The 115,343-nt window shown below is 48.1% G+C and carries 109 protein-coding genes and 2 riboswitches (2 of these 111 running past the window's edge); of the genes, 24 read left to right on the top strand and 85 right to left on the bottom strand.

Annotation, left to right across the window (positions count from 1 at the left end):
- The 5 genes from HI950_RS09455 to HI950_RS09475 all read right to left on the bottom strand — a co-directional run.
- Positions 1-266, bottom strand: partial view of a LysR family transcriptional regulator gene (locus HI950_RS09455; RefSeq protein WP_169083870.1) — the 5' end (the start) only. It extends 637 nt beyond the left edge of the window; 266 of the gene's 903 nt are visible here — the first part of the coding sequence; its start codon is at positions 264-266; its stop codon lies beyond the left edge, outside the window.
- 97 nt (positions 267-363) lie between these two features.
- Complete coding sequence (gene rsgA / locus HI950_RS09460) at positions 364-1,473, bottom strand: ribosome small subunit-dependent GTPase A (RefSeq protein ID WP_169083869.1); 1,110 nt, start codon at positions 1,471-1,473, stop codon at positions 364-366.
- A 368-nt stretch (positions 1,474-1,841) separates the two neighbouring features.
- Positions 1,842-2,309, bottom strand: coding sequence for a GNAT family N-acetyltransferase (locus HI950_RS09465; protein WP_169083868.1), 468 nt, complete (start codon positions 2,307-2,309; stop codon positions 1,842-1,844).
- 39 nt (positions 2,310-2,348) lie between these two features.
- Positions 2,349-3,326, bottom strand: coding sequence for a DUF4871 domain-containing protein (locus tag HI950_RS09470; protein ID WP_169083867.1), 978 nt, complete (start codon positions 3,324-3,326; stop codon positions 2,349-2,351).
- Positions 3,323-3,856, bottom strand: a complete 534-nt coding sequence (locus HI950_RS09475) for an RNA polymerase sigma factor (protein ID WP_317618325.1) — start codon at positions 3,854-3,856, stop codon at positions 3,323-3,325. The genes HI950_RS09470 and HI950_RS09475 overlap by 4 nt, the downstream gene beginning before the upstream one ends.
- A gap of 255 nt (positions 3,857-4,111) precedes the next feature.
- Between HI950_RS09475 and HI950_RS09480 the strand changes: the two genes are divergently transcribed.
- The gene (locus HI950_RS09480; protein WP_169083866.1) at positions 4,112-4,825 is read left to right on the top strand and encodes a 2OG-Fe(II) oxygenase; all 714 of its coding nucleotides are present in this window, start codon (positions 4,112-4,114) and stop codon (positions 4,823-4,825) included.
- 106 nt (positions 4,826-4,931) lie between these two features.
- On the opposite strand, the gene HI950_RS09485 is transcribed toward HI950_RS09480, so the two are convergent.
- The 3 genes from HI950_RS09485 to HI950_RS09495 all read right to left on the bottom strand — a co-directional run bounded on the left by HI950_RS09485 (position 4,932) and on the right by HI950_RS09495 (position 6,790).
- Positions 4,932-5,501 carry a 50S ribosomal protein L25 gene (locus tag HI950_RS09485; RefSeq protein ID WP_169083865.1) on the bottom strand — a complete coding sequence of 190 codons (570 nt, stop codon included), beginning with the start codon at positions 5,499-5,501 and terminating at the stop codon, positions 4,932-4,934.
- Positions 5,502-5,586: 85 nt separating this feature from the next.
- Complete coding sequence (locus HI950_RS09490) at positions 5,587-6,525, bottom strand: DUF1861 family protein (protein ID WP_169083864.1); 939 nt, start codon at positions 6,523-6,525, stop codon at positions 5,587-5,589.
- Positions 6,497-6,790 (bottom strand): helix-turn-helix domain-containing protein, encoded by a 294-nt coding sequence (locus HI950_RS09495; protein WP_169083863.1) that lies wholly within the window; start codon positions 6,788-6,790, stop codon positions 6,497-6,499. The genes HI950_RS09490 and HI950_RS09495 overlap by 29 nt, the downstream gene beginning before the upstream one ends.
- 199 nt (positions 6,791-6,989) lie before the next feature.
- Here HI950_RS09495 and HI950_RS09500 point away from each other — a divergent pair, with 199 nt between their 5' ends.
- Genes HI950_RS09500 through HI950_RS09510 form a run of 3 tightly spaced genes read left to right on the top strand, consistent with a single transcriptional unit; the run spans position 6,990 to position 10,352 of the window.
- On the top strand, positions 6,990-8,174 hold the full coding sequence (locus tag HI950_RS09500) for a glycosyltransferase family 4 protein (protein ID WP_169083862.1): 1,185 nt from the start codon (positions 6,990-6,992) through the stop codon (positions 8,172-8,174).
- The gene (locus tag HI950_RS09505; RefSeq protein ID WP_169083861.1) at positions 8,174-9,280 is read left to right on the top strand and encodes a glycosyltransferase; all 1,107 of its coding nucleotides are present in this window, start codon (positions 8,174-8,176) and stop codon (positions 9,278-9,280) included. The genes HI950_RS09500 and HI950_RS09505 overlap by 1 nt, the downstream gene beginning before the upstream one ends.
- Positions 9,273-10,352: a mannose-1-phosphate guanylyltransferase gene (locus HI950_RS09510; RefSeq protein ID WP_169083860.1), complete on the top strand. Its 1,080-nt coding sequence runs from the start codon at positions 9,273-9,275 to the stop codon at positions 10,350-10,352. The genes HI950_RS09505 and HI950_RS09510 overlap by 8 nt, the downstream gene beginning before the upstream one ends.
- A gap of 37 nt (positions 10,353-10,389) precedes the next feature.
- On the opposite strand, the gene HI950_RS09515 is transcribed toward HI950_RS09510, so the two are convergent.
- The 15 genes from HI950_RS09515 to HI950_RS09585 form a co-directional block, all read right to left on the bottom strand.
- A complete protein-coding gene (locus HI950_RS09515; RefSeq protein WP_169083859.1) occupies positions 10,390-11,100 on the bottom strand; it encodes a DNA alkylation repair protein in 711 nt (236 codons plus the stop codon).
- 19 nt (positions 11,101-11,119) lie between these two features.
- Complete coding sequence (locus HI950_RS09520) at positions 11,120-11,734, bottom strand: DNA-3-methyladenine glycosylase family protein (RefSeq protein WP_169083858.1); 615 nt, start codon at positions 11,732-11,734, stop codon at positions 11,120-11,122.
- A 106-nt stretch (positions 11,735-11,840) separates the two neighbouring features.
- Positions 11,841-12,824: a LacI family DNA-binding transcriptional regulator gene (locus tag HI950_RS09525; RefSeq protein ID WP_169083857.1), complete on the bottom strand. Its 984-nt coding sequence runs from the start codon at positions 12,822-12,824 to the stop codon at positions 11,841-11,843.
- Between the two features lie 130 nt (positions 12,825-12,954).
- Positions 12,955-13,911 carry a D-ribose ABC transporter substrate-binding protein gene (locus HI950_RS09530; protein WP_169083856.1) on the bottom strand — a complete coding sequence of 319 codons (957 nt, stop codon included), beginning with the start codon at positions 13,909-13,911 and terminating at the stop codon, positions 12,955-12,957.
- A 36-nt stretch (positions 13,912-13,947) separates the two neighbouring features.
- Positions 13,948-14,895 carry an ABC transporter permease subunit gene (locus HI950_RS09535; RefSeq protein WP_169083855.1) on the bottom strand — a complete coding sequence of 316 codons (948 nt, stop codon included), beginning with the start codon at positions 14,893-14,895 and terminating at the stop codon, positions 13,948-13,950.
- Positions 14,885-16,387 (bottom strand): sugar ABC transporter ATP-binding protein, encoded by a 1,503-nt coding sequence (locus tag HI950_RS09540; RefSeq protein ID WP_169083854.1) that lies wholly within the window; start codon positions 16,385-16,387, stop codon positions 14,885-14,887. Before HI950_RS09540 ends, HI950_RS09535 begins: the two co-directional genes overlap by 11 nt.
- Before the next feature lie 31 nt (positions 16,388-16,418).
- Positions 16,419-16,817, bottom strand: a complete 399-nt coding sequence (rbsD, locus tag HI950_RS09545; RefSeq protein WP_169083853.1) for a D-ribose pyranase — start codon at positions 16,815-16,817, stop codon at positions 16,419-16,421.
- Between the two features lie 25 nt (positions 16,818-16,842).
- The gene (rbsK, locus tag HI950_RS09550; protein WP_169083852.1) at positions 16,843-17,757 is read right to left on the bottom strand and encodes a ribokinase; all 915 of its coding nucleotides are present in this window, start codon (positions 17,755-17,757) and stop codon (positions 16,843-16,845) included.
- 174 nt (positions 17,758-17,931) lie between these two features.
- The gene (locus HI950_RS09555; RefSeq protein WP_169084024.1) at positions 17,932-18,621 is read right to left on the bottom strand and encodes a polysaccharide deacetylase family protein; all 690 of its coding nucleotides are present in this window, start codon (positions 18,619-18,621) and stop codon (positions 17,932-17,934) included.
- 132 nt (positions 18,622-18,753) lie between these two features.
- Positions 18,754-19,305, bottom strand: coding sequence for a YhcN/YlaJ family sporulation lipoprotein (locus HI950_RS09560; RefSeq protein ID WP_169083851.1), 552 nt, complete (start codon positions 19,303-19,305; stop codon positions 18,754-18,756).
- 181 nt (positions 19,306-19,486) lie between these two features.
- Complete coding sequence (locus HI950_RS09565) at positions 19,487-20,377, bottom strand: transglutaminase family protein (protein ID WP_169083850.1); 891 nt, start codon at positions 20,375-20,377, stop codon at positions 19,487-19,489.
- Complete coding sequence (locus HI950_RS09570; protein ID WP_169083849.1) at positions 20,374-21,369, bottom strand: alpha-E domain-containing protein; 996 nt, start codon at positions 21,367-21,369, stop codon at positions 20,374-20,376. The genes HI950_RS09565 and HI950_RS09570 overlap by 4 nt, the downstream gene beginning before the upstream one ends.
- An 18-nt stretch (positions 21,370-21,387) precedes the next feature.
- The gene (locus HI950_RS09575) at positions 21,388-22,845 is read right to left on the bottom strand and encodes a circularly permuted type 2 ATP-grasp protein (RefSeq protein WP_169083848.1); all 1,458 of its coding nucleotides are present in this window, start codon (positions 22,843-22,845) and stop codon (positions 21,388-21,390) included.
- A 228-nt stretch (positions 22,846-23,073) separates the two neighbouring features.
- Positions 23,074-24,078, bottom strand: a complete 1,005-nt coding sequence (locus HI950_RS09580; protein ID WP_169083847.1) for a globin-coupled sensor protein — start codon at positions 24,076-24,078, stop codon at positions 23,074-23,076.
- Positions 24,079-24,241: 163 nt separating this feature from the next.
- A complete protein-coding gene (locus tag HI950_RS09585; protein WP_169083846.1) occupies positions 24,242-26,137 on the bottom strand; it encodes a PrkA family serine protein kinase in 1,896 nt (631 codons plus the stop codon).
- Positions 26,138-26,378: 241 nt separating this feature from the next.
- Between HI950_RS09585 and HI950_RS09590 the strand changes: the two genes are divergently transcribed.
- Positions 26,379-27,104, top strand: coding sequence for a DUF2161 family putative PD-(D/E)XK-type phosphodiesterase (locus tag HI950_RS09590; RefSeq protein ID WP_169083845.1), 726 nt, complete (start codon positions 26,379-26,381; stop codon positions 27,102-27,104).
- On the opposite strand, the gene HI950_RS09595 is transcribed toward HI950_RS09590, so the two are convergent.
- The 3 genes from HI950_RS09595 to trmL all read right to left on the bottom strand — a co-directional run bounded on the left by HI950_RS09595 (position 27,088) and on the right by trmL (position 29,610).
- On the bottom strand, positions 27,088-28,284 hold the full coding sequence (locus HI950_RS09595; RefSeq protein ID WP_169083844.1) for an aminotransferase-like domain-containing protein: 1,197 nt from the start codon (positions 28,282-28,284) through the stop codon (positions 27,088-27,090). The genes HI950_RS09590 and HI950_RS09595 overlap by 17 nt on opposite strands.
- A 435-nt stretch (positions 28,285-28,719) precedes the next feature.
- On the bottom strand, positions 28,720-28,968 hold the full coding sequence (locus HI950_RS09600; protein ID WP_053371969.1) for an AbrB/MazE/SpoVT family DNA-binding domain-containing protein: 249 nt from the start codon (positions 28,966-28,968) through the stop codon (positions 28,720-28,722).
- Between the two features lie 177 nt (positions 28,969-29,145).
- Positions 29,146-29,610 carry a tRNA (uridine(34)/cytosine(34)/5-carboxymethylaminomethyluridine(34)-2'-O)-methyltransferase TrmL gene (gene trmL, locus HI950_RS09605; protein WP_169083843.1) on the bottom strand — a complete coding sequence of 155 codons (465 nt, stop codon included), beginning with the start codon at positions 29,608-29,610 and terminating at the stop codon, positions 29,146-29,148.
- A gap of 148 nt (positions 29,611-29,758) precedes the next feature.
- Between trmL and HI950_RS09610 the strand changes: the two genes are divergently transcribed.
- On the top strand, positions 29,759-30,481 hold the full coding sequence (locus tag HI950_RS09610; RefSeq protein ID WP_169083842.1) for a response regulator transcription factor: 723 nt from the start codon (positions 29,759-29,761) through the stop codon (positions 30,479-30,481).
- 125 nt (positions 30,482-30,606) lie between these two features.
- On the opposite strand, the gene serC is transcribed toward HI950_RS09610, so the two are convergent.
- The 11 genes from serC to liaF all read right to left on the bottom strand — a co-directional run bounded on the left by serC (position 30,607) and on the right by liaF (position 43,425).
- Positions 30,607-31,692, bottom strand: coding sequence for a 3-phosphoserine/phosphohydroxythreonine transaminase (gene serC, locus HI950_RS09615; RefSeq protein ID WP_169083841.1), 1,086 nt, complete (start codon positions 31,690-31,692; stop codon positions 30,607-30,609).
- A 215-nt stretch (positions 31,693-31,907) separates the two neighbouring features.
- Entirely contained in the window at positions 31,908-33,332 is a 1,425-nt protein-coding gene (glnA, locus tag HI950_RS09620) for a type I glutamate--ammonia ligase (RefSeq protein WP_053371973.1), read from the bottom strand.
- 320 nt (positions 33,333-33,652) lie between these two features.
- A complete protein-coding gene (aroF, locus tag HI950_RS09625; protein WP_169083840.1) occupies positions 33,653-34,714 on the bottom strand; it encodes a 3-deoxy-7-phosphoheptulonate synthase in 1,062 nt (353 codons plus the stop codon).
- Positions 34,715-35,012: 298 nt separating this feature from the next.
- Complete coding sequence (locus HI950_RS09630; protein WP_169083839.1) at positions 35,013-35,999, bottom strand: 4-hydroxy-3-methylbut-2-enyl diphosphate reductase; 987 nt, start codon at positions 35,997-35,999, stop codon at positions 35,013-35,015.
- A gap of 46 nt (positions 36,000-36,045) precedes the next feature.
- Complete coding sequence (locus HI950_RS09635; RefSeq protein WP_169083838.1) at positions 36,046-37,557, bottom strand: sensor histidine kinase; 1,512 nt, start codon at positions 37,555-37,557, stop codon at positions 36,046-36,048.
- A gap of 4 nt (positions 37,558-37,561) precedes the next feature.
- A complete protein-coding gene (locus HI950_RS09640) occupies positions 37,562-38,254 on the bottom strand; it encodes a response regulator transcription factor (protein ID WP_169083837.1) in 693 nt (230 codons plus the stop codon).
- A gap of 83 nt (positions 38,255-38,337) precedes the next feature.
- Positions 38,338-40,020 (bottom strand): S1C family serine protease, encoded by a 1,683-nt coding sequence (locus tag HI950_RS09645; protein WP_169083836.1) that lies wholly within the window; start codon positions 40,018-40,020, stop codon positions 38,338-38,340.
- A 190-nt stretch (positions 40,021-40,210) separates the two neighbouring features.
- Entirely contained in the window at positions 40,211-40,624 is a 414-nt protein-coding gene (locus HI950_RS09650; RefSeq protein WP_169083835.1) for a YugN family protein, read from the bottom strand.
- A 69-nt stretch (positions 40,625-40,693) separates the two neighbouring features.
- Positions 40,694-41,359 carry a response regulator gene (locus tag HI950_RS09655; RefSeq protein WP_169083834.1) on the bottom strand — a complete coding sequence of 222 codons (666 nt, stop codon included), beginning with the start codon at positions 41,357-41,359 and terminating at the stop codon, positions 40,694-40,696.
- Between the two features lie 2 nt (positions 41,360-41,361).
- The gene (locus HI950_RS09660) at positions 41,362-42,390 is read right to left on the bottom strand and encodes a sensor histidine kinase (RefSeq protein WP_169083833.1); all 1,029 of its coding nucleotides are present in this window, start codon (positions 42,388-42,390) and stop codon (positions 41,362-41,364) included.
- Between the two features lie 6 nt (positions 42,391-42,396).
- A complete protein-coding gene (gene liaF / locus HI950_RS09665; protein ID WP_223285198.1) occupies positions 42,397-43,425 on the bottom strand; it encodes a cell wall-active antibiotics response protein LiaF in 1,029 nt (342 codons plus the stop codon).
- 263 nt (positions 43,426-43,688) lie between these two features.
- Here liaF and HI950_RS09670 point away from each other — a divergent pair, with 263 nt between their 5' ends.
- The gene (locus HI950_RS09670) at positions 43,689-44,984 is read left to right on the top strand and encodes an ammonium transporter (protein ID WP_169083831.1); all 1,296 of its coding nucleotides are present in this window, start codon (positions 43,689-43,691) and stop codon (positions 44,982-44,984) included.
- Between the two features lie 72 nt (positions 44,985-45,056).
- Here HI950_RS09670 and HI950_RS09675 read toward each other — a convergent pair whose 3' ends face one another.
- The 9 genes from HI950_RS09675 to metA all read right to left on the bottom strand — a co-directional run bounded on the left by HI950_RS09675 (position 45,057) and on the right by metA (position 54,615).
- Positions 45,057-45,440: a hypothetical protein gene (locus tag HI950_RS09675; protein WP_169083830.1), complete on the bottom strand. Its 384-nt coding sequence runs from the start codon at positions 45,438-45,440 to the stop codon at positions 45,057-45,059.
- A gap of 246 nt (positions 45,441-45,686) precedes the next feature.
- The gene (locus HI950_RS36375) at positions 45,687-45,815 is read right to left on the bottom strand and encodes a hypothetical protein (protein ID WP_262985690.1); all 129 of its coding nucleotides are present in this window, start codon (positions 45,813-45,815) and stop codon (positions 45,687-45,689) included.
- Between the two features lie 61 nt (positions 45,816-45,876).
- On the bottom strand, positions 45,877-46,437 hold the full coding sequence (locus HI950_RS09680; protein WP_169083829.1) for a 3D domain-containing protein: 561 nt from the start codon (positions 46,435-46,437) through the stop codon (positions 45,877-45,879).
- Between the two features lie 61 nt (positions 46,438-46,498).
- Complete coding sequence (thrS, locus tag HI950_RS09685) at positions 46,499-48,436, bottom strand: threonine--tRNA ligase (RefSeq protein WP_169083828.1); 1,938 nt, start codon at positions 48,434-48,436, stop codon at positions 46,499-46,501.
- Positions 48,437-48,884: 448 nt separating this feature from the next.
- Complete coding sequence (locus tag HI950_RS09690; protein ID WP_169083827.1) at positions 48,885-49,817, bottom strand: putative sporulation protein YtxC; 933 nt, start codon at positions 49,815-49,817, stop codon at positions 48,885-48,887.
- A 212-nt stretch (positions 49,818-50,029) separates the two neighbouring features.
- Positions 50,030-51,166: a cyclic dehypoxanthinyl futalosine synthase gene (gene mqnC / locus HI950_RS09695; protein WP_169083826.1), complete on the bottom strand. Its 1,137-nt coding sequence runs from the start codon at positions 51,164-51,166 to the stop codon at positions 50,030-50,032.
- Positions 51,167-51,330: 164 nt separating this feature from the next.
- A complete protein-coding gene (locus tag HI950_RS09700) occupies positions 51,331-52,503 on the bottom strand; it encodes a trans-sulfuration enzyme family protein (protein WP_169083825.1) in 1,173 nt (390 codons plus the stop codon).
- A gap of 3 nt (positions 52,504-52,506) precedes the next feature.
- Positions 52,507-53,670: a PLP-dependent transferase gene (locus tag HI950_RS09705; RefSeq protein WP_169083824.1), complete on the bottom strand. Its 1,164-nt coding sequence runs from the start codon at positions 53,668-53,670 to the stop codon at positions 52,507-52,509.
- Between the two features lie 27 nt (positions 53,671-53,697).
- Positions 53,698-54,615 (bottom strand): homoserine O-acetyltransferase MetA, encoded by a 918-nt coding sequence (gene metA, locus HI950_RS09710; RefSeq protein WP_169083823.1) that lies wholly within the window; start codon positions 54,613-54,615, stop codon positions 53,698-53,700.
- 99 nt (positions 54,616-54,714) lie between these two features.
- Positions 54,715-54,821: riboswitch (SAM riboswitch) on the bottom strand.
- A 310-nt stretch (positions 54,822-55,131) separates the two neighbouring features.
- Here metA and corA point away from each other — a divergent pair.
- The 5 genes from corA (at position 55,132) to HI950_RS09735 (ending at position 59,419) form a co-directional block, all read left to right on the top strand.
- On the top strand, positions 55,132-56,067 hold the full coding sequence (gene corA, locus HI950_RS09715; RefSeq protein ID WP_169083822.1) for a magnesium/cobalt transporter CorA: 936 nt from the start codon (positions 55,132-55,134) through the stop codon (positions 56,065-56,067).
- Between the two features lie 150 nt (positions 56,068-56,217).
- Positions 56,218-57,120 (top strand): LysR family transcriptional regulator, encoded by a 903-nt coding sequence (locus HI950_RS09720; protein ID WP_169083821.1) that lies wholly within the window; start codon positions 56,218-56,220, stop codon positions 57,118-57,120.
- A 36-nt stretch (positions 57,121-57,156) separates the two neighbouring features.
- Positions 57,157-57,966, top strand: a complete 810-nt coding sequence (locus tag HI950_RS09725) for a histidinol-phosphatase (protein WP_169083820.1) — start codon at positions 57,157-57,159, stop codon at positions 57,964-57,966.
- Between the two features lie 154 nt (positions 57,967-58,120).
- On the top strand, positions 58,121-58,966 hold the full coding sequence (locus tag HI950_RS09730) for a DMT family transporter (protein WP_169083819.1): 846 nt from the start codon (positions 58,121-58,123) through the stop codon (positions 58,964-58,966).
- A 144-nt stretch (positions 58,967-59,110) separates the two neighbouring features.
- A complete protein-coding gene (locus HI950_RS09735) occupies positions 59,111-59,419 on the top strand; it encodes a winged helix-turn-helix transcriptional regulator (protein WP_053371996.1) in 309 nt (102 codons plus the stop codon).
- 218 nt (positions 59,420-59,637) lie between these two features.
- On the opposite strand, the gene sdhB is transcribed toward HI950_RS09735, so the two are convergent.
- From sdhB to HI950_RS09750, 3 genes are read right to left on the bottom strand one after another with little or no spacing between them, the layout of a single operon-like run.
- Positions 59,638-60,402: a succinate dehydrogenase iron-sulfur subunit gene (sdhB, locus tag HI950_RS09740; protein ID WP_169083818.1), complete on the bottom strand. Its 765-nt coding sequence runs from the start codon at positions 60,400-60,402 to the stop codon at positions 59,638-59,640.
- A 2-nt stretch (positions 60,403-60,404) separates the two neighbouring features.
- Positions 60,405-62,162 (bottom strand): succinate dehydrogenase flavoprotein subunit, encoded by a 1,758-nt coding sequence (gene sdhA / locus HI950_RS09745; RefSeq protein ID WP_169083817.1) that lies wholly within the window; start codon positions 62,160-62,162, stop codon positions 60,405-60,407.
- A gap of 24 nt (positions 62,163-62,186) precedes the next feature.
- Entirely contained in the window at positions 62,187-62,858 is a 672-nt protein-coding gene (locus HI950_RS09750) for a succinate dehydrogenase cytochrome b558 subunit (protein WP_169083816.1), read from the bottom strand.
- Positions 62,859-63,164: 306 nt separating this feature from the next.
- Here HI950_RS09750 and HI950_RS09755 point away from each other — a divergent pair, with 306 nt between their 5' ends.
- A complete protein-coding gene (locus HI950_RS09755) occupies positions 63,165-64,073 on the top strand; it encodes a LysR family transcriptional regulator (protein ID WP_169083815.1) in 909 nt (302 codons plus the stop codon).
- A 31-nt stretch (positions 64,074-64,104) separates the two neighbouring features.
- Here HI950_RS09755 and HI950_RS09760 read toward each other — a convergent pair whose 3' ends face one another.
- From HI950_RS09760 to HI950_RS09770, 3 genes are read right to left on the bottom strand one after another with little or no spacing between them, the layout of a single operon-like run.
- Entirely contained in the window at positions 64,105-65,340 is a 1,236-nt protein-coding gene (locus HI950_RS09760) for a cation:proton antiporter (RefSeq protein WP_169083814.1), read from the bottom strand.
- Between the two features lie 23 nt (positions 65,341-65,363).
- Positions 65,364-66,026 carry a potassium channel family protein gene (locus tag HI950_RS09765; protein WP_169084023.1) on the bottom strand — a complete coding sequence of 221 codons (663 nt, stop codon included), beginning with the start codon at positions 66,024-66,026 and terminating at the stop codon, positions 65,364-65,366.
- Positions 66,027-66,044: 18 nt separating this feature from the next.
- Positions 66,045-67,385: a TrkH family potassium uptake protein gene (locus tag HI950_RS09770; RefSeq protein WP_169083813.1), complete on the bottom strand. Its 1,341-nt coding sequence runs from the start codon at positions 67,383-67,385 to the stop codon at positions 66,045-66,047.
- 90 nt (positions 67,386-67,475) lie between these two features.
- A riboswitch (cyclic di-AMP (ydaO/yuaA leader) is annotated at positions 67,476-67,680 on the bottom strand.
- A gap of 245 nt (positions 67,681-67,925) precedes the next feature.
- Here HI950_RS09770 and HI950_RS09775 point away from each other — a divergent pair.
- Positions 67,926-69,554, top strand: coding sequence for a CPBP family intramembrane glutamic endopeptidase (locus tag HI950_RS09775; protein ID WP_169083812.1), 1,629 nt, complete (start codon positions 67,926-67,928; stop codon positions 69,552-69,554).
- Here the strand turns inward: HI950_RS09775 and uvrC are convergent.
- Positions 69,523-71,415: an excinuclease ABC subunit UvrC gene (uvrC, locus tag HI950_RS09780; RefSeq protein WP_169083811.1), complete on the bottom strand. Its 1,893-nt coding sequence runs from the start codon at positions 71,413-71,415 to the stop codon at positions 69,523-69,525. The genes HI950_RS09775 and uvrC overlap by 32 nt on opposite strands.
- 207 nt (positions 71,416-71,622) lie before the next feature.
- Between uvrC and HI950_RS09785 the strand changes: the two genes are divergently transcribed.
- Positions 71,623-71,769, top strand: coding sequence for a YqzM family protein (locus HI950_RS09785; RefSeq protein WP_144376731.1), 147 nt, complete (start codon positions 71,623-71,625; stop codon positions 71,767-71,769).
- Positions 71,770-71,856: 87 nt separating this feature from the next.
- On the opposite strand, the gene HI950_RS09790 is transcribed toward HI950_RS09785, so the two are convergent.
- The 8 genes from HI950_RS09790 to HI950_RS09825 all read right to left on the bottom strand — a co-directional run bounded on the left by HI950_RS09790 (position 71,857) and on the right by HI950_RS09825 (position 80,470).
- Complete coding sequence (locus HI950_RS09790) at positions 71,857-73,806, bottom strand: dihydroorotate dehydrogenase (RefSeq protein ID WP_169083810.1); 1,950 nt, start codon at positions 73,804-73,806, stop codon at positions 71,857-71,859.
- Positions 73,807-73,994: 188 nt separating this feature from the next.
- Positions 73,995-74,237, bottom strand: coding sequence for a YezD family protein (locus HI950_RS09795; protein WP_169083809.1), 243 nt, complete (start codon positions 74,235-74,237; stop codon positions 73,995-73,997).
- Positions 74,238-74,262: 25 nt separating this feature from the next.
- Positions 74,263-75,147 (bottom strand): sulfate ABC transporter permease subunit CysW, encoded by an 885-nt coding sequence (cysW, locus tag HI950_RS09800; RefSeq protein ID WP_169083808.1) that lies wholly within the window; start codon positions 75,145-75,147, stop codon positions 74,263-74,265.
- Between the two features lie 17 nt (positions 75,148-75,164).
- Positions 75,165-75,998, bottom strand: coding sequence for a sulfate ABC transporter permease subunit CysT (cysT, locus tag HI950_RS09805; RefSeq protein ID WP_169083807.1), 834 nt, complete (start codon positions 75,996-75,998; stop codon positions 75,165-75,167).
- A gap of 34 nt (positions 75,999-76,032) precedes the next feature.
- Positions 76,033-77,148 carry a sulfate ABC transporter substrate-binding protein gene (locus HI950_RS09810; protein ID WP_169084022.1) on the bottom strand — a complete coding sequence of 372 codons (1,116 nt, stop codon included), beginning with the start codon at positions 77,146-77,148 and terminating at the stop codon, positions 76,033-76,035.
- A gap of 415 nt (positions 77,149-77,563) precedes the next feature.
- Entirely contained in the window at positions 77,564-78,520 is a 957-nt protein-coding gene (dnaI, locus tag HI950_RS09815) for a primosomal protein DnaI (protein ID WP_169084021.1), read from the bottom strand.
- An 18-nt stretch (positions 78,521-78,538) separates the two neighbouring features.
- Positions 78,539-80,074, bottom strand: a complete 1,536-nt coding sequence (locus HI950_RS09820; RefSeq protein ID WP_169083806.1) for a replication initiation and membrane attachment family protein — start codon at positions 80,072-80,074, stop codon at positions 78,539-78,541.
- A gap of 105 nt (positions 80,075-80,179) precedes the next feature.
- Positions 80,180-80,470 carry a YuiB family protein gene (locus HI950_RS09825; RefSeq protein ID WP_169083805.1) on the bottom strand — a complete coding sequence of 97 codons (291 nt, stop codon included), beginning with the start codon at positions 80,468-80,470 and terminating at the stop codon, positions 80,180-80,182.
- A gap of 163 nt (positions 80,471-80,633) precedes the next feature.
- Between HI950_RS09825 and hemQ the strand changes: the two genes are divergently transcribed.
- Positions 80,634-81,380 (top strand): hydrogen peroxide-dependent heme synthase, encoded by a 747-nt coding sequence (gene hemQ / locus HI950_RS09830; protein WP_169083804.1) that lies wholly within the window; start codon positions 80,634-80,636, stop codon positions 81,378-81,380.
- Positions 81,381-81,437: 57 nt separating this feature from the next.
- Here hemQ and HI950_RS09835 read toward each other — a convergent pair whose 3' ends face one another.
- The 3 genes from HI950_RS09835 to HI950_RS09845 all read right to left on the bottom strand — a co-directional run bounded on the left by HI950_RS09835 (position 81,438) and on the right by HI950_RS09845 (position 84,452).
- The gene (locus HI950_RS09835) at positions 81,438-82,424 is read right to left on the bottom strand and encodes an aminoglycoside phosphotransferase family protein (protein WP_169083803.1); all 987 of its coding nucleotides are present in this window, start codon (positions 82,422-82,424) and stop codon (positions 81,438-81,440) included.
- Positions 82,425-82,989: 565 nt separating this feature from the next.
- Entirely contained in the window at positions 82,990-83,259 is a 270-nt protein-coding gene (locus HI950_RS09840; RefSeq protein WP_169083802.1) for a hypothetical protein, read from the bottom strand.
- Positions 83,259-84,452: an NAD(P)/FAD-dependent oxidoreductase gene (locus HI950_RS09845; RefSeq protein WP_169083801.1), complete on the bottom strand. Its 1,194-nt coding sequence runs from the start codon at positions 84,450-84,452 to the stop codon at positions 83,259-83,261. Before HI950_RS09845 ends, HI950_RS09840 begins: the two co-directional genes overlap by 1 nt.
- Positions 84,453-84,789: 337 nt before the next feature.
- Between HI950_RS09845 and HI950_RS09850 the strand changes: the two genes are divergently transcribed.
- Positions 84,790-85,791: an NAD(P)/FAD-dependent oxidoreductase gene (locus HI950_RS09850; protein ID WP_169083800.1), complete on the top strand. Its 1,002-nt coding sequence runs from the start codon at positions 84,790-84,792 to the stop codon at positions 85,789-85,791.
- Between the two features lie 387 nt (positions 85,792-86,178).
- Here the strand turns inward: HI950_RS09850 and sda are convergent, their stop codons facing one another.
- The 7 genes from sda to HI950_RS09885 form a co-directional block, all read right to left on the bottom strand.
- Positions 86,179-86,322: a sporulation histidine kinase inhibitor Sda gene (gene sda, locus HI950_RS09855; protein WP_169083799.1), complete on the bottom strand. Its 144-nt coding sequence runs from the start codon at positions 86,320-86,322 to the stop codon at positions 86,179-86,181.
- A gap of 325 nt (positions 86,323-86,647) precedes the next feature.
- Positions 86,648-87,487 carry a metallophosphoesterase family protein gene (locus HI950_RS09860; protein WP_169083798.1) on the bottom strand — a complete coding sequence of 280 codons (840 nt, stop codon included), beginning with the start codon at positions 87,485-87,487 and terminating at the stop codon, positions 86,648-86,650.
- Between the two features lie 28 nt (positions 87,488-87,515).
- Positions 87,516-87,857, bottom strand: a complete 342-nt coding sequence (locus tag HI950_RS09865; protein ID WP_169083797.1) for a DMT family transporter — start codon at positions 87,855-87,857, stop codon at positions 87,516-87,518.
- On the bottom strand, positions 87,847-88,641 hold the full coding sequence (locus HI950_RS09870; RefSeq protein ID WP_169083796.1) for an HAD family hydrolase: 795 nt from the start codon (positions 88,639-88,641) through the stop codon (positions 87,847-87,849). Before HI950_RS09870 ends, HI950_RS09865 begins: the two co-directional genes overlap by 11 nt.
- Positions 88,642-88,655: 14 nt before the next feature.
- Positions 88,656-90,002, bottom strand: coding sequence for an ABC transporter substrate-binding protein (locus tag HI950_RS09875; protein ID WP_169084020.1), 1,347 nt, complete (start codon positions 90,000-90,002; stop codon positions 88,656-88,658).
- 57 nt (positions 90,003-90,059) lie between these two features.
- Positions 90,060-90,902, bottom strand: coding sequence for a carbohydrate ABC transporter permease (locus HI950_RS09880; RefSeq protein WP_169083795.1), 843 nt, complete (start codon positions 90,900-90,902; stop codon positions 90,060-90,062).
- A 32-nt stretch (positions 90,903-90,934) separates the two neighbouring features.
- On the bottom strand, positions 90,935-91,804 hold the full coding sequence (locus HI950_RS09885; protein WP_223285199.1) for a carbohydrate ABC transporter permease: 870 nt from the start codon (positions 91,802-91,804) through the stop codon (positions 90,935-90,937).
- Between the two features lie 253 nt (positions 91,805-92,057).
- On the opposite strand from HI950_RS09885, the gene HI950_RS09890 reads away from it, so the two are divergent.
- Complete coding sequence (locus tag HI950_RS09890; RefSeq protein WP_169083793.1) at positions 92,058-92,624, top strand: GbsR/MarR family transcriptional regulator; 567 nt, start codon at positions 92,058-92,060, stop codon at positions 92,622-92,624.
- A gap of 68 nt (positions 92,625-92,692) precedes the next feature.
- Here the strand turns inward: HI950_RS09890 and HI950_RS09895 are convergent, their stop codons facing one another.
- From HI950_RS09895 to HI950_RS09905, 3 genes are all read right to left on the bottom strand, one after another.
- Positions 92,693-93,364, bottom strand: a complete 672-nt coding sequence (locus HI950_RS09895) for a YheC/YheD family protein (RefSeq protein ID WP_169083792.1) — start codon at positions 93,362-93,364, stop codon at positions 92,693-92,695.
- A gap of 156 nt (positions 93,365-93,520) precedes the next feature.
- Positions 93,521-93,985 carry a DUF2269 family protein gene (locus HI950_RS09900; protein WP_169083791.1) on the bottom strand — a complete coding sequence of 155 codons (465 nt, stop codon included), beginning with the start codon at positions 93,983-93,985 and terminating at the stop codon, positions 93,521-93,523.
- Between the two features lie 199 nt (positions 93,986-94,184).
- Positions 94,185-96,353, bottom strand: a complete 2,169-nt coding sequence (locus HI950_RS09905; RefSeq protein ID WP_169083790.1) for a DNA topoisomerase III — start codon at positions 96,351-96,353, stop codon at positions 94,185-94,187.
- Between the two features lie 258 nt (positions 96,354-96,611).
- Here HI950_RS09905 and HI950_RS09910 point away from each other — a divergent pair, with 258 nt between their 5' ends.
- Positions 96,612-97,754, top strand: coding sequence for a metallophosphoesterase (locus HI950_RS09910; protein ID WP_169083789.1), 1,143 nt, complete (start codon positions 96,612-96,614; stop codon positions 97,752-97,754).
- Positions 97,755-97,874: 120 nt separating this feature from the next.
- On the opposite strand, the gene HI950_RS09915 is transcribed toward HI950_RS09910, so the two are convergent.
- From HI950_RS09915 to HI950_RS09940, 6 genes are all read right to left on the bottom strand, one after another.
- On the bottom strand, positions 97,875-98,033 hold the full coding sequence (locus HI950_RS09915; protein ID WP_169083788.1) for a hypothetical protein: 159 nt from the start codon (positions 98,031-98,033) through the stop codon (positions 97,875-97,877).
- 2 nt (positions 98,034-98,035) lie between these two features.
- Positions 98,036-98,722: a YhfM domain-containing protein gene (locus tag HI950_RS09920; protein WP_169083787.1), complete on the bottom strand. Its 687-nt coding sequence runs from the start codon at positions 98,720-98,722 to the stop codon at positions 98,036-98,038.
- 35 nt (positions 98,723-98,757) lie between these two features.
- Positions 98,758-99,798 carry a FecCD family ABC transporter permease gene (locus HI950_RS09925; RefSeq protein ID WP_169083786.1) on the bottom strand — a complete coding sequence of 347 codons (1,041 nt, stop codon included), beginning with the start codon at positions 99,796-99,798 and terminating at the stop codon, positions 98,758-98,760.
- Entirely contained in the window at positions 99,795-100,808 is a 1,014-nt protein-coding gene (locus tag HI950_RS09930) for a FecCD family ABC transporter permease (protein WP_169083785.1), read from the bottom strand. The genes HI950_RS09925 and HI950_RS09930 overlap by 4 nt, the downstream gene beginning before the upstream one ends.
- A 110-nt stretch (positions 100,809-100,918) precedes the next feature.
- Complete coding sequence (locus HI950_RS09935) at positions 100,919-102,202, bottom strand: stalk domain-containing protein (RefSeq protein ID WP_169083784.1); 1,284 nt, start codon at positions 102,200-102,202, stop codon at positions 100,919-100,921.
- Positions 102,203-102,227: 25 nt separating this feature from the next.
- Positions 102,228-102,770 carry a hypothetical protein gene (locus HI950_RS09940; RefSeq protein ID WP_169083783.1) on the bottom strand — a complete coding sequence of 181 codons (543 nt, stop codon included), beginning with the start codon at positions 102,768-102,770 and terminating at the stop codon, positions 102,228-102,230.
- Between the two features lie 202 nt (positions 102,771-102,972).
- On the opposite strand from HI950_RS09940, the gene HI950_RS09945 reads away from it, so the two are divergent.
- A complete protein-coding gene (locus tag HI950_RS09945) occupies positions 102,973-104,583 on the top strand; it encodes a helix-turn-helix domain-containing protein (protein ID WP_169083782.1) in 1,611 nt (536 codons plus the stop codon).
- A gap of 37 nt (positions 104,584-104,620) precedes the next feature.
- Here the strand turns inward: HI950_RS09945 and HI950_RS09950 are convergent, their stop codons facing one another.
- On the bottom strand, positions 104,621-106,558 hold the full coding sequence (locus HI950_RS09950; protein ID WP_169083781.1) for an FtsX-like permease family protein: 1,938 nt from the start codon (positions 106,556-106,558) through the stop codon (positions 104,621-104,623).
- On the bottom strand, positions 106,545-107,312 hold the full coding sequence (locus HI950_RS09955; RefSeq protein WP_169083780.1) for an ABC transporter ATP-binding protein: 768 nt from the start codon (positions 107,310-107,312) through the stop codon (positions 106,545-106,547). The genes HI950_RS09950 and HI950_RS09955 overlap by 14 nt, the downstream gene beginning before the upstream one ends.
- Positions 107,313-107,508: 196 nt before the next feature.
- Here HI950_RS09955 and HI950_RS09960 point away from each other — a divergent pair, with 196 nt between their 5' ends.
- The 3 genes from HI950_RS09960 to HI950_RS09970 all read left to right on the top strand — a co-directional run bounded on the left by HI950_RS09960 (position 107,509) and on the right by HI950_RS09970 (position 110,108).
- A complete protein-coding gene (locus tag HI950_RS09960) occupies positions 107,509-108,180 on the top strand; it encodes a response regulator transcription factor (protein ID WP_169083779.1) in 672 nt (223 codons plus the stop codon).
- Entirely contained in the window at positions 108,177-109,211 is a 1,035-nt protein-coding gene (locus tag HI950_RS09965; RefSeq protein WP_169083778.1) for a sensor histidine kinase, read from the top strand. Before HI950_RS09960 ends, HI950_RS09965 begins: the two co-directional genes overlap by 4 nt.
- A gap of 150 nt (positions 109,212-109,361) precedes the next feature.
- Positions 109,362-110,108 (top strand): MBL fold metallo-hydrolase, encoded by a 747-nt coding sequence (locus tag HI950_RS09970; protein ID WP_169083777.1) that lies wholly within the window; start codon positions 109,362-109,364, stop codon positions 110,106-110,108.
- Between the two features lie 364 nt (positions 110,109-110,472).
- On the opposite strand, the gene uvrA is transcribed toward HI950_RS09970, so the two are convergent.
- Entirely contained in the window at positions 110,473-112,992 is a 2,520-nt protein-coding gene (gene uvrA / locus HI950_RS09975; RefSeq protein WP_169083776.1) for an excinuclease ABC subunit UvrA, read from the bottom strand.
- A 210-nt stretch (positions 112,993-113,202) separates the two neighbouring features.
- Between uvrA and HI950_RS09980 the strand changes: the two genes are divergently transcribed.
- Positions 113,203-113,907: a MerR family transcriptional regulator gene (locus tag HI950_RS09980; RefSeq protein ID WP_169083775.1), complete on the top strand. Its 705-nt coding sequence runs from the start codon at positions 113,203-113,205 to the stop codon at positions 113,905-113,907.
- A 13-nt stretch (positions 113,908-113,920) separates the two neighbouring features.
- Here HI950_RS09980 and HI950_RS09985 read toward each other — a convergent pair whose 3' ends face one another.
- On the bottom strand, positions 113,921-114,256 hold the full coding sequence (locus tag HI950_RS09985) for a low molecular weight protein tyrosine phosphatase family protein (RefSeq protein ID WP_169084019.1): 336 nt from the start codon (positions 114,254-114,256) through the stop codon (positions 113,921-113,923).
- A 220-nt stretch (positions 114,257-114,476) separates the two neighbouring features.
- Positions 114,477-115,343: the 3' portion of a hypothetical protein gene (locus HI950_RS09990; RefSeq protein ID WP_169083774.1), read on the bottom strand. 222 nt of this gene lie beyond the right edge of the window; 867 of the gene's 1,089 nt are visible here — the last part of the coding sequence; its start codon lies beyond the right edge, outside the window; its stop codon occupies positions 114,477-114,479.

The following is a 115,343-nucleotide window of genomic DNA, read 5'->3' on the forward strand; positions in this document are numbered from 1 at the left end:
GGGGAGGGCTTCGCATTAAGGTACCGGCTTTCCAGCAGCTCCGCCTGCTCGACTACTTGCCTGGCATAGCTTAAAAATTCAACACCCTCCTTAGAAAGTGAAATGCCTTTATTTGATCGTTCGAAAATCGCAACCTGCATCTCTTCTTCCAGATCCTTAATCGCATTTGAAAGACTTGGCTGTGAAATAAACAACCGCTTGGCTGCTTCATTAATGGAGCCGCGGTTGGCGACCTCGATCACATATTTTAATTGCTGCAGCGTCAATGGAAATACTCCCCTCTAACAAAAGTGTAAGACTCATCTTCAGGCAGATGGCAGAAATGTGTTTCTTTCATTATACATGTAAAAAAAGCATACTCGCTTATTCCTCCCAATTTGCAACAGAAGTTTTGACCGATCGCTTTGACTTGGACGTCTTCGATGAAGCAGCCTTCTTACTGCGCTGCCTTATAGCGTTCGTTTCTTTGCGGGCAATTCGGGCCAGCTCCCGCTCCGTCTTCTTGTAATTGCCGTAACGTCCCGAATCCAGCTCGCCGCTTTGCAGCGCAGCTTGGATCGCGCATCCAGCCTCCGCCTCATGTTTGCAATCCCTGTAACGGCATTGCGTGGCAAGCTCTTCGATTTCCGAGAATGCATGCTGCCAGCCTTCCTGTGCTTCCCACAGCTGCAGCTCGCGCATGCCAGGCGTATCCATCATTAGCGCGCCGCCGGGAAGCAGGAACAGCTCGCGATGCGTCGTCGTATGGCGCCCTCTCGCATCGCTTTCCCGGATTCCGGATGTATGTTGAAGCTCATCCTCTGCCAGCCAGTTCAGCAGCGTCGACTTGCCTACGCCGGAGGAACCCGTTACTGCGATTGTCTTACCTGGGCTCAAGTATTCGCGAAGCGCCTCTCCCCCCTGGTTCTCCAATGCGCTGACGATATGAATCGGGACGCCCGGCGCCGCCTCTTCCGCTTCCCTCAAGTACCTGTCTGGGTCATCGCATAGATCGGATTTGGTCAGCAGAACGATGGGAGTCGCCCCGCTCTCCCAAGCGGCAACCAAATACCGTTCGATTTTGCGCACGTTGAAGTCACCATTCAATGCGAAGGTAATGAATAGAAAGTCCACGTTAGCACCGATAATTTGCTCCTCTTGAACAGATCCGGCTACCTTGCGTACCATAGCAGAACGGCGCGGCAGCACAGCCTGTATGATCGCACGCGCAGGCTCTTCGTTCAGCATATCGGCGATCACCCAATCGCCGACAGCTGGATAATCCCCTTTCCCCGATGCTTGAAACTCGAAGCGTCCGGATACAACCGCCGATCTTTCACCAGTGTCCGTCATGACCTTGTAAGAATGCGAATATTGCGCGATTACTCTGGCAGGAGCGGCGGCTTCAAATCCGACAGCGCTTATCTTCCTGCTCTCGCTCCAATATTCGTTCCAACCATAAGCTTGCAAAACGTTTGTGTTATATTGAGTCATTTCATTTCTCCTCGTTATCATAATTTGGGCATAAAAAAACCGCAGGGATTCCCCGCGGCATGAATTAAAAAACCGCAAGAAGCCAGCATCGGCTCTTGCGGTTACTAGGTATAACGAAACACGGCTTCTCACATCTTACAGTGCAAGTGGGAAGCTTGAGTTTACCGTCATTTGATTACCGTTCCGTAGAGGCTGATGCATATAGGAGTTATGGGATGAATCGATTGAATATAGCTCATATTTATCAGCCTCCTTCATAGATATTTAACCTTATTATAGAGTTAATGAAATAAATGTCAATAGGCGACACCTTGGAATCCTAACGGCAGAAAAATTTCAACGCTTCTCACCACCTAATGGCGAGCATTCTACATTCCTTCGACGGTTCTGGAATTCCCCTCTACTCTCACAGACATATAAACGTCTATAAGGTCCTCACTATCCACTTTAAAACCAAACCGTTCATAAACACGTTTAGCGGCGCTTCCTTGCAGGACATTTAATGTTACACGTTTTCCTTTTACATCATTTTGTTCAAGCAGATTTTTTAATACTTGACTGCCGACACCTTTGCCTTGGTAATCGGGATGGATATAAAAATGTTCCAATAAATATCCCTCTAACGTCGGTTTAAAGGCTACGCAGCCAACAAAAGAAGAACCTTCCTCAATGATCCAAGTATAAACGGAGTCAAATGAATGACGGAAGCGTTGACGTACCTTCTCTTCATCAAACCTCCCTAACCTGGTTAAATCATTGCGCAGTACAATTGCCCGTAAATTAGCAATGGTCTCAGCATCGGTAATTTGGGATTGTCGAAGAGTAATCTGTTTCATATTGCGTAACAACTCCTTATTCATTTTAAGACAACCACATTATAAGCCTTTATCGACCTGAACCACCACATTCCCGAACCACTGTTTGTTAATCATGACGATTAGCTTCCATTTGCCTACAAAAGGCAACGTTATCCCGGATGGCAGCGTGGAATCTGCCCCATTATGTTTCCCAGGGCGAACCTTGCTCTCAAATACCGTCAATAGCTCATCGGTCGACTCCCGAACCGCATAGATTTGCAAATCCCCTGTGAGCTCCTCATTCGTTCCCCAAAAATGCCACATGTACTTATTCCCTTTGCCCGCAATAAAACCTGGATCAATAAAGCCCAGCTTCCCCTTAGTGCCCGTCATCGTAAACGATCCCGATTCAAAGGAAGGACTCAGCTCCCAGCCGCCGTCTGGCACCATCCATTCCTTGCTTCCGTTTGACAGCCCGTCAATAAACATTTCAAAGTGCCATTTTCCGCCCAAGGGAATAGCCATATCGGAAACGATACGTGTTTTGGTTACTGCATTTACGGAGGAAAGCAGTCTTTTGTCTATCTCCTGTGCATTCGTATCATTAATGATCATTTCGGGAAGCTCCTCTATGATCATCCCCGTCTCTTGATGGGTTGCGATGATTTCTACTTTATGACCAAGCATTTCCGAAAGTTGTTTATGAATCAACCACATCGCACCAGCAGGTTTCCCAGCAATCATACCGTCCCCTGGGAGCATCTCCCACTTTGCAATGCCAATCGTTCCTACATTTCTGCTGTTCTCTCCATCATAAATAGTTCGATTAAACCCTTCTGCCGAAATAAATACGATAGCAGCAGAAATGACTGCAATAATAGGCACAAACCATCCGAGCTTAAAGGATCGTTTGCTAAAACCCTCTTTCTTTCGCTTGAGCATACTAATTTCCTTCAGCACGTTTTCGCTTTTCTCGGCAGTCCATTTTTGGCCTTCAAGTGGCGGTTTTAACAAAGCATCATACCAGCTTGGCTTCGAATCATGATCCGTTTTCATAGCTTCCCACCCTCCTCCTTCAGCATAAGCTCCATTCGAGCGCGGGCTCTGTGCAAGCGGGATTTGACCGTCCCTTCCGATATACCCAGCAGCCCAGCCATCTCCGAATATGAAAGCTGGTAGTGGGCATCGAGAATCAGCACTTCCCTCTGCTTGGCAGGCAGTCTCAACACCGATTGCCAGATCGCATGCACGCCCATTTGATCCAAAACCTCCTGCTCTGCCGACTTTTGATTAGTCGAATGTGCAACGGAGCCCATTAACATAACACGCTTAATAAAGGAAGATTTGAGCCAATTGATCGACTTATTCCTCGTAATCGTTAGCAGCCAGGTTTTGGGTGAGCTTCTGCCCTCAAAACGATGAAGCAAACGGTAGGCGTTTAAGAAAACATCCTGTGTAATGTCATCCGCTGCGTCCTTGCTCTTGACTAGTATGAAAGCATAATGCCATACATCATCCCCATAGGCTGCCATCAAATCACCAAAAATCGAATCAACGTTATCACTCGTTATCTTGATACTCTTCAAGTACTCCAAGCCGACCACCTCATTTCATTAGACAACTGCGATAACGAAATGTTCCATTTTCACACAACTAATTTTCATTATATCAAAAGAAAAAAACAGCCAGTCCCAGCTATGAGGAATGACTGCTTTCTAAGCTTATTCACATCGTCCTTGATTTCTCGATCTTGCGCTTACATTCGTGAAGCCGTACAGCCGACTGGAATAGAGGGTATACTGTTCGTAAATCAACCATCTAACATGGAGGAGGTTATCAACATGCCCGATCATCTGCTCGGACGAATCGATCAGCTGAATTGGCCTGAGATTCAGCAGCAATTAGACGAGAATGGATTCTCGAAGCTTCCCCCTTTGCTAAACCAAGCGGAATGCCAGAATATTATCGATACCATTGAGCTTCCAGACTATTTTCGAAATACGATCAACATGGCTAGATATCGCTTCGGAATAGGAGAATACAAATATTACGACGCTCCTCTCCCGCCTTTGCTGCAGACGCTGCGCGAGGGTTTGTATCCAGAGCTTGCAAAGACAGCGAATCGGTGGCTTGAACAATTGGGGCATGCCTCTGCTTTCCCGGCTATGCTGGCCGAATTTTTGGAGCAATGCCACAGCGAGGAACAGACCCGCTCCACCCCGCTCATTTTAAAATATGAAGCAGGAGGCTACAACTGCCTGCATCAGGATTTGTATGGAAAAATCTTTTTCCCCTTCCAAGTCGTATTCGCGCTTAATCAGAAGGAGGCGGATTATACAGGCGGAGAGTTTCTGCTCGTAGAGCAGCGGCCGCGTGCGCAAAGCCGGGGTCATGTCATTGCGCTAGAACAGGGCGAAGGGCTAATCTTTCCAACCCAACATCGTCCGGTGCTTGGAACACGCGGCTATTACAAAACAACATTAAAGCATGGCGTCAGCACGATAACATCGGGGACCAGATACAGTCTGGGCATTATTTTTCATGACGCCAAGTAGCCATAAAAATATCCCCTTCCAGCTGCAGTGAATAGATTCATAATAATGAATCTTACACACCGCTCCCGGAAGGGGATACTGCTTACCTCTATTTAAATGTGATTAACTAGGCTGTTTCTTCGATTTCCGCATGCACCGTTTTGATTTGAATCATGACTGTGTTCGGATCAGTCAAGACTTCGATCCCATCCATGAAAATCAAATCTGAAACGAGAAGCTGGTCGCCGGCATCAAGGCCGCTAATATCCACTTCCATTGAAGTGGGGAGAACGTCAGGCATACAGCGGACTTCTACTTCATACATGTCCACCTGCAATGTACCGCCGGATTTCAAGCCAATTGCTTCGCCAGCGAAATGGATCGTGACTTTGCTATCCATCATTTTTGTCATGTTCACATGATGAAAGTCAATATGCAGCAATTTGCCTGACATGACTTCCCTTTGAATGTTTTGAACTACAACTGGTATTATTTTCTCATCGGAGGTCTTGCCCTGCAAAATAGCCCGTGGATTTTTTTTCAAAATATCCAGCATTTCTTTCTCATTCACTTCTAGCGACATAGTATCTTTACCAATTCCATACAATACAGCTGGGATACGTCCCTGTTTTCTTCCTTGATTCATGTGAGACTTTGTTTCACCAGTGCGCTTGCTTAATTGAATAAATTTACTCATTTGTTTGTTCCCGCTCTCTTTTGACCATAAATTCTTGTCACCATAAGTATAACATGACCATAGAATCTAGTCAATTCAGCCCTGTTCACCATTCATACTCGATAAACGGATCAGGAATCTCGATCTGGTAAGCCTCAGCATCGCTTACGCCTACAGACAGTATCGCTCTGCCATTGCTGCACCTGATAATCCCGCCGCTAAAAATAACATCTTCAAGGTCCGGCCGTTTGCCGGGGCCTCTTGGAAAATCTCCTCTTACCGCGATAATTTTAATCGGTGTTTTCTCGCAGGTTTCAGGGTTGATCGAGAAGACCATCGAATAATAATGCTTGTTGCCTAGCTCATCAAAGCAAGCGATATGCCCCAGAACGCCTACATGACCATTTTTGAGCAAATGCGCTTCGTTTGCGCCTCCCCATTCTTCGGGAACAAATTGGTCTTGCAGCACCTCGGCATCAATAAAGGTTTGCTCATTGAGCTCATCAAGCGAATCAATGATCGTAAATCCGATTTGCCCTCTTCCGCCTCTTACTCCTTGCGGCCTTGTAAATATGCCTACTCTGCCATCCGCAAGCTCGATCAGACGAATATCCTTCATCGTACCGGGGCCAGATGAGAAGTGGCATAACGAATCGATTTGAAACCCTCGATAAAATTGCGTGACCCACGATACAATCTTTAGCGGATTATCTGCCAAAGTGATTACTTCAACTCCGCCAATGATTAATTCACCTTTTATAATCGACACGCAAGGGTCCTGCAAATTATACGTATGGGTATGTACACGAGGACTCCAAACCTGATTTTGGCATGTAAAAAAGAAGACTTGAGAGAACTCGCTGTCCCGTTCCTCAACTCTTCCTAAGATTACTTCCTCCCCGTCATATGGAAACGGGGCCGTTATATTATACACATCTCGGTTGCCAACCCCAGAGAATACGAGCTTCTCTACTTTCGTCAGGCGAGGGCTTGCATAAAATGCATCCAGGAGCTGTTTACACGTTTTCGTCATTTCCGTTGTCATTGCCGTCCTCCTGATGATCATTCGATTCATCTAGCGCTCTTTTGCGATCTTCATCTTCTTCGATTCTTATGAGCTGTCCCGGCTGGACATTAAAGTAGAGACAAAGCTTTAGCAACAAATCCCTTGGATACTGAACCATTTCATCCTTGTACATTCTGCGTATCGAATCAAAATGGTAATTCACATCTTTCGCAAGCTTGCGAATCGATAATTTTGGATCGTGATTTTCCATAACCTCTTTTAAATGACTGCGTATGACTGGCACTCTTACACCTCCAACATAAATATATATGGAGATTGTTGGAGAGTCAATAAATTGACAAGAAAAAATGGTCATGTTATAGTTGGAACAGGAAATATTTTTCAATTTTCTGAAAATAATACAAAACCTTCCGATGGAAATAAAGATCTCTTTATTTCTTTTTTTTATTTCAAAAAATTTCAATTCAATATGGAGGCACTATATGATGAAAAATTCGAGCAGCAAACGGAACATCGTTTTTCTTGGAACGAGTTTGCCGAGAGAATGCGGCATTGCCACATTCACACAAGATTTATTAGACCAATTCGAACATATTCAAGGCTTCAATCATCCTGGCATTATTGCTATCAACAACAATGTAACCTACCAATACGATGAGCAAGTGATAAAGGAAATAAACCAGCACAAGCAATCTGATTATACAGATGCGGCCAACTATCTTAACTTCTCGGACGTTGACCTCCTCGTTATCCAGCATGAATTCGGCATTTATGGCGGAGAAAGCGGGGAGTATTTAATTCCTTTTGTCGAGAAGCTCAGCATTCCGTATATCGTCATCTTTCATACCGTGTTATCAAACCCTTCTGCCAAGCAGCGCCATATTATGAACCGTGTTGCAGAGCTCAGCGTTAAAGTGGTTACGATGGCGCAGTCTACCGTCATCGATTTGACCACGATCTATGGCATTGATGCCTCTAAAGTCGCCTTCATTCATCATGGCGTGCCTTATGTCAAAACGGAATCGCGGGCAAAGCTGAAAGAACAATATGGCTTCGCGGATCGAAAAATATTGTCTACCTTTGGCTTCCTAAGCCCAGGCAAAGGAATTGAATATAGCATTGAAGCGATGCGAGGCGTTGTGAAGCAGCATCCCGATTCGCTCTATATCATTTTTGGAAAAACACATCCGGTAGTCAAACAAGAGACTGGCGAAGTTTATAGACAAAGGCTGATGGAGCTTGTAACTGAATTTGATTTAAATCATAACGTCCTCTTCGTCGACAAGCTGTTAACGCAGGAGGAAGTGATCGAATCGCTCGTGATGTCAGACATCTATATGACTCCTTACTTAGGTAAAGACCAGGCGGTAAGCGGTACTTTGGCTTACGGGGTCGGTTATGGAAGAGTCATCGTCTCGACTCCGTATCGATATGCCACGGAAATGCTGGCTGAGGGCAGAGGACTGCTCGCAAACTTCCGCGATGCCGCTTCCTTGGAAGACTGCATTCTTCAATTGCTAGATAATCCTATGCTAGTGAAAGAGATGGAGAACCATACAATGGAGCTCGGAAAGACGATGCTATGGAAGGAAATCGCCAAAACCTATGCCGCTCTCTTTCAAGAAAAAATAACGATCTCAAAATTAAATAACAGGAGTGTGATTTGATGGAGGTACAAACGATACTACAGTTCAAGACTGAATATATGCGCAGAATAACGGATGATACGGGGATTTTCCAACATACTAAGTTTGGAGTTCCCGACCGCTCTAAGGGCTACACGACAGACGATAACGCAAGAGCATTAATTGCAGCCGTTTTACTGTATAACGGCAAAAGAGACATCGCTGCGCTGGATCTTATCCATACCTATATTTCCTTTATTCATCACGCACAAAATGCCGACGGCAACTTTAGAAATTTCATGGATTATAACCGTTCATTTGTTGAGGATAGCGGATCCGAGGATTGTCAGGGGCGGACGCTATGGGCACTTGGATTTACGTTAGCCCACTCTACCTACCTGCCTGATAATCTGTTAAACACTTGCCGTTATTTAATCAATCAGGCATTGCCGCATATCGATGCGCTCCGTTCTCCCCGCGCCATTGCCTATGCCATAGTCGGTCTGAGCTACCTGATTGAAACCTCAAATGCTTTAACTTACTCCTTTCCATATTCCAAACCCCCAACCACCGAGGAAGATGCCGCTTTTCTGCCCAGAGCATCCATATTAGAACTTATCGAAAATATGGCAGCAAAGCTGCATGATCAATATAGTCGCAATAAAGGAAACGGTTGGAACTGGTTCGAGGACAGCCTTACCTATGGAAATTCGATGCTCCCATGGGCGCTTTTAAAAGCGTACCGTATTTCGAGAAACGACAGCTTGAAGGAAACAGCCAAGGAAAGCTTGGATTTTCTAGCAGCTAACACATTTTCCAAGGAAGGCTATTACAAACCGATTGGCAGCCATGGGTGGCTGCTGCGTGGTAGAGAAGCGGCTCCTTATGATGAACAGCCGATCGAAGCGTGTGAAATGCTTCTTGCGTGCAAGGAAGCGTCGAGCGTACTTCATGATTCTACTTATTTAAAGCATGCCGCTTTATGCTACGAATGGTATTTAGGGAACAATTCATTAAAGACCTCTCTCATCGATCCTCAAACGGGCGCTTGTTATGACGGCATCCATCGTACGGGGTTAAACTTGAACCAAGGCTCGGAGAGCATCATTTCCTTCTCTATCGCCCATTTGGTGATGCATCATGAATAAATTCGCTACTATACTGGCGGGCGGGGGCGGAACCCGCTTCTGGCCATTGTCCAGACAAGAGATTCCGAAGCAGCTCCTCAATATTAGCGGAAATGATATTATGCTAAACGATACGATCGAACGATTCAAAGGCATTATCCCGCAGGAAAATACCATCATCGTGACGAACCGCTCTCAAGCCGTATTGCTAGAGAGCATTATGCATAGCAGTGTGCTCAGCCGTAACATCTTGATCGAGCCTGTTGCGCGAAATACGGCTGCAAGCATACTTTTTGCAGCGCTATCTATTGAAAAAAGCTATGGAGATTCTTTAATGGTCGTCTTGCCTTCCGATTCATATATAACGGATGAAGATCAATTCCGGATTACGCTAGATGAGGCTTGTACAGCCGCGATGGAGACGGACAAAATCGTAACCATCGGCATTAAGCCAACCTTCCCTTCAACCGGCTACGGCTATATCGCGTTTGACAAGGAGCCTATTTCTTCGAATCCTGTAGCGATCTATGAAGTAGCCGAATTCGTAGAGAAGCCGAACTTCCAGAAAGCGCAAAGCTATCTGTCATCTGGCAATTATTTATGGAACAGCGGGATGTTCATTTGGAAAACCTCCGTTATCATCGATAATTTCAAGCGATACCTGCCTCGGCTGTATAAGACGATGCTTCCTATCAGCGATTATCTGGGAACGGAGCAGGAAGAGGAAATGATAAATAAAATTTATCCGACCCTTCAAAACATTTCGATTGATTACGGCATCCTTGAGCGCTCCGATGATGTCATTGTTCTCTCTGGGCAATTCGGCTGGAATGATATCGGCAGCTGGGATGCGCTCGGCGCTATCTTCCCTCCTGATGAATCAGGCAATATTATAAAAGCGAATCATATGGGAATCGATACACGGAATTCGATCATATACGGAAACGGCAGACTAATAACGACAATAGGCGTAGACGGCTTTATTATTGCAGACACACCAGATGCTTTATTGATTTGTCCGAAGGACAAGGCGCAGTCCGTCAAAGAAATCGTCGAGCTGCTGAAGGAAAACGGCATGACAGAATTTATTTAGAGATGAAGATAAAACAAAGCAGCCTGTCATTTGTTTTTTAAGACAAATGCACAGGCTGCTTTTCTTTCCGTTTCATGCTGCGAATCATTTTTTTGGTATCCTGGTCCACACGGTAGGACTCCGTAATTTTTTGCAGCGCTTTGTTGTAGGTGAATACATCAAGCGAATTGTTCTCCAAATAGCTCATGGTTCGCTCAGGCAGCTTCACATAACAGATCGAGATTGCCCATGCTACAGCCATTTTGACATAGTAATCCTCACGCTTCACGCTGTCCAATAAGGACAACACGCGACTGATATATTCATCTTCTATGTAAAAATCAAGAAGCATCACGACGCCAAATCGTATGTCATATGTTTCATCGGACGCTAGATACGGCTGTAAAAAATCCCATACCTGCTTCTTATTTGTTTTCGTAAATTTTAACCCGATGCAAAAGCTATCGCATACCGACCAATTATCGATTTTGGGGACAAAATCAGCGACGTAACGAAGTATTTCTTCCACGTCCGTTTGCAAATAGCCGATGACCATGCCTTGCAGCATGACCTCTTCAAAGTATTCGCTCTCCGCATGCAGCAGATAGGTGCGCCAATCCCCTTTAGCCAGCTCTTTGGCTAGCTTGCGCAGCACGGGCAGCCGTACGCCCAACACATTATTGATCGTGGGGATAAGCGCCGCAGAAAATTTTTGATACGCCGGTTCGGACAATGCCATTAACTGCTCCTTGATCGTTTTCTCCGTCATTTTCGCCCCTATGCTCCTTTTACTCAAATGAAATTTCCCACAAGTAGATAGACGCGACAGAACCAAGAGGCGAGTAACGGCTGCGGTATTGATCAAACTCCTCTTTGCTAATGGAATCCAACTGATACAGCTTCATCATTCCGCGGCGAATGGCAATGTCGCCCCAGCTGACCACATCACGGCGCTCCATCGCATTAATCAGCATCATTTCCGCCGTCCATTTGCCTATTCCGTTTAAAGCGGACAGCCTCTTAATGACCTCTGCATCGGATAACGCATACAGCTCATCGAGCTTCAACGCATCTTCCATAATCATATCGGCAATATGCTTGATACAAACCGCTTTTTTCATCGTAATCCCGCAGCCCTGAATAGCATCAGCGGACTGCTTAGCGATATTAACCGGCGTAATTTCGCCAACTTGAATCTGCATTCTTTCCCAAATCGTATGAACCGCCTTCACCGAGATCAGCTGCCCTACTATAGCATAGACGAGCGCCGTGAACAGATCAGGAATGATGACACGCTCAACCTTGCCCATTCTCGTCATAGCAGCCCCAAGCGTCTCATCCACGCTTTTGAGATAGTCGATTTCGGCTTGCCCATATTCAAAATATTTCGTTTTCACTGTCATCGATTAATCACCTATTAAGTAATATACTTCACTTGCCTTCATTTGTAAGGCAAATACGAATATAATCGCAACATTTCGAAATAGAGAGCAGCAATGCTGATCCAAACTATGTCGTCGCTTTTTGCAGCAGCTCTACCTCAAGCTCATAATTTTTGCGCTCAATAGGCTCATTGTTGATTAGACGGATCAAATAATCCATAGCGGTTTTGCCGGTCGAATAGATTTGTTGAGATATCGTCGTAATTTCAGGGTATACCATATCCATCCGAATGCCGTCGAAGCCGATTAGCCTCACTTGCTCCGGCACTTTAACGCCAAGCTCAATTAACGCCTTTAATGCGCCGGCGGCCATCAGATCATTGCCTGCAAATACGCCGTCCACATCAGGATGCTGCTTATAAATATCCTTCATCGCCTGATAGCCGCCTGCAACGTTGAAGTTGCCATAACCGATTAGACTAGGCATAAACCAAGGCAAATGTCTGCACGCCTCCTCATAGGCAAGCGTCCTCTCCCGCGACGCGTGCACATGCGTAGGGCCGGAGATATGAGCGATCTTGCCGCAGCCAGCAGACTTAAGGTGCTCTACCGCCATTTCACCGCCGTGACGGTTTGCGGCCGTAACCGAAAGGATGGGATAATCGGAAAAAGATTTATCGATAGCCACGATCGGGATCGAGCGGTCCTGCAACGCAATAATTTGCTCAGGAAGAACGGTATAGGATGAAATAATGATACCGTCGATTTGCTTGTTGATTAACGTTTCTATATACTTCTTCTCTTTGTCCGGATTGTTGTCCGTATTGCACAGCACAAGCGTGTAGCCGTGAGCCGCTGCTGCATCCTCCGCCGCGCGGGCGATTTCAGGGAAAAAGGGATTTAAAATATCGGGTACCATTAATGCGACGGCAGTCGTTTTCTTGCCTGCCAAGCTTCTAGCAATATTATTAGGCTTATAATTCAGCTTCTGTATCGCTGCCATTACAGCGATTTCAGCTTCCTTGCTGACATATCCGCTTTGATTGAGCAGGCGGGATATTGTAGCGACAGAGACGCCAGCCAGCTTGCTAACATCTTTAATTGTAGTCATAAATAACAAAATCCTTTCGTGAATCAGCCTGGCCTTGGTATAAAGTATACGGAATTATCGATTTAAAAAACAAGTGTGTTTACGCTCGCAAGAACGTAAACACACTTGTTTGGCTTGAAGCTGCTTGTTTTTATTTAGCGGAATCTTTTGTAATGAGATCAAGCTCAACGGGAATCGATGCTTCAACCTCTTCCCCTTTGGCAATCTTGATCGCAGTTTGTACAGCCAGCATGCCCATCATATCCGGCTTTTGCGCTACAGTTGCACTTAATTTCCCTGCGAATACTTCCTTCACGGCATCATCAGTCGCATCGAAGCCTACGACTAGAATACCCGTTGCACCTGCTGCTTCAATAGCTTTCAGAGCGCCAAGCGCCATTTCATCATTATGAGCAAAGACCGCTTTGATATCTTTGTTGCCTTGCAAAATGTTTTCCATAACAGTCAAGCCTTTAGCCCGATCGAAATCGGCAGGCTGCTTAGCCGCGATTTTAATGCCGCTTGATTTGGCGATTTCTTCATTAAAGCCCGCTCCACGCTCGCGTGCTGCGGAAGAGCCCGGAATGCCTTCAAGCTCCACAACATTGCCTGTTCCGCCAAGCTGCTCTGCAATAAACTGCGCAGCAAGCGCGCCGCCCGCTTTGTTGTCGGAAGCGATATGCGTCATTACTTTGCCGCCGTCAGCTGTCCGATCGACTGTAATAACCGGAATGCCTGCTGCATTAGCGGATTCCACAGCAGGAATGATCGCTGCCGAATCAGTAGGATTAATAATGATAACGTCTACCTTTTGTTGAATCAAATCCTCGATTGAGGAAGCTTGCTTAGCGGCATCATCCTGCGCGTCAACTGTAATGAGTTCCGCTTCTCCTGCCGTAGCGGCTGTTTGGGCGCCTTCTTTTAATGTAACGAAAAATGGATTGCTTTGCGTCGATACGGCAAGTCCGATCTTAATGCCTTCTGTTTTCGTATTGGCTTCGCCTTGCTCAGCTTCTTTGTTTCCTGAACCCGGAGCCGTTGTTGAACAGCCTGCAAGCAGCAGCGCCGTAATGATTCCAATGCTTGCTAGTTTCGTCGTCTTTTTCATGTTGCAACCACCTTTTCTTTGTTTAATTTATATGATTTAGCTATTGGCTTTTTTGCGATCAAGCAATACCGCCAACAGAATAACCATCCCTTTAACGACCTGCTGATAAAACGAGGATACGCCCAGCAGGTTTAAGCCATTGTTCAAAACGCCGATAATGAGGGCCCCAACTAGCGTACCTACGATCCAGCCTTTGCCGCCGGATAAGCTTGTACCGCCCAGCACGACAGCCGCTATGGCGTCGAGCTCATAACCCGTGCCGGCATTTGCCTGCGCCGAGTTAAGCCGAGACGTAAGAATAATTCCCGCAAGCGCCGACAGCATGCCAGTCAACGTGTACACATAAACCTTAAAGCGTCCGGTTTTAATACCGGAGAGCAGCGAAGCCTCTTCGTTTCCTCCGATTGCGTAAATGTTTCTGCCAAACGTCGTTTTGCGCAAAATAAAAAACAATACGAAGAAAATAATGATCGTTATAATAACCGGAACAGGCACTCCAAAAAAGTAGCCCCCGCCAACTAATGTGAATAAATCGCTTTCGAATCCAGTTATGGGCCTGCCATCCGTATAGACGAGCGCAAAGCCTCGGTAAATGGTCATCGTCGCCAGCGTTGCGATAAACGGTGCGATTTTTGCTTTCGTAACGAGAATCCCGTTAATCGCGCCCATGGCTCCGCCGGCAAACAAACCAATAATAATGGCGGTCAATGGGTCCATACCGCCGTTCAGAAGCCCTGCGGTTAACGCTCCTGATAACGCAAGCGTCGCGCCTACTGATAAATCGATGCCTCCGGTCAATATAACGAAGGTCATACCGAATGCGATCAAAGCATTAATGGAAACTTGACGGAACACGTTCAGTATATTGTTCACGGTCAAGAAATTTGGACTTGCGATAATTAAAATGACGATAATGATTAGAAGTCCGATGAGCGGACCCAGCTTTTGCAAGGTTGATGAAAGTTGTTTATTGTTAATGGCCATTGCTGCTTCCCCCTGTCGCCGCATGCATAATTGCTTCCTGATTCATTTGCTCTTTGTCCAAAATAGAGGAGATGCGTCCTTCATGAACGACAATAACGCGATCGCTTACCCCCAGAACCTCGGGCAAATCCGATGAGACCATAATAATGGTGACGCCTTGCTCGCTAAGCTCGTTCATCATGCTGTAAATTTCCTTTTTAGCCCCGACGTCTACCCCTCTTGTCGGCTCATCCATAATGAACACTTTTGGCAGCTCGCCTAACCATTTGCCGATAGCAACCTTTTGCTGATTGCCGCCGCTTAACGATTTAACAGTTTGCTCGGGATCACGCGTTCTAATATTAAACCGCTTAATCATTTTGTCTGACAGCTCGTTGTCCTTCTTAGCGGAAATTACGCCTGAGCTCGCAATATGCTTATAATTGGTCAAGGATAGATTTTCCCGGACAGACATGCCGAGCACCAATCCCTGATGCTTACGGTCCTCCGTTACGAATACGATCCCCGCTTCGATCGCTCTCGCTGGGCTATTAATTGCAACCTCGCGGCCATCGATGAAGATTTTGCCATGCTTTTTCTTATCGGCTCCAAACAGCATGCGTACAATTTCCGTTCGCCCTGCTCCCATCAGCCCCGCTATGCCAACGATTTCTCCTGCCCTCGCGGAGAAGCTGATCCCGCTCAGCTTCCTGCCGTCGCTCAAATTTTCGACGCGAAGCCGCTCCTCGCCGATTTTGGTGCTGCGCTCCGGATACCTCTCGCCAATCTCCCGGCCAACCATCAACCGAACGATATGCTCGACCGTCGTCTCGGCTATCTTCTCCGTCCCGAGAAACGCACCGTCGCGCAAAACCGAAATGCGGTCGCACATTTGGAAAATTTCCTCCATCCGGTGTGAAATGTAGACAATGCCTACACCCTCGCGTCGCAGCTGCTCCATCATTTTAAACAACGCTTCGATTTCGCGATCCGTCAACGCCGCCGTCGGCTCATCCATAATAAGAACCTCGGCTTTTTTAGAAAGCGCCTTCGCAATCTCGATCATTTGCTGCTGTCCGATTGACAACGATTCCGCCGCCGCATCCGGATCAAGCTCAACGCCAAGCCGCTGCAAATACTCACGCGTTCTGCGCTTCATTTCCTTATCGCGAACGATGCCGGTTTTGCCGTACGTCAGCTGCCTTCCGAGAAACATGTTTTCGGAAACGGACAGCTTCGGAATGATGTTCAGCTCCTGATGAATGATCGCAACGCCCATTTCCTCAGCCTGATTCGGGTCCGTGAACATCACTTCCTGCCCTTTGACCTTTACCGAGCCGGAATCGGCTTTGTATACACCTGTCAAAATTTTCATCAACGTCGATTTGCCTGCGCCATTCTCGCCCATCAGTGCGTGAATTTCACCGGGCTTCAGCTGAAATGCGGCGTTCTTCAATACTTGTACGGTAGAAAACGATTTATGAATGCCTGTCATTTCTATTAAGTATTCCATGTATGCCACCCCTTTTGCTGAACAGCAGCCTTTATTTGAAAAACACGCCCGATTGCAAAATGATGTTCGCGTACGGCGTTGCCTCGCCCGTACGAATAACCGCTTTCGCTTGCAAGGTTAGTTCTTTAAACGCTTCATGCGTTACATGCTTGATCGGAACGCCGTTCAGCAGCGTTCTTGTCCGGCCATGGACCGGAATATTGTGCTCCGTCATTTCAGCGGCAATAACGGCTGACTCAACCACCATATCGGCCAGCACCGCTTCCAATGTATCTAGAAAGGAAGGTAGCCCTGGCTTTACAGCCAGATCGATCCGCTTTACCGAGTCTGGAATAGGCAGCCCGCAATCGCCAATTACGATGTAGTCGGTATGGCCCATTCGTGCAATAACTGCTGCAATATCACTATTTAATATGCCGTTTTTTCTCATCTGCAAGTCCTCTCGAAGTTAAATATTAAACCTTCGTTTCCATAAACCGCTCAACATCAGCCCTTAAAGGCATTCCGCTTTGAGCGCCAAGCTTGGTAACCGACAGCGCACTTGCAGCGACCGCAAATTTTACCGCCTCGTCTAACGCCGAGCCCTCGCTCAGCTTAACGGCTAATGCACCGTTAAAGGTATCGCCCGCGCCGGTCGTATCGACCGCCTCTACCTTTTTGCCAGGCTCATGCTTAATCTCGCCATCCAGATTTTTATAAAAGGCGCCCTTGCTGCCGTTAGTCATCACGATGCGCTGTGGATACTGCTCGATCAGCTGCTCGAACGTTTGATCCTGCTTGTCGCCGAGTCCTAACAAAATAGCTAGCTCATATTCATTTGGCGTCATGATATAAACTTGATCCAGCAGCTCCCGAGGCAGCTTGACCGCCGGAGCAGGATTTAAAATAACCGGAATGTCCAGTTCATTCGCCAGCTTAATGGCCGCTTGTACGGTAGCGAATGGAATTTCCTGCTGGAGCAGAACCATATCTGAATTCGCAATCATTTCCTTTAAGGACAAAATATCTTCCGGAAGCAAGCAATGGTTGGCCCCTGGAATTACAATGATGCGGTTATCGTTGTCGCATACGGTAATCGTCGCGATGCCGGTCGATTGATAAGGAACCGTTTTCACATATGACGTAACGACGCCTTCCTTATCCAATGCCGCGAGCAGCTGCTTTGCAAAATGGTCCTCGCCTACGCAGCCAATCATCGTCACCTGAGCGCCAAGGCGTGCGCATGCTACCGCTTGATTCGCTCCTTTTCCTCCTGTAAAGCTAGAGAAAACGCTGCCAAAAATCGTCTCGCCTTGATTTGGCATGATATCTGTTTCGGTAACCATATCTATATTCATGCTTCCTATAACCGTAATTTTTGGCTTTTTCATTTTTACACCTCTTTATCCTGTTCGGTTGTCATTCTCATGTGTGTAATCGGTTACACATTGTTTTTTTCATTTTAAGGCTCGGTTTTGAGATTGTCAATAGCCAAAATAAAAGCACCTAAAGAACCATAAAAAATCCGCTCCTAGGAAATTAGAAGCGGTTCTGCCGGCTCGATTCTATTTATTTATCGGAATGCTCGTCATGCCTCTCATGAGCTCCGTTACGGTAACGAATTCAAAGCCCCTATGATCAAGCTCACGCAATATCGTCTCCAACGCTCTAACGGTTTGCGTCGAACCGGGGATATAATCATGCAAAAGAACAATATCTCCATTCCGAGCATTGTCTAACACTTTATTGACGATCCGATTCACGCCAGGGCTCTTCCAATCATTCGTATCCTGATGCCAAGACCACATAATGGTCGTATAGCCAAGCGTTTTGGCAATTTGAATCGAATGCTCATTGTAGTAGCCGCCTGGCGGACGGAATAATAAAGGTTTTTTGCCCGTTAACGTTTCCAATGCCTTCTCGGTTTTGACAATTTCGTCCCGAATCGTCTCATCGCTTATTGAGCGCATGAAATAAACATGATTAAACGTATGATTAGCTACCTCATGCCCTTCGGCGATTTCACGTTTAATCGTTTCCGGGTAACGCTCCACCTTGTTGCCAAGCACAAAAAAAGTTGCTTTAGCGTCGTACTTTTTAAGCAAATCAAGAATTTTATCGGTCGTATCCGGATATGGGCCATCGTCGAAGGTTAAGGCGATTTTCTTGTCTTCCGTCGGAACCTCCCATACGATTTCTCCCCTTTTTTCATAAAAATAACGGTCCTTTTTCTCGGGGACTGTGAAGCCAAGCATAAAAACGGTTACGAACAGCAATAACAGGCTGCGCTTGCGGTTTAACAACGGTATTCCTCCTAGCGGCAAATCAATATGTAACGCAGAAAATATAATTCCGGCAGCACCTATGAGGCACTGCCGGCTGGCCGATTAGCGGAGCGGCGCCGTTACCGCATTGCTGATATCTCGGATCATGGTAGAAACGTCGTTTGCCAACGTTTTTATAGGATGCCCATTTGTTAAATTAACGTTCATTGACTTTATTTTTTGATGCATGTTCTGATCGGAGGTGACATGAATGTTGTATGCTGGGTATTGCCCTTTTAGTGCGGCATAAACCTGTTTTTCAATGATCGCTTTCTTGCCGGTGTTATCGACATCGATACCTACGATTGCGTCCTTATTATTCACGATAACTGTAGCCTCTTCTACTCCGTTAACCATCTCAGCACGATTCTCCAATTGGCCAGCCCCTTTTAACGGATCTGGATCTGTGCTGAGCATTCGATTATCCATTGCATTTATTTTGCGATCGGTCGTTTTCATGCCATTAGGAACAATTCGATCTCCCACGCGATTCAAATCATTTTTGACTCTCATCGTGTCTTCCTTTACGGTTCCGTTTTGACCGCATGCTGCTATCGAGAATCCCAATGCAAGCACCATAATGGATGTAAATATGGGTTTGAACTGTTTTTTCACGCATGACACCTCCTGTTTGATGATTATAAGGTGTACTATACGCGTGCAATCATACATGGAAAAATCAATTTGTGAATGCGGCGGCATCCTTTCGCTTTATTATTCGGCGCAAACAAAAAAACAATGAACCGCATGCTGCACAGGCGGATCATTGTTTTTTATATCGCTGCTTATTCATCTATTAATCCTCAACATTTCTTACATCGACTGAAACATGCAGCACCTGCTCGCCTGTCCCTCTGTAAACGCCTTTAACCGGAACGATATCCTTGTAGTCGCGGCCATGGCCCAGCTTTACATATCGCTCGCCAACAGGATCCACGTTCGTCGGGTCAAAGCTGCACCAGCCAAGACCGGGAACGAAGGCTTCAACCCAAGCATGCGAGGCCTGCTCGAAATCCGCGCTGCCTCCCTGCAAATCTCCAACAAAGTGATAGCCGCTCACATATCTGGCTGGAATGCCGAATGCTCTGCAGCTTGCAATCATCAAGTGCGCAAAATCCTGACAAACGCCGCGTTTACTTAAGAACATATCCGAGGTTCTCGTTTTAACGTCAGTCGCTTCAGGATCATAAATGAACTCCGTGCGTATCTTGGTCGACAATGCGCTCAGCCAGTCCAGCACGCTAGCTTGACCACTCTCATTTGAATCCGGAATTTCGGCAGCAAAATGCTCTACTTCGCTCGTTATGGCTGTATATTCCGATGCCAGCAAAAACTCCGTAAAACGATTTGCTGCGTCCTCTGTCCTCAGCCAGCTCCACGCCTGCTCCGGCGGACGCCTGCTTAAGTATTGCGCACGCTCCTCAGAGGATGGTGCCTGCTTCGTTACGACAGTCATGGAGGTGCGTATCGTAAGCCGCTTATGTGGTCCGTTTACCGAGAAAGCATGCACCCGATTGCCAAAGTAATCCTCATAGGTGAATAATGATGCGTTTGGTTCAATGGAGATCGCTTGCTGGTAGCAGGATTGTCGCTCATTCGTGCTCGGAGTCAGCCGAATTTCATTGACACTGTCCGTAACGGCCTCCGCGTACTCGTACCTCGTGACATGTGAAATACTCAGCTTCATGCGCTTGCCTCCCCCATGCGAAAAAAGGTTTTAGCGAACGCCATCCCAAGCTGCTGGCATGCGTCCAGCAAATGAGCAACGATCGTCCCGTTCCGATCTATGACCATATCCTCCCGCTCCAAGCATGCCAAATCCGCCTTTACTTTTCCCACTTGGCGAATGACGCGCTCATGGGCTGTCCGCAGCTGCTTATCCTGCAGCTCGATATGCCGCATATGGTCATCAAGGGTATGAAGCGCAAAATGAAGGGAACGCGGGAAAACGCTATTAAGCACAACAAATTCAACGATTGATTCGACAGAGATTCCGTCCGCATAGTATCGGCGGAATGCTTGATAGCCGCTAACAGAGCGCAGTACAGCCTGCAAATAGGGATAAGCGCTCGCGCTGTTCCAGCCCTCGCCTGTTGCCGCATTGCCTACCGCTTTTATGATGCGCAGCGTATTTTCCGAGCGCTCCAGGTACCTGCCGCATTCAATGAAATGCCATTCATTCTCCCTCGGCATGACGGATTGGCTGACGCCTTGAAACAGCGCCGTCCATTCCTTAATGCGACCGAAAAACAGATGCGGTGACTCGCGCAGCAAATCATCCGGCTGCTTCTCCCGCAGCCACAAATAGAACGCGTTTGTCACATCCCACATTTCGCTCGGCACCTTCTCGCGCAGCGTTCGCAGGTTGCCGCGAGCGTGGCTGACGCAGGAGACCAACGAATTTGAATTATCGCGATCAAGCGTCGTGTAGAAAAGCACATCGCGTTCATTGTAGCTGCCATACTGCTGGTCATACGCTTCACGGCTGCCTAGCGCATCGACGATTCTTGCCCATTTTGAGTATGCCTCAATCAATTCGCCCTCTGGATTGCCTTCGTCGCCGCTCCATTCCTCATCAACCTGAAGATGATAATGCACATCGATCAGCCTGGCATGATTCTCTGCACGCTCCATGTAACGACCAATCCAAAATAATGCCTCAGCATTCCGGTTCAGCACCCGCATTCCTCCATATCATTATCGATTAAGAACCCACGTATCCTTGACTCCTCCGCCTTGTGAAGAATTGACTACAAGCGAACCTTCTGTCATTGCAACACGCGTTAAACCTCCCGGAATGACATGCGTCTCCTCCCCCATTAATGCAAAGGCTCGTAAATCAATATGACGAGGCGTCATGCCGCCATCAACCATAACCGGCGCACGCGAGAGCTTCATCGTCGTTTGAGCGATGTAGCGTCCCGGCTCGCGCTTGATGGCTTCGGCAAACGCTTGAATCTCCTTCGAGGTTGCGCTAGGCCCAATCAGCATGCCGTAGCCGCCCGAGAGCGACGTCTCCTTCACAACGAGCTGATCCAAATGATCCAGCACATAATCGCGCTCGTCCTTGCGCGTCAAAATGTACGTAGGAACGTTGTGTAAAATAGGCTCTTCACCCAAATAGTAACGGATCATGTCTGGCACATAGGCGTATACCGCCTTATCGTCCGCAACACCTGTACCTGGCGCATTCGCAATCGCAACATTCCCAGCGCGATAAGCATTCATAAGTCCCGGTACACCTAGGAAGGAATCCGGCTGGAACGCAAGCGGATCAAGAAAATCATCATCAATGCGTCGATAAATAACGTCAACCTGACGGAGTCCCCGCAAATCGCGCAAATATATTTTATGGTCTTTGTACACGAGATCTCTGCCTTCAACGAGGTGAATGCCCATTTGCTGTGCTAAAAAGGTATGTTCGTAGTAGGCGGAGTTGTAAGCGCCTGGCGTAAGCAATACGATTAACGGATCACGCTTGCCGTTAGGAGAAAGAGCGCGGAGCGAGCTTAAGAAGCAATTTAAGCTGCGGTCAATGCTTTGTACTGAACTGGATAAATATAAATCATGGAACAGCTCGCTCATTAACGTTCTGCCCTTAAAGAGGTAGGAAAAGCCGGAAGGGGATCGCAAATTATCCTCGAGCACGTAATAACGGCCCTTCTCGTCACGAATTAGATCAATGCCTGATGCTGTAATATATACACCGCCGGGAACATGTAGACCAGCCATTTCCGGACGAAAATAAGTATTCGAAACGATCATTCTCCGAGGTATGATGCCGTCTGCCACAATTCGTTGTCCATGATAAACATCATGAATAAAAGCGTTCAAAGCGCGAATCCGCTGCCTGACGCCGCGGTCGACGCCTTCCCATTCATGCTTAGGAATGACGCGGGGAATGTAATCGAAAGGGATCGTTCGCTCAAGAGGCTCATTATGCGCGCCGCTATAAAGCGTAAACGTAATGCCCTCCTCCATCATTCTTTGATTAATCGCATTTTGACGGACAGCCAGCTCAGCCGGCTTCATCCTTCCAAATAAACGATGGACACTGTCATAGTGAGGCCGAACCGAAAGGTCCTTGTCGAACATTTCATCGTAAAAGGATTGAGAATCGTAAAATTGCGATTGCGACTGTTTGGCCGTCGACATGACAACCGCCTCCTCCATGATGGGCGCTGCACCATTTTGGTACTAGCTTCGTGAACATCGGAGCAATTTCGTTATATGTATGTCAAAAAACTTAACATTTATAACGATATAGCCTTTTAATGTTAGGATTATCATACTAAAATCCAAAATCCATGTCAACTTATATAACGCGAAAGCAGGAACCCTCGGATGGAGAGAATTCCTGCTTTTTCTAGGCTGCGTTTTATTCTAGGATTGATTCAATTGCTGTAGATCCTTCGTTACCTTATCGACCATATGAACGAACGAAGCAAGCTCCTGCGAGCGGGCTGCTTGGTTACGCGCTTCGACCGATGTCACTTCAGATTCATGACGTACTGCGGAAAGCTTCTTGTCAATCTCTTCAAGCTTCGACTGTATCCCTTCGAGCGCATTGCGTGACGAGGCGGCAAGCTTGCGCACCTCATTCGCGACTACCTCAAAGCCTCGGCCATGCTCTCCTGCTCTAGCCGCTTCGATCGCAGCATTAAGCCCAAGAAGATGAGTCTGATCGGATAATCCGCGAATTAATGTGCCCATTTCGTTTATGCCGTCAAGCTCCTCACGAAGCTCTCCTAATAATGTATGCGTCTTATCCTGAGATTGCGAGGTAGAAATTGCGGTAGCTGCAATCGATTGCGCACCCTCGTCCAATTCGAGCATTAACGAGGCAAGCTCCTGCACCGCACTTGTCACGGTGGACAGCATCTGGGAACGGTTGTCCGCGAGCTCCTGAATTTTATGCTGCTCATGCTCATTGTACGCTTCCAATACGAATTGCGAATCCAGATTAAACAATTTCGTCAGCGCGTGTACAACCTCCTTCCATCTCTCCGGAATCACTCGTTTAAGTACATCCATTGATATATCAAGATAGGTCATATATGTACCCAAGTACCAATCTGTCGTTAAACCAATCCTGGAATGGACAGCCCCAATCTTTATGCGGTTTTCAATATATGATTGGTCAATTACCCCTTCGGTAAGCGACATATAATACCACCGCTGCGTCTCCTTAAGCCGCTCAATGCTGCTTACTTTTGTAATAATCGCAAGCAATTCCGGCTGCTGGCCAACACTGTCATAAAACCGGTCTACTACTTCATCGACTACCTTCTCGAAGATAGGTTTGCATTCAGCCATAACCTTTAAATCCTGTTCCGTAATTCCCGTGTAATCAAGCTGCTTCTTGCGTTCTGCATTTACATTAATCAATTAGTCCGACTCCTTCGGTGTATAGTAGAGCACTATCACCTATTATATCGGAAAACTTCCAAGAATCAGTATTAACATTTGAAATTCTTTTCAAACCTGGAAACAGTACAGAAAAGCCGATAGACAGTTGTCTATCAGCTTCTCCGATGCTCACACCGCTTTCTTAGCGGTTCAACAGGCTTCCGACATAACGCAGCAATTCATTCGAACAAACCGGGCAATACGCATGCTCATCCATAAGCCGCTTGGTTACTTCGTTTATGCGCTTCAGCTGGCTCTCATCCGGCGTTTTTGTGGAGGTTGTAATTTTGACGATATCCTTCAAATCCGCGAACAGCTTCTTCTCTACCGCTTCCCGCAAACGTTCATGGCTCGTAAAATCGAACTTTTTCCCTTTTCGCGAATACGACGATATGCGAATGAGTATCTCTTCGCGGAACGCTTTTTTCGCATTTTCGGAAACGCCGATTTGCTCCTCGATGGAACGCATAAGCCGCTCGTCTGGATCCATCTCTTCCCCGGTTAATGGATCCTTGATTTTGGCCCAGTTGCAATAAGATTCAATGTTATCCAAATAGTTTTCAAACAAGGTGCGGGCAGATTCCTCATAGGAATATACAAATGCCTTTTGGATTTCCTTCTTCGCCAGCAGATCATATTCCTTACGCGCCACCGAAATGAAATTTAAGTATCGCTCGCGCTCTTCCTTCGTGATTGAAGGATGATGGTCCAGTCCCTCCTTAAGCGCACGCAGCACGTCAAGCGCATTAATGCATTGTGTGTCCTGCTTAATGAGCGCGCTGGAGATCCGGTTAATGACATAGCGGGGATCAATGCCCGTCATGCCCTCTTCCAGGTACTCATTTTGCATCTCTTTCAAATCCGCTTCTTTAAAGCCTTCTACTTCCTCGCCGTCGTACATCCGCATCTTCTTCACCAAGTCCATGCCTTGCTTCTTCGTTTCCTTAAGCCTTGTCAGGATAGAGAAGATAGCAGCCGCACGCAGCGCATGAGGGGCAATATGGATATGGCGCATATCGCTTTGGGCGATGAGCTTCTTATATATCTTCTCTTCATCCGATACCCGCAAATTGTACGGAACCGGCATGACGATCATTCTGGAATGCAGCGCCTCATTTTTCTTGTTGCTTATGAACGATTTGTACTCGGATTCATTCGTATGCGCAATAATAAGCTCATCGGCACTAATTAAAGCGAAGCGTCCTGCCTTGAAGTTCCCCTCCTGCGTCAGCGAGAGCAGATTCCATAGAAACTTCTCGTCGCATTTGAGCATTTCCTGAAATTCCATCAGTCCGCGATTCGCCTTGTTAAGCTCGCCGTCAAACCGATAAGCACGCGGATCGGATTCGGATCCGTACTCCGTTATGGTAGAGAAATCGATGCTTCCCGTAAGATCGGCGATATCCTGGGATTTCGGATCGGACGGACTGAATGTGCCAATGCCGACGCGGTTATCCTCGGAAATAAACACACGCTCAACAAACACATTTTCAATGTCGCCGGCGTATTCCGTCTGAAGCCTCATTTGGCACGAGGGGCAAAGATTTCCTTCAATTCGAACACCGAGCTCTTTCTCAATATCAGGACGAAGCTCATGGGGAATTAAGTGAAGCGGATCCTCATGCATCGGGCAGCCTTTAATCGCATAAACGGCTCCACGGTCGGTTCTGGAGAAGCGCTCAAGTCCTTTTTTGAGCATCGTAACAATGGTTGACTTGCCGCCGCTGACGGGGCCCATCAATAACAATATGCGTTTGCGCACCTCAAGCCTGCGAGCCGACGAATGGAAATACTCCTCAACCAGCTTCTCCACCGCACGATCCAGCCCAAAAATTTCTTGATCAAAAAATTTGTACTGCTTGTTGCCGCCAACGTCTTCCACCCCATGAGATTCAATCATTTCATAAACGCGTGCATGTGCAGTCATGGCCGGGGACGGGTCCTTCCCGAGCAATTCAATGTAATCCTTGAATGTTCCTGTCCATGCAAGCTTCTCGCTCTCAGCCTGATACTCCGATATTCGCTTGAAAATGTCCATACCGTGCCTCCTCCCATCGCTTCCGCATTCCACTATTCGTTCTACGCCCGGGATTTGTCTCTAGACGCTCTATCGAGTGGTGCCAACTTTTATTGAGGTATTAATATTCCTATGCTTATTCGGGGAGATAATTGCACACTATTTTTGTCCTTCATCCATCAAAATACGACAAGCTCGCAAAATCCTTTGCTATAATGGAGTCAAATGCATCGATTGGAACCAGCAGGGAGGAGAAACAAACGTGGCTGTTGCACGCGAAGAAGAGCTCTACATTCCTATAAAAAAGTATTACGAGCGGCTTGGCTATATGGTAAAAAGCGAGGTGCTTCATTGCGACTTGGTCGCCATTCATCCAGATACCGAACACACGATAATTGTCGAAATGAAAAAAACGTTCAACCTCGCCTTGCTTCTGCAAGGGGTTGAACGCCTTCGTTTAAATAGCCATGTCGTGCTGGCCGTTGAACGGAACCGCAAGAAAAGCGGCGCCCACAATCAGCGCTTTGGTGATTTGACCGAGCTTTGCCGCATGCTCGGCATTGGTTTTATGACGGTTACCTTCTATAAAACAAAGCCGCCTGTCATCGAGTTTCTATGCCAGCCAGGCGATCCGCCTCAGCGCGGCGCAAGGCGCAAGAAGCAAGCGCAGCTCCTGAATGAATTCAGGGAGCGCAGCGGCGATTATAACGTCGGCGGCAGCACTGGACGCAAGCTTGTGACTGCTTATCGCGAGAAGGCGCTGCGCTGCGCCTACGCGCTTCATACTTCTGGCCCCTTAGCTCCGCGAGAGGTGGCAGCAATTACGGGCTATGGACGCAGCGGCGAGACGCTGCGCAGCAATTATTACGGCTGGTTTGACCGCATCGAGCGAGGCAAATACAGCCTTCGCCCGGAAGGCGCGGCCGCATTATCCGAATACAGCAATGTTATTGCAGAATGGGCAGCCTCGGTCAGCTCCGCGCCGTAAATTCCCCGAGCGCCTCAACAAAGCGTTCAACCCCTTGCATGGTGCGAGCTCCCGTATTGTACGTATAATTCAGTCTAGCGGTGTTGCGCTGTGGATGGTCGGCATAGAACGAGCTGCCCGGCACGAACGCAACACCCTTCTGAACCGCACAACGTAGGAGAGCTTCCGCATCGAGCCCGTCAGGCAGCTCAAGCCACAGGAACATGCCGCCTTTCGGCTTCACCCACGTGACATCCTTTAATGCTTGCCGCTTCAGAAGCTCATGCATTTCAAGCATCCGCTCGCCGTAGGATTTGGAAATAAGCCTTATATGATCATCAAGATTAAAGCCTTTGAGCAGCTGGCTCAAAATTTGCTGATCCATCGTGCTTGAATGAAGGTCAGCTGCTTGCTTGGCTTTAGCCACCATCCCAATTACACTGCTATCCCCGATTGCCCAGCCCGTTCGAAGCGCAGGCGCTACCGTTTTGGAGAACGTGCTCGTATAGAAAACGGCTCCACGCTCGATTTGCCCTTCAAGTGAAAGCAGCGTCGGAAACTGCTCGCTTTCATCGAATTTAATATCCCCATAGGGGTCATCTTCAATAATCGGCATTTGATAATGCTTGCAAAGAGCGAGCAGCTTCTTCCTTCTCTCCAAGCTCCAGACACGGCCAGTCGGATTTCCGAAGGTCGGAACCGCATACAGCAGCTTCGGACGATGCTCGCGAATCAGACGCTCCGCATCCTCAGGAATAATGCCATGCTCGTCGCTCTCCGCCGCTATTACCTTCAAGCCGTGCAGCGCAAACACTTGCAGGCTGGCTAGGTAAGTGGGCTTCTCGACCAATATCGCATCCCCTGGCTCCGTCAGCACTCCGACCAGCAAATCAATCGCTTGCTGCGAGCCAGTCGTCAAAATCATTTGTTCTGGGCTTGCATTCATTTGCTTGGCTGCCATACGCTCGCAAAGCTGCACGCGCAGCGGCAAATACCCTTCCGTCAACCCGTATTGCAAAGCGCTCGGCCCTGCCGCAAATACACGGTCAGCCGCTTCACGCACCGCTTGTACCGGGAATAGCTCCTCTGCGGGAAGGCCTCCGGCAAACGAAATCATATCCTTTCCTTGTGTCAGCTTCAATATATCTCTTACCGCTGACGATTTTAACTGCGACACTCTGGATGAAAATCGATAATTCATATGCTATGCTCCTCCTCGCAAGCTTAATGGCTTGCTATGCTCATACTCTCTATGTTAACAATGTGTTCACAACTTTTAAAGTTTTCTTTTTTGCTGACGTTGGTTATAATAAAGAAAGCATACTTGGAGGTGTCCCACAGATGAACTTTATTATTGTCATGACTGTGTTCGCATTGTTCATTACGGCGATGCTGACCAGCTCCTACAACGAAGACAAAACAAAAGGGCTATAAGCTGACTCGTATCAGCTTGTGCCATGCGTTTACGAACGGGCGCCAAGCATTTGCTGGCGCCCGTTCGTTTCGCGGTAAGGGGGTGTAAGCTTAAAGCTTACACCCCCTTACGCTTTTCAAACAAAAAATGAAGCTTCCCGATGAGCGCTGGCGCTCTATGAGGGAAGCTTCATTCCGTTAAAATAGCAGGATATCACGCTTATTAGCGCTGTATCTCTGCCATTTCCTCCATACATACGCCACATACGTAGCGGTCCTTGAAGTCACGAACCTCAACCATAGATCCGCAAAATACACATTTAGGACGGTACCGCTCCAAAATGATATGGTCACCTTGGACAAAAATTTCAACGGGATCGCCCTCGTTCATAAGATAACGTTTGCGCAGTGATTTTGGAAGTACAATACGGCCGAGTTGATCCACTTTTCTAACTACACCTGCTGGTTTCATCACTTTCACCTCTTCTGTGTCTGGTTTCGCAAGCTATTTCTGAGAAACCTCTGCGTTATAGTTTTTCGATGGGCCAACAGTATTTCCTTCCTTAATCAATAATTCCTTAATATCCTGCAAATAATCTCATATTATCAGCAAATAAAATCCATATATTGATAAAAAAGTTAACTATTTTTACTCAAGTCCAAGAAAATGATTTTGCCTGAGCGCCTCATATACAATAATTGCAGCAGAATTGGACAAATTTAGTGAGCGCACCGTATCCGTCATCGGCATCTTAATGCAGTTGTCCATATTCGCATCAATCAGCTCCTGCGGCAGTCCTTTCGTCTCTTTGCCAAATACGAAGAAATCGCCATCCTGGTACTCGAATTGGGAATACAGCTTGCGCGCTTTCGTGCTCGCATAAAAAAAACGGCCTTGCGGATATTTCGCAAGTACCTCATCGAAGGAATCGTGGTACTCAATATGAACCGAATGCCAATAATCTAGACCCGCCCGCTTTAAGGTTCGATCATCCGTATCAAAGCCAAGCGGTCTAACTAAATGCAAAATGGTGCCCGTAGCGGCACAAGTACGTGAAATGTTGCCCGTGTTAGCCGGAATCTCCGGCTCTACCAATACGATATGAAATGCCATGCTCTGTTTCTCTCCTCTCAATTTGCCAACAATTCTCGAAAATGCACAATATTTTTACACCCACTTTACGTACCGTTAATCTCAAGCATAATTTCTACCTTCATAATAAGTACCATAATAGGCGGAACACATGAAGGAGAGCTGAACCATGCGAAAAAAGATTTTGGTCGTGGATGACGAGCCATCCATTTCGATGTTGATTGAATTTAATTTAAAGCTGGCAGGCTATGATGTACGTTGCGTAGGTGACGGTGAAGCCGTTTTTGAAATGTTAAAGCCATTTCGTCCCGACTTAATTGTACTTGACCTCATGCTGCCAAAAATGGACGGAATTCAAGTTTGCCGTGAGCTGCGCAAGCAAAGCAACGCAGTACCAATCGTTATGCTCACCGCGCTTCAAGACGTAACCGACAAAATAGCCGGACTCGATAACGGCGCCGATGATTATATGACGAAGCCTTTTAGTCCGCAAGAGCTTGTGTCCCGCATTCAAGCTATTTTCCGCCGCGTTCAATCGCTGCCCGGCACAACAGATGACACCGCCTTCGATATCGGGCGTTTGAACGTCCGGGTCGAGCAGCGTGAAGTATTCATCGACGGCAAGCCCGTCGAGCTTACACCGAAGGAATTCGAGCTACTATTGTTCCTCTGTCGTCACAAAGGAAAAGTACTCAGCCGCCAGCAGCTGCTGCACGGCGTTTGGGATTATCATTTCCTCGGCGATACGCGAATCGTCGATGTGCATATCAGCCATTTGCGCGACAAAATCGAGAAAAATGCACGTACGCCTGAATACATTATGACCGTTCGCAATGTCGGCTATAAGCTGAATGGTCCACATGTTACTGAGAATTCAGTCGCTCAAGCGTAAAAAGCAGAATTCCTCATTACCGAGTGGTATAATAGCAACCGAAAAACCGCCCTGCACTTCTTTTCAGAAGGAGAGGGCGGTTTTTTTGTCCCCTAGCTATGCCGTTATTAACGACGAAGCAGTTATTAACCGTTGCGCTTTTGGAAATCAGCCATGAATTGCTGGAGCGCCTGGCAGCTCTCCAAAGGCACGGCATTATAAGTTGAAGCTCTAAGACCGCCAACATCGCGATGGCCCTTCAAGCCTACAAAGCCTTCCTTCTCCGACTCCTTAACGAACAGGCTCTCAAGCTCTTCGTTCTGAATACGGAAAGTAATATTCATGAGCGAACGGCTTTGCGGCTGCGCACAGCCCACGTAGAAGCCGCTGCTTTGATCGATTGCGTCATAGATCAGTTTCGTTTTGTCACGGTTGTATTGCTCGAGCTGAGCAACGCCGCCTTTGTCTTTAATCCACTGAAGAACGAGTTTCACCATGTACACCGAGAAAGACGGCGGCGTATTGTAAAGCGAGCCGCTCTTTGCATGCGTGCTGTAGCGGAACATGGATGGAATCGTTTTTGAGCCATTTTCAACGAGATCTTTACGAATGATGACAACAGTAACGCCCGAAGGCCCAAGATTTTTCTGAGCGCCTGCATAAATGACGCCAAACTTGCTCACATCAATTGGTCTGCTCAAAATATCGCTGGACATATCCGCGATAAGCGGCACGTCGCCTGTATCCGGGAACTCCTGAAACTGTGTTCCGCCGATCGTTTCATTCGAAGTAAGATGAACATAAGAAGCATTGCTTGGTACCTGAATTTCGGACAATGTCGGCATGCGCATAAATTTGTCCGCTTCTGTCGAAGCGGCAATGACAGTTTCACCGACAAACTTCGCTTCCTTAAGCGCCTTGTCAGCCCAAGCCCCTGTCATCACATAGGCACCTGGCTTACCAGGCTGCAAAAGGTTAAGCGGAAGCATTGCAAACTGCGTACTAGCGCCGCCCTGCAGCAATAGCACGTCATAATTTTCGGGAACTCCGAACAATTCGCGAAGCAACGCTTGCGAGTCATCGTTCACTGCTTCATACAGCTTGCTGCGGTGAGACATTTCCATGATGGACATTCCTGCACCTTGATAGTCAACGAATTGCTCCTGTGCTTGCTTCAGTACCTCGAGTGGTATTGCGGCTGGTCCTGCATTAAAATTAAATGCTCGTGTCATCTTCGGATACCCACCTCTGTTTCTTTATATATGATATCGCTATGATAGCAATTTTGAAGGTTCGCATCAAGTGCATTCCGCTATTAAAATAATTAAAAGTCGAACGTATGTCGAAATACTGACAATAAACATTCGGCTTTCGTTCACTATTTCTTAATAATACATAAAAAACGGGTCCCAGAAGGACCCGTTTCTTATATTTCTTATACGCAGGATTAGCAGTCGTAGTAAAGGCTGAACTCATGCGGATGAATGCGGATTGCAACAGCTTTTGCTTCTTGACGTTTGATTGCTACGTAGTTCTCGATAAATTCTTGCGTAAATACGCCGCCTTCAGTCAAGAACTCGGAATCAGCCTCAAGAGCGTTAAGCGCTTCGTCAAGCGTTCCAGGAACGCTGCGAATTTCTTTTTTCTCTTCTTCCGGCAATTCGTAGATGTTTTTGTCGAATGGACCGTAGCCAAGAGCTACTGGATCAAGCTTGCGCTTGATGCCGTCCAAACCAGCAAGCAGCATAGCTGCGAACGCAAGGTAAGGGTTAGCCGTGTTGTCTGGTGTACGGAATTCGATACGACAGCCTTTAGGCGTTACAGCTGCAATCGGAATACGGATCGCTGCAGAACGGTTACCTTTAGAGAATACAAGGTTAACTGGTGCTTCGTAACCAGGCACAAGACGTTTGAACGAGTTCGTGCTCGGGTTAGTGATTGCGATCAATGCAGGCGCGTGGTAAAGCACTCCTCCGATGTAGTGCATAGCCAATTCGCTAAGGTTTGCATATGCGCCTTTATCGTAGAACAAAGGAGCATCGCCGTTGAAGATAGAAGTATGAACGTGCATACCGCTACCGTTGTCACCGAATAGCGGCTTCGGCATGAAAGTAGCCGTTTTGCCGTATTGGCGAGCTGTATTGTGAATGATATATTTGAACTTCATTAGGTTGTCAGCTGTTTTAGTAAGCGTATCGAAACGGAAGTTAATTTCGGCTTGGCCAGCTGTTGCAACTTCATGGTGATGACGTTCTACGCGAAGACCCGATTCTTGCAAAAGGCGAACCATTTCGCTGCGGATGTCTTGTTGGGAGTCAACTGGAGCTACTGGAACGTAGCCGCCTTTAACCGGAATTTTGGAACCAAGGTTGCCGCCTTCTTCTTTACGGTTCGTGTTCCAGCCAGCTTCTTCGGATTCAACCATGTAAGAGGAAGAATTCATCGAGCTTTCGTAGCGAACTTCGTCGAAAATGAAGAACTCAGGCTCAGGCGCGAAAAATGCTGTCGTACCAACGCCAGTTGTTTGAAGATATTCTTCAGCCTTCTGAGCGATGCTGCGCGGATCGCGGTCATAGCGTTCGCCCTCAGGTGTATGGATATTACACATAATGTTTAGTGTTGGGTGATCAGTGAAAGGATCGATAAATACGGATTCTGTATCTGGGATCATAACCATATCGGAATTCTCAATACCACGGAAACCGTGAATGGAAGAACCGTCGAATGCTACCCCATTTACGAAAGTATCAGCATCAACCTCAGCTGCTGGCAGTGTAATGTGGTGTGCATGACCTAGAAGATCCACGAAGCGGAAATCTACAAACTGAATGCTGTTTTCTTTAATATTGTCCAAAACATTTTGAACTGACATTAATAATTTCCTCCATTTCCGAACATTAGCGTAGTGTTGAACAGGTATTGTTCAATTATTGCTCCAAATCCATGTCGTTATTATAAAACTAGCCTTCAATCTCCGTCAATAGCTATGTAAGGTATTTTTTGTAGCTATGTCAGGTATACTTACAAGTTTGAACAGTTGTTCACAATTCCTCCTTAATAGACAATCAAAAAGCCGCGCAGCCCTTGAATACTGTAGGCTTCACGGCTTTTACCAATTGTAAGCGTTTGTATGCAAGCAAGCTTGAAAAGGCAATGCCGTCCAAGAACGGCATTGCCTTTTCGATAGCTAGATTAGATTTTCCATTCCAGGAACGCCTCTGCAGGCGCTTTAGGCGTTTCGAACTGCTTGCCGACAATCGGAGCAAGCTTCTCTAAATCCTTCAAGAGATTAGCGAATTGATCCGGGAATAGCGATTGTACGCCATCGCCCGTCATCGAGTTGTCTGGATCGGTATGCATTTCAACGATCAACCCGTTCGCGCCTGCCGCTACGGAAGCTTTGGACATAGGCTCTACCAATTCGCGGCGGCCAGTTCCGTGGCTTGGATCTGATATAACCGGCAGATGGCTGAGAGATTGCAGCACAGGAATAGCCGACAAATCAAGCGTGTTGCGCGTGTAAGTCTCGAACGTTCGGATTCCGCGCTCGCAAAGCATAACGTTTGGATTTCCGCCTGCCAAAATGTATTCAGCAGCGTTCAAAAACTCGTCATAGGTGGAGCTGAATCCGCGCTTGAGCAGCACTGGCGTTTGAATCGTGCCCAGCTTGCGCAGCAAATCAAAGTTTTGCATGTTTCGCGTGCCCACTTGAAGAATATCTGCGTATTCCGCGCAAACATCCACATACTCCGGCGTCATAACCTCAGTAATCGTGAGAAGACCGTGTTTCCTGCCTGCCTCAGCCATCATCACTAGACCTTCCACGCCTACACCTTGGAAGCTGTAAGGCCCTGTACGCGGCTTGAAGGCTCCTCCTCGCAGTACCTGTCCGCCAGCTGCCTTAACGAGGCGCGCAATCTCATCGATTTGCTCTGGCGTCTCAACCGCGCACGGTCCGCCCATAATAACGAGGTTGCTTCCGCCGATCTTTACGCCTTTAATATCAATAACCGTGTCGTCCGGATGGAAATCACGGCTTGCAAGCTTGTAGGATTTTGAAATTTTAATCACGTTCTCTACACCTTTCATTTGACGCAAATGCTCCGCAAGCGTTGGCTCTGCTTTCCCGATAATTCCGATGACGGTCCGATCCGTTCCTCTAGATACATGAGCCTGAACACCCGCTCTTTCGATATGGGCAACAATTTCTGAAATACGCTCTTCTGCAATGTTTGCATTTGTAATCACGATCATAGGGACCACTCCTCAAAGGTTTTTTAAAGCAACACTACGTTAAAATGCATTCGCTTCGTTCTGTGATAGCAATGCTCACTTCGTAAGCTTCTGCACGGACATATATTCGCACATCAACGCTTATACGCTTTATAGCTTTTATGCTTCGTAGCTTCTACGCTTTTAATCACTAAAGTAAATATACAAGAGAAGCCGGCTCCCGTCAACCCATCTCTTTCAAAAAAAAATGAGGAAAACGAATTTTCCATGCCTAAAATCTCACGGAAAGCTCATTTTACCTCATCATTTGATCGGTTATTTAATCGGACTTCTCAGCCGTTGCCGTAGCGGAAGCCGCAGTTGTCGACTTGACGCGCACGTTTGGAAGCAGCTTATTCATGTTGACCGTACGACGGATCTCCCATGTATCCGGATTGTTGTGATCATATTGCTCCAAATAGGTAATAACCTCTTTGGTCAGCGGCGTAGGTGTAGAAGCGCCGGATGTAACTGCAACGCGGTCGACGCCTTTAAGCCACTCCTGCTCGATCTCAGACACGTCGGATACCCGATAGGCTTTGACACCGGCAATTTCCTCTGACACCTGAGCTAGTCTGTTCGAGTTGTTGCTTCTTGGATCTCCAACGACGATACATAGCTGCGCCTCGCCCGCTTGCTCTGCAACTGCCTCTTGACGCACCTGCGTAGCCAAGCAGATTTCGTTGTGAACCTCTGCAGCAGGATAGCGCTCGACAAGGCGGCTAATAATATGGCGAATATCCCATTGTGACATCGTCGTTTGGTTCGTTATAATGATGCGTCCTTCCGGTACTTGAAGGGAATCGATCTCCTCTTCACGCTCGATGAGGTGAACCTGCTCCGGCGCAACGCCAATCGCGCCCTCAGGCTCGGGATGGCCCTTCTTGCCGATATAAATAATATGATAGCCTTCCGCCGATTTCGCACGAATTAAATCATGTGTTCTCGTCACGTCCGGACATGTCGCGTCAACGACGGACAGACCTTTGTCGCGGGCGCGCTGGCGAACCTCTGGAGAGACGCCATGCGCGGTAAAAATAACGGTGCCCTGCTCGATTTGATCCAAAATATCGAGGCGGTTAGCGCCATCCAGCGTAATCACGCCTTCCTGCTCGAACGCCTCGGTTACATGCGCATTATGAACGATCATGCCTAATATATAGATTGGCCGCGGCAGCTCCAAATTTTTGGCCGTCTGCAAAGCCAGCACCATCGCATCGACGACGCCATAGCAATAGCCACGCGGTGATATTCTAACGATTTCCATTCCTTGCACCTGCTTTCTGACCGGATATGCGTCATAATCATAATTCCTATATTTCATCCGTTGCTACTATTATAGACGAATGAGACGCGTCAGAAAAGGCTATAGGCAGCCAGATCGTAAACTTCGTTCCGTCACCCTCCCTGGTCGTTACTTCAACAGAGCCTTGATGCTCGTCAATTATCCATTTTGCAATCGATAAGCCAAGCCCTGTTCCGACCGTAACGCCCCTTGATTCATCAGCCCGATAAAATCGGTCGAAAATGTGAGGAATTTCCTCTGGATTCATGCCGATGCCGGTATCTTGGACAACAAATCCGATTTGCTGATCGTTTCGTATTGCACTAAGCAAAATGGTGCCCTCCGGCGTGTATTTGAACGCATTCTCGATGAAAATAAACAACAGCTGCTGCAAATAATTATGATTTGCGTTGACGCGTACGCCATTTAGTGCGGACAGATCGCCTACTTTCCATTCAGCGGAACGCGGAAGCAGCTGCGCTCTTCGCACAACCTCCTCCGTAAGCGGCAGCAGATCAAGCGGCGTTTTCTCCATCGTATACCCCGCATCAGCTCTCGCTAGCGCCAGCAGGTCATTGACGAGCGTGCTCATCCGTACGGCCTCAGCTGATATATCGCTCATCGCTTCCTTGGAGAGCTCCCAGCGATCGGAATCAAGCGGCAGCCAGTCTCCCGTATCAGCATCACGGTTCGTTTCCTTCACTTTCGTCCACATCCGCTCGAGCAGCTCAATATTGCCGCGTATCGTCGTAAGCGGCGTTCGCAGCTCATGCGACGCGTCCGATACGAACCTGCGCTGTGCCTTATATGCCTCATCAAGCTCGTTATATGCCATCTCGAGGCGTGCGAGCATCACGTTCAGCGTGCTAACGAGCCTTCCGATCTCATCATTCGGGCCTAACGCTGGTATTCGGACGCTTAGATCGGAGCCGTTTTCAATTTGCTCCGTCGCTCGAATGACACGTTCTATCGGTCGCAGCGCTTGGCGAGCAATGAATAAGCCTACTGTAAAGGCGATAAATACTACGACTAATGAGGAAAAGATAAGGATCGTGCGAAGGCCGCCCAGAAATTTTTCCTCGTTATATGAGAATACGCCCACCTGAACCAATCCTACTATATCTTTATCCAAATAGACGGGGCGTTGGTAGGTGAGCATGGCATATCTGTTATTGTTGATTTCGACATGCGTTTTAACGAAACGCTCCTTTGGCTTCGTTTTTACCTCAGGATAAGGAATGACAAATTCATAGGGAAAGTTGCTGGATTGCTTAATTGCGCCTTCCTTATAGTTAACTAATTGGATGTACATATCTTTTTTATCTATACGAAACTGCGGACCTACAATCAAATCAAGCGTCTGGTCTAAAAAATTAGTCGCTCCGATGATTTCAATTTTGCTATCTTGTACTCTAATCTGCTGCTTGATTTCCGCATAGGTGTTCCAATTTACAAAGAAATAAATGCAAATGCCGATTACGATCATCGATACCGCAAGCAAACCTGAAATCCAAAGCGTTAGCCGAAGCCTGATGGACATATGCTTAACCTGCCTCTCCGCGAAGCACATAGCCGGTGCCGCGAACCGTCTGAATGAGTCGGTTTTTGCCTCCGTCCTCTACCTTCTGGCGCAGCATCGCGATGTACACCTCCAGCACATTTGATTCTCCGCTGAAGTCATAGCCCCATATTTTCTCCATGATCGCATCGCGCGTGAGCACGCGGCGCGGGTTCTGCATGAACAGAAGAAGCAAGTCGTACTCCTTGGAGGTGAGCTCGATGCGGCGTCCCGAGCGTACCGCTTCCCGAGCATCCATATCCAATATGAGATCCTCATAGAGCAGCTGATTGCTAGATTGCTCGATCTTATCGGATTTGCGGCGCAATAAAGCTCGGGCCCTAGCCAAGAGCTCCTCAAGCGCAAAAGGCTTGACCAAATAGTCATCAGCTCCAAGATCTAGACCCTTCACCCGATCGATCACGTCATCCTTCGCCGTTAGCATCATAATCGGCACCGTGCTTCCGCTCTCGCGCACGCGCCGGCAAACCTCCCAGCCATCGACCTGCGGCATCATGACATCAAGAATGAGCAAATCCGGCTCCGTCTTAAGCAGCACCTTCAGCCCTTCCATGCCATTAGCTGCCGTCGTTACCTCATAGCCTTCAAACGCAAGGCTTCTGCGAAGCAAAGATATAATTTTATCATCGTCATCTACCACCACAATATGCTGTCTCATCCGCTTTTCCCCCTCTATTTGCAGCAAAAAGCACAGAGCATGCTGACTCTCTGCGCTTTTTGTTTCAGTCCATGGCTAAATCTTTATTGAGCGCCAAGCGTATTTTTATCGCCAATCACAACTTGAAGATCCATTTTGCTGCCTTTTCGAACGATATTCAGCTCGATCTTGTCGCCGACTTTCTGTTTTTGAATCGCTGCAATAAGAGCCTGCGTATTCGTATAGGACTTGCCGTCAATGCCTACGATTACGTCAAATTGCTGAAGCTCTGCCAGATATGCAGGAGAATTGTAGTATACATTCCGAACGATAGAGCCTTCCACTTTATCCATGCCAAGCTCTTTTGCAATATCAGCAGTTACATCCTGAAGCTCAGCCCCGATATAAGGCACAGCCGGTTTAGGAATTTCTTTATTGTTTTTTAAATTTTCCAGCACTTCCTGAATGGTGCTTGTCGGAATCGCAAAGCCGATGCCTTGCGCTTGCGAGCTCACTGCCGTATTAATGCCCACTACCTCACCGTTTACATTCAGAAGCGGTCCGCCTGAATTGCCGGGGTTAATGGAAGCATCCGTTTGCAGCAAATGCTTGTATTTGCGCTCGCCCTGCGCATCTTGAATATCGATCGGACGCTCCTTCGCGCTCAGTACGCCAACCGTTACCGTATGGTCAAAGCCATAAGGGTTGCCGATCGCTACTACCCAATCGCCAATATTGATATGGTCAGAGTTGCCTAGTGGAAGCGTTGGGAACGCTTTGTCACCCGTAACCTTAAGCACCGCCAAGTCCAAATCATAGCTGGATCCGAGCAGCTCAGCCGTGAACGGCTTATCATAGCCTTGAACGATGACCTTGATTTGATCCGATTCGCCAACTACATGCTGATTCGTCAATATATATCCGGTGGAATCGAAGAAAAACCCGGTCCCAATGCCTGATTGCTGCATTTGGCCCTCTTCATTTTGCTGCCCTGCGTCAGGCTCTGTCGTGCCAGGATAGTCATCGCCAAAAAATTGGCGGAAAAATGAATCGTCCAGCATGCTGCCGCTGTTGCTCCGTTTTGCCGTATTTACGTATGTTTCGATTTTCACGACAGCCGGGCTTGCCGTTTCAAACAATTGAGCGATGTTATCCGGTCTTGCGGCAACTGTAGCAGCGCCGCCGTTGCTGTTCACACCAGCAGCAGCCGATGAGCCCGAGGCGCTTGATTGTGCATTTGATGCCAAAGCCGGTTCTTTCGTAAACCAGTTGTTTATATCCGAGGTATACATTAAAGCCCCTACTAGAACGACGCCCGCTAGAAACGATGCGAATACCGCTTTGAAGGAGGTGCGGCGCGGCTCCCTTACTTGCCAAGGTCCTTTGGAGGATTGCGGTGAAGGCGTAAAGGAACGGATTTGCGATTGCTGAGGCGCTCTTGGCCCTGTTTGCTCAGGCTCCGCCAACGGCTCGAGCTGACGATCAGATAGCTGAGCATTTGCGGATTCCGAGACAGTGCCGCCAGTATTTCCATATGGCTGATCTTGAATCAGCTTAGGCTTGTCGCCTTCGAAGCCTGAACGGGGCTCGCTGCTATCTTCCTGAGAATTTGCTTTAAACGGTCCATATGAATAGTAATAAGAGGGCTTAGCCGCTTGCTCCTGCGTCTCTCTCGAGATTTCGGGATCAGCGTTTACCGCGCTATCGTCATTGCCTGCTGCGCCTTGCTCTCCATCGCTTTTGCGAAAAAAATCGTCAAAGCCCTTTTTGTTGTTTTGATCGTCCATTTCCGTTCTCCTCCTTGAATCTTTATTCCATCATGCCCCAAAGTTTCATCGTTTGGATACATGTTCATTTGATATAGTTCTATCATGCACATTCTACCTTAAAACAAACTTAAAAGGAATTTAAACAGAAATAAAAAAAACGACCCAAAATGATTTTTGGGAACGTTTTTTTGTACGCCGAATCTAATCGTCAGTTTGGAAAAAGATGCTCAACCTCGTGGATCGTTTGCTTGGCACGGTCGATCCAATGCGCTTCCACATCGGCATCGGGATTGGACGGCGATTGGAATTGGTCAAACAGCGCGCCTACTACGCGTACAGAAGCCTCGGGATCATTTCCTTCCCGGTACAGATGCTTAAGCACATAAGGAGTACCTAGCTTTATTGTCGCATCATTATCTTCTTCCACACTATCGATATTGCCGACTACGACCTCAAAAGGGATTCGAAGCCATACTTTATGGTCTTCATCAAGTGAGCGGTCAAAGGAACCGCCGTCGTATTCCCAGTTGCCGCCAAGCGTAAATTGCTGCTTCTCCAGCAGCTCCTTCGTCTCAATAAAATGTTGCTCCCGCGACTCTAGCACGGATGAAATGGGGATCATGGGGCTGCTCCTTTACACTAGCTTTTTTCTATATTTACTAGTAGGTAGTATACCCGGCCCTTTCTTCCTTTATGTGCGATTAGCCCAGCCTTTGCGATGAGCAAGAACCGCAAGCTGCGTCCGGTCATCAAGCTCGCATTTCATTAGCAAATTGCTGACATGCGTTTTTACCGTTTTTACGCTAATGTGCAGCTCCTCGGCAATTTCTTTGTTAGATTGGCCGTCGGCAATAAGCAGCAGAACCTCTTTCTCCCGCTCGGTCAAGCCCTCATCGCCTGACTGAGCCGTCCGCTGCCGCAAGCCTCTCGTTAATGCTTGGGATACATCGGCGGTCATGACCGGCATGCCCTTGAAAGCTCCGCTTATCGCATAAATAAGCTCCTCTGCCGATACCGTCTTAAGCACATAGCTTACCGCACCTGCTTCAATCGCCCCGTATACCTTGTCATCCTCAAGGAAGCTGGTCAGCATTACGATTTTCATTTCTGGAAATTTAGAAATAATGGCTCTTGTCGCTTCGATCCCGTCCATGCCCGGCATCATAAGATCCATCAATATTATTTGAGGCCGCTTCTCTTCCGTGCTCGCCATCAGCAAGTCTATTGCAGCCTGTCCGTTGCTCGCTTCGGCAATGACATGAAATTTTGGCTCCAGCATCAAATACGTCCGAAGGCCCGTTCTCACCATATCATGGTCATCTACAATCATAATTTTTATAAGCTCAGATCCACTCATGATTACTGCTCTCCCCGCAACATTTTAGGTATCGTAACCTTTACTCTCGTCCCGCCTCCGGGCTTGCTCCAAATCTCCGCCGCTCCGCCAAGCTTCTGCGCCCGCTCCTGCATCGTCGATAGCCCATAGGAGCCCCGTTTCACTTCATCCGCCTTGAATCCAACCCCGTCATCTTGCAAAATCATAACAACCTGCCGTTCATTATCCGCAAGTGTAAGCGTGCAGCCCGTTGCTCCGGCATGCTTCACAATATTAGCCATCGCTTCCTGGGCGATAAGAAACAATTGATGCTCCTTCGCCTCGGATAAATGCTCCTTCAACCGCCATTCCAGCTCGCCTTGCAAATTATTTTGCCTGCAATAATCTGGGAACCATTTATCTAGCGCTTCATATAAGGTGCGTCCCTCAAGCTCCATCGGCCGCAGCTGCGCGATAAAATTCCGCATTTGCTTTTGGGCTAAATTAGACATATTAACAAGCTGCTCCAGAACGGAATCGGCACGCTCACGATCCACCTGCTGCAGCTTTGGCAGCGAAGAGGCGCACATATGAATCGCAAATAGCTGCTGGCTTACCGTATCGTGCAAATCACGCGCAAGCCGCTTGCGCTCTTCAAGAACCGCCGCTTCATTGGATGCCGATTCTGTCATCACGTACTCTTCTCCGCGCATTTGCAGCCATTTCATCTTCTCTTCCATTTGCTCCGCAAGCTCGTTGAATTCACGGTACACTTCAATAAAGGAATTATGCCCGCCTTCCGTAATGCGCACACCGTAATTGCCGTTGGAGGCTTGCTTTAACGACAAATGAAGCGTATCGATTCGGCGACCGATGCGCTGTGCGGCCCAATAGCCGAAGGCTGCGCTCACAAGCAGGAAGACGGCTGCTGCCCCAAGGCGCACTTCCGTCTTTCCCGTTTCATTCACTAAGCCTATCCAAGTTACTGCCCCAAGCACCAGCGATACGACTGCTGCAATGACGAACATTCCGATGAGCTCCCACTTTCCGCTCCTCAAAAACCGAACCATCATAACAGGCTACCCCACCTTCGTGACGCGGACATCGCCGATAAATGTGCTGACAATCAGCTTTATTTTTTTGTCAGACTCTTTGTAGGAAGGCGATTGGATGTTGATATTCGTAAACAAGCCGCCCTCTTTCTGACCCAAAATCTTCACGTCGCCGATAAAAGCGCTTGATACGACCTGAACGCCTACCTCGTAATCATTCGGCACATAAACCTTTACATCGCCTATAAAGGAAGAAACATGAATTTTCGTTTCGCCAACGGATACTTGCGCTTTCGTTAAATCAAGCACCGTATCGCCAATGAAGTGGGAGATGTTGAGCGGCTTCAAATCCCAATAATCATGGCCGATGTGAATGTCGCCGATAAATCCGGAACGAGTCTGCACATTCGAGTCGCCGTGATTCCACCACTCCACATGCTCTTTATGATTTCGTTTCCACTCCTGCGCATTCCTTTTGAGCTCCGATTTATGATGGTGCTTCCATTCCTTGTATTCCTTCTTGCCTGTGGAATAGCCTTCAAATGGCATGTCGCCTGAACCCGCTTGCTTCTCTTCCTGTGCATGAACATCACGCGAGTCAAGAGGCTCCTTCGTTGGGTCTGGATGCAGGGGCGGCGCGGGAGGAACAGATGCTTGGTCCTGATAAGGCCGATACGATTTCCAGTCATCCTCAGGAGGCTCATTTCGTTTTGACTTTGGTTTCCATATTAAATTGATGCCGACTAAAATGACAACAACTGGCCAAATATAAGGAACGATATCGCCGATCGACCAAGAGAACAATTCGAGATTGCGTCCCAAAAATACAAATCCAATCAGCAGCACTACAGCTCCCCACCAGCTTGATCCAGACCCATGCGTCCGGCTTGATAGCAAGCCTCTAATGCCGATAATAATGAGGATAACTGGCCAATAGGTAGAAAATAAATCACCAAAATCAAAGGTCACATGACCCGTTTGCCTGAGCAAAAATAATATACCTATTGCAATAATAACTAATCCGGTAAATAACCGGTTTGCGAAATTTCCGTTCAAGCGGCACCAGCTCCTTACGATTCCATCGTCGTTTGATATTCCTAGTATAACGGACTGCATTCAATAGAAAAAGGGACGGCCGATTGAAATCGTCATCAGTCTCTAGACCGAGCTTATGTTGATTTTATCCATTTTAAACCTGACATGCGTTATGAAACATTACGTCCGGCGTTGACATTGCTCACTTCTACTATTTATAATGATGATCGGATTAGGATAATAGAGCTAACCATACATGAATATGAGGAACAGGAGATGAAGCAATGGACGTTATCGAACTGTCAAAAGGACTGGATACGATTTGGGTCGTTTTGACAGCAGCCATGATCTTGCTTATGGAGGGCGGATTCGCTTTGCTAGAGGCAGGGTTCGTCCGGCAAAAGAATGCCGTCAGCATTATTATGAAGGTATTTGTCGACATCGCATTCGGCGCACTCGTTTTTTACTTTTTTGGATTCGCACTCATGTACGGACAGGATGCCGGCGGTCTGATTGGAACGACTGGCTTTCTAATAAATGGGGATCTCTCCCACATCGTATTAAATATTACGCATGAAACTTATTGGCTGTTCCAATGCGCATTCGTCATTGCCGTGATATCGATCGTATCCGGCGCGGTTGCGGAGCGCATCAACTTTAGGGCTTATATTTTGTTAACGATTGCGATGACTGGCTTCATTTATCCGCTCGCAGGACATTGGGTTTGGTCAGGCAGCGGCTTTCTCGGGAAGCTGGGCATGATTGATTTTGCCGGATCCGCTGTCATCCATGCGTTAGGCGGTTTCTCCGCGCTTGCAGCGGCGATCTTCATCGGTCCTCGAATCGGCAAGTTCAGTGCCGACGGCAAAGTAAACATCGTACCGCCTTCCAACCTTCCGCTTGCTTCCGTCGGCGCATTCATTCTTTGGTTTGGCTGGTTCGGCTTTAACGCAGGCAGCACACTTAGCGCCACCAACGGCTCGATCGGACATATTGCCATTACGACGATGCTTTCAGCAGCGGCGGGCGGCGCAACCTGTATTTTGTTCACCATGTTCCGCTATAAGAAAGCCGACCCTCCGATGGTCATTAACGGTTCGCTTGCCGGCCTTGTCGGAATAACGGCAGGCTGCGCCTTTGTTTCTGATATTGCAGCCATCGGAATCGGAGCAGTATCGGGAATCGCAATGGTGCTTGTAACGGAATGGCTGGAGAGCAGACAGGTTGATGATCCGGTCGGCGCTTTCGCCGTACACGGCATCAGCGGCAGCATCGGTACGCTCGCAGTCGGCTTGTTCGCCCTTCCGGAATTAACGGAAGGCGTCGGAAAGGGCTACTACGGCTTATTTTATGGCGGGGGCTTTAGCTTGCTCGGCGTCCAAGCGCTTGGACTCGCAATCGTATCCATATGGGGCTTCCTTTTAACATGGGGAGCATTGTGGCTTATACGCAAGGTTATGCCTGTTCGCGTCTCCAAGGACGAGGAGCTGGTCGGTCTCGATGTCGGAATTCATGGCGTTCCCGCATACAGCCAAGAGCATGATTTCCTAGATATTGACCGTCTTAAAAATAGTAAATAGCAAGAAAAGAACCGTCTCGGCCCGATTGGGCTTAGACGGTTCTTTTCTTGCTATTTGTTGCGCCGACGCGCATTATTCGTTCATTTCACTCGCAAGCTCATAAGACACGGTCACAATGTCGGTCGGAGCCGAGACATTTTTAATGGAGCGTGCGCTTTCGATTTCCAGGCGGAGCGCGCGAACCTTCTCCATCGGTTTTCTTACAAAGTGGATATATTCAACGGCTAAGTGATGGTCAGGCTTCTTGCCCGTCAGCATCCTTCTTAACGTAGACATCGATTGATAAGCGCGGTCTTCCATTAGTCTTCTCTTCTCATAACGCTCAACCATCTGTTCAATTTCAGCTATTTCCTGCTCTTTCTTAGCAACGTAGGCATCGATAAAAGGTAGAACCTCGCCCGCTTTACGATGATGGGCAGCAACTACAAAGCCTGAATGAATGATCGGATCTGTCATGAGAAATCACCTGTCTTGTCATGTTATTATTTCTTACATATATAATAATACAACAAACCAGAGTCATTTGAAAACTGTTTTTTATAAGCTGGAAACATCTGCACCAATAACACTGGCTTCCGTTCGGAGGCAAGCTTCAGAAGCTCGAAGAAACGCGTCTTTGTTCCAATTCAGCTGTTCGCAAAAATAAAAAGAGGAACCGCATGGGTTCCTCTTTAGTACCTCAATATTGCATGGCAAAAAATATTACTTCTCAGCTTTTTGTTGAGCTGTGTTTGCCGCTTGTTTGCCGGCAGTGTTGTTTTGGTTAAATTCTTCAGCGAATTCTGCATTGTATTGATTGTTTTGGGCTTTGTTGTTTTTGTTTTTAGCCATTGTCGTTCACCTCCCCGTTTCATTTGATAGTATGGCATTCTTGCTGCTTATTATACGGGTTTTACGATTCCAAATACGTCTGCGGTATAGGCTTTCCGGCTTCAATTGCCAGGTTGATTTTGTTCAGCCAAGCCTGCGAAAGCTTGCCTGTTCCTCTGCGCAGCACCTCTACGTGTACCGTTCGCTTGCCCCACTGCTCGTATACCTGCTTGATCGTTTCAAAATACAAATCGATGCGCTTACCCTTGATAGCCGAGCCTGTATCGGCCACCACGCCATAGCCATAACCGGGAATATAGAGCAAGGTTCCGATTGGAAAGAGCCTCGTATCAGCCGCTATCGTCGATACTTGATCCCTTCGCACCTTTACCCCCGAATACGTAATGCCATATTGCGGATGTCCTGGACGTTTGCCCGTCGATTCTACGCCGGCTGTATAGCCAGTGGCCACAACTTCGACTGTGTTTGGTTTCATCTTCTTTGAAGGGCCTGCTGCAGATTTCTGCGGCGATGACGCTTCAGCCGAAGCTGAACATTTAGCTGTATTTAAACCGATTACGAGAACTGACAGAAACAGCAATAAGGTTAGTCCTTTTCTCATATAAAAAAAGCTTGTTACCATCTGGGCTACTTCCTCCTCAGAAGAATAATGCCCCGATGGCACAAGCTTTATGCGCCATTTATTATTGTTCTTTATCTGCGATTTGCTTTTGGAGCAGTGCAATCAGCTCTGCAAGAGGCATTGAACCAAGGTCGCCCTCGCCGCGCTTACGCACGGAAACCGCCTCCGCTTGCATTTCATTCTCGCCTACGACCAGCATGTAAGGCGCTTTTTCAAGCTGCGCCTCGCGGATTTTGTAGCCAAGCTTCTCATTTCGCAGGTCGCTTTCAACGCGAACGCCGCTTGCTTGCAGCTGCTCAGCCACCTTGCGCGCATAGCCCTCATAAGCAGTCGATACCGGAATGACCTTCGCTTGAACCGGCGACAGCCATAGCGGAAGAGCGCCTGCAAAGTTTTCAAGCAAGAACGCAGTCATTCTCTCCATTGTGCTAATGATTCCGCGGTGAATAACGACCGGACGGTGTTTTTTGCCATCCTCGCCGACATATTCAAGCTCAAAGCGCTCAGGAAGCAAGAAATCAAGCTGTGCTGTTGACAGCGTCTCTTCTTTGCCCAGCGCTGTTTTGATTTGCACGTCAAGCTTAGGACCGTAGAAAGCCGCCTCGCCTTCAGCCTCGAAGAACGGAAGCTCAAGCTCCTCGACTACCTCGCGGAGCATGCGCTGCGACATTTCCCACATTTCATCATTTTGGAAATACTTTTCGGTATCCTTAGGATCGCGGTAGGACAAGCGGAAACGGTATTCCTTGATGCCGAAGTCCTCATACACCTTGCGAATCAAATTAACGACGCGCGCGAACTCTTCTTTAATTTGATCAGGGCGGCAGAAAATATGGGCATCATTGAGCGTCATCGCGCGTACGCGGTGCAAACCAGTGAGCGCGCCCGACATCTCATAACGGTGCATCGTGCCAAGCTCGGCAATCCGAACAGGAAGATCACGGTAGCTGCGCATGTCGCTCTTGAACACCATCATATGATGCGGACAGTTCATTGGGCGAAGAACGAGCTCCTCGTTGTCCATAATCATTTTCGGGAACATATCCTCGCTATAGTGCTCCCAGTGGCCAGAGGTTTTGTAAAGCTCAACGTTGGCAAGCACCGGCGTGTAAACATGCTCGTAGCCTAGTCTTTCCTCAAGATCGACGATATAACGCTCCATCGTTCTGCGAAGCTTCGCGCCATTTGGAAGCCATAGCGGCAAGCCTTGGCCAACCTCACGCGAGAATGTGAACATTTTCAGCTCGCGGCCGAGCTTGCGGTGATCGCGCTTCTTCGCTTCCTCCAGGAAATGAAGATGCTCATCCAGCTGCGCTTTTTTCGGAAAAGCTGTTCCGTATATGCGCTGTAGCATTTTGTTTTTAGAATCACCGCGCCAGTAAGCACCAGCCACGCTTAGCAGCTTGAAGGCTTTAATGCGGCCAGTTGACGGAAGATGAGGTCCGCGGCATAGGTCAAAGAACTCGCCTTGGTCATACATTGTAATGACGGAATCAGCAGGCAAATCACGAATTAGCTCAAGCTTAAGATTGTCATCAAGCTCCGTGAAAATCGCCAATGCATCGTCTCTGCTAACGACGCGGCGGCGAATATCTAAGTTTTGCTGAACGATCTTCTCCATTTCCTTCTCGATCTTAACAAGATCCTCAGGCGTCAAGGACTGTTCCATATCGATATCGTAGTAGAAGCCGTCCTCGATCACGGGACCGATTCCAAGCTTCACATTTGCATTTCCGTATATGCGCTTGATAGCTTGTGCGAGCAAGTGAGCGGTACTGTGGCGGTATACCTCAAGCCCGTCCGCCGATTCAACCGTAACGATCTCAACAGCCGCATCCGCCTCGATTGGCGTATAGACATCGACTACTTTACCGTCGATTTTACCAGCAATCGCATTCTTTCTAAGTCCCGAGCTAATCGAGCCCGCAACTTCTTCAATCGTAGTGCCAGCAGCATATTCTCTTACTGCGCCGTCCGGCAAAGTAACTTGAATGGCCATTTTCGTTCATCCTCCAGTTTGTCTGTAAGCAAATTGCTTCATTGTTCCATTATTTACTCCATTCCAAGCAAAAAAGAGCACAAAAAAGCACGCATCCCTAAAAAGGGACGAGTGCTTGTGTGCTCGTGGTTCCACCCTACTTCGACTGTGCCAGCACGTCTGACGTATGGCTTGCAGTCCTCGTATTATCTGGTAACGGAGAATTCCGGTACAGCTTACTGCTATAGCATTGCTTCATGATGAGCAGCTACAGGTTAGGCCATACAGCTAAAAAGGGGTACATCTGCGGACATTATGGAAGGAAATTGCAGCCTAGTTTCCTCTCTCTGAGCCAAACATCGTAAGCAGATACATGTCTTTATCATTGCCGATTAGAACGTATATGACTGTCATTATAGCTTGACTTACGCAATTGGTCAAGGCTATTACTCCAGCTGTACTTATTTTCCTACGGCTGAACGAGCTCATCAAGGCTGCTGCTGCAGGACGCACATTGTACGCATACCGTTACCCGTTGGTCAAAAATCGTTTCGATCGTTCGAATGACCTGCATATCGGGCTGCCTCGTATGAATCGTGATATGCTTTGGCGATACCGATATTAGCGAGCTGATAACCATATCCTCGATGTTCATTTCGGTTTCCAGCATTTCCGCTACGATCCGATCTGTTGGCGGGTTCGGGTCAAGCAGCTGAAAGCTTTCATCATAGAGAATGAAGTCATGCCCGCCCTTATGCAGCAAATGAACCATCGGCAGCTTCGTATCCTGAAGAAAAACAAAATATTTTAACAGGGATATAAACTCCTGATATTGTTTGTCGAGTACATATTCGTCCAATGCGTATTCAACGACTTCAGCTAATTCCTTTCGATAGGGCTTTAACCGAAAGGTTGTAAAGCCAGCCACGTTAAGCTCCGTATTATCCTGCAAAAACTGTTCAACCTCAGTCGTTACTTTGCTTTTGCGCCTTAACCGATCTGCATCCAGAAATTTAGTGCCAAGGCTATCCCACTCTTTGCCGTGAAGAAGATCATGACAATATCGCTCAAGCGCAGCAGCATCGGCCGAATGGCTATTTCGATACTTTCTGCGAATAATAGTTGACAGCATGCTTGGCTCAAGCTCACTTACCACAAATTCTGCAATAGCTGTCGCCGCTGCATGATAGACAGCAGAGCCATGCTCTTTAAGTTGAAAATGCGGCATTATCGCTTGGCAACAAATAGCCTGGTCAGATATCGGCAGAAATTCTACAATGGCTTGCCGCGCTTCTTTTGAGCCAATATGTAAATCGTCGAGCACTTGTTCCTTCAACAAATTCGAAAGTTTATTCATCGACTTTTGGAGGCTTGTAGGCAAAGAAATTGTAAATAGCTCCATAGGCTCACCCCTTTCCTTCCTTATCAGTATATGGTGCCGTGTTCGGGGATATACGATGAAGACATTGGAATGTAAGGGAATCAAGTCTCGACGCAGGATGGACGCAGGCCAAACAAAAAAACGTCTGCCGAACGTTCCTCTGCTGGAGAAGAACGGACTGCGGACGTTTATTATAGTTACGTATTAATTTCAGCATCTGCTGCAAGCAAATACTAATTTTGCATCACAAAATCAAGATCAGCTTTGTCTGTTTCATGGTACATTTTCAAAATATTATATTTGGTATCCCGTTGAGCCGGGATCTTGCCGCATTCGCGAATGAGCTGAAGAATGAGTTCGATGTTGACTTTATGTGTTGTGCCTGCTGCCGAAACGACATTTTCTTCAATCATCGTGCTGCCGAAGTCGTTGCAGCCATAAGATAGCGAAAGCTTACCCATCTCTGGCCCCATCGTCACCCAAGACGATTGGAAGTTAGGAATGTTATCAAGCATAATGCGGCTAGCTGCAACGATGCGAAGATATTCTTCCGGTTTTGCCTTCTCCAGCTTAAGATTCGTATTATCTGGCTGGAACGGCCAAGAAATAAACGCCAAGAAACCTGTTGAATCGTATTTGTTCGGGATACATTCGTCTTGAGCGTCGCGGATACGAAGCATATGCAGCGCACGCTCCTCGACCGTCTCGCCGAGTCCATATACCATCGTCGCCGTTGTGTTCATCCCATGACGGTGGGCTGACTTCATTACGTCCATCCAATCCGTCCAAGAGCCCTTCATCCGGCTGATCTTGCGTCGCGTGCGGTCATCCAAAATTTCGGCACCGCCGCCTGGCAAGGAATCGAGTCCCGCTTCATGGAGCTGCCTGATGACTTCATCAAGTGAAAGACCATCCGAGACAACCTTCATCTTCTGAATTTCAGCAGGCGAGAAGGAGTGCATCGTGATGCTCGGGAATTGCTGTTTAATTTTGCGGAGCAGATCCAAATAATACGTAAACGGCAAATCCGGATTCGTACCGCCCTGCATCAATATTTCGGTACCGCCAACGTTAACAGTCTCTTGAATTTTGCTCAAAATCGTCTCATCAGGCAGCACATAGCCTTCCTTTGAGCCTGGGGCGCGATAAAACGCGCAAAAGCGACAATAAACATCACATACATTCGTATAGTTAACATTTCGACCTACAACAAAAGTTGTTATCGGTTCTGGATGATGCCTCAGCATGATCTGATTCGCTACATGTCCCATTTTCTCGATCTGATCTGAAGCCAGCAGCTCCATGCCTTCTTCGAGCTCAATTCGCTCGCCGCGCAATGCTTTATCCAATATATGGTCTAACGTTCCCATTCCGCAAGACCTCCTTAGTTCCGTTCTAGTAGACAACAATCACTTAATCCTAACATATATCTATATGCCAAGTCACTTGCCGTATGATGCCCTTAAAGCCTGAAATGAGGAAAAACACGGCGTGTCCGTTAGAACAACCGTGCTTTTCTTTCATTTCGTCCTATTTAGGTGCGAAGTGCCTGATCCAAATCCTCGATTAAATCCTCGATATCCTCAAGACCAACCGAATAACGAACCAATCCGTCCGTTATCCCTCGAGCATGGCGCACTTCTCTCGGCATAGCCGCATGCGACATCATCGCAGGGTAGGATAAAATGCTCTCTACCGCGCCTAAGCTTACGGCAACCAAAGGAATTTGCACCTTGCTCAGAAGCGATTTAGCGCGCTCTCCGCTGCCTACATCGAAGGATACGACTGCGCCGTAACCAAGCGATTGCTTCTCATGTATTTCCCTGCCCGGGTGATCATCTAATCCAGGATAGTAAACAGCCGTTACTTCCTTATGTTCAGACAGCCATTCAGCAAGTCTCCGCGTGCTCCGCTCGCTATGCTCCATCCGAGCCTTTAGCGTCTTCATGCCGCGCATCAGCAGCCAAGACTCCTGCGGGCTCAATACGGTTCCCATGCCGTTTTGAAGCTGTTTCAAGCGTTTGCCGAGACCTTCATCTGCCGTAACCGCAAGACCTGCCAGCACGTCGCTATGGCCGCTCAAAAATTTAGTTGCACTGTGAAGCACGATATCGACGCCTAGCTCGATTGGACGTTGATGATAAGGTGTCATAAACGTATTGTCCAGCATGGTAAGCAAGCCATGCTCCTTCGCCCAAGCGGCCGTTTCCGCTATGTTCGTAATTTTGAGCGTTGGATTCGAAGGTGTCTCCATAAATACCGCTTTTGTATTCGGCTTAAGCGCAGACTTTACCGCTTCGAATTCGGTCATGTCCACGAACGTGGATTCAATGCCGAGCCGATCCAAAATCGTCGTAAGCAAGCGATACGTACCGCCGTAAACATCCTCCGTTACGATAACATGATCGCCTGCAGATAATAGCAGGAATGTCGTCGAGATCGCCGCCATGCCTGATGCGAATGCGAACCCGCGTGAGCCACCTTCAAGCAGTGCAATGTAATCCTCCAACGCTTGGCGCGTAGGATTGCCGGAGCGGCTGTAATCATAATCCGGCGGATTAAAAATATCATGATGATGGAACGTCGATGCTTGGTAAATCGGAACGCTTGACGCTCCGGTATGCTCATCAATCTCTGCGCCGAAATGAAGTAGCTTTGTTGCAAAACGGCGATCTTGAGGCTTCACCTTGTTGTTGTCGTTGCTCATCGGTTATTGAACCTCCTCAATTTCGCGTTTTGCAGCGGCCAGCGCTTGCTCCAAATCACTGATCAGATCGTCCGCATGCTCGATGCCGACCGAGAAACGAAGAAGCCGGTCATCGACGCCGATCGCTTGACGAATTTCAAGCGGAATATCCGCGTGCGTCTGAACCGCTGGATAGGTCATTAAGGACTCCACCCCGCCAAGGCTTTCAGCAAAGGCAATGAGCTTAATATGGCGCAAAATCGGCTCTACATAGCGGGCATCCTTCAAGCGGAAGGAGAAAATACCAGTATTGCCGGAAGACTGCTTGTTCTGAATCTCATGTCCGGGATGATGCGGCAGCGCCGGATAATAAACATCCTCAACTGCAGGGTGCTCAAGCAAATAATTCGCAATCGTTGTGGCGTTGTACTGATGGCGCTCCATCCGAAGTGCCAGCGTTTTCATGCCTCTCATTAGAAGCCATGAATCCTGCGGTCCAAGCACCGCTCCGATAGAATTGTGCAAGAAAGCCATTTCATCAGAGAGCTCCTTGCCTTTCGTTACGATAAGACCAGCTAGCACGTCATTGTGGCCGCCCAAATATTTGGTCGCGCTATGAATGATAATATCAGCGCCCAGCTCGATCGGACGTTGGAAAAATGGCGTTAGAAGCGTATTATCGACGATGGTGAGCAAGCCTTTGGACTTCGCCCATGCTGCTACTCGCTCGATGTCCGTAATCATCATGAGCGGGTTGGTTGGCGTCTCGATCAGAACCGCTTTCGTATTCGGCGTCCATAATGTCGACATCGCATCGATATCATTCGTATCGACATACGAAGCCGTTACGCCGAATCTAGACATAATGCGCTCCAGCAAACGGTAAGTGCCTCCGTACAAATCAAGCGATACGATCAAATGATCGCCTTGGCTGAACAAGGAAAAAATCGTTTGCAGCGCAGCCATGCCGGAGCTACAGGCAAAAGCCGCATCGCCAGCCTCCAATTGCGCAGCTGCTTCCTCTAGCACTGCTCTTGTCGGGCTCTTGGTGCGTGCATAATCAAAGCCTGTGCTTTGACCCAGCTTAGGGTGGCGGAATGCGGTGGCTTGGTATACCGGAAAGCTTATCGCTCCGGTTACAGGCTCTTTAATCGATCCGATCTGAGCCAAATGACTTTCAATTTTCATCTTAATGTAGCACTCCCTCGTCTATTGTTAAATGCCTGCACCCAAGTCAAACGGTGTTTGCTGGTATACATAATAGTTAAGCCAATTAGAAAATAACAGATTGGCATGCGCGCGCCAAGTGGAAAGCGGCAAATTCGCCGGATTATCGCCCGGGAAATAATTTTTAGGTACATCTATCGGCAGCCCTTTGGCTTTGTCGCGGTCATATTCATACTTGAGAGATGACGGATCGTATTCGGAATGGCCCGTCACAAAAATTTGCCTGCCATCCTTGGATGCGACGAGATACACGCCGGAATCCGGCGATTCAGATAAAATATCAAGTGATTCAAGCGACTCGATATCCTCGCGGCGAACTTCCGTATGACGCGATTGCGGAACAAAGAACATTTCATCAAAGCCGCGAAGCAGATTAACATTGCGTTTCTCAACAGTGTGCGGGTAAACGCCGAACATTTTGGTATCCAGGTTGTATTTCGGAACGTTGTAATGGTGATAAAGTCCCGCCTGCGCCGCCCAACAAATATGGAAGGTTGATGTAACGCGCGTCGCGCTCCAATCCATAATTTCCTTTAGCTCTTCCCAGTAGTTGACTTCCTCAAACGGCATTTGCTCAACCGGCGCGCCCGTAATGATAAGTCCGTCATAATATTCATGCGAGATCTCATCGAACGTTTTATAAAAGGATTCCAAATGCTCGGCTGATGTATTTTTGGAAGTATGCGTTCTAGGGTGCAGCAATACGACCTCGACCTGAAGCGGCGTGTTCCCGATAAGCCTTAGCAGCTGCGTTTCTGTCGTTTCCTTCGTCGGCATTAAGTTTAGAATAGCGATACGCAGCGGCCTAATGTCTTGCTGAAAGGCAATGCTCTCATCCATAACGAAGATGTTCTCGTTGTTTAAAATTTCTTTTGCCGGTAAGTTGTCTGGTACTTTAATAGGCATGTTGTTCACTCCTCTTAGGCAGTATGACCGCTTGAACAAGAAAAAGACCCTTTCTGCTGTGAGAAAAGGTCGTATGCTCAGTAAATAAGCCATCCGCCTCTCTCATCTCTCAGAAAAAAAATTCCGCAAGAATTAGCACCGTGCGTATTTAAACGCCGGTTGCCGGGCTTCATCGGGCTAGTCCCTCCGCCTGCTCTTGATAAGAAAGTAGTCTATTCGATTTTTCGCGGTATCAATTCAATTTCACTTTAATGCAAAATGTCAATCGCGTCAAGAAGCAGCTGGGCATAATCAAAAAAATTTAGCTGAAAATCTGTCGTTTTAATGCTTGAATGTAAAGCTAATGCGGGAGTATACTAGACAAGAATTTATTTCGTTTATTCCATTAATAAAGGGGTGCATACGGACATGGAAGGCGACAGACCAAAGCCTGAAAACGATCGAATACGTTTACTGCCGGCCAAGTCCATTTCAGCCGGCAGTTTCCTCTAAGAGAATTAAAAGGAGTGACTCCGGATGAAAATACGTCTCGTTAGCAATGGCATTTTTACGACTATTGATGATATTAATGAAACCCTTATCCCCTCGAAAGAAGGATTTTACTGGATCGATGCTGATGTGGAGGACCTTGCCGTTTTGCAGCCGCTGTTCAGCATGCATGATCTGGCCGTTGAGGATTGCCTCAGCGAAGAGGAGCAGCGTCCGAAGATCGAGATATACGAGAGCCATTATTTTATTGTGATCAACAGCATTCGATTCGATGATGAAGAGATTTTTCTTAGGGCGCTGAACATTTTTCTCGGCCGCCATTTTATTATAACGGTAACGAAGCAAAAAATTAACGAGCTGCGCTCCTTGAAGCCTGTGTTATGGGAGCAAGAGGTTAGCCGTCCAGATTATTTCCTGTACCACCTTGTCGACATGGTTGTCGACAACTACTTCCTTGTCGGCGATCGCATCGATACCCGTATCGAAACGCTGGAAGAGGATATTTTGATGCATACCAAAAAATCGCATCTGAATGAAATCATCGGCTTGCGCGGGGAAATTTTATGGCTTAAGAAGGTGCTTGGTCCGCAGCGTGACGTAATCGCTACACTCAATAAGAAGGATCTTAAGCTAATTGACGACCAGCTGCAAAAGTATTTTAGCGACATTTACGAAAATGCGCTAAAAATTGCCGAGTCCTTCGATACGTACCGCGATCTTATGGGCAACTTACGAGAAGCCTATCAGTCCAGCGTCTCGAACCGCGCCAATGAAATCATGCGCGTGTTCACCGCGATAACGACAATATTCATGCCGCTTACTTTCATAACCGGCATCTATGGAATGAACTTTGATTTTATTCCTGGCCTCCATCTTCAGATGGGCTCGTATATTTTACTTGGCATTATGCTGTTGCTTGGCATAAGCATGTTTTTCATCTTCCGCAAGAAGGAATGGCTATAAAGCTTGTTCGATAAAGCTGTAAAGGCTGCACACGCGTTTGGCAATTATGCCTTTTGCGAGCGCAGCCTTTTTTGCTGTAACCTCATCTATCCATTATAATAGTAGGATACGCCTAAATGCATTTATGTATCTTTGAAAGGGGGGATTGACGTGAACATGAACCAGCTTGAAACACTCCTTACGATATCCAAAACGATGAGCTTCCGAAAGGCTGGCGAGCTGCTGAATTTGACCCAGCCTGCTGTATCGGCGCAAGTCAAAAGTTTAGAGGATGAGTTCAAGACAGTCCTTATCGACCGTAATCAACCAGTTACACTAACTGATCATGGACAAGTTTTTTTGGAGCATGCGGAAAAAATCCTTACGATTGTGGAAGAATTAAAACAGAAGCTGTCCGATTTGAATTTAACGCCTCAAGGCCACATTTTGCTTGGGACAACTTCTTCGATTGCGATTCAAATTTTACCGCGAGTCATGTCTTATTTTCAAAACCAATTTCCTTTAATAAAAACAACCATACATTCCATGCCCTCATCACAAGTTATGGCCAGCGTCGAGAATGGCTCAGTTGATATCGGTATTACATACCTGACTGAAAAAAACCCGAACGTTACTTCCTCCGTTCTTTATTACGATACGTTTGAACTCGTCGTGTCCCCCACGCATCCAATGAGCCGGCTGACGCATACTACGGTTGACACGCTCAAGGACATCCCGATGATCATGCTTGCACCCGATACGCTTGGCCGCAGATTCGTCGATCAAATTTTCCGAAAGTACAATATTCAACCGAATATTGTTATGGAGGTCTCAAGCAGCGAGGAAGTTAAACGAATGGTTGAGATCAATTTGGGCGCAGCCGTCGTCTCGAAGCTTTCGATTGCCAATGAGCTGCGGCTTGGCACGCTCAAAATGATTAAGGTGAACGAGCTGGAAACGAGTCATCCCGTCGGGGTCGTCTACAAATCAGGACGGTATATTAATACGGCGCTGCAGCAATTTCTTAGCGATTTAAAGGGCATGCCCGAGCATCAATTCATCAGCAGCGAATAATAGCATGCAACCTCAGACAGACAAGGAGAGATGATAATGAAATTCGATTTGCACACCCATCATGTCAGATGCGGACACGCCAATGGTACGATTGAAGATTATATCCTTGCAGGCATAGATGCTGGACTACAGGTGATCGGCATCTCCGACCACTCGCCATACTTTTACCACGCGGAGGATCAGCCCTCTCCCGGCATCGCAATGGCTAGAAGCGATTTCTCCAGCTATGTCGAGGAAGTACTGCGGTTGAAGGATAAATATGCAGGCAAAATTGAAGTGCTGCTTGGCATGGAATCGGATTTTTTCCCCGAATATGCGGACAGCTACCGGAAAGCCTACGAAGGCGTGCCTTTCGATTATCTTATCGGTTCCGTGCATCAAGTAAGCGGGGTCAGCATTTTTAATCGAAACCGCTGGAAGCACTTAAATGAGGAGCAGCATATCGCAACAAAAAGAGATTATTATGACCTAATTAAGCAATCTGCTCGCAGCGGGATGTTTGACATTTTGGGACATATCGATGCTATGAAGGGGTATTATCCTGCGTTCTCCGACATTCCTGCGCTTGCAGAGGTCGATGATACTCTTAAGACGATTGCCGAATGCGGCGTTTCCATCGAAATTAATACGTCTGGCGGCACCAAGGATGTTGGCGGCTGGTATCCGTCGGATGCGATTTTGGAGCGCGCGCTTCACTTTGGTGTGAATGTGACCTTTGGATCGGATGCTCATGTGCCAAGCAGAGTCGGCGATGAATGGGAGCTTGTGCAAAAGAGGCTGAAGGAAATCGGCTTCTCGCAATGGGTTTTTTATCGTAAGCGTCAGCAGGTCATTGTACCGCTGTAAAGACGTCCATAGACAAAAAAAGTGGACCTGCACGCTGCAGGTCCGAAAGGATATATTAAAAAGGGGGTCTTGTTTATTATAATAGCCCACTAATGTAATGAGACGATAACAGAACTATTTCATTTGTGTAACAAATTTGAGGGGTTGAACATCCATGTGGCTCATTACAGCCATCAGCAGCGCAATCTTGTTTGGACTAGCAGGCTGGTGGATGAAGGTATCGCAAATGCGCGGAGGCTCAACCAGAACGCTGCTGCTTGGGCTATATGCGTCGGGAACGGTCGGCTTTGGCGTACATTCAGCGGTTGAGGGTACATTTGCTTTCCTTGCCGATCCGAAGGTATGGATTGCCGGCATCATTATCGGAGCAGGCTCTGCATGGGGCAACGCCTTGTTTATGAAAGCATTGTTCTATGGCCCAGCAAGCCTAACCTCCCCGCTTACGAATATGAATATCATCTTGGTTATCGCTTTGGGGACATGGTGGTATAAGGAGCCGCTTAGCGCCTCAGAGGCGATTGGCATTACATTGCTTCTGCTCGCCGTGCTGTTTATCGCCCACAAACGGAAAGAGCCGCTCACGATAACGGAAAAAAGATGGTTCATTCTCGTCGGGACAGCGATCGTGATGTTTGCGCTGCGAAACGGCGGCTTGAAGGTGACGGACGAGCTGGGGCTGCCAAGCGCCCCCATCCTGTTAATCGCCTATTTCCTCTCGCTTTGCTGGTTTCTTATTCCGGCCAAAGCAAACGCTGCCCGCTCGGCTGAGCGTACAGGACTTTATTACGGGATTATTGCCGGACTATTCTCATACGGCGGACTCCAGCTGTATGCGATGGCTTTAGCGACAGGTCAGGCAAATCTGGCCGCGCCGATCTTCGCAACGAACAGTCTAGTCGTAGCAGCTGGCGCGATCCTATTTTACAAAGAAAAGCTTACCATTGTGCAGTGGACGGCCTTTGCCTGTACGATTCTTGGGCTGATCATTATTCGGGTATAAGGGCATAAAAGCTTGTGCATCCAATTTCTAACTTTAATATAGTAAATATATAATTATCAAAAATACACGTATTCCCACTGAAATGAACTTACTTTTAGTTTGTTCATATGCTACAATAGTATTACAAAAAGCGGGGTGATACGGTTGGATTATTCGACAATGTGCCCAAAGTATGAAGCCGCAGCCGACATTTTAGGTAAGAAATGGACGGGCAGAATTATTCGGGTATTGCTCGGAGGACCAAAACGGTTCAAAGAGATTAAAGAACAAATTCCCGAAATGAGCGACAAAATGCTAACGGACCGGATGAAAGAGCTTGAAACAATAACGATTATTAAGCGTCAAGTCTATCCTGAAATGCCCGTACGCATCGAGTACGAGCTGACCGGCAAAGGACGGGAGCTTGAACCAGTCATTGAGTCCATTCAAAAATGGGGCGAACAATGGATGTAAGATGAGAAACCGCTGAGGCGGTTTTTTTTATTTTTATGCACCGTTTTCTATGCTAATCCTCGTTCCATAAGCTGAGAGCTGATTGCCGTATAAATTCCTCTCCATCCATAATTGACAACAGAATGTCAATCCACTATCATTGATAATAATAATCAGTATCACATAAAAAAAGAAACCCCCGATAAAATCGAGGGTTTCCTTCCAATATTCAAGCAGCTCTACATGCCGAGCCATTTTTTGAACAGATGTTTTGTTGTATCCTTGTTGATTGCTGCAATCGAAGTCGTAAGCGGAATGCCCTTCGGACATGCGCGAACACAGTTTTGCGAGTTGCCGCAGCCTTCGATACCGCCATCCGTCATTAGCTCATCCAGACGCTCCTCCTTGTTCATCTCACCCGTTGGATGAGCATTAAACAAGCGAACCTGTGAAATGGCTGCAGGACCGATAAAGCTGTTCCGGTCGTTAACGTTCGGGCAAGCCTCAAGGCAAACGCCGCAAGTCATACATTTCGAAAGCTCATATGCCCATTGGCGCTTCGTTTCAGCCATGCGCGGTCCTGGACCAAGATCATAGGTTCCATCAATCGGAATCCATGCTTTCACTTTCTTCAAGGCACCGAACATGCGCTCGCGGTTGATAACAAGGTCACGGACAACCGGGAATGTTCTCATCGGCTCAAGACGAACCGGCTGCTCCAGCTTATCGATCAGCGCGCTGCACGCTTGGCGCGGCTTGCCGTTGATGACCATTGAGCAAGCGCCGCATACTTCTTCCAAGCAGTTGGAATCCCAGCATACAGGTGCTGTGCTCGCGCCATCGGATTTCTTCGGATTACGTTGAATTTCCATCAATCCGCTAATGACGTTCATATTAGCGCGGTAAGGAATTTCGAACTCTTCCGTGTAAGGCTTTGAATCAGGAGTATCTTGACGTGTGATGATAAACTTAACCGTCTTTGTTGCTACAGTCGTTCCTGCCATCGTTATTCTCCTTTCTTCTTGTCGCTCGAGTAATCGCGTTTACGAGGCTTGATCAAGCTTACGTCGATGTCCTCGTAAGAAATTTGCGGACCTTCCTTCGTCCATTTCGCAATCGTCGATTTCATGAAATGGTCGTCGTCACGATCTGGGAAATCTGGTTTATAGTGTGCGCCGCGGCTCTCGTTGCGAAGCAATCCGCCCAGCGTCATCGCTTCGGAAAGCTCAAGCATGTTCCAAAGCTGACGAGTAAAGGCAACGCCTGCATTGTTCCATTGCGCCGTATCGTTAATGTTGATCTTCGCATAACGCTGCTTCAGCTCTTTGATCTTGTGGATCGTTTGCTCAAGCTTATCGTTAAAGCGTACAACGGTCATGTTGTTCGTCATCCATTCGCCAAGCTCTTTGTGAATGACATAAGCGTTCTCGTTGCCGTTCATATTGACGATGCTGTTGTATTTATCCGTTTGACGCTTGTTCTCGCGATCGAATACGGAGGAAGCAACATCTTCAGCTGATTTCTTCAAGCCTTTGATATACTCGACCGCTTTCGGTCCAGCAACCATACCGCCATAAATGGCGGATAGCAAGGAGTTCGCGCCCAGACGGTTCGCGCCATGGTATTGATACTCGCACTCGCCGGCTGCGAACAGACCAGGAATGTTCGTCATTTGATTGTAATCGACCCACATGCCGCCCATTGAATAGTGAACCGCCGGGAAAATTTTCATCGGAATTTTGCGCGGGTCGTCGCCCATGAACTTCTCATAAATTTCGATGATGCCGCCAAGCTTAACGTCAAGCTCCTTCGGATCTTTATGGGACAGATCAAGGTAAACCATGTTTTCTTGATTGATGCCAAGCTTCTGATCGACGCACACGCTGAAAATTTCACGCGTTGCAATATCACGAGGCACGAGATTTCCGTAAGCCGGATATTTCTCCTCAAGGAAGTACCAAGGCTTGCCGTCTTTGTAAGTCCAGATCCGTCCGCCTTCACCGCGTGCTGATTCTGACATCAAGCGAAGCTTGTCGTCGCCCGGAATCGCCGTAGGGTGAATTTGAATGAATTCGCCATTGGCATAGTTAACGCCCTGCTGATACACTGCGCTTGCAGCCGTACCGGTGTTGATAACAGAGTTCGTTGTTTTACCGAAAATAATGCCGGGACCGCCTGATGCAAGAATAACCGCATCCGCACGAACCGTGTGCACTTCCATCGAACGCAAATCCTGCGCCGATACGCCGCGGCAAATGCCGTCATCGTCAACAACAGCGCCAAGGAATTCCCAGTGCTCGTATTTGTTGACTAGACCTGCTGCTTCCCACCGGCGAACTTGCTCGTCCAATGCGTATAGAAGCTGCTGTCCTGTCGTAGCGCCCGCGAATGCTGTACGGGAATGCTTCGTGCCGCCGAAGCGACGGAAGTCGAGCAAGCCCTCTGACGTACGGCTGAACATAACGCCCATCCGGTCCATGAGGTGAATGATGCCAGGCGCAGCGTCGCACATTGCTTTAACTGGCGGCTGATTTGCTAGGAAATCTCCACCATAAACGGTGTCGTCGAAATGCTCCCACGGAGAATCGCCTTCCCCTTTCGTATTTACAGCGCCGTTAATACCGCCCTGCGCACATACTGAGTGGGAACGTTTGACCGGTACAAGTGAGAACAGATCAACGTGCACGCCTGCTTCTGCGGCTTTAATGGTAGCCATCAAGCCAGCCAGACCGCCGCCAACGATGATAATTTTATTTTTAGCCATAACGCTTCGCTCCTTGTCTACAAACTAACCGATATTTGTAAGTGCCAATGCAGCACTCGCAGCTTCCTTAAATTCATCGCCGCTGAACGCGATAAGCGAAAGAATAAACAACGCCGAAACGATTACAAAAACGCCCATGCAAATGTAGGAAGAGATACGCTGTGCTTTCGGGCCGATCGTAATGCCCCAGCTGATCAGAAACGCCCAAAGGCCATTGCTGAAGTGGAATACCGCTGCAAGTACGCCGATTACATAAAGTACGAAATAAGCAGGACTGCTCGCGATTTGATTCATCGTAGATCCCAGCTCTTCATGCGTGATGTTGCCGAGATAAACTTGAATCCGGGTTTGGAATACGTGCCAGAATACGAATACAAAGGTAATTACCCCTGTAACCCGTTGTGCGGTAAACGCCCAGTTCCGGCCGTACTTAAAGCGTCCCGTGTTCGTGTTCGATTGGTATGCCACGTACAAGCCGTAAATACCGTGAAATAACAACGGGAGGTAAATACCGAAAATCTCGAGCAGCGGCAACACTGGCAAACTGTTAATCAAATGTACGCCTTTGTCGAAGCCCTCTGGTCCGCGTTCAAACGCCTGATAGTTGGTCAGACCATGCACGACGATAAAACCGCCGAGCGGAATGATCCCGAGAAGCGAGTGAAGCTTGCGCGAGAAATACGAGTTTCCTTTCATGTCATTCCTTCTCCTTTCAATACTGTGAGTGCTGGCATGCTTTTTGTTAAAATATAAGAATGTATCCGTTTCACACTTATACATTGCTTATATTTCAGCGCAAACTAAAGCGCTGAGCCGCCAAAGGGCAGTCATCAGCTATTTACGCTTGGCAAATCATTCTACATTGTAACCCCAGCATGTTTCTCCGTCAACAAAAGTCGACACATATTAGCCACACTTCCCATCCTACTCCTTTTAAGCTTATAATGGAATTGCTTATTTTTTATAATTTCTTATAACAAAACGACATAAGGAGCTCTATTCATGAATGAAGAGATGCATGTCTTCACCGTAATAGTCGAGCAATCCAGCATGAATAAAGCTTCCGCTTTGCTCAATCTGTCCCAGCCTGCCATCTCTCGGAAAATCGCTAAGCTCGAGCAAGAGTTAGGCTCTCCTTTATTTCGGCGGATCGGCAAACGGCTTGAGCTTACCCGGATCGGGCAAATGACTTACGAATATGCCTTGGAGCTTAGGCAGCTTCACCGCAAATATTTGCAAACCGTCTCCGAGTTTACTTCAACGGGACATACAACACTGACGATTGGCGCGAGTCTGACGACGCTGCAAACCACGCTGCCCGATTTAATTCAAAGGCTAACGTCAACCCATCCGGAAATCGACATTAAAGCGATTACGGGCAAGACGCATGAAATCGTGTCGCTCGTTCGCGATCATAAAGCCGATATCGGGATCGTAGCGTCAAGCATCGAGGATTCGACATTAAGATGTATCCCTCTATTTGAGGATCATTTATCGCTTGTGCTCCCGCGCAATCAAGTCATTCTCGATAAAGGCCCGCTAGGCATTCAAGATTTGACCGGCATGCCGATGATCTTGTTCTCCAAAGGAACCTGGTACAGAATTCTTACCGACGAGCTTTTCGACAAATATCATCTTCAGCCTGATGTGCGTATGGAGATTGATTCTTTTGAAGCGATATTGCGTTTGCTCCATACTTGCAGAGCCGCTACGCTGCTCCCCCAATCGTACATGCGCAAACAGCTGCTCGAAGACAATGAGCTTGTCATTATCCCTATTCGCGAGCTTGAGGATACGAAGCGCACGACCTCGCTTATTCATGCAGACTCAGCAGCGCTAAGCCCCTCCGTCCGACTATGGATCAATGAGCTGGCGGCGCGTTTTCCAAGCAAAAAGGACAGCAGCCTATAAATGGGGCTACTGTCCTTCAGCATTTCCAATATTACGCTTCCGAATCCATCCCCAGCCGTTTTGCGACTAAAGCGGTGGTGCTGGCTTGGAGCAGAACCGTTATGAGAATGGTCATTAATGTAATAGAAGCAATTTTTTCGGCATGCTGGATGCCTGCGCTTGTGATCATTCCCGATAATACAGCAGGAATAACCCCCGTTTCCCTTACCCACATCATAAATACGAGCTCATTTTTTTTCCAACCCGCCTTGCGGTCAGGCAAGCTGCAGGCAAGCACCGTGATCGGGCGAGCAACAAACATCAGTATCATCACGATTGCAAAGCTTTGCCAACCGTATTCCAGCAATAGCGCCATATCAACCTGGCTTCCAAGTAGGACGAAAATAAGCATGCGGAGCATGACAGTCACATTATCAGAGAAGTGTACGATTTCCGGTTCCTTCTCTTCCATCTTGAGCTGAAACAGTTTAGGATTTCCCCAAATAAGACCTGCGACGAAGGTCGCCATAAAGCCGCTCACATGCAATAGATCGCCAACTAAATAGGCAGCTAACGCTGAAGCCAGCATCGCTATCGTTGTATAATCTCTCAATATGCCTAGCTTTAAATGGGCAACGACGTACACCGAAACTAATCCGATTAATCCGCCTAACAGTATGCCGCCAAGAGCCGTATACGCAAACTGCCCGAGCAGAGGCCCTGCCTTTAATGCCGATTTGCCGGTGATTGCCGCAATTAAAGCAAAAGTTATGATGGAGCCTGTCGCATCGTTGAAGGCCGATTCACTCTCGACTGTCTCCCGTACCTTCACTCTAATGGCAACCTGACGAAATACCGGTATAATGGAAGCCGGGTCCGTTGAGGCGATGACCGATGCGGCAAGCAGTGCATAAAGCCATTCCAATCCGAAAATGAAGTGTATAGCCGTACCCGTTATCGCTACCGTTATGAGCACACCCGGAACGCTTAGCAGTGCAACCGTCCACTTGACTTTGCTCAGCCCTCTCAGACTGATATTGCGTCCTCCATCAAACAAAATAACGGTGGAGCCTACTATTAATATAAGCTGATTAATTAATGAGGTGCTCGATTCATTGATCCAGTGCAAGCCTTGGCCCAGCAGCAGCCCTATCAATATAAATGCAGCAACATCTGGTATACGCAGCTTAACGGCAGCACGGCCAGCCAGCATCCCGGCAATCACGATAAGAATGAGCAATATAAGCAAGTGATGTATGATTGGTGTCGCAGCGGTTTCCACCTGCATTCACTTCCATTCCTAGGAGCAACCTAACGAATAACAGTTGCCTCAAAATCTTCGATTTGCTCATTTGTTCCAATAACAACCATAACATCACGCTCAGCAAGCACATCGGTTGCCGTTGGCGCAATAATGATGCCGGATGGCTTGTTGATCGCAACGATGCTGCAGCCAAACCTTGCGCGCGGGTTCAGATCATGCAGCGACTTGCCATTCAAGCAATGAGGTACAGCAAGCTCGGCAATCGTATACTCCTTGGAGAGCTCAATATAATCAAGCAGGTTGGGCGAAACGAGCTGATGCGCAACTCGGATGCCCATGTCCCGCTCCGGATAAACGACACGGTCAACGCCGATTTTCTCCAGCACGCGTCCATGCAATTCCGTCATTGCTTTCGCAACAACTTGCTTCACGCCTAGATCCTTAAGCAATATGGTCGTTAAAATACTGGCTTGAATATCATCGCCAATTGCGACAACGCCACAGTCAAAATTGCGTACACCGAGTGAACGAAGCGTTTCTTCATCGGTACAATCGGCAGAGACAGCATAGGTGAGCACGCCGCTCATTTCCTGAACGGCCTCCTCGTCCTTATCGATGCCAAGCACCTCATTGCCGAGCTCGATAAGCTCGCGGCCTAAGCTCGATCCAAACCTTCCTAACCCTATTATGACAAATTGCTTCTTCTTCATTCCCACTTGCAGCTTCCCCTATCCAATCGTAATTTTGCCTTCAGGATGCCGGAACAATTCTTTTTCTGTGCGAGGCCCCAGCGCATATGCTAACGTCAAAGGTCCAAGCCGCCCGGCAAACATCGTTAATGCAATGACTATTTTCCCTACTGTGCTGAGTTCCGGAGTAACGCCGATCGACAATCCCACCGTACCAAATGCAGAAGTAGCTTCAAACAATAATTTAATGAACGCCTGGTCCTCCGTCATCGACAAAGTCATCGTTACAATAATAACTAAACCTAATGAGATTAAAGTAATCGTCAGCGCCTTAAAAATTCTGTCTTTGCCAAGCCGATGCCGAAACATCACAATATCCTCGCGTCCGCGAATCATCGCAATAACGGCCCCGATCAATGTCGTAAAGGTCGTCGTTTTGATTCCGCCGCCAGTAGAGCCTGGCGATGCGCCGATAAACATCAGGATGATGGTGAAAAACATAGTCGCTTGTCGCAAAGCTGTATAATCAAGCGTATTGGCTCCCGCCGTCCGCGGCGTAACCGACTGGAAAAAAGAGGACCATATTTTACCGCTCCAATCTAAAGAGCCCAGTGTCTTTGTATTGGAAAACTCGAAAATAAATATAACGATTGTCCCTAGCGCTATTAATGTCCCCGTCATCGACAAAACAACCTTGCTGTGCAGCGACAGCCTGCGGTTTTTGCGATACTCCATCAAATCCGACATGACGACAAAGCCTAAACCGCCGGTTATGATGAGCATCATGGCCGCGATATTGACGATAGGATCAGATACATACAGCGTTAAGCTTCTGTATTCTCCAAAAATATCAAAGCCCGCATTGTTGAATAAGGAAACCGCGTGAAACGCTCCGAAAAATAACGCTTTGCCAAGCGGCATATCGAATGCAAACCTTATGGAAAACAAGGTGAATCCGACAAATTCGATCGCCAATGAATAAACGATGACCCTCCTAATGAGCCGAACGATGCCTTCCATGCTCGACTGATTCATTGCTTCTTGCAGCAATAGCCGCTCCCGAAGTGAAATCTTCTTGCGCAGCACGAGCGCAACCAGCGTCGCCATCGTCATAAAACCAAGGCCGCCAAGCTGGAATAAGCACATTAATATAACTTGGCCGGCAACCGAGAAATACGTACCCGTATCTACAACCACCAGCCCCGTTACGCATGTCGCCGAGGTCGCCGTGAACAGTGCATCAATGAATGGCAGCCGCTCACCGCTTGCAGATGCGAATGGCATGGATAATAATATGGCCCCCAGCAAAATAATAAGCGCGAAGCCGCAAACCAATATGCGCGGGGGCGACCACTTGAGAACGTTCCAATCTCTCTTCATCCGTTGTCCTTCTTCTGTGTATGTCTTATCATAATTGCTTGTTTTTGAGCATAAAAAAAAGCACTGGAAACTCAAGTGCTCTGTGCGATGAGTCCTGTTCCAATACGCCTACGAGGTTAGCTGACGGATTCGGGCCTGGACAGGCAGCCCTATTCGGCGGTTAGAGACTATGCTCCACCGCTAAAATTCACCCCATGCCGCCAAATGAGAACCGCCTTTGCAAACAGCATGTTCTTCTATTTTGACAGCTTTATGGTTCCCCCGTTTTCCTTAGGAAATTCGGCTGTGCTATTCAATTTGTATGACGTTAACGATTATAATCCCAAATCAGCCTATATATAAAGGTGATATATTTGACAAAAGCGGCGATATTAGTCCAAATACGGGCAAAGGGATAAAGAAGCAAGCTATAAGCTTGCTGGACATCGTTATTTCGCAGTTTCTTATATGCATACCTTCATTTTCATTGGATAATTCAGGGATTGATGTGTTAATGTATGGACATATGCTACTCATTTTAAAGACAGTTGAGGTGAATCCATGATTGATTCTATCAGGCCTAATGAATGGAAACGTTTTTTATGGGCGGCGATTGCTTGCTTTATTATTTATGCAGCCGTTGACATCGGTCCCATGTTCGCCTCCATCGCATCTGGCGAATTAAACACAAAAGTTATAGAGAAGTCGACCGCTGAGAGCCGCGCCACCGCTTTCGCAGAGAAACAGACAGGCCTAAAAGTGAAATCGGCTAAAGCCGTGCATCAAACCGATAAAATGATGAACGGCTATTTATCCAAAAACAAGCTGACCAAAACGTATGCTGACAAATATGATCCGAGCTTCCCGACAGATACGTTTCAGGTTGATTTGAAATTCAATGGCGGCGGCAGCGGCTTCGTTCACGTACATATGCAAAGCGAAAAGATTGTGTCATGGAATTTGCTGATCGACGGTGAAGAGCTGTCTAGCGCAGATAAAGAGAAGGCAGCGATCGATTTCCTGACGAAGCAAAGCTTCAGCGGGGTAGAATTTCAAGGCAATCAAATATTGGATAACGGTGATTGGCAGGGCGTGCCTAAAGCCGACTACGCCATACAGGATGCCAAGTTAACGATTAATGTTGATGCGCATACCATCGATGGCCGCACCGTGATAACCAAATACAAGCCTGCTTTTATCGCCCCGGATGATTACATCCAATATGTGAAAAATCAAGACAAAATTGCTGGTTTCCTTACCGGCTTCGGTTATTTCTTCATGAGCCTCGTATTGTTCGTCTTGGCGATTATTTACGCCGTGCTCTACCGAAAGTTCACCTCTTTCAAATTTGGTATCATCTTGACCATCGTTTACTTTATCACCTACATCATCATGAATCTGAATGTGCTTGACGGCATTCGAGCCTCGATGGGTGAAAGTGACATAGCTGGAGCGACAACGACCGTTACAGCTGTCGTAACGGTACTGCTGACCATCCCGATGGCCGGGGCTATTTATATTTCATTGATCGCTGGCGATGGCCTATGGAAGGCCCAAGGCCGAGATTTATGGCCTCGCTTCGGACAGAAAGGCTACGGCGACCATGTATGGCGCAGCGTAGGCCTCGCCTATTTATTCGCGATTATCCTCTTCGCGCTCCAATCCGTCATCTTTATCGCTTTACGGATGACAATCGGCACATGGGATACATCGGATGTTACCCAGTCTCCTTACAATATGGGCATTTTATGGCTCATGCCGGTGCTGGCTTGGGCGGCCGCTATTTCGGAGGAGGCGGTCTTCCGTTTCTTCGGTATCGGTTTATTCCGCAAATGGTTCAAAAACACGTTTGCGGCTGCGCTGCTCCCAACCTTCTTCTGGGCGCTTGGACACGTGATGTATCCGTTTTATCCGTCCTCGACAAGATTGATCGAGCTGATGATTATCGGACTCGTTTTCAGCTTTATCTTCGTCAGATACGGCTTGATTACATCCATGTTCACTCACGCGATCTTCAATAGCGTAGCGGTCGGCTTTTCACTGCTAACGGTTGGAACGGCGCCAAATATCATCTCGGCTATCTTTTTCTCGGTACTGCCGGTGCTGATCGCCTTTGCGATCAAATACTTTAGCCACAAAAAAGAGAAGAAGCCGTCTGTTACGACGACTCCTCCCCTAGAGCGGCTATAATTTGCGAAGCTAATTTTTCACCAATAGATAGAGGCCGAAAGTCTTCGACTGAGGCCTCTTTTATTTTTTTGATCGAGCCAAAATGTTTCAGCAGAAGCTTGCGGCGCTTCTCTCCGATGCCCGGAATCGAGTCAAGCTTCGATTCGACCATGGACTTGCCGCGTTGCTCGCGGTGGAACGTAATTGCAAACCGATGCACCTCGTCTTGAATGCGCTGCAGCAAATAAAATTCCTGGCTGTCACGCGGCAAAGGTACAATCTCCGCCGGATCTCCTGTCATGAGCTGCGCCGTTTTGTGCTTCGCGTCCTTCACGAGGCCGCAAACGGGAATGAACAAGCCAAGCTCATTCTCCAGCACGTCAAGCGCCGCCGATATTTGCCCTTTGCCGCCATCGACTACGATCAGATCGGGAGCTGCCAGCTCCTCCTTCAGCACGCGCTCATAGCGGCGCCGGATGACCTCTCGCATCGTTTCATAGTCATCGGGGCCGATTACCGTTTTCACCTTGTATTTACGGTATTCCTTGCGATCCGGCTTGCCGTCGGTGAAGACGACCATAGCCGAGACCGGATTCGTTCCTTGGATGTTCGAGTTATCGAAGGCTTCAATTCGGCGCACTTCCTCTAGGCCAAGCCAGCCGGCCAATGATTCCGACGCTTTGACGCTTCGCTCCTCATCACGCTCGATTAGACGGAATTTCTCGTCGAGCATCACCTTCGCATTGTCCGTAGCCATCGTCACGACCTCGCTCTTGCGTCCACGCTGCGGCATAAGCACTTTAACCTTCAGCCAGTTGTGAAGCGACGCAATGACGTCGTCTGCATGCGTTGAAGCAGCCTCATCCGATCCCTCTAACGTTTCTCCCGGCAGGTGCTCTGGCGGCAGCGGAAGCAAAATTTGCTTCGGAAGCGCTGGATTGTCGCTGTAATACTGTGTTACGAACGTCATGAAATCATCGTAAGCTTCCCCGTAATAAGGGAAAGTCGTCCCATGCCGCTCAATAAGCTTGCCTTGGCGCATGTACAAAATTTGTACGCACATCCAGCCTTTATCTACTGCAAAGCCAAAGATATCGCGGTCAAGCGCATCCTGCATCGTAATTTTCTGCTTCTCCATGACCGCATCGATCGCAACCAGCTGATCCCGGAATTCCTTCGCGCGCTCGAATTCCAGCTTCTCTGCCGCCTCTTCCATCTTGCGCTGCAGCTCAATCTTAACGACGTCTTGGCCGCCGTTAAGAAACCGCGAAATTTCTTGGATCATCCGGTCATATTCGGACTGCTGCACGTCAAACTCACATGGCGCAATACATTGTCCTAGATGATAATACAAGCACACCTTATCCGGCAGCGTTTTGCACTTTCTAAGCGGATAAAGCCGATCCAGCAGCTTCTTCGTCTGCTGAGCCGCGTATGCGTTCGGATAGGGGCCAAAATATTTCCCTTTGTCTTTAATGATCCGTCTAGTGACCTCAAGCTTCGGATGCTTCTCGTTCGTTATTTTGATATAAGGAAAGGTTTTATCATCCTTCAGCAATACGTTATATCTAGGGTGATATTGCTTAATCAAGTTGCATTCTAAAATAAGTGCTTCCATGTTGCTGGAGGTTACAATAAATTCGAAATCGCGAATTTCCGACACCAATCGCTGTGTTTTCCCATTGTGGCTGCCGTTAAAATAAGAGCGCACCCGATTTTTGAGCACCTTCGCTTTGCCTACATAAATGATGACGCCTTCGCTGTTCTTCATAAGGTAACAGCCTGATTGATCGGGGAGCAAAGCTAGTTTGTTCCGTATCGTCTCTTTAGACTCCGCAAGCTGCTGCTCCGCCTGCTTCCGATCCGTTTGCTGATGATCCATGCTCTCGCCTCCGACTGCCTAATGATTCTGTACACATTTTAGCATAAGTAGACCTGATTTTGTCTTACAATTGTCACCGGTATTGGCTTTACAACTGTTTGGCAGTTTGAGTATACTAATATAAGTTGAATAAACCGATACTACATAAAGACGACCGCATATGGTTGTGCTTGAAGCACTCGGTCTTTTTCAAGGAGGACGTCAACGATGGAAAACGTAAGAGACCCGCGCGAGCATTTTAACGAAGAGCCTCGCCATGACTTGATGGACGTCGTGTTCGGCTTTGGCGGCATGCTCGGTCTTATGACCGTCATTTTCGCTGTAGCAGTAATCGTGAAATTCATCATTTCATAACAAAAAGGAGCAGCCTGCTGCTCCTTTTTTGTTGCGCAAAAAAGAGATGCAGAAAACGCCGACACGGTGAATGCCAGCGTTCTATGCTTATCGAGCCATCTTGGCTGCTTCTGACGGTCTTTTCATCAAATAAGGATACAATAAAATGAGTCCAAGTATATAAAGCAGCAAAGCAAATAATGCCGGAGACAGATGCCAAAAATCGATATAACCAATGGCCAGATGCACGCTTAAGCCAGCGTAAAAGCCCGGTGCACCACCAAACAGCAGCGTCCACCATAACCAGCGTGCGCCTTGCTGAATCCCCCATAACGCAACGATCAAAATGGCAATCGCGTCACAGAGAAGCGCGCCGCCAAACCCAGCTCTGTCGTGCGCGATAAGCGGAATTAGCTTCGCATTCGTTTCATTGAGCTGCGTATGCGAAGTGTCCAAATAAACGAGATCCGTTTGAACGAACACCTGTGTAATCCCAACCCCCGAAATCGTTAGCCCGCCGATTGCAAGAGCAAAGCCCAATATGACAAAGCAAAGCTGCCCCCACATAGCTCGGCGCCATATGCCGTCATTGCGGACGTTGACTGGCAAGTGATAGGGCTGATCCGGATTGCTGCGCATGGCAAGCAAGAACATCGGCAATAGGACGGCAGCCGCAAGCGCATGCAGCGGATCAAAATATCCGTAGCCAAGGTATAGGAAGAAGCTCGCAAACCCTACTATCCCCGAAGTTAGCAGCGCCGTTCTTGTCCAGTGGAGGCTGTTTTTGAGTCCATGCCTAGCAAGCTGAAAGTATAGGATGCCGATTGAAATCATAGTTCCGGAGAGCGTAATTCGGTCATGCGACATAAAGTGCAGCAGATTATGATTGGTATGCTTCAGCTCCTCTAGCGTCATGCCGATAAATTTCAAATCATAGGGCAGCAGCACCGTCGTTGCGGCAACGATCCAAGACAGGATACCGCCGATTATCATCCCGATCCCTAGCAAGCACATCCAGCCCCAATGCTTCCAGAAGGACGGAGCCATAGGCTTAGGCAAGCTTTGAACCTGCTCATAGATGATCGCCTCGTTAATGCGTTTCGGCAGCCCAGGACCTGCATAGACAAGTCCGCTATGGAGCAAAATCGCGTTCGCACCTGCCTGCAGCAGCTCAATAGCATCCTGTGGCTCATGAACGCCTCCACCCGCTTTTATGGCCAGATCGGGCTTACATTCTTCTCGGAGCCTCTTTATTTTGGAAAGGGTAGCAGCCTTCGCCGCTTTGCCTACGCAGTGTTCGCCCTTTTCAGTGAAGATCCCCTCTCCGATGATTATTCCGCTCCACCTTGCCTCATCTACCAACTCATGAAGTAAAGAAATAAGCGGATCGTCTGGAAGCGTGAGCGGGACATATAGAAATAATGGCTTTACAGAATGCGCTTGAGCGGATGAAATCAATGAGATTCCATTTAAAATGGTTCGAGCGTCCTCCCAGCTTCTACAGGAATGAAACACATCGATATAAAATCCAGCCGCTCCAGCTGCGCTTAACTGTACAATCATGCTGCCAAGCTCATAAATAGCTTGTTCGGGCGGAGCCTGCGGCATCGGCGCAATGCGCGCCAGCTGCGGCAATCGATGACCCGGCTTCGCCATACGCTCTGCGAAACGTTCGACACCCTCATTTTCATAACAACTCGGATATCGAATGGTTTCTATTAAAGGATCATTAATAATTGGTTCAACGCTGCGAATCGGCTTGACCGTGATCGGTCCATGCTCTATAAAGCCGATTCCGAATTGTGCAAAAGCCCGCTGAGCTATTCCTTTTGGATCGACACTGCCGGACAATCCGATAGGCGTATCCATAAAAATGCCTGCTATATCCCGCTCCAGCAGCGGCGATGGCTCCATATGGCCTAATGTTCGAATAACGAATGAACCGCCTGGCATCCTGCTTAACGTGCCGATAGCCCTTAGGGTCAACGCTCGGCTCAGCCTTGCTGGGAGCTTAAATAATAGGGGGCGAAACAAGGTCTGATACGACCAATCCGGCATAGTAACTCTCCTCATTTGGCTCTAATCGGCTATCCCTTCTATATATTAGAGAACTATCGTTTAGCATGCAATGTATCGCTCCGTGCATGAAAGCATTCTGCCAAAATAAAATAACCCATTGCCTTCATGCGGCATTGGGTTATTTGTTATCGCGCTTTTTTTGCTGTACGTTTACTCGGTCGAAAAGGCTATTGAACGATACGAAGCGCTTCGCCGGTTGGCTGGCTGCCATGCTGCTTCGACTGCTGCTGCGATTCGGACGGCGCCTGCTGCTTCTGAGAGGAACCGTCATAACGCGTTCTTTCCGTCCGGTCGATTTGCACGATTCTTCCGTCATGCACGGTAATCGTCACATGTCCATAACTTAGACCACTCACTTGATCTGCAATTCGCTCCAGCCATTGTTGATCCACTTCTAACGGTTTTGCCATTCAAAATCCCTCCATTTAAACTGATTTACTCGGTTTTTTCTGCAGGCTTTTGCTGAGCGGACTTCCATTCCACGATGCTTTTTACGATCAAGGTAATGACAGCAAGCATAACAAGCAAGGATGCTACCGCAAACGATGCCGAGAATTGATACTCATTGTATAAAATTTCAATATGGAGCGGCAGCGTATTCGTTTCACCGCGAATGTGGCCGGAGACGACCGACACCGCACCGAACTCGCCCATTGCTCGAGCGTTGCAAAGGATGACGCCGTATAGCAGTCCCCATTTAATGTTGGGCAAAGTTACCTTCCAAAAAATTTGCCACCCCTTAGCCCCAAGACTGGCTGCTGCTTCCTCCTCTTGAACGCCCTGCGCTTGCATAAGCGGAATCAGCTCTCGGGCTACAAAAGGAACCGTCACGAATACGGTCGCCAGTACGATGCCCGGCACAGCAAAAATAATTTGGATGCCGCGCTCATCAAGCCATGGCCCAAGAAAGCCCTGTGCGCCAAACAGCAGCACGTAGATCAAACCGGATATGACAGGCGATACCGCAAACGGCAAATCGATTAATGTAATTAAAATATTTTTACCGCGAAAACGGAATTTGCTGATCGCCCACGCCGCTGCAATGCCGAACACCGTATTCACGGGTACAGCGATTAAGGCAACGATCAGCGTAAGCTTAAGCGCGGATAGCGCATCCGGCTCCGTTATGGAATCAAAGTATACGCCTGCGCCTTTCTTGAAGGCTTCAACGAATACTGATGCCAGAGGCAGCAAAACAACCAATCCGAGAAACAGCATTGCGATGCTGATTAGAAGCCATTTAACGGGGCCCGACTCTGTTATATGCCGCGGGCGCTTCGCCGCTTCTTCATTCGTGTGTACGGTAATTGCTCCAGCCATACGTGTATGCCCCCTTCTTAGTCTGACACTGTGCGGCGATTCATTCGCCACTGCAGCAAATTAATGACTAGCAGCATCAGGAAGGATACAACAAGCATAACGAGCGCAATCGCGGTAGCTCCAGCGTAATCGTACTGCTCCAGCTTCGTCATAATAAGCAGCGGGGTGATCTCAGTCTTCAGCGGCATATTGCCGGATATGAAGACAACTGAGCCATATTCGCCAATACCTCTTGCAAATGCGAGCGCGAACCCAGTTAAAAGCGCAGGCATTAGCTCAGGTAAAATGACCTTCCAAAACGTTCGCAGACGGTATGCGCCAAGCATAACTGCCGCTTCCTCCGTCTCCTTCTCCATATCCTGCAGCACGGGCTGCACTGTTCGGACGACAAAAGGAAGACCAATGAATATAAGTGCGATTGTAATGCCGATCGGCGAATAAGCGACTTTAACGCCTAATGGCACCAAGAGAGAACCAATCCAACCGTTTGGCGCGTAAATGGCCGTTAAGGCAATGCCCGCTACTGCGGTTGGAAGGGCAAAGGGTAAATCAACCAAGCTATCGATCAGCTTTTTGCCTGGAAACCGATATCTTACTAGCACCCATGCGATTAACAGACCGAACACCGCATTGATAAGCCCCGCGAAAAAAGCGGTAAGAAAGCTGACACGATAGGAGGCGACGACACGCGCATTCGTGACCGTGCTCCAAAATTCAGACCAGCTGAGCTCTGCCGTTTTGAAGAAAACGGCAGCCAGCGGAATAAGGACAATGATGCTGAGGTAAAACAATGTGAATCCAAGCGATAAACCAAAACCCGGCAGAACGTTACGGGGCTTGGAACCTTTCATGTGAAGTCAGCTCCAGTCTTGTTCAAATCGAGCATTATGATCCTGGCGTATAAATTTTGTCAAAAACTCCGCCATCAGCAAAGTGCTTCGTTTGTGCTTCTTTCCATCCGCCAAAGTCTTTGTCGATTGAAAGCAGCTCAAGATCTTTGAACTGGTCTTTATACTTAGCGGCTACAGCTTCCGAAATCGGACGATAGTAGTTTTTAGCGGCAATTTCTTGGCCTTCTTCCGTGTAGAGATATTTCAGGTAAGCTTCTGCTACTTCACGCGTACCGCGTTCGTCGACCACCTTGTCGACAACAGCTACTGGAGGCTCAGCCAGAATGCTTAGCGAAGGATATACGATTTCGAATTTGTCTGGTCCTAGCTCATTGATCGATAGGAAAGCTTCATTCTCCCAAGCTAGCAGCACATCGCCGATTCCGCGTTCTACGAAAGTTGTCGTTGATCCGCGTGCGCCGGAATCCAGTACAGGAACATGCTTAAACAATTCTGCAACAAACTCCTGTGCTTTTGCTTCGTCATTGCCGTTTTGCTTTAGTGCATAGCCCCATGCAGCAAGGTAGTTCCAACGAGCGCCGCCCGATGTTTTCGGGTTTGGTGTAATGACTTCAACCTTATCCTTGATCAGATCGTTCCAGTCTTTAATGCCTTTCGGGTTTCCTTTGCGAACAAGGAATACGATTGTAGATGTATATGGAGCGCTGTTGTGCTCGAATTTAGATTGCCAATCTGCGTTGATTAAGCCCGGTTCTACGGCAGCGTCGATATCGTAACCAAGCGCAAGCGTTACAACATCCGCTTTCAAGCCGTCAATGACGGCGCGAGCCTGCTTCCCTGAACCGCCGTGTGATTGTTTAATCGTGGCATCTTGGCCCGTTTCAGCCTTCCAATGCTTCGAGAATGCTTCGTTAAATTCTACATAAAGCTCACGAGTTGGGTCATAGGATACGTTTAGGAGCTCAACCGGAGGCTTAGGCTCTTCCGTTGCCGGTTCTTCCGTTGCAGCCGTGTTTGTTGCAGCAGCCTCATTAGAGGGCTTATTCGTTTCTTTGTTTGCTGCGTTGTTGCCGCCTTGACCGCAAGCGGCAAGCACAAGCACCAAGGCCAATAGGATCACAACTGAACGAACATGAGTAATTTTCTTCATCATTCTTACACCCCTTTTTTAAATTAACAAGCTTACGGAAACACGAATAAGTCATACAAAAAGGACACTAGCGCTTCTCCGTGATAGGTGTTGTTTACTCCGGTTCGTCCGGTCGGAAACTATTATTCCTACCTGTTTAGTTGGTTATGTGAGAATATTACCAGTGACCGCCGCTTACTGTCAATACTTAATTTCAAAAAATTGATAAGTCCTATAAGAATGCTTTATAAGTGTGGTCGATGAACGAAACATAACCCGATCATGTCCTCAATCAATCCAATCAGCCATCTAACTGTATCCGCTTTCAACCATCATGGGATAAAGCAAGTTTATTTTCCCATTATCGAAAACCTAAAAAAAGCTTTGGCCGGCAGTCCCTTTTGTAAAGGAATCTGCTAACCAAAGCTATGTTTTCCTATTTCCGTCCGCGCTTGTTTTCTCCTGTCACCATGACAACCTCGACATAAGGCCGTATGCGGTCCATAATCCGCTGCCCCTTATGCAGCTCGTCGCCGTCCTTGCTGGTGAAGCTGAAATGCCGCTCCAGCGCCTCCAGCTCATAATTCGACGTATAAAACGTCGGCTTCCGCTGCATCCGGTAATTCAAAATTGCGCCAAGCACATGATCGCGAACCCATGGGTTTAGATTTTCCGCTCCCATATCGTCAAAGATCAGCAGATCGGTTTCCTTCATCATCTCGACCGTTTCCTTCAGCTTGCCCGGCTCATGCATCAGCGTCTTTAAATCCTCAACAAAATCGGGCATATAGACGATGACGCCGGAATATCCCGCCTTCGCCAGCTCATGCAGCAGGTAGCACATGAGAAACGTCTTGCCGGTTCCGAAGCGGCCTGCCAAATACAAGCCTTCCTCCTGCAAGCCCTGCTCCTTGGTGCGGTCGATATAACGAAGCACCTGGCCGACTGCCTTCGCCCGCTCCAAATCATTGGTCAAAATTTCATCGGAAGAATAACCGCGCTGCAACGCCTTCTCATCAATATAGAAGCTGCGGACACGGCTGCGGATTTGATCCTCCGTTTGCCGCGCGATAAATTTCTTGCACGCGACCTTGCGATCGTACAGCTGTGTAAGGCCATTGATCGTATCCGAGCTAAGCAGCGTATAGTGGCCTTCAAAATCGTTCGGACATTTATCTAAACCAGGACAATTGCTGCAATTGCGATACTCCGTAACATATTGATAGACGCGGTTCAAGTTAAGCCTAATCGTCCGCTCGTCTAAATCAGGATATTTTGCCCGCAGCTTCTCAACCAGCGGCTCCGCGAGCAGCTCGGTCAGCTTTTGCTCCGCCTGCTCCGTAAGAGCCTGACCAGTCGGCCATGCCTTTAGCAATTCGCCCATTGACTCCATCATCTGCTCACCCCGCTTCTATGATTTGCCGTCCAGCTTCCGCGCCAGCTTGCGCAGCTCTTCCAGCTCGTCTGCCGATACCGCCGAGGCGGACTGTCCCTCTTGCACGATAGGAATCGAAGGCTTGCGCGAAGTTCCGCGGCTGTTGCCTGCGCTGCGCGCGCCGCCCTTATTGCCGCTGTAGCCCCCTCCAGCAAAGCTGGCTGCCGCTTCCTTGCGGCGCTCCTTATCCTGCTCCACTTGGGCTTGCTCCCGCACATATAATACAGCTTTCTCGAATGTATCGATTTGCTTAACGAGCATATTGGAGGCCACTGCATCCAAAAACGTCTTCGTCACTCGCTGGGCGTCATTCGCCCCTATTACATAATGAATAAGTACATTTATAACCGGTCCTGCCAGCTTATAATTAAGATCAATTCTCTCAAATACCCGCTCGATCCAATCCGGTACGGCGCCTGGAAAAAAGCGCTGCAAAAACCGCGTATGCGGCTCATTTCTCATCAGCATATTATATTGCTGTACGTCGCAGCGGCCAAGCAGCTGGTTCGGAACCTGCAAATAATGCTGCTCCTGTACCTCGTATTCCTCCGTCAATTCATCCGAATCAGCGGATTCCTCGCTCGCGATCACTTGCGTGCGTGACAACGTGCGCTGGCGTTCGCCTTCCCGTTTCTTGTCCTGACGGTACAGCTGATTGGCGCGCAGCTGGAGCTCATCGACCTGCAGCTCGCCGCTCTCTCCAAAGATGCCGTCCTCATCAAGCAGGCGGCATATATCGACTACCTCTAAGCTATATTTGTACGCAACATAATTGACCTGCGACAGCTGTTCCTCATTGCTCCGCAGACGTTCAACAAACCTACGATTTGCGGAATTGCGGGGGAATCGCAAAATAATTTCCCCATAGGGAATGCCCGCTGTCGCCTGCGAGGTTCTCGCTGCGGCTTGGCGCGATGGCGCAACCTCCGTCAGCGCTTGCTCAAGCTCATTGTCTACCGATTGCATATTGAGCTTAAACAGCTCGTAGAATGGCACCGATATATTTTCTTTCGTTAATTGCGCGCCAGCCAGCTCATCCGGCTCGCTTGCGCCAAACGATTCGCGGAGCGAGATAACGGCATATTTGCCAATCTTGTCGCGCAGCAGCATCGTTAGATGCATGTTGCGAAAAAACTCTGCCGGCGACAACGGCTGCGCAAGCTCATATTCATAGATGACATCCGCATTTTCAGGTACGCCAAGCCGCGACGTCTGCAGCAGTCCTACCGCTTCCAGCTTAGATGCCTGCTCGATCAGATGCTTGCGGCTGCGCTCGTTCATCTCCAGCCCTAGCCCAAGAAATAGCTTTCGCTGCGGTTCTATAGAAGAATATCCGGAGGTACCTTCCGCAATTCCGTGATAAAGCTGCTGGTAAAAGGCAATCGCAAACGCGCCGATCATCGGCTGATAGATGAGCGACAGCATTTTATAGTCCAAGCTGCTTAACGAAAAATCGCGAAATATGTAATACCGATGATGTTCCGTGTACTGCAATATATTATTGATGCGCATAGCATCAGCTCCATCCCTTACTTTCATTCTATCATTTTAGCATAAAATCGGCTGTTCATGACGAGTCGAAAAATAGAAAAATCCCCCGAATGAGGGATTTTTCTATTAAAACATTTTGTAGCCGCCCTTGCGCAGCGCTTGAATCGCCCATCCGCTTACGTAGGCACCAATCAGCGCTCCGATAACCGGTATGTAGTCGATAATCGTATAATGAGCAAAGTTCTCTATCGTCGCTGTAGCCGACTTGTCCCAAGGCGCCCAAATGCCAAGCGGGATCAATACGAGAATAAATAAATATATCGGAAACCACGTTGTTTTTAACAACATATTCAGAATAAAGCCAATACCGAACATCATGACTAAAAACAGCACTGTCGCTATAAACAATTGAAGCATCCAAACTTCCCCCTTCAGACTCTCGTTTATTAGTTTAATTAATGGCTAGATGGAAGTCAATTAGATGGGGCCAAATGTCACAAGACCGCCATTTGCTCAGCCTGCCCTCCTTACGATACAATGATTGCAGCATCATTATGGAGCTTGAAGGGAGCATTATTCAATGAGTGAAGCAGCACAAACATTAGAAGGCTGGTACGCGCTGCATGATTTCCGCAGCATCGATTGGACCGCATGGCGCTTAGCCGATGAAGGCGAGCGCAGCCGTGCGCTGGACGAGCTGCAATCCTTTTTGCAGCAATGGGCGACGGTTGAGGAAAATAAGCAAGGCAGCACAGCCGTATATTCAATCGTGGGCCAGAAGGCTGATTTCGTATTCATGCATTTGCGCGAAACGCTAGAGGATTTGAGCGCAATCGAGACGGCATTCAACAAAACGACGTTCGCAAGCTTCACCTACCCGGTGCATTCCTACGTAAGCGTAGTAGAGCTGAGCAACTACATGGCACAGCCGGGCTCGGACCCGATGCAAAACCCGGATATTATCGCCAGACTGAAGCCTACGCTTCCGAAAGCGAACCACATCTGCTTCTACCCGATGAATAAACGCCGCGATGGCCAAGATAATTGGTACATGCTCGGCATGGACGAGCGCAAAACGCTTATGCGCAGCCATGGCATGATCGGGCGTCAATACGCAGGCAAAGTGAAACAAATCATTACCGGCTCCGTCGGCTTCGACAACTGGGAATGGGGCGTTACACTGTTCGCCGACGATGCGCTTCAATTTAAAAAGCTGATTTATGAAATGCGCTTTGATGAAGTCAGCGCTCGCTACGCGGATTTCGGCGAGTTTTATGTCGGCAACCTGCTAAGCAGCGACAAATTCGCAGCCTTGCTTCAGCTATAATAAGCAAAGAAAGTCCAAGCCTCTTTATTTACGCGGCTCGGACTTTCTTTTTTCTTTTTACTTGTCGCCTTCGCCTACTTCGATAAATTTGAGCGCGCTCTTATAATTATGCTCGACGATCATTTCAGCCAGTCCCCGATTGGGAAAACCGCGATGAAGCAGCTTCAATCCGCCTGAGGTGCATGATAGATGATGATATAATTTGTAAAACAACATTCTGCTGCGATCGAGTCGAGCGTTATTCAAATAGCAATAGGCATCGCCAAATCGAAACGCCAGAAAGCTATGCTCATACTCCAAATCGTAATATTGGCTTCCTTCTATGTCGATTAAATAAGGCTGCAGCTCATCGTTTACAAGAACATGGTCAGGACCCAGCTCACCATGAATAAAACTGTATCTCGCTCTAGGAACGATTGCCGCTTCCAGCTCATCTAGTTTATTGTAAAGCTTCATCTGATTAGTCTGAAACGCGCTAATATGGTTAGCCGCATATGCGAGCTGCTGCTTCGCATTTTCCAGCTCTAGCGTGTGACACTTCTCAGCGCTGCCGCTGTTATCATTTACCGTTCCGAAAGTTTCCCTCTCCAAACGGTGCATCTGTGTCAGCATCGTCCCCAAACGCCCGAATACCTTCTCTTGCACCGACGCCTCAGCATCTAAGTAATGTGTGGCATCCAGTCCATCAATATACTCAACTAGCGCAAAATCAAAAGGATAGCGTTCTCGTTCCTTATTCAAATAAAAAACTTGGGGCGTTCGAATTCCATGCCGATGGAGGAACGCTTGATTGCTTTCAAATAAATCGCAGCCATAGGTCAGCTGATTCACCTGCCCCGCTTCTATCTCTTGTTGAAAATAGTTCATAGAAAGATCCCAAACGTACAGCATGCAGCTAAAATGATTGGTGCATGCCACCTTGTAGACAACCTTCTGGGTACCGCCATGCCTATTTTCCACGTGATTCACAACATAACCGGCACCAAACGTCTCCTTTACGTACTGCTGCAAATCATTTAAATCCAAATGACAGTTGTATTTCATGGGTAAGCACTCCGTTCATATTGTTTTGCCGGCTACCCAATCATAGAAAAAAACCCAAAAAAAGTATAGACTGTTTCTTCACCGTTTGTTATGATGTTGAATGAGTTCTTTATAAAAATAGCGATACGAATTTCAAGCATCTGGAGCATGTTTCATGTTTCCGGGTGCTTTTTTTTATGGATTAAATTCGATATTAAAAAGCGGCTTCTATCTCTAAGCAGCGTGAAATCTCATTCCAAAAAAACTCTAAATTTCTGTTGCACTTTATACAATGGAATCGACTCACCTGTCTCCATTCCTTTGGTACGTTGCACTTTGTACAATGGAATCACTCGCTATAGCTTCATTCTCGGCTAAAGCAGGTGTTTCTGTTGCAATTTTGCACTGAAGCTCCGTATTTCGGGAGTTATGTCAGGTTTCTATTGTATTTTGTGCAGCGTAATATATACCCGCCGCTACAGGAGCATGATCAATAAATTGGGATATCGAGCAGGGCTTGTTTGCAAAAAAAGGCTTTCGCCCTGATCAGCATACGATGCTGATTCATTTGCGAAAGCCTTTATCATTAGTTATCTTCCTCTTCGTCCTCATCATCATTAGAGCCGAGGCGCTTTGCATCCAAATACTCTTGCGTTGCGCGATCGCGCTCTCTGCCTTTGTCCTTCAGACGCTCGATTGCCGGCTGAATGAGCAGGTCCACTTCCTTTTGCACCGTGTAGGCCAAGTCGTACCGCGTTTGTGATTCCAGGAAGGAACCGACCTCCATCAATGCGTTATAACGGTCTAGTTCATCTCTCGTCAACAAGCCGCGAACTTGAACGCTGCAGTGACGCATTATAGAAATTTCCCTTTACGCAATACGAGCGGAATGCCGCCGATGATGAACAGGTAACGCAGGTCGATCGCTTTCTTCAACCATGCTGCTACGCGGCCTTTATATTTTTTGCCGAACGCGATGCCGATTGCTTCGCCTTTGCCAAGGGATGCAACTGTTCCTTTGTTGCTGAACGTGAAGCTCTTCGGCGGCTGATTGCGAATCGATGCAACCAGGTTATGCGCGCAAACGACGCCTTGCTGCATCGCGATTTGAGCAGTCGGCGGGTATGGACGCCCTTCCGGGTTGAACATCAGCGAGTTGTCGCCAACGATGTAGATGTTGTCATTGCCAGGAACGCGTAGGAATTCATCGACCTTCACACGGCCGCGCATCGTTTCGAAGCCAGCCTCTTCAATGAGGCGGTTGCCGCGAATACCACCGGTCCAAATGACGGTAGCCGATTTGATTTCTTCGCCTTCGCCGACAACTACACCCTCAGGCGAGCATTCTTTGATGGCCGTGCCAATGCGGAACGTAACACCCTTCTTCGTCAATACGTCCATGCCGTATTCAACAAGCTCAGGATCGAAGCCAGGAAGCGCCGTAGGAGCCGCTTCGATATTGTAGATTTTCACAAGACCCGGATCAACGTCGAATTGCTTGCACAGCTCAGGGATACGGTCAGACAGCTCGCCGACAAACTCGATGCCTGTGAAGCCTGCGCCGCCAACGACAAACGTCAAATAATCCGTACGGTGAGGCTCACGCTTGTAACGGGCAAATTGGTATTCAATATGTTCGCGGATCAAGCGAACCGAGTTAATGCTGCGGATGTTCATGGCATGCTCGCCAAGGCCCGGAATACCGAAGGTTTCAGGCTCGCCGCCAAGGCCGATAACCAAATAATCGTAAGACAGCGTGCCGTCCTCGAGAATGACTTTTTTATCCTGCGGACGAATTTGAACGACTGTCGATTTCACGAAGTCGATTTTAAATTCGTCAATCAATTTAGAGATGCTTACACGGGCATTTTCCGGATTGTCCGTGCCTGCAGCCGGCATATGAAGATGTGTCGTAATATAGTGGTAGTCATGTTTATTGACTAAAGTAACGTCAGCTTCATTGTAATTTAATTCTTTTTGCAAACGAAGCGCAGTCAAAACGCCGCCGTACCCTGCGCCAAGAATGACGATTTTAGGTATGTTGCTCATCGTTTAATCCCATCCATTCCTAATTTATCTTTGTAGTTGTACATTGTGAAAAATTACACAAGCTAAACCGAAATATAATAATTGTAAGTTCAGTGTGTTCTATTTAAAGCGTTCTTATCAATGAATCGCTTGCGAATAAGCAACAGTTTTCGTTACCTTTTGCAACCAGTCCCGTGCATACATACATCAGAAATTTTACATAGTTTTAAGTAAAAGTTCAAGGGCAAAATATACGAAATTGTTTAGAACTCTATACAAATTAATCATTTCCTTCTTCATCTGTGAAAGTTTATAATAAAAAACATATAGCTTAGCTTATAAAGTGGAGGTGGCTTCATTGTCTAACGCCTTAACAGCCGAAAACCCCGTCGATATCATTATCATCGGTGGTGGCCCTGCTGGATTGTTCGCTGCTTTCTATGGCGGTATGCGCCAAGCGTCAGTCAAACTTATTGAGAGCATGCCCCAGCTTGGCGGACAGCTCGCAGCGCTTTACCCTGAAAAATATATTTACGACGTTGCTGGTTTTCCGAAGGTTACGGCTCAAGAGCTGGTTGACCGACTCAAGGAGCAGCTCGATCATTTCAAACCGGAGATTTGTCTGGAAGAGAAGGTAACGAACGTCATCAAGCATGATGAGCGCCTCTTTGAAATTATAACAGACAAAACCAAACATTATGCTAAAGCGGTAATCATTACTGCTGGAGTTGGCGCATTTGAGCCGCGACGTTTAGAACTGCCGGAGGCCGCTCGATTCGAGAAAAAAAACCTACATTATTTTGTCGGCGATTTGCAGCGTTTTAAAGGGCAAAAGGTACTCGTTAGCGGTGGAGGCGATTCGGCTGTAGATTGGTCGCTTATGCTCGAGCCTATTGCAGAGAGCGTGACGCTGATCCATCGCCGTGATAAATTCCGCGCGCATGAGCACAGCGTGCAGAACCTCATGAACTCGAGCGTAAACGTGCTTACGCCAAAGGAAATTACGGCGCTTCATGGCGAGGAGTACATTAATAGGGTTACATTAACGGATATTAAAACAGCGGAAGCGACCGAGTTGGATGTTGATGCCGTCATCGTTAACTTTGGCTTCATCTCATCTCTAGGGCCGATAGCAGAATGGGGTATCGATATTCAAGGCGGCTCCATCATCGTGGATACTCGGATGGAAACAAACATTTCGGGTATATTCGCGGCAGGCGACGTTACGACTTATCCGGGTAAGCTCAAGCTTATCGCTGTAGGCTTCGGAGAGGCTCCGACCGCCATTAACAATGCGAAGGTGTATGTAGATCCTAGCGCAAAGCTGTCGCCTGGCCACAGCAGCAATATGAAGCTTTAATTCATTCCACATAAATTTCTTTTAAAAAAATAACAAAAGGGTATCCTAATCTTGGCTCATTCAATTCATGCACCTACTGCATACATATGCAAGGTGTGCCAAGGAGGATACCCTTATGTTTTGTCCGGTCTGCAACGGAATTCAATCTCTGCATATTAGCTGCTCCTCTTGCAATGGCGCAATTGTAGATTGTGGTCGTTCATCTGATCTAACAGGTCCTTATGCTCCCTACGAGCAGATCGAAGTCGAGCCGCTGATAAGTGATGTGCAAGTACAGGAATCTTCATCCTGCAAGCATCTTCTATATTGCTCGACCTGCAAGCAAACAACCGAAATTTCGGTTACGGAATGGTAATCATGTTGACGGGACAAAGGCTTTGACTTGCGTTAGGCGGTAATTTTGACGGCATCTGGATTCAGGCGCCTGCGCTTTATTTCGATAGCTAACATTCGAATAAATTCTTGCTCTAATTCAAATTGAATAGCTGCATAATAAGTGTCTACTAACATTTCGTCAGACAGTAGCTCCATACTACACACCCTTTCTTCCATCCTTTGGTTAATTCTTAATTATAGTAGCATGGCACTAATAGAAGGACAACAGTCCTAGTTATTCACAAGATGTTGTGGATACGATGTGCACAGTGTGTGTATACACTTCGAACAATGAGTAAAATCAGGGTGGATAATGTGGATATAGTTATCCACAGACCGTTTTTACAACATCTCAATAAAAAACTTTAATCGCAATCTATGAATCTATTAATGGAATATATTGACGCCATTCCCTTTTTCCATCGCTAGAATGCTTTCATTTGCATAAAAAAAGCCCCCAAAGGGGCTGAAGATTGCTAGATTATTTTTGTAGTTTCACTTCATACCGCTCTTTATCGATCCATGAGGAAGTCACAAAATCTCTGCCGCGCACGATAACCTTATCCTCGTAAACGTCAACGTAATAGCCTTGGCTGCCCTCTTTGTACTCATCCGCATTCGTCCATAAATAAGCAACGGAAGCAGCATTAAATAGGGTTGCTGTTATTCCTTTCCCTTCAAAGCATGCATGCCCCGCTTCCAGCTCCCAATGCGTATGCCCGTTAAACATAATCGTTTGAGGATGTTTAGCTAGAATCGCCTTCAGCTCTTCATCTTGTATTACGCCATGCCAGCCTTGCCCTTCGAGTGAGCCGGCAACCGTATCCTTCAGCGGCTGATGCAGAAAAACAAACACCGGCTTTGAAGAGGAGGCATCCTCGCCAAGCTTCCGATCAAGCCATGCGAGCTGCTCTTCCGTCAAATAAGCAAAATCCTTCAAGCCGCCTTGCTCAGATCCAAGAAATATAAAATGATAGCCCTGCAGCCATTTATCATAATAAGCGCCATTCATGCCCGTATAGGATTCATAGAGCTTAAGCTGGCTGCTCCAATCGCCAAGAAATAGATCATGATTGCCAAACGTGAACTGCATATCCGGCAGCCCGGCCTTGCAAGCTTCCCAAATGCGAACGAATTCTGCATACTCGGCTCGAAGCCCGTGATCCGTTACGTCTCCGACATGCATAATGCCTATGCTATTTGTCGAATGGGCGGCAATATCAAGCAGCGCTTGCTCCAAATGCCTGTTATAAATATGATCCCGCTCGGTTGTGACATGGGTGTCTGTTATAACCTGAAAGCTAATGATGGGGGACTGCATCTTATTCCTCTCCCGTTCTTCCTAATAATTAATGGTTTTTTACACTCATATTCAAGCCCACGACTCCAACTACGATAACGACGATCCACAGCAGCGAGGAGAGGGGAAGCTTCTCATGAAAAATGATAAAGCTAACCATCGTAATAAGGATGATGCCAATACCTGACCAAATCGCATACGCAACGCTCACATTCATATAAGAGAGCGCGAAGTTCAGCATCGTAAAGCTGGCTCCATAAAATAAAAACATAAGCACAGACGGCCAAAATCGCGAGAAGCCCGCCGAATATTTCATCGAGACGGTTCCCGACAGCTCAAGCACGATTGCAAGCAGCAGAAATGTCCAGCCCCAGCCCATTTCAGTCTTCATGCGCTTGTCTCCTCATACTTAACTGCGAGTAAGAACTAATTACTTCGTTGGCGTTTGGAAGCAGTTGATGGGTGCTGCCGCCCTCCGCTGTGTCAGCGATGCCGACCGTTACAGCGGCTCCTGCCGCGAGCCCCATCCGCATATCCCCATTCGTATCGCCAATTATCGCTGCCTCAGAGCAGTCGATAGCCAGCTCCCGGCACGCAAGCTCAAGCATATCTGGGAAAGGCTTGCCCCTCTCTACCAGATCATTGCCGATCACAACATCAAAATAGGCTCGAATGCCAAGCCATTCCAAATGCATGTTTGCAGCCTCTGTTTCATCTGCCGTGACAACGCCAAGCTTAATGCCATGCTCCTTGCAGCTCTTCAGAAAATCAATGCTGCCTGGGAGCGGACGAGCTGGGCGCAAGCGCTCCAGCTCAATATCCGCGTGCTTCTTGCAGTGCTGAACAAGCTCCATCGCTTCGGCCCATGACAAGCCTTCGCTGTATAACTGCCAAGCCACTACAGCGTACAAGTCCTGCATCGTCCCCATAGCTAGCGGGCCATTGCGATCATAATCGATGACTCTGTTGTTAATGTCATGCTTCGTTCCCCAAAGGGTAGCAATTCGATCTGGTTGAAGGGTGATCCCTCGACGCTTTAGCTGTTGCTCCAATTCACTAAATACAGACTCGCTCCAGCAGCCCCACATCGCGATAAAGTCGAGCAGCGTCCCATCCTTATCGAACAAGATGCCCGCCACCTTGTATGCTCGATTGTTTATCATTAAGTCAGGCATATGATTCATCGCTCCTATTTCAATCTGTCGAGCTCCTTCTGCGCCGTTTCCTTTGCTTCTTTGAGCGCTTGCTCGGCAGAAAGATTCCCGATTTGTACTTTATCCGCTGCAATTTTGAGTGCATCGTTAATCTTGCCGCCTGTCGGATCCTGGAATGGCGCAGATGCATGGGCAGCCTGCATGAGCGGCACTTTAATTTGAGGATTTTTCTCGCTGAATGCTTTATATTCTTCGTCCTCCAGCGCGGATGACCGAACTGCGATATAACCTGTGCTGATGGACCACGATGCTGTATTTTCTGTTTTCGAGAAGAAGGTCAGCCATTTGTATGCAGCAGCCTTTTGCTCTTCACTCACGCCAGCCGGTATGCCTGCCATAATTGCAGATGCCACCGGCTTCCCTGCGCCAATGCCGTCCCAGCCCGGCTGCTCCATTGCTGCCACGATATTGAAGTCCAAATCGCCTTGGTCGCCGCTTGAGCCGATATAGCCTGCGGCTTGGCCTTTCATCACATCGTCGATCGTTTTATACCAGTACTCCCAGCCTTGTCCGCCAGAGTGGATCGTCATTATTTGATCTTCATGAATCCATTTGCGGAACAGCTCCCACGTCTCAATCCATTCCGGTGAGTCGATCATAACCGTTTTGCCGTCTTCGCTAAGAACAGTGCCTCCCTTACTAAATACGGCGTCCATCATATTTTCCCTGCCCCACATCGGCTCCCATCCGTAAAAACTTGTTTTGCCGCCAGCTTTAACCGTCATCTTCGTTGCGGCAGCCGCCAAGCCTTCCCATGTCTTGAAATCGTCCGGCGTTAATCCGCTCTTCTCAAGCGCGTCCTTGCGGTAATACATCACTTGCGTCGTGCCGTACATCGGGAGGAAAAATTGTTTTCCGTCCAGCTGGCCTTGCTCAAGGAACGTTTGTACAAAATCTTCTTTATTAAAAGCAGCGTCAGCAGCGATCAAATCGCTCATATCGGCGAATAGCCCTTTTTTAGCCCAATTCATATTGGAGGAAAGAACGGCAGCGGGGGGCTGCTTGGCCGCAATCGCAGCCTGCAGCTTCTGTTCCGTTTCAGAGTAATCCGCTTGAGCGATCCCTTTAACGGTTACCTCGTCCTGGGAGCTGTTGAACAATTCGATTTTTTCTTTCATCGTATCGCCAAGCTTGCCGCCAAGCCCATACCAAAACTCAATCGTCACGGGCTCCTTCGGGGCAGGCGCTACAGCCGCATCAGCGGTTGCGCTGGCGCCGCTATCCGCATTTGAATTTGCATTGCCCGAGCTTTGTCCGCAAGCTGCAAGTAACGCGAAGCATGATACCATCATGAGAGCCAAGCCTTGTTTCATTTTCAACATTGTCATTGATTCCTCCACTCAAATTGTGTAAAGCGATAAGCGATTTTCTTGATTGGATTACCCTTTGTTGACGCCAACCGACATATTGAAGCTTTTCATAATCGTCTTCTGCGCAAATAGAAACAGTACGAGCAGTGGTATAATCGTAAATGAGCTCGCCGCCATAATTAGCGGCCATTTCAACCCATATGCCCCCCCTTCCACGAAGAAGCTTCTTAGGCCAGCCGATACAAGCTGCAGGTCGGGATTTTTGGTAATCAGCATAGGCCAGAAATAGTTATTATAATGCTCAATGAACGTAATAAGAGCGAGCACGATGAAGGAGGAACGCGTAACGGGGACAAGAATCGCCCACAAAATCCGCATGTGCGACGCACCATCGATTTGCCCTGCTTCTACCAGCTCATGTGACACTTGCAAAAAGGCTTGCCTGATCAGAAAAATGGAAAACACGCTGACGCAATTGGATAAAATCAGTCCGGCATACGAATCCAAAAGCTGCAGCTTTGCCAAAATCATATAGCTCGGCAAGTAAACCGCTGTGCTCGGAATCATGTAGCCAAGCATGATGACAGCCGTGATGGCCTTCTTCAGCCGAAACCTCATATGCGTCAAGGCATAGGCCATCATCGCTGAATTTAATGCTTGAAGCAGGACGATGACGGAAGCTACAACGATGCTGTTCGTTAAATAGCGCCAGAACGGCGCCTCTAGCCATGCTTCGAGAAAATGCCCCCACTGCGGAGAGCTCGGCCAAAATGTTGGCGGAAATTGCCAAATTTCATCATTTGTTTTGAACGCGCTTGTCATCATCCAATAGAATGGAAATGCCATAATGGCACTGAACAGCAGCAGAAACAAATGCCTGATCGTTCGCTGAAAAATATGATTAGCTGGCATTGCGATAATTCTCCTCTCCTTGCGGCTGACCATTAAGAGCTGTAATGAACCGTTTTACGGCTTATGACAAAGGAAACGATCGATAGCAGCATACAGGCAAGCACGAGCACAACCGCCACTGAGGAAGCTTCACCGATGTCAAACGACTCGAATGCCGATTGATAATACATATAAAGAAGCGTTCTCGTTGAGCCGGCTGGCCCCCCTTGTGTAAGTACATTAATTTGATCGTAGGCTTGCAGTGCCGATATGGTTTGTACAATAAATAGAAAGAAAGTGGTTGGCGATATTAGCGGTACCGTAATATGCCTAAGCTTGCTCCAGCTTCCCGCTCCGTCGAGCTCGCCTGCCTGCAGCAGCTCGCGCGGGACATTTTGCAAGGCGACTAAATAAAACACCATCGTCCAGCCCATCAGCTTCCATATGGTAACGATCAACACGCCCGCAAGCGCCCAGCTCGTATCCTGGAGCCAGCCTATTCCTTCTAAGCCGAACCAGCGCAGCACCGTATTAGCCATGCCGACCTTTGGCTCGAATATCCAGGACCATACGATAGATACGGCAACCGTTGGCGTAACCCATGGCGAGAACATGAGCGTGCGGTATACAGCGGAGCCCTTCATCGACCGATTAAGCAGCAGCGCAAGCGCGAGTCCAAGTGCCATAACCGGAAGCACGCTTCCAATGCAAAAGAGAACCGTTACGCCAAGCGATTGGTAGAAGGCCGGATTGTCGAACAAATAAAGGTAATTCTCAAAACCAACAAATGTTTTGACCGGACTCATAAAGTCCCAATCGGTAAAGCTCAAATAAAAAATCGTTCCGAGCGGGATCAGCCAAAATACGATCAATGGAATCAAAGCCGGCAGCGTAAATAATAGAGCCTTCCATTCCTTAGCCATATCGCGTTTAATCATCTCCTATTAACCGTTCAATTTTTTCTTAATATTTGCTATAATATTCGTGAATAGTTCATTTTCACCTCTACTGTTCAAAAATTATTGTACGCTAAGTTTAAAACAGCTGCGTTATCTGAACGTCAACGTCCGTTAAAGATCTTGTAAAAGTTTCGACTTCCCACATGCTTTCTATCATCTATTCATGATGCCCATGCTGTATAATGAATCTTAAAATCTTAGTCTTGCAGGTGATGATGTGAAAAGAGCTTCAACCAGTGATCAAGATGGATTACCAGTTACGCAGGAGCAAATAAGAGGAAAAATAATAGACGCCATTGCCAAGACAATGGACTTATACGGGGCTAATTATTCATTCGGGCAGCTATACGGCATTATGTTCTTTGAGGATAAACCGATGACGCTCGAGGAAATGAAGCAGCAAATGAATATGAGCAAAAGCAATATGAGCTATGCGGTTCGTTCCTTAATGGATTCAAAAATGATTATGAAATTGGATGAGAAGCTTGATCGCAAAGATTTATATGTAGCGGAGACTGACTTTTTTCAAGCGTTTCAGAACTTTTTTGCTTCCAAGCTGCAGCGCGAGATCGATGTGATGCTCGCTGCCATTAACGAGGTTATTCCTTCCTTGTCTGAAATCATTTTGGATATCGATACCGGCGAAGAGGAACGCCAGCTCTGCCTAAAGGATTTGCATAAGCTGCGGCACGGCGTCGAATATTACAGCTGGCTTCAGCAGTTTGTCGACGGGCTGAAGGACGGACAATTTTTTCGGCAAAATGAGGCTAAATCCGATCGCTAGCTGATCACAAACAAAAGGGTGCCGCAGAAGTGTATTTGACCTCTGGGCACCCTATTATATTAGCTTGTTTATTGAGGCTTCGTATTCACCTCGAATATCCAGATCCTCCCCTGCTTATCAATGCCGTAATCGAAGCCAAGCTGGGCAAAGCCCGGATACTTGGATTCGAGCACATCGGTCGATAACGCAGTGAGCTCACGCATCTTCTGCTTCTTCTCTTCGACCAGCGTGGATGACAACGATCTGCTAATGCCGTTGGCAGCCGTTACGAGTGAGCCTCCTCGGCATAAATTCGTTACGAACAGCCCTTTTCTGGCGATTCGTCCGACCATTGCGCGAATGACCCAACCGTTTTCCGTCTTCACGTATTTCACCCGATAATCAATTGGCCTGCCATCTACCGTTGCCAGATATATCCCTTTCTGAATGAGATAGGCACGGCCCTTGCGTTGTTTGTTAAGCGCACCTATTAACGCTGAAAAACTAGCAAATCGCTTCGTCTGCGAATAATAAGTATAGGCATAGCTATCACCGCTGCGCGTAACCTTCATGACACCATGCCCGCCTGCTCCAACCACCGGCTTCACGACCACCATTTGATGCGTATCCAGCATGCTTCTAAGATTCTTTTCCGTAAAAGTTCTTGTAACCGGAATATGGGGCGCAATACTGGGATGGGTAAGCAATGCTGCAGTCTTGGTCCACTTGTTAGCTAGCAATCTACCATTATGTCCACCCAATGCATTCTCTCTCCTTTCCTATCGCTTCATTCATAGCATATGACAGCGTACTACCTGTCTCTTGGATGAATGGCGGAGGTGAGGAGCCTTTATTGGTGAGCATTGCTAGAAGATGAAGCTAGATTTGCAAGCTTCATCTTGCGCTGTACCGATTGACTATTCCGGCCTTACGATCATCAAAAATAAGATCATGACCGGAATGACCGTATTCACCGTTCCCCATACATTCCATCGCTTGGAGTAGCGGGAATACGCCTCTGGCAGTATACCGGATTGCACGCCTTGCTGGCTTAGCCGCTGCATCTGAAGCTGGCATGGCAGCAGCACCGCGCCCCATAAAACGCCGGATACGGCGAATAATGACAGCGATAGCGTAAGCCAGTTAAACTCCGCGAAGGAATAGCCATAAGCATGTGCGGTTAATACGCCGAATACAATGAGCAGCAGCAGGCCCGGAATAGTAAATATATAATCTGCCCGCATGATGCTTTGCGCCATATGATGCAGACGCTCAGGCGAGCTGCTCCGGTCCAGCCTCACTTTCCAAAAGGCGGTCGTAATAATATTTCCAAGAAACAAAACCGCGCCAAGCACATGTAGAAATACATAAATTCGCTCCATCAATCAACGGCCTCCTCTATCATTCTAATCTTGTCAGTGACGCTCCCCGGAACTTCCAGACCGTCAGTCTGTTTTTCTTATAACTCCAATATACAGACCGTTGGTCGGTTTGTAAATAGTCCTTTTCCAGCTTTTTCTTGGCATAGCAAAAAACCGGCAAGCTGCCCCTTTAGGACGCAGCTTGCCGGTTTATACCGTTCTACTTGTCTGATTGCTTCTCAAGCGCCGCCTTAAGCTTGTCGGCCAAGCTGTTCGACATCGACGTATTATCGCTGTATTGCTCGATAAGCTTCTGATTTTGCTTCCGATTCGCTTTGCCGCCGCCCTGCTTGTCACCGAGCATTTCGATCACATTGCAGGGTCTGCACTGCGCATACTTGCCTGCTTTGCCGTCTTTAATTTCCATCTTCTTATGGCATTGCGGGCAGCGCTTATTCGAGAGCATAGGCTCCGCCGCGCGCCGGTAGCCGCATTCACGGTCAGAGCAGACGAGCGACTTGCCGCGCTTTCCGTTAATTTCAAGCAGAGGCTTCTCGCATTCCGGACAGCGGGAGTGCGTTAGGTTATGCGGCTTATACTCCTTCGTCTCCGCAATGACCTCGGATACCCATTTCGCAGCCTGCTGACGAACATTTTTCATGAAGGCTGCCGGATCTCCCTTGCCCTTCGCAATGCGTTCGAGCTCCTGCTCCCACTTGGCAGTCAAATCCGGGCTTCTAAGCTCGGTTACGACAAGCTCGATCAGCTGCTTGCCTTTGCCGGTCGGCATCAGCTTGTTTTGCGTTCGCGTAATCGTGTCCGTGCCAAGCAGCTTTTCAATAATATCGGCGCGCGTTGCAGGCGTCCCGAGGCTATGCTTCTCCATACGTGTCAGCAGCGTCGCTTCCGTATATCTAGCAGGCGGCAGCGTGCGCAGCTCCCGCGCCTTCTCTTGCTTGATCGGCAGCGGTTGGCCTAGCTTAAGCGGAGGAAGCAGCTGCGCGGGCTGGCGGTCGGCTTTGCTTTGTCCCGAGTCGCTATCATCGTCTTCATCCTCGTCTTGGCTGGAAGCATAGGAGGCTGACTGATAAATTTCCTTCCAGCCCTTTTCCTTCTCGATTTTCCCCTTCGCATAGAGGAGGTCTTTGCCTGCTGCGAGGACGACACTCGTCTCGTCATAGCGGTAAGGACCATAAAATAAAGCGATAAACCGCCGCACGATAAGATCGTACAGCTTGCGCTCATCATTGCTTAATGCCGCCAAGTTGACGAATTGCTCGGTAGGAATAATAGCATGATGATCCGTAACTTTGCTGTCATCCACAATTCTCTTTGTAACGGGAAGCTGCATCCTAATTAGCTTGCGGGCCAGCTGCGCATAAGGGCCTACAGCGATACTCTCCAAACGTCCCTTCAAGGTTGGCACCATATCGCTCGATAAATATCTGGAATCGGTACGCGGATAAGTTACAAGCTTATGCTGCTCATACAGCTTCTGGAGCACGTTGGACGTTTGCTTAGCCGAGAAGCCTAGCCGCTTGTTCGCGTCCCTCTGCAGCTCGGTCAGATCATACGCCTGAGGATGCGGCTCCGATTTCTCCACCGTGCGAAGCTTATCTACTTTAGCCGATCCTCTCTGCAGCCTTGCCGCTATCGCGTCCGCCTCCGCCTTGCTCCACACTCGCCCATCATGCGAATCCTGCTCCCGCCATTGTGCCGAGAACGTACCAAAATCAGCCGATACATTCCAGTAAGGCTGTGATTGGAACGTTTGGATTTCCTGCTCCCGCTCCATCAGCATCGCCAGTGTAGGCGTCTGCACCCGGCCTGCGGCCAGCTGCGCATTATATTTTGTCGTCAGCGCTCTCGTAACGTTGAGGCCAATCAGCCAATCGGCCTCCGCTCGGCAAACGGCCGACGCATACAAATTGTTGTAATCCTTGCCGGGCTTCAGGCTGCTGAAGCCGTCCTTAATTGCCTTGTCCGTCTGTGACGAAATCCATAAGCGCTTGAAGGGCTTGCGCCAATGGACAAGCTCCATAATCCAGCGCGCGACAAGCTCGCCTTCCCGTCCGGCATCGGTAGCGATAATAAGGTCGCTGATGTCCTGCCGCTTGCACAGCTGTGCTACCGCACGAAATTGCTGCGACGTTTCCTTCATCACCTTCAGGTTCATTTTCGGAGGCAGCAGCGGCAAGTCTTCCAAATTCCATGTCTTATATTTCGGATCGTATTCCTCCGGCTCTGCCAGCGTCACCAAGTGACCTAGCGCCCAGGTTACGACGTAGTTAGGACCTTCCATATAGCCTTTTTGCTTCTGTCCACAGCCGAGCACGCGGGCAATTTCTTTGGCCACGCTTGGCTTTTCTGCTAGTACAAGCGATTTCATTTACGTTATTCGCTCCATTTCATTTAGACGCGCAATCTGCTGTTCCTTATTAGAAAAACGCATCATTCACTATGACGAAACGATACCATAGGCTCGCAGCCTGCGCAACGCCTCAAGCATCGGACCGCCTTTCATCGTTGCCGGACCTGCTCTTCTTTTATTGTACGAATCTTGCAAATTTTGCTGCGAGAATCCCGGGTGTGATATAGTAAATTCAGCTTATAAGTAAGCAGATTAAGAGCTAGGGAGCGTTGATGAATGAAGCTGCGTTTTGTTGCTATTGTTTTGGGCATCTTACTCGTATACAGCGGTATATCCTTCTATATCGGTTGGAATGGTTGGCTGTTCTTCTCTACTCTATTTAATTGGGAAAAAACGGGCTTCTACACGCTCGTCGTTGGTTTAATCGCTTATGCGTACATGATCGGCAGGCTCGCTTACCGCGCCCCGCTTAAACCGGTTGCCGAAGCGTTCAAGCTGGTCGGCTCCTACTGGTTCGCCGTTCTCGAATACGCCGTTCTCATTTTGCCGCCTGCCAACATCATTTCCCTCATTTTAAAAGCAGCCGGAGCGGAAAAATCGGTTTATATCGTTGGCGTAGGCAGCATCGCCTTGCTCCTAATGGTCGTACTGATCGTTCGCGGCACTTGGAATGCGTGGAGTCCGATCATCCGCACCTACCACGTTCAAGTGCCGAAGCCTGCTGGGCAGCTGAAAAAGCTGCGCATTGCGATGGCATCCGACCTTCATTTGGGCACGATTGTCGGCAATCGGCACTTGAAGCGGTTGGTTTCTAAGGTGAAGCAGATCAATCCGGATCTTATCTTGCTTCCCGGCGACATTTTGGATGATGATATCGAGCCATTTCTTCGCAAAAACATGTCAGCCGTGCTAGGCGAGCTGAACGCTCCACTCGGCGTTTATGCAGTAACCGGCAATCACGAATATATCGGCAGGAAGGTGCCGGAATTCATCGCGGCAATGGAAGCGATCGGCATTCGCGTTCTTATGGACGAGGCGGCGCTTATCGCAGACAGCTTCTACGTCATCGGCCGCAAGGATAAGGCATCCGCAGGCTTCGGATCAGGCGGAAGGCTCCCTATCCATGATTTAATCGCGCCGCTCGATCAATCGCGTCCGCTCATTATGCTCGATCACCAGCCGTCCGATATCGCAAAAGCGTCCGAGAACGGCATCGATATCTCGGTATCTGGCCACACCCATCGCGGCCAAATGATGCCCAACCATCTCATTACGAGAAAAATGTTCGAGCTGGATTGGGGTTATTTAAAGAAAGGCGGGCTGCATGCCATCGTCTCGTCAGGCTTCGGCACATGGGGGCCTCCCGTACGAATCGGCAGCCGCTCTGAGGTTATTCATATCGAGGTAGAGTTCAGTTAATAGCAATTAATAACAGCATTAAAAATAGCGGCATCATATGTACTTATTACTCTGATTAGCGGCTGCTAGAGCCGTTCACCGTGTAAAAAGCCATTTGATGCCGCTATTGTCGTTGCACATCTAATCCACGTCGGCTATGCGCCATTCTGCTCCGTTTTCTTTGCCCTTCTGGAACACGTACATCGTTCTACCAGCATCGCCGTTGTTTTTTGCATCTTCGACCTGTACGACAGCCTCGAACAACGATCTTTGCTCCTTAATCGATATGTCTTCCGCCACGCTTATTCTCGTAATCGTGAAGCCATTAAGCTTCCTGAGCCCTCCCTCGCCTTGCGCGCACTTTCAGTATACAGGTCCAAAAATTTATCCCAGCTGCCCTCATGCATATATTGGATGCGCAAGTTAATAAGCTCGATCAGCGGACGCTCTTCTTCGGTAAAAGATGAGACGTCCAAATAAGCGGGAGCTAACGTCTCGATTATCGGCGAAGGAGGAGGCGCAGCAGACGCAGGAGGTGGAGCAGGCTGCTCTACATCCGCGCCTTCACCGGCTGATCTAGTATTGCTTTCGGGGTAGGCCTGCCTTAGCATCGCTTGAAGCTCCTCCGTGGAGGACTCGTTTATGGTGTAGAGCGTACCGGCCTGGAAATCCTCTACCTTCATAAAATTGCCCCGCTCAATCCGATCTGAAATCCAAAGCAGATAGACTTGCTTCCCTAAAGTTACGGAATATGGAGGGACAGCAATATCAACCCTGCCAGCCATCTTCTTCGCTGAGCGAAATGCATGCTCGAACGCTCTGACGGACTCTTGGTCCTTCCAAACGATTTGCGAATTCGGCTCTGACTGCTCAAAATCAACCATACGATTTATGATGACTTGATCCTCGCCTACCCGAAACAGAAACAACATAATTGCGACAGCTGCTACCAAAGCGCCCACTGCTGCCATGTATCTTCGCTTCAACAAAGCACACCTTCTCCTCTAAAAGGTTTTGAATCAGGCTATCTGTTATTTCGTGTGCGATAAAGCAAATAGATAAAGAACGGTGCGCCAATGCCCGATGTAAATACACCGACAGGAATATCCAGCGGCTGAAAAGCAGTTCTTGCGATTAAATCCGCCAGCGCGACAATTATGCCGCCAAGCAGTGCCGATACCGGAAGGAGTCGGCTGATGACCGGTCCAACCATTCTACGTGCCGCATGCGGAGCAATCAAGCCAACAAAGCCAATGACGCCGCCTATGGCAACGGCTGATCCAGCGAGACCTACGCTAATGAGAATCAGAATAAGCCGATGCCGCTGTACGCTGCTGCCAAGCCCCGTTGCTATTTCATCTCCCAGCAGTTGAATATTCAACTGCCGCGTGTAGCACATGACGATCACCATTAAGACGAATGTCCATGGCAAAAGGTTCCACACATATGCCCAAGTTGATCCATATATGGTGCCTGTCAGCCAAATATAAGAGGAGGTTGCTGAATAGGCCGGACTAAACACAAGCATAAATGTGGTCATCGCTGATAGAAGCGAAGCGATGCCAATACCGACTAATACGAGCCGAAACGGATTCGCGCCCTTCCTCCACGCAATCGCATAGACGAGGAGCGATGCGCCGAACGCCCCAATAACAGCAGCAACAGGCAAAAAATGAATGCTGACCGTGCTCGGCATATAGGTAATGAAAGCCACTGCACCAACGGATGCGCCGCCCGTAATGCCGATTACGTCAGGAGCCGCCAGCGGATTGCGAATGACCCCTTGCAGGATAGCACCTGAAACAGCAAGCGATGCGCCTACCAGAAAGGCTACGACTACCCGCGGCGCCCTTAGTGTTTGTACGATTAAAATATGATCGGAATCGCCTTTGCCAAGCAGCGCCTGCCATACATGGCTTAGCTTTATGACCTGCTCTCCCATAGCGAGACTAGCCGCAGTAACAATAATGGCAGTGATAACTAAGAGGAGTGTAGCGCGTACCGTCTTGCGATGGGGCTGGTAAGCGCGCTTCCCTGCAGCTTTTGAAATAAAGGAAGTCCTCACCTCCTCATCAGCTCCTTGCGTGCAATATAAATAAAGAAAGGAGCACCAATCGCCGCCGTCATAATGCCGACAGGCACCTCCTCGGGTAAAATAATGAATCTGGCAAGCAAATCCGCTAAAAGCAGCAATATGGCGCCAAGCAGCGCACAATAAGGGAGCAGCCATCGATAATCAAGACCGGCTATATACCGCGCGATATGCGGAATAACGATGCCGATCAGACCAATGGGCCCTGCTACCGAAACGGCGCCGCCCGCCAGCATGACAACTATTATTCCGGCAACAGCCTTGATCATCGTCGTTCGCTGACCAAGCCCTCTCGCCGCTTCATCGCCCATCACAATGATATTCAGCTGCCTCGACAGCAGAAATGCGGCTATCCATCCGGCACATAGATAAGGAGCAACAGCTGACAGCGTATTCGCATCACGTCCGGCAATCGATCCCGCGAGCCAGAACATCACATCCTGCAGCCCGCTCTCATTGTGTACGAGCATGCCTTGCGTCAGGGAAGCAAACAAAGCGGTCATGGCAGATCCGGCCATTATTATTTTCAGTGGCGACAGCCCATCATGGCCCAGTGAACCAAGCAAATAAACGGTTGCCGCAGCGATCGCCGCGCCGCCGAAGGACATCCAGACGAGCACACTCATTTGCGAAATTTCAAAAATCGTAATGGCCGCGACTATGCAGGCGCTCGCGCCTGCATTAATGCCCATCATGCTCGGCGAGGCGAGCGGGTTCCGCGTTATCGCTTGCATAATAGCTCCCGCCATAGCCAAGCTTGCGCCAATAGCTGCCGCGATCAGCGCCCGCGGCAGCCTTGTCGTCATAACGACAACCTGCTCCATCGAGCTCTCGTCATAATGAGTGAAGGCCGCGATCATATCGCTCCATTTGATCGTCGTAAATCCGAACCTAACGCTCGCCATGAAACAGCAAAGCAAGAGGACGAACCCTGCGACCAGTCCGCCCATTTTTATAGATGCCTGATTTATTCCATTATTCATCCCGTTGAACGCTCCTAATGGTTTCCCTATAAAGTCTTTTAATCGCACAAAAGAATGAGCGCATAGGCTCATTCTTTTATGCTTGCTGCTATAGTCTTCTTCCCATACGGCTAGTTAAGGTCAAAGTAGAAGTACAAATCGTCAAGCATCAGCTTCGCAGCCAAAGCTCCACCGGATAGATTCCATGTTACGGCATTTACTTTGTAATACTTTTTGTTCTTCACCGCATTCAAATTTTTCCAAAGCGGGCTGTCGATCCATTCCTTCTGAAACTTAAAGATCGCGCCGTCGCCATCCCAATCCGTTGTAAAGTCGAATATATAATCGCCATCAAGCAAGCTAACCTGTTCCTTAGAGGTCACGTTAATGATTTCTTTTTTTGTTGCCAGCTGCTCTTTCGGCGTCGCAAATCCGAGCTCCTGGAAAATTTTATAGGCAAAGCCTGAATTGTACGCCCGTGCGCTTCCGTTCGGGTTGATGCGAATAATGGAAACTTCCGCCCCCTTATCCTTAGCGGCAAGCTTGCTCTTGAATTCTGCAACGCTGATTTTCCAATCTGCAATAAACGTTGTTGCGACCTCTTCTTTATTCAATACAGCAGCAGATACTTGTAGATTATCCTGCCAATCAGCCAAATCAGCAGTCACGATAGTAGGCGCGATCGCTTTAAGCTGATCGTAAATTTTCTCATGGCGATCCTTTGTTGCAATGATCACATCCGGCTTCAAGCCGACAATCGCTTCAACGTTAGGCTGTGTTTCGTCGCCAAGCGTTTTGGTGCCGATCAGATTTGAGCGAATATATTCATAGAAGGGCTGCTGCACATAGGATTCAACCGCGCCAACCGGTTTAACGCCTAGCAGAACCGAGATGTCCACGCCGCCGTTAAACAAGATAACAACACGTTTCGGAACACGGTTTAATGTCGTGCTGCCAAGCGCATGCTTGATCGTTTTTTTCGTTTCAAGCGCCGCAGTCGACGTCTTGCTATTCCAGTTCACCCATACGCCAAGCGATTCCCCGACGAAACGAAGCGGTACAAGCACGCTTCCTTTCACATTGGCAGGAGCAGCATCCAGTGCTACCGAAGTACCGTTGATTTTAGCCGTTTTGCTGCCAAGCGTAAGCTCGACCTTTTGAGAGCCTTTCGAAATGGTCGCTTTTTTTGCTTTTTCATCGTATTTCACCGTGCCGCCCAACGTTTCAGCGATCGTGCGGTAAGGAACGAGCGTGCGGCCGTTGATCGTTTGCGGAGCTACGTTGAATGAAACCTTCTTGCCGTCGACCGTTACGTTAATCGCGGCTGCCGCTGTCGCAGCAGTAACCGGAATAATGGTCATGATCAGTGCCATTGTTAAAAATAATCCAATAAACCGTTTTTTGACCGAAGACATGTAAAAATCACCTATCCCTTTCTTATTAACCCAGCAGCTCCTGCTTCATATCCCGGAAGCTCTGGTATAGCTTATAATCGAGCTGAATGAGCAGCTCCTTGTTCCATTTGCTTGCCTTTGTTTCTTCTATGAGCTGTCCTAAATCTTCTTGCAGCAGCTGATGCTTTGATGCGTTGAATGCTTCAATCTCACCCTTTATAGCATTCCATATGCCAGCCATCTGCTCGGCAAGCTTCTTCGCTTCTTCCGTCTGATCGGCTTCCACCGCTTGCTTGAGCTCTTTAATCAATCGTGACATCTCTGAGAAGCCGGTTTCCGTATCCGCGATTTCGGCAGATGCAATAGAAGCGAACGGGTCGCCTTTAACGTCAGCTTCTCCGCTTTGAGCCTTTTCTCCCGATTTGGTGCTTTGACCTCCGCCATCCGAGCCTCCACAACCGGTGACTATGAACATGACGCTTATTACGCAAGCCAATAGTAGGACAAGCGGCTTCCCGATTCCTATCTTGGTCCATAACTTTATGCAGCTAATTGCTTTACGACCTCCGCCTCTGTGAATGATAATCATTTTCATTTATATTCTATCGGTCAGCTTTTACATTTTGAATACACAAAATTGTCTGATTCATATGGACAAAACAGTCAATATTGTAAATGTTGTTGAAATAACGATTGTGCAGCAAGAACATCCTTTGGTAGAATATAATTGATAATCATTCTCACATAATCATAAAGAGGACTACTCATTTCCTCTAAAAGGATGTTTGCTGTTGAATAAGGACAATCAATTCCTATCCTATTTCCCGCTATCTATGAAAGCGCACGAATATCAATCTGGCTTTCGTTCGAAGCCGCTGCACGCGCGTCGCACCTCGATCGGCTTCATCCAAAGCGGCAGCGGATGCTTATTTCTAAACGGAAAACGTTATCCGCTTCAAGCGGGCTCCTTCTTCTTCTTGCAGCCTTCTATGAAAATCCAGCTAATGTGCGATTCCATAAACAGCATGCGGCTTCACCTTCTGCATTATCGCGATGTCCAGCTTGCATTTACGGAAGATGGCTGCGAGGCTGCACCGTCTCCAGCCAGCCTGTTCGATGAAGCTCAGCCTGTTCGACTTTCCTCTCCTGCAGTAATCGATTCGCTTCTGATGAAGCTGCAGCAGTCCTTCAAAGAGCAAGGGCTGGTTGGCGATATGAAAAAACAATCCATCTTCTACGAATTGCTGCTGCATCTGCATAGCCAGCAAAAGCTGCCGAATTTAACGGTAAACGAATCGGTTCAGCAAACGATTGCTTACATGGAAGAACAGTATGCAAAAACGATTCAAATGAGCGAGCTTCCGCAGCTTGCCGGAATGACGCCCAGCTCCTATTGCCGTGCCTTCAAAAAAATAACCGGCATGACGCCAGGCCATTATTTAACGCGGCTTCGCATGGTAAGGGCGAAGGAGCTCATGGGCGAGCAAGGCGCCGCTTTGCGCGACATCGCGATAAGCGTCGGCTTTCAAGACGAGCTCTATTTCAGCCGGGTATTCAAAAAGTCGGAAGGCGTTTCTCCGTCCGTCTACCTAAAACGAAGTGATAAGAAAATCGCAGTTGTCAGCAGCTATTTTTTGCAGGACCATTTGCTTGCGCTCGGCATACTGCCTATCGCCGCGCCGTGCTTCCCGAATTATTACAAAACGCCCTCTGGCTTTCCCAGTTACTTGCATGACCGGTTAGTTGATACCGTTCCGCTTAATGCGGAGCGAACGATTATGACGAGCGATGTGATGCGCTTGTCTCCAGATATGATACTCAAAACCGAATTCCAGAAAAATCCGAACGACAGCAAATGGAACGAGAACGGCAATACGATTTTTATCGACCGCTCTACGAGCTGGGAGCAATATCTGCGAAGCATAGCTGCACGTGTTCACAAGGAGCGGGAGGCTGAGCGCATCATTCGGCGAATGACCTTGCTTGAGCAAGCTGCGAGGAGGAAGCTTGCTCCTGTAACGAAGCATGGCAAGTGGGTGATCATCCGCCTGCTGCCGAACAATTGCCGCCTGTACGGCTGCAAAGATCATACATTCACCGAATTGTTTTACCGCCGCTTGCAATTTCAGTCCGATGAGCGCGTGACGCATTCCATTTATAAGGACCATGCGCTGGATGATCTGATCGAGCTTGACCCTGAAAACATATTTATCATTTGGAGTGAGGAAGCCGAAATGAATGCTCTCGCCGCCAATAAGCGCTGGCTAAGCCTGCGCGCCGTAAAGGATAACCGCGTTTATTATCCCGATACGAGGGAATGGGACCCTTGGGGGCCGATTGGCCGCGAGCACATGATTCGGGCGATGACGCGTTATTTTACGCAGAAGGTTAGGGAGGAATAAAAAAATAGCCGTCCGCGGGAGCGGATGGCTATTTTCTCTAGCTATTGACGATTTTGTTGAAGGAATTCACCGTCAATACGTAATAGATCAGATAAATCATGACGTATAAACCCGTGGAAAATAGGACGGGCACCGTAAAATCGACGTTCACCAAATTCGAAAACAGCTTGGACATGGCGTTTACGACGATCACGCTGTGCGTTACGCCGAGTATAAGCGGAAGTCCAAAAATAAAGAGCGACTGCTTCGAAATGGTGCTTCGGATTTCTTTCCTTGTTACGCCTATTTTGCGTAAAACCTCATAGCGATCTTTATCCGAATGGGCTTCCGTCAGCTGCTTGAAATAGAGCACGCTGCCCGTAGCAGCTAGAAACACAAGCCCTAGGAAAACGGCCACAAACGTTCCGATTCCGGTATCTTCCAGCCCTTTTTTGTAAACGTTGTAGTAGGAGGACATTAGCGCTTGTTCCGCCCCCGTAAGCGCCATAAGCTGTTCAGAGGTTTCTACAGCCGTCATCTCGTCTGCCGCCTTATACGCTTTATAGACGATAGGAGCAGTCCGCTCAGCAAGCTCCGAATACAGCCCATCGCTGATTACGATTACAAAGTCGGGAAACGTCCAGCTTAGCACTCGCTCTTCTATCAGCTGGCTGAACGATAGCTGCCAGCTTTGCTCAGCGAGTTCGATTGTAACCTGCTCCTTCTCATAGTCGGACCATTCGTTATCGTTATACATCGGAAGAATGGCAGCGGCCTGATCATCTGCCAGCTCCACGCTCGTATTTCTGTCCAGTGCTTGCGCAATAGCCTGATAAGTGCTGGCCGAAATCATTTTAATCGGCTTGTCGTCCTCCTCGGCATACCGCTCTGGCAGCAGCTCGGAGCTTGAAGTATGGCCGCCCGATTTGATAACCGGAATGTCGAGCTCTGCACGTATCGGATGCGCCTCGTCCGCCAGCACGATTTCCTTCACTTGCTGATCGAACGCTTTCCCCTGCGAAATGTGCATATAGCTGAATGGCGAGTGCTGATCGGCATGCTCGGTGTTCGTGTAATACTGGCTAAAAGCGATATTTGTCGCGAGCAGCGTAAACGCGCTTAGCAAGGCAATGAGCGTCAGCGTGCTCACATTTCCTCTCATGCGGAACAGCAGCTGCGACGTTCCAACGACATTTAAACCGCGATAATAACGGGCTTTATTTTTCTGAGAGAGGCGCAGAAGGTACACAGTCAAGGAACGGAATAGCAAATAGGTGCCGAATGTGATGCCGACAAAAGCAACCCCATAATTACGCATTAAGTCATCCTCGGTTTTGAAGGGCAAAGATATAAACCAATATCCCGTTGCAAGCAGCACGGCAGCTAGAATGGCAAATGGCAGCGATGGCTTAGGGATAACCTCCGCTTGCTTATCCGCTTGAAACAGCTCGATGAGCTTAAAGCGATAAATCAGCCTATAGCTTTGAATCGACGTGATCAAAATAATGATGACAAACACAACCATCGTATTCAAAAACGCGTTCGTCGATATGGAGAAGCCGATTTCTACCGTGGAGCCCAGCAGCTTCAAGAGCAGCATCGCGAACATTTTGGAGAGCAGCGTACCTACTAAAATGCCGACAGCGAGCACGATGGCGCTAATGATAAGATTTTCATAGAAGAGCATTTGGCCTATCGTCCGCTTTCGCACGCCGAGCAAGGAATAGAGGGCAACCTCCTTCTTCCTTTTGCGCGTGAAAAATGAGTTGGAATACCAGATGAATATGGCTACGAACAAGATCAATATGCCGGATGCCATCCTAAACGTCATCTCTAAATTTTTGGATAAGGCGATGCTGGCTTGAACGTCTGGACTGTATTGCAGCGATACGAACGTATGATAAATGACTACGCTGAACATCATTGAGATAAAATAAATGAAGTAATTGCGGAAGTTGCCCTTCATGTTTTTGAGTGCGGTACTAAATAAGGTCACCCGCTCCACCTCCAAGCACCGATAGCACATCCAATATTTTTCGGAAAAAGGCGCTGCGCGGCGTTTGGCCCTTCACTAATTCGGTAAAAATAACGCCATCCTTAATAAAGAGCACTCGGCTGCAATAGCTTGCCGCAAAGGCATCATGCGTCACCATTAAGAGCGTCGCTTGATCCTGTTCATTCAGAGCCTTCAGGCTCTCCAGCAAATCGGTTGCCGACTTCGAATCGAGCGCACCTGTCGGTTCATCAGCCAGCAGCAGACTCGGCCTTGCAATGATAGCCCGCGATGCCGCCGTACGCTGCTTCTGTCCGCCTGACAGCTGATAGGGATAACGATCAAGAAGCTGCCTGATTCCAAATTTCTCGGAAATGTCATCTACTCGGTTTTCCAGCTCTGCAACCTTCACTTTAGCGAGCGCGAGCGGCAGCAGGATGTTCTCCTTCACCGTCAGCGTGTCCAGCAAGTTATAATCTTGAAATAAGAAGCCAAGCTTGTCGCGGCGAAATTTTGACACCTGCTCCTCGTTCATTGCATGCAGATTGACTCCGTCAATGGAGATGCTCCCAGACGTTGGCTCGTCGATTGCCGCGATCAGATGCAGCAGCGTCGACTTGCCTGAGCCGGATGGGCCCATAATGCCGACAAACTCGCCCTCTAGCACCGTCAGATCAATTTCTTGCAGAGCTGTCGACACATTGCCCTTGGAGCCGTATATTTTTTTGACCTGCTTTGCTTCTACTACCGTTCTCATCTATTGTACCTCCGCTTTTGTAACGATTTGTCTTCTGCGCATACCTTATTCTACCGCAGCCAATCTTCATTTGGTCTTACAACTCGGCCTCCAACCTTACAATTTTGTTAGGATCGATGAAATAGGTTTACGGCGGCAAGCAACGTTTCGTAGTATAGAGACGAAGCCGTTAACGGCTTAATTGGAGGAGTCCGCTATGAAAATAATGATTGTGGAGGATGATCGCACGATTGCCCAGATGCTCGGTGAAACGCTTGGCAAATGGGGCTTCGAAGCGGTAATCGCTGATGATTTCGAACATATTTTGCAGCTTTTTTTGAATGAAAACCCGCATCTCGTACTAATGGACATCAATTTGCCATCCTTTGACGGCTTTCATTGGTGCCATCAAATAAGGGAGGTTTCCAACGTCCCGATTCTATTTCTATCCTCCCGCGATACGCCGCTCGATATGATTATGGCGATGAATATGGGCGGGGATGACTTTGTTCAGAAGCCGTTTTTCACGGACGTATTGCTTGCAAAAATTAATGCGCTGCTCCGCAGAACCTATTCCTACATTGAAGTGAGCGCTAGTGTCGTCGAGCATGACGGCATCGTCCTAAGCCTGAAGGATGGCGATGTACGCTGCGGCGAGCTTAAAGCGGAGCTGACGAAAACCGAGTTTATTATTTTGCATATGCTCATGAAGCATAAAGGCTCGATCGTAACGCGCACAAAAATGATGCGCAGCCTGTGGGAGGATGAAAGCTTCGTAGACGACAATACGCTGACCGTCAACATCACACGCCTGCGCAAGAAGCTCGCGGAGCTTGGCAAGGCAAGCTTCATTACGACCAAGAAAGGACAAGGGTATATCATTCTATGAGCTTCGCACACTATATGAAGGACAAACGTTTTTTCTGTCTGCTTTATGCTGCGATCATGCTGTTCGTTTCGGTCATCTTATATGTGGGCGACTCGGCAAGCGCCTCTGTCAGCAATGTCGTTTATGTTAACGCCGTATGCCTCATAGTTGCTGCACTGTATATCGGAATCGGCTACTTTTATCGGCGAAAGTTTTACCGTGAGCTGACCGCAGTCATCGAGCAAGGAGGCGATGCTATGATTGCTGCCCTTCCAGCGCCCCAGACCGCAGAGCAATCGCTGTACTTGCAGCATATCAGGAAGCTGCAGCGCGAGCATGCCGAGCAGCTTCAGCAGCTTGTGAACGAGAAGCGGGATCACCAGGACTTCATTATGTCATGGATTCATGAGGTGAAGCTTCCTATTGCTGCGAGCCGCATGCTCATTAACAATTGCGAGGACAAGAGCGTCGATTATCTCATCGACAAGTTTGAGGATGAACTGGGCAAAATCGATAGCTATGTCGAGCAGGCGCTCTATTATTCGCGTATCGACTCGTTCTCGCGCGACTATTTTATAACCGAGATCCGCCTTGCACAAATGATGAAGAGCAGCGTCAAAAAATACGCGAAGCTGTTTATTAACAAACGAATCCGCTTCGTGATGGAAGACACCGATTACTTCGTCCAAAGCGACAGCAAATGGCTGGCGTTCATAATCGATCAGATTACGGCCAACAGCTTAAAATATACGAACGAAGGCGGGCAGCTGACGGTCAGCTTTGAAGCGGACAGCAAGGAACAGCGCATGCTTATTTCAGACACAGGCATCGGCATCGCTCCTGAGGATTTGACGCGCGTATTCGAGAAAGGTTTTACGGGCACCAACGGCAGAAGCCAATCAAAGTCCACGGGAATGGGACTATATTTGGCAAAGCAGCTGGCGCTTAAGCTAGGCCATGATTTATCTATTCAGTCCGAGGAAGGAAGTATGACGAAGGTGACTATTCATTTTCCGAAAATAAGAAATTACGGGGAGTGGTACAGCCGCTAATGACCCCTAATTAACTATTGACAAAAAAATATTTTTGTGGTATAATATAATATTTTTCTATTTACATGGTTTCTTTCGCCTGATAGTATGTAATTTGAAATCGGTGTTATCCTTGTACCATAAACGTCAATATAGTAGCGGAGGGTTAAGATGAACATTGCAAGCGGAGTTAACATGCTGTCGATCTCAGCGGTGATGAGGGGTGAAATGGTAACGATTTATCCTGCATTGATCTCGGATAACGATACGGCGATTCTAGTGGATACAGGATATCCAGGGCAGCTTCCGTTAGTAAAGGAGCAAATAGAGCGGGCCGGCATTTCCTTTGACAAGCTTAGAAAAATCATCATAACCCACCAAGACATCGACCATATTGGCAGTTTGCCGGCCATTTTGGAGGCGCTGCCGCAGCAGGCAGAAGTGCTCGCAACTGAAATCGAAGCGCCTTATATCCAAGGGGAAAAGCGTCTGATCAAAATTACACCCGAATCTATCGAGAGTGCGATGAAAGCTTTGCCGGCTGAAGTATCGGAAGAATGGCGAGCCTCCTTCCGCAAGACGCTGGAAAATCCGCCTAGCGCGAGCGTTGATGCTTTTCTCGCATACGGGCAGGAGCTGCCTTATTGCGGCGGAATTACCGTTATCGGTACGCCAGGACATACGCCAGGACATATCAGCCTCTATCATAAAGCTAGCAAAACGTTGATTGCTGCCGACGCGTTAGTCGTCGAAAATGATCAGCTGCTCGGGCCTATTCCGAGCTACTGTCACGATTACGAATTGGCGCTGCAATCGCTCCGCCAATTAACCCAATATGATATTGAAACCGTTATTTGCTATCATGGCGGCTTGTACTCCGATCACGTAAATGAACGGATTGTGGAGCTGGCAAGGTAGAATGATTGACGAGCAGATGATTGGAATTAGTTAGGCAAAGCTATGTATGCCCAGTCAGAGATTTGCCTAACTACATCAGCAAAGGTTGTCCTTTGAAGCTTGAAGGAAAATCTCCTGCTAATTATGCAGCATTACGCTGATAAGCTCCTTTTAGATGGAAATTATCCTTCTAAATGCAAGAAATCGGCTAATTATCTAGAGTATCCGCTGAATTAGTAGGATACGCGAGCGACAAAAATCGAGCGCGTCCCAAACCATTTGCAAAAACGCCTCCAACACCACTTCGCGAGTAGGGTTGGAGGCGTTTTTGGGGCTAGTGGCTTCCTGTCGGAAGATGGATCTGAAAATCGATAAATGTGACCCCTTATAGCCCGCCAGCTAGAGCTTTTCTTAAAAACTGCCCCGTGTAAGAGGCTGGGATCTCCGCTACCTGCTCTGGCGTTCCGGCTGCGATAAGCTCACCGCCTGCTGCGCCGCCCTCTGGGCCAATGTCTATGATATAGTCTGACTCGCGAATAAGCTCCAAGCTATGCTCGACCAAGATGACCGTATTCCCGGCATCCACCAATTTGTTCAGCAGCACGAGCAGTTGTCCAACATCGGTAGGATGCAGTCCTGTTGTTGGCTCATCCAGCAAATAAAGCGTATGCGTATTGGATTTTTTGTTCAGCTCCTTGGCGAGCTTAATGCGCTGCCCTTCTCCGCCGGACAACGTTTTGACCGACTGCCCCAGCTGCAAATAGCCAAGTCCAACCTCGCACAACAGCTCGATCATGCTCGCAATTTTCTCCTTGCTTCTAAACACGGACAAGCTCTCTTGTACCGTCATATTGAGCAAATCCGAAATCGAATAGCCTTCATAGGTTACGCGGAGCACCTCATCCTTAAACCGTTTCCCTTTGCAAGCTGTGCAGCGCACCTCAAGATCAGGAAGGAAATTCATATCCACCGTCAATACGCCAAGGCCTTGGCAGGTCTCGCAGCGGCCTCCTGGCGTATTAAAGGAAAAATGCTTCGAGGTAAGCTTGTTATTCTTCGCCTCCGGCAGCGCCGCAAACAAGTTTCGCAGCTGCGTAAATATATCGGTGTAGGTTGCGACGTTCGAGCGCTGCATGCGGCCTAGCGGTGACTGGTCAACCATGATCAGATTCCCGACATGCTCGAAGCCTTTAATGCTGTCGCAGCCATCTATTTGCTGCTCACCCGAACCGCCCTTTGCGAGCAAATCGAATAGCAGGGTCGACTTGCCGGAGCCTGACACGCCCGTTACCGAAATAAGGCTTCCAAGCGGGAACATAACGTCTATATTTTTTAGATTTCGGGCATGCGCATTCGATATGGTGAGCTGCTTGCCGCTTCCGCCCCTTCTGCTCCGTGCCGGTGCCGGCAAGCTTTCGCTGCGCAAGTATGCACCTGTAACCGAATGCTCGCTTGCCATTAAATCCTCCAAGCTTCCTTCGCCAACCACCGTTCCTCCAAGGTAACCAGCGCCTGGGCCAATGTCGATGATATGATCCGCAGCACGCATCACTTCTACGTCATGCTCGATGACAAGAACGGTATTGCCTAAATCGCGCAGCTGCAGCAACACCCGAATCAAGCCTGATGTATCGCGTGGATGAAGGCCCGTTGTCGGCTCGTCCAAAATATATAGGACGCCGGTTAAGCCCGAGCCAAGCAGCGAAGCTAGTCTGAGCCGCTGCGACTCGCCGCCGGAGAGCGATACGGTTTGCCGCTCAAGCGAAAGGTAGCCAAGGCCCACGTCTATGATGCGCTCCAATCGAAGCGGCATATCCGCCATAACAGGCGCCAGCAAAGGAAGCCCCTCAGGAGGCATCGCTTCCCGCAGGCTTTTCGTCCAAGTGAGCACATCCTCCAGCGACCACGAGGAAACGTCCGAGATGGAAGCTCCCGCTACGATTACTGAACGGCTTTCCTTCTTGAGGCGCTTGCCATTGCAAGACGTACACCCCTGCTGCTTAAAATAATCTCCATCCTTCTCGATCCCTCCCTGCTCGCCATCCTTCTCCTTGTACCGCCTCCACAATCCGGTTACGATGCCTTCAAACTTCCCAGCCCCAACCGTCTTTGGCAGCTTGGCATTTGGAAAGTGACGAATGAACGCCTCGCTTTCTACGCCGTAATAAAGCAGATCCCGCTGAATTTCCGAGTAATCCTTCAAGGGCATGTCAGGATCAAATCCAAATCCGTAATGCTTTCCTGCAGCGACTAAAATGTTGGAAAAGTACTCCATATACGCATCGTACAAGTAAGTTACGCAGCCCTCCCGCAAACTTAGTTCCTGTTTGAATACAGCATCTAAATTAAGCGTTGCAACATGCCCTAGACCGCCGCACGACTCGCAAGCTCCCTCTGGCTTATTGAATGAAAAATGCGACATTCCTAATTTCTCATGCTCGGCATGGCAGCTCGGGCAGTGAATCGTTTGCCTTTCCTCCTCTTCCTCTGCTGTCGTTATGCCGCTGCCGCTCTCGTCGTCAAAGCTCGGAGGAATGCTCTCGCCGCAGGAGGAGCAGCTGCGCGTACCCAGCCGGGAATACACAAAGCGCAGATAGGTGTAAATATCCGTTACCGTACCTACTGTCGAACGCGGATTTCTGTTCGTGACATGCTGTCCGACGCTAATCGAGGGGGACAGTCCTGCTATCGATTCAACCTTTGGCTTGCTGATCGAGTCGGACACCATGCCCATCGACTCCATATATTGCCGCTGGCATTCCTTTTGCAGCGTATCCATGGCAAGCGTTGATTTCCCCGACCCCGACGGTCCCGTCAATACAACAAGCTTATACTTCGGAATCGATAGCGAGACATTTTTCAAATTATTTTCGTTTGCGCCTTTAATAACAATGTAATCCTTCATGCGTGTCCTCCTAAATTTCAGATCATGTAAAATAGTAAAAAGTTGAATCGCTGGCTGCCTGCAACCATTCCTTTCCTGATATTAATTCCAGCATACTACATTAATGCAAGTGGTAAGGTTGAAGCATTTTAGGTCTTAGATAAAGGACTATATTTGACAAAACATTAACTCAGCAGTTTAATGTTTTTAGGAATGCTCGGAGGTGACTTTATGACGGTACGGCCCATAGATATTGCAAGAAAATTGAAGATCAGCACCACCGCTTTGCGGCATTATGAGAGCTGGAGGATTATTCCGCCGGTTGAACGGGGAGCGAACGGTTACCGGATTTATACGGAGGAGCATATCGCTTATTTCGAATGCATACGGGCGATGAATGAAGGCTTTGGCATGATGCTTACCAAAAATGTGCTGTGGAAGGTTTTGGACGGGAGGATTAATGAAGCGTTATGGCTGATGAATGAATCCCAAGCATCGCTGCACCGCGATAAGACGATTGCCGAGAAGACGATCCGAGCGCTGGAAACGGATGAAATCGATTTGCTGAACCCATCCGGAAAACGGAAATGGATGACCATCGGTGAAGTATCCGAAGAAACGACGATCCCTAGCTCTGCCATCCGTCACTGGGAGAAAATGGGGCTAATCACGATTCACCGCGACAAGGAAAACGGCTATCGCAGCTTCAGCCCCGCCAACCTTCGCCAAATTTTAATCATTCGCACTTTTAAGTCGGCTATTTGGTCGCTTGAGATCATTCAGCAGGTCATCAAGGAGGTAGACGACAACAATGTGGAAAATGCGATCAAGATTGCCCGGGAATCGCTACAGCTCCTTGATCAGATCAACAGAAGCCAGCTGCGCGGCGCTCATTACTTGTATATGCTTCTTCACTTGAGGGATCAGATCCATTAATTATCACGTACGTTTAACGCTGCTCGGGCACTCTAATGTAATCCGATACGCTGGACTCAAGTAAACCGATCAAGTCTTCATTCATATATTCGAATTCATCCGGTATATGGAGGCAAATCACCTTTTTACCAGCCAGGGCGCTGTTAAATCTCCCCTGCAGCCTTCTCACATGCTTCTTTTCCATCGCAAAAATGAGATCAGCCCAGCCAATATGCCCTTCCGTTACTTTAATGCGAGCGTTTTCTTCCGTACCCGCAGACCTTACCTCATGCCCGTCCACACCTTGAAAAATAGTCTCGGCCGTCAAGCTCCGCCACTTGTTTCTGCTGCAAATAAATAATAGCCGTATTGGACCCACTCTCCTATTCTGTTTCTTCTAACGAGCCTGTCCATAGGCTCGATTTCATGCCGCTTCGAGCGCTTGGCATGTTCAGGCAAGGCGCCGTATCCGAGGAGCAGATCAAGGGTATCATCGCTCTGATGAATGAAGTGAAATAAGGTTTTTTTTGCGAGAAAAAAGCTGTCCCATCAGGTCTTTGCGGACCGATGGGGCAGCTTATTTTTTTGCGTCAGTCGGCGCATTCAAGCAAATTTTGGAGCTCATGATAAAGCTCAAGCTCAGATAAAATGCTCTTGCAGCGCCTAAGCATCCCCTTATCATCATAAATCCGATTCTCGTGCTGCGCGTCGCGAATAAATGCAAGCTTCGTCTCCGGGCTCGCCGCTTTAAGCATCGCTCTCATCTCCTGCTCATCGTTCCAATTGATGGACAGCGGCTGCGCTGCTGTCTGATTAGTCCGGCCTGCCAGCGGTACGATGCCGATCGAATCAAGCGTTTGGATACGAATAAGCTGCTCCCTTTGCTTACGTAGGCTTTCGATATATTCAGCCAAATCGGGGATGATGGCCAGATTAAAAATCTCCTTCAGCCTCTGTAGTGCTGGCGTCAGCTCCTCCCCGCCCGTTTGCCCAGCTTTGCTTACATCAAATGCAGCGATGCTATTATATAAAATGCTTTTGTCCGTACATAAAATACGAAGAAAGTCCTTTATGTTGCTCGCAATCAACCAAGTTTCCGAACCAAAATCCATCGGCGATACGACGGCTATATAGGCATTCTCGAGGTCAGTAATTGTCCCAAAATCAGTCACGAAGCAATAATGAATGCCGTCTACACCGGGACTTGCGAAAGGAATGAAGTCAGGCGGCGTGCAGGGATAACGCATATCGTACTTCTGCATACGCAGTCCGATCTCCAAATCCATCTCGCTTCCTAGCTCCTCCTCCAGCTCATAGAGGCGCTGAATCGTAGGAGGCAGCTCGTATTTCCCATACTGGCGATGGATGCGCGGCACAAGGTCGATCTCTTCTTCATGCTGGATCTGGCCAAACGATACCGTTGAGGACAGTTGCCCGGGGGCCATTTTCGCATACTC

Source organism: Paenibacillus sp. PL91 (genome assembly GCF_012935325.2).
GTDB lineage: Bacteria > Bacillota > Bacilli > Paenibacillales > Paenibacillaceae > Pristimantibacillus.

Excerpts from the sequence above, each read along its gene's own strand:
- rsgA (WP_169083869.1), bottom strand. The coding sequence starts at position 1,473 with ATGACTCAATATAACACAAACGTTTTGCAAGCTTATGGTTGGAACGAA.
- HI950_RS09465 (WP_169083868.1), bottom strand. The coding sequence starts at position 2,309 with ATGAAACAGATTACTCTTCGACAATCCCAAATTACCGATGCTGAGACC.
- HI950_RS09470 (WP_169083867.1), bottom strand. The coding sequence starts at position 3,326 with ATGAAAACGGATCATGATTCGAAGCCAAGCTGGTATGATGCTTTGTTA.
- HI950_RS09480 (WP_169083866.1), top strand. The coding sequence starts at position 4,112 with ATGCCCGATCATCTGCTCGGACGAATCGATCAGCTGAATTGGCCTGAG.
- HI950_RS09485 (WP_169083865.1), bottom strand. The coding sequence starts at position 5,501 with ATGAGTAAATTTATTCAATTAAGCAAGCGCACTGGTGAAACAAAGTCT.
- HI950_RS09490 (WP_169083864.1), bottom strand. The coding sequence starts at position 6,525 with ATGACAACGGAAATGACGAAAACGTGTAAACAGCTCCTGGATGCATTT.
- HI950_RS09500 (WP_169083862.1), top strand. The coding sequence starts at position 6,990 with ATGATGAAAAATTCGAGCAGCAAACGGAACATCGTTTTTCTTGGAACG.
- HI950_RS09505 (WP_169083861.1), top strand. The coding sequence starts at position 8,174 with ATGGAGGTACAAACGATACTACAGTTCAAGACTGAATATATGCGCAGA.
- HI950_RS09510 (WP_169083860.1), top strand. The coding sequence starts at position 9,273 with ATGAATAAATTCGCTACTATACTGGCGGGCGGGGGCGGAACCCGCTTC.
- HI950_RS09515 (WP_169083859.1), bottom strand. The coding sequence starts at position 11,100 with ATGACGGAGAAAACGATCAAGGAGCAGTTAATGGCATTGTCCGAACCG.
- HI950_RS09520 (WP_169083858.1), bottom strand. The coding sequence starts at position 11,734 with ATGACAGTGAAAACGAAATATTTTGAATATGGGCAAGCCGAAATCGAC.
- HI950_RS09525 (WP_169083857.1), bottom strand. The coding sequence starts at position 12,824 with ATGACTACAATTAAAGATGTTAGCAAGCTGGCTGGCGTCTCTGTCGCT.
- HI950_RS09530 (WP_169083856.1), bottom strand. The coding sequence starts at position 13,911 with ATGAAAAAGACGACGAAACTAGCAAGCATTGGAATCATTACGGCGCTG.
- HI950_RS09535 (WP_169083855.1), bottom strand. The coding sequence starts at position 14,895 with ATGGCCATTAACAATAAACAACTTTCATCAACCTTGCAAAAGCTGGGT.
- HI950_RS09540 (WP_169083854.1), bottom strand. The coding sequence starts at position 16,387 with ATGGAATACTTAATAGAAATGACAGGCATTCATAAATCGTTTTCTACC.
- rbsD (WP_169083853.1), bottom strand. The coding sequence starts at position 16,817 with ATGAGAAAAAACGGCATATTAAATAGTGATATTGCAGCAGTTATTGCA.
- rbsK (WP_169083852.1), bottom strand. The coding sequence starts at position 17,757 with ATGAAAAAGCCAAAAATTACGGTTATAGGAAGCATGAATATAGATATG.
- HI950_RS09555 (WP_169084024.1), bottom strand. The coding sequence starts at position 18,621 with ATGCTTGGCTTCACAGTCCCCGAGAAAAAGGACCGTTATTTTTATGAA.
- HI950_RS09565 (WP_169083850.1), bottom strand. The coding sequence starts at position 20,377 with ATGAAGCTGAGTATTTCACATGTCACGAGGTACGAGTACGCGGAGGCC.
- HI950_RS09575 (WP_169083848.1), bottom strand. The coding sequence starts at position 22,845 with ATGTCGACGGCCAAACAGTCGCAATCGCAATTTTACGATTCTCAATCC.
- HI950_RS09585 (WP_169083846.1), bottom strand. The coding sequence starts at position 26,137 with ATGGACATTTTCAAGCGAATATCGGAGTATCAGGCTGAGAGCGAGAAG.
- HI950_RS09595 (WP_169083844.1), bottom strand. The coding sequence starts at position 28,284 with ATGAATTATCGATTTTCATCCAGAGTGTCGCAGTTAAAATCGTCAGCG.
- HI950_RS09600 (WP_053371969.1), bottom strand. The coding sequence starts at position 28,968 with ATGAAACCAGCAGGTGTAGTTAGAAAAGTGGATCAACTCGGCCGTATT.
- trmL (WP_169083843.1), bottom strand. The coding sequence starts at position 29,610 with ATGGCATTTCATATCGTATTGGTAGAGCCGGAGATTCCGGCTAACACG.
- HI950_RS09610 (WP_169083842.1), top strand. The coding sequence starts at position 29,759 with ATGCGAAAAAAGATTTTGGTCGTGGATGACGAGCCATCCATTTCGATG.
- serC (WP_169083841.1), bottom strand. The coding sequence starts at position 31,692 with ATGACACGAGCATTTAATTTTAATGCAGGACCAGCCGCAATACCACTC.
- glnA (WP_053371973.1), bottom strand. The coding sequence starts at position 33,332 with ATGTCAGTTCAAAATGTTTTGGACAATATTAAAGAAAACAGCATTCAG.
- aroF (WP_169083840.1), bottom strand. The coding sequence starts at position 34,714 with ATGATCGTGATTACAAATGCAAACATTGCAGAAGAGCGTATTTCAGAA.
- HI950_RS09630 (WP_169083839.1), bottom strand. The coding sequence starts at position 35,999 with ATGGAAATCGTTAGAATATCACCGCGTGGCTATTGCTATGGCGTCGTC.
- HI950_RS09635 (WP_169083838.1), bottom strand. The coding sequence starts at position 37,557 with ATGTCCATCAGGCTTCGGCTAACGCTTTGGATTTCAGGTTTGCTTGCG.
- HI950_RS09640 (WP_169083837.1), bottom strand. The coding sequence starts at position 38,254 with ATGAGACAGCATATTGTGGTGGTAGATGACGATGATAAAATTATATCT.
- HI950_RS09645 (WP_169083836.1), bottom strand. The coding sequence starts at position 40,020 with ATGGACGATCAAAACAACAAAAAGGGCTTTGACGATTTTTTTCGCAAA.
- HI950_RS09650 (WP_169083835.1), bottom strand. The coding sequence starts at position 40,624 with ATGATCCCCATTTCATCCGTGCTAGAGTCGCGGGAGCAACATTTTATT.
- HI950_RS09655 (WP_169083834.1), bottom strand. The coding sequence starts at position 41,359 with ATGAGTGGATCTGAGCTTATAAAAATTATGATTGTAGATGACCATGAT.
- HI950_RS09660 (WP_169083833.1), bottom strand. The coding sequence starts at position 42,390 with ATGATGGTTCGGTTTTTGAGGAGCGGAAAGTGGGAGCTCATCGGAATG.
- HI950_RS09670 (WP_169083831.1), top strand. The coding sequence starts at position 43,689 with ATGGACGTTATCGAACTGTCAAAAGGACTGGATACGATTTGGGTCGTT.
- HI950_RS09675 (WP_169083830.1), bottom strand. The coding sequence starts at position 45,440 with ATGACAGATCCGATCATTCATTCAGGCTTTGTAGTTGCTGCCCATCAT.
- HI950_RS36375 (WP_262985690.1), bottom strand. The coding sequence starts at position 45,815 with ATGGCTAAAAACAAAAACAACAAAGCCCAAAACAATCAATACAATGCA.
- HI950_RS09680 (WP_169083829.1), bottom strand. The coding sequence starts at position 46,437 with ATGGTAACAAGCTTTTTTTATATGAGAAAAGGACTAACCTTATTGCTG.
- thrS (WP_169083828.1), bottom strand. The coding sequence starts at position 48,436 with ATGGCCATTCAAGTTACTTTGCCGGACGGCGCAGTAAGAGAATATGCT.
- HI950_RS09690 (WP_169083827.1), bottom strand. The coding sequence starts at position 49,817 with ATGGAGCTATTTACAATTTCTTTGCCTACAAGCCTCCAAAAGTCGATG.
- mqnC (WP_169083826.1), bottom strand. The coding sequence starts at position 51,166 with ATGGGAACGTTAGACCATATATTGGATAAAGCATTGCGCGGCGAGCGA.
- HI950_RS09700 (WP_169083825.1), bottom strand. The coding sequence starts at position 52,503 with ATGAGCAACGACAACAACAAGGTGAAGCCTCAAGATCGCCGTTTTGCA.
- HI950_RS09705 (WP_169083824.1), bottom strand. The coding sequence starts at position 53,670 with ATGAAAATTGAAAGTCATTTGGCTCAGATCGGATCGATTAAAGAGCCT.
- metA (WP_169083823.1), bottom strand. The coding sequence starts at position 54,615 with ATGCCTATTAAAGTACCAGACAACTTACCGGCAAAAGAAATTTTAAAC.
- corA (WP_169083822.1), top strand. The coding sequence starts at position 55,132 with ATGAAAATACGTCTCGTTAGCAATGGCATTTTTACGACTATTGATGAT.
- HI950_RS09725 (WP_169083820.1), top strand. The coding sequence starts at position 57,157 with ATGAAATTCGATTTGCACACCCATCATGTCAGATGCGGACACGCCAAT.
- HI950_RS09730 (WP_169083819.1), top strand. The coding sequence starts at position 58,121 with ATGTGGCTCATTACAGCCATCAGCAGCGCAATCTTGTTTGGACTAGCA.
- sdhB (WP_169083818.1), bottom strand. The coding sequence starts at position 60,402 with ATGGCAGGAACGACTGTAGCAACAAAGACGGTTAAGTTTATCATCACA.
- sdhA (WP_169083817.1), bottom strand. The coding sequence starts at position 62,162 with ATGGCTAAAAATAAAATTATCATCGTTGGCGGCGGTCTGGCTGGCTTG.
- HI950_RS09750 (WP_169083816.1), bottom strand. The coding sequence starts at position 62,858 with ATGAAAGGAAACTCGTATTTCTCGCGCAAGCTTCACTCGCTTCTCGGG.
- HI950_RS09755 (WP_169083815.1), top strand. The coding sequence starts at position 63,165 with ATGAATGAAGAGATGCATGTCTTCACCGTAATAGTCGAGCAATCCAGC.
- HI950_RS09760 (WP_169083814.1), bottom strand. The coding sequence starts at position 65,340 with ATGCAGGTGGAAACCGCTGCGACACCAATCATACATCACTTGCTTATA.
- HI950_RS09765 (WP_169084023.1), bottom strand. The coding sequence starts at position 66,026 with ATGAAGAAGAAGCAATTTGTCATAATAGGGTTAGGAAGGTTTGGATCG.
- HI950_RS09770 (WP_169083813.1), bottom strand. The coding sequence starts at position 67,385 with ATGAAGAGAGATTGGAACGTTCTCAAGTGGTCGCCCCCGCGCATATTG.
- HI950_RS09775 (WP_169083812.1), top strand. The coding sequence starts at position 67,926 with ATGATTGATTCTATCAGGCCTAATGAATGGAAACGTTTTTTATGGGCG.
- uvrC (WP_169083811.1), bottom strand. The coding sequence starts at position 71,415 with ATGGATCATCAGCAAACGGATCGGAAGCAGGCGGAGCAGCAGCTTGCG.
- HI950_RS09785 (WP_144376731.1), top strand. The coding sequence starts at position 71,623 with ATGGAAAACGTAAGAGACCCGCGCGAGCATTTTAACGAAGAGCCTCGC.
- HI950_RS09790 (WP_169083810.1), bottom strand. The coding sequence starts at position 73,806 with ATGCCGGATTGGTCGTATCAGACCTTGTTTCGCCCCCTATTATTTAAG.
- HI950_RS09795 (WP_169083809.1), bottom strand. The coding sequence starts at position 74,237 with ATGGCAAAACCGTTAGAAGTGGATCAACAATGGCTGGAGCGAATTGCA.
- cysW (WP_169083808.1), bottom strand. The coding sequence starts at position 75,147 with ATGGCTGGAGCAATTACCGTACACACGAATGAAGAAGCGGCGAAGCGC.
- cysT (WP_169083807.1), bottom strand. The coding sequence starts at position 75,998 with ATGAAAGGTTCCAAGCCCCGTAACGTTCTGCCGGGTTTTGGTTTATCG.
- HI950_RS09810 (WP_169084022.1), bottom strand. The coding sequence starts at position 77,148 with ATGAAGAAAATTACTCATGTTCGTTCAGTTGTGATCCTATTGGCCTTG.
- dnaI (WP_169084021.1), bottom strand. The coding sequence starts at position 78,520 with ATGGAGTCAATGGGCGAATTGCTAAAGGCATGGCCGACTGGTCAGGCT.
- HI950_RS09820 (WP_169083806.1), bottom strand. The coding sequence starts at position 80,074 with ATGCGCATCAATAATATATTGCAGTACACGGAACATCATCGGTATTAC.
- HI950_RS09825 (WP_169083805.1), bottom strand. The coding sequence starts at position 80,470 with ATGCTTCAATTGTTTATAGCGACAGTGCTGTTTTTAGTCATGATGTTC.
- hemQ (WP_169083804.1), top strand. The coding sequence starts at position 80,634 with ATGAGTGAAGCAGCACAAACATTAGAAGGCTGGTACGCGCTGCATGAT.
- HI950_RS09835 (WP_169083803.1), bottom strand. The coding sequence starts at position 82,424 with ATGAAATACAACTGTCATTTGGATTTAAATGATTTGCAGCAGTACGTA.
- HI950_RS09840 (WP_169083802.1), bottom strand. The coding sequence starts at position 83,259 with ATGCGTCACTGCAGCGTTCAAGTTCGCGGCTTGTTGACGAGAGATGAA.
- HI950_RS09845 (WP_169083801.1), bottom strand. The coding sequence starts at position 84,452 with ATGAGCAACATACCTAAAATCGTCATTCTTGGCGCAGGGTACGGCGGC.
- sda (WP_169083799.1), bottom strand. The coding sequence starts at position 86,322 with ATGGAGCTACTGTCTGACGAAATGTTAGTAGACACTTATTATGCAGCT.
- HI950_RS09860 (WP_169083798.1), bottom strand. The coding sequence starts at position 87,487 with ATGCAGTCCCCCATCATTAGCTTTCAGGTTATAACAGACACCCATGTC.
- HI950_RS09865 (WP_169083797.1), bottom strand. The coding sequence starts at position 87,857 with ATGAAGACTGAAATGGGCTGGGGCTGGACATTTCTGCTGCTTGCAATC.
- HI950_RS09870 (WP_169083796.1), bottom strand. The coding sequence starts at position 88,641 with ATGCCTGACTTAATGATAAACAATCGAGCATACAAGGTGGCGGGCATC.
- HI950_RS09875 (WP_169084020.1), bottom strand. The coding sequence starts at position 90,002 with ATGTTGAAAATGAAACAAGGCTTGGCTCTCATGATGGTATCATGCTTC.
- HI950_RS09880 (WP_169083795.1), bottom strand. The coding sequence starts at position 90,902 with ATGCCAGCTAATCATATTTTTCAGCGAACGATCAGGCATTTGTTTCTG.
- HI950_RS09885 (WP_223285199.1), bottom strand. The coding sequence starts at position 91,804 with ATGGCTAAGGAATGGAAGGCTCTATTATTTACGCTGCCGGCTTTGATT.
- HI950_RS09900 (WP_169083791.1), bottom strand. The coding sequence starts at position 93,985 with ATGGAGCGAATTTATGTATTTCTACATGTGCTTGGCGCGGTTTTGTTT.
- HI950_RS09905 (WP_169083790.1), bottom strand. The coding sequence starts at position 96,353 with ATGAAATCGCTTGTACTAGCAGAAAAGCCAAGCGTGGCCAAAGAAATT.
- HI950_RS09910 (WP_169083789.1), top strand. The coding sequence starts at position 96,612 with ATGAAGCTGCGTTTTGTTGCTATTGTTTTGGGCATCTTACTCGTATAC.
- HI950_RS09930 (WP_169083785.1), bottom strand. The coding sequence starts at position 100,808 with ATGAATAATGGAATAAATCAGGCATCTATAAAAATGGGCGGACTGGTC.
- HI950_RS09935 (WP_169083784.1), bottom strand. The coding sequence starts at position 102,202 with ATGTCTTCGGTCAAAAAACGGTTTATTGGATTATTTTTAACAATGGCA.
- HI950_RS09940 (WP_169083783.1), bottom strand. The coding sequence starts at position 102,770 with ATGATTATCATTCACAGAGGCGGAGGTCGTAAAGCAATTAGCTGCATA.
- HI950_RS09955 (WP_169083780.1), bottom strand. The coding sequence starts at position 107,312 with ATGAGAACGGTAGTAGAAGCAAAGCAGGTCAAAAAAATATACGGCTCC.
- HI950_RS09960 (WP_169083779.1), top strand. The coding sequence starts at position 107,509 with ATGAAAATAATGATTGTGGAGGATGATCGCACGATTGCCCAGATGCTC.
- HI950_RS09965 (WP_169083778.1), top strand. The coding sequence starts at position 108,177 with ATGAGCTTCGCACACTATATGAAGGACAAACGTTTTTTCTGTCTGCTT.
- HI950_RS09970 (WP_169083777.1), top strand. The coding sequence starts at position 109,362 with ATGAACATTGCAAGCGGAGTTAACATGCTGTCGATCTCAGCGGTGATG.
- uvrA (WP_169083776.1), bottom strand. The coding sequence starts at position 112,992 with ATGAAGGATTACATTGTTATTAAAGGCGCAAACGAAAATAATTTGAAA.
- HI950_RS09980 (WP_169083775.1), top strand. The coding sequence starts at position 113,203 with ATGACGGTACGGCCCATAGATATTGCAAGAAAATTGAAGATCAGCACC.